The organism is Nitratireductor sp. L15S-10, from assembly GCF_045011005.1.
GTDB lineage: Bacteria > Pseudomonadota > Alphaproteobacteria > Rhizobiales > Rhizobiaceae > Nitratireductor.
In genome coordinates this window covers 3,436,232-3,551,574 of sequence record NZ_CP120674.1, presented here as the reverse complement: position 1 = coordinate 3,551,574, position 115,343 = coordinate 3,436,232, and the positions used below count along the sequence as shown (strand labels likewise).

General features: G+C 59.4%; 97 protein-coding genes, 1 tRNA gene and 1 pseudogene (2 of these 99 running past the window's edge). 61 read left to right on the top strand and 38 right to left on the bottom strand.

Annotated elements, in window-relative coordinates; genetic code table 11:
• The 5 genes in view from P2W41_RS16885 to P2W41_RS16865 are tightly spaced (at most 60 nt apart) and all read right to left on the bottom strand, a layout consistent with a single transcriptional unit that may run on beyond the window.
• Window positions 1-15, bottom strand: partial view of a MurR/RpiR family transcriptional regulator gene (locus P2W41_RS16885; protein ID WP_404933845.1) — the beginning only. The gene continues 870 nt to the left of window position 1, outside the view; 15 of the gene's 885 nt are visible here — the first part of the coding sequence; it begins with the start codon at window positions 13-15; the stop codon falls past the left edge of the window.
• Between the two features lie 4 nt (window positions 16-19).
• The gene (locus tag P2W41_RS16880) at window positions 20-1,324 is read right to left on the bottom strand and encodes a TRAP transporter large permease (RefSeq protein ID WP_229450448.1); all 1,305 of its coding nucleotides are present in this window, start codon (window positions 1,322-1,324) and stop codon (window positions 20-22) included.
• Between the two features lie 10 nt (window positions 1,325-1,334).
• The gene (locus P2W41_RS16875; protein WP_292898949.1) at window positions 1,335-1,850 is read right to left on the bottom strand and encodes a TRAP transporter small permease subunit; all 516 of its coding nucleotides are present in this window, start codon (window positions 1,848-1,850) and stop codon (window positions 1,335-1,337) included.
• A gap of 60 nt (window positions 1,851-1,910) precedes the next feature.
• The gene (locus tag P2W41_RS16870; protein WP_404933844.1) at window positions 1,911-3,026 is read right to left on the bottom strand and encodes a C4-dicarboxylate TRAP transporter substrate-binding protein; all 1,116 of its coding nucleotides are present in this window, start codon (window positions 3,024-3,026) and stop codon (window positions 1,911-1,913) included.
• Complete coding sequence (locus P2W41_RS16865; protein WP_404933843.1) at window positions 3,023-4,510, bottom strand: M81 family metallopeptidase; 1,488 nt, start codon at window positions 4,508-4,510, stop codon at window positions 3,023-3,025. The genes P2W41_RS16870 and P2W41_RS16865 overlap by 4 nt, the downstream gene beginning before the upstream one ends.
• A 272-nt stretch (window positions 4,511-4,782) precedes the next feature.
• On the opposite strand from P2W41_RS16865, the gene P2W41_RS16860 reads away from it, so the two are divergent.
• Entirely contained in the window at window positions 4,783-7,419 is a 2,637-nt protein-coding gene (locus P2W41_RS16860) for an ATP-binding protein (protein WP_404933842.1), read from the top strand.
• Complete coding sequence (locus P2W41_RS16855; protein WP_292898958.1) at window positions 7,416-8,615, top strand: sensor histidine kinase; 1,200 nt, start codon at window positions 7,416-7,418, stop codon at window positions 8,613-8,615. The genes P2W41_RS16860 and P2W41_RS16855 overlap by 4 nt, the downstream gene beginning before the upstream one ends.
• On the opposite strand, the gene P2W41_RS16850 is transcribed toward P2W41_RS16855, so the two are convergent.
• Window positions 8,600-9,337, bottom strand: coding sequence for a response regulator (locus P2W41_RS16850; protein WP_404933841.1), 738 nt, complete (start codon window positions 9,335-9,337; stop codon window positions 8,600-8,602). The two genes, P2W41_RS16855 and P2W41_RS16850, sit on opposite strands and share 16 nt — an antisense overlap.
• A gap of 377 nt (window positions 9,338-9,714) precedes the next feature.
• On the opposite strand from P2W41_RS16850, the gene fmdA reads away from it, so the two are divergent.
• From fmdA to P2W41_RS16825, 5 genes are all read left to right on the top strand, one after another.
• Complete coding sequence (gene fmdA, locus P2W41_RS16845) at window positions 9,715-10,941, top strand: formamidase (RefSeq protein WP_292898962.1); 1,227 nt, start codon at window positions 9,715-9,717, stop codon at window positions 10,939-10,941.
• A gap of 86 nt (window positions 10,942-11,027) precedes the next feature.
• Complete coding sequence (locus P2W41_RS16840; protein WP_292898964.1) at window positions 11,028-11,540, top strand: AmiS/UreI family transporter; 513 nt, start codon at window positions 11,028-11,030, stop codon at window positions 11,538-11,540.
• A 62-nt stretch (window positions 11,541-11,602) separates the two neighbouring features.
• The gene (locus P2W41_RS16835) at window positions 11,603-11,908 is read left to right on the top strand and encodes an FmdB family zinc ribbon protein (protein WP_292898965.1); all 306 of its coding nucleotides are present in this window, start codon (window positions 11,603-11,605) and stop codon (window positions 11,906-11,908) included.
• Between the two features lie 138 nt (window positions 11,909-12,046).
• Window positions 12,047-12,457, top strand: coding sequence for an ABC transporter permease (locus P2W41_RS16830; protein ID WP_292898966.1), 411 nt, complete (start codon window positions 12,047-12,049; stop codon window positions 12,455-12,457).
• Between the two features lie 3 nt (window positions 12,458-12,460).
• Entirely contained in the window at window positions 12,461-13,651 is a 1,191-nt protein-coding gene (locus P2W41_RS16825; RefSeq protein ID WP_404933840.1) for a phosphopentomutase, read from the top strand.
• Between the two features lie 122 nt (window positions 13,652-13,773).
• Here P2W41_RS16825 and P2W41_RS16820 read toward each other — a convergent pair whose 3' ends face one another.
• Window positions 13,774-14,751: a hypothetical protein gene (locus tag P2W41_RS16820; protein ID WP_404933839.1), complete on the bottom strand. Its 978-nt coding sequence runs from the start codon at window positions 14,749-14,751 to the stop codon at window positions 13,774-13,776.
• Between the two features lie 30 nt (window positions 14,752-14,781).
• Here P2W41_RS16820 and P2W41_RS16815 point away from each other — a divergent pair, with 30 nt between their 5' ends.
• Entirely contained in the window at window positions 14,782-14,946 is a 165-nt protein-coding gene (locus P2W41_RS16815; protein WP_404933838.1) for a hypothetical protein, read from the top strand.
• 287 nt (window positions 14,947-15,233) lie between these two features.
• Here P2W41_RS16815 and P2W41_RS16810 read toward each other — a convergent pair whose 3' ends face one another.
• Window positions 15,234-16,265, bottom strand: coding sequence for a GlxA family transcriptional regulator (locus P2W41_RS16810; RefSeq protein WP_404933837.1), 1,032 nt, complete (start codon window positions 16,263-16,265; stop codon window positions 15,234-15,236).
• Window positions 16,266-16,452: 187 nt separating this feature from the next.
• Here P2W41_RS16810 and P2W41_RS16805 point away from each other — a divergent pair, with 187 nt between their 5' ends.
• The 24 genes and pseudogenes from P2W41_RS16805 (at window position 16,453) to P2W41_RS16690 (ending at window position 44,104) form a co-directional block, all read left to right on the top strand.
• On the top strand, window positions 16,453-17,436 hold the full coding sequence (locus tag P2W41_RS16805) for a TRAP transporter substrate-binding protein (protein ID WP_404933836.1): 984 nt from the start codon (window positions 16,453-16,455) through the stop codon (window positions 17,434-17,436).
• 17 nt (window positions 17,437-17,453) lie between these two features.
• A complete protein-coding gene (locus tag P2W41_RS16800) occupies window positions 17,454-17,954 on the top strand; it encodes a TRAP transporter small permease (protein WP_404933835.1) in 501 nt (166 codons plus the stop codon).
• Between the two features lie 8 nt (window positions 17,955-17,962).
• Window positions 17,963-19,243 carry a TRAP transporter large permease gene (locus P2W41_RS16795; RefSeq protein WP_229450475.1) on the top strand — a complete coding sequence of 427 codons (1,281 nt, stop codon included), beginning with the start codon at window positions 17,963-17,965 and terminating at the stop codon, window positions 19,241-19,243.
• Between the two features lie 42 nt (window positions 19,244-19,285).
• Window positions 19,286-20,299 carry a proline racemase family protein gene (locus P2W41_RS16790; RefSeq protein ID WP_404933834.1) on the top strand — a complete coding sequence of 338 codons (1,014 nt, stop codon included), beginning with the start codon at window positions 19,286-19,288 and terminating at the stop codon, window positions 20,297-20,299.
• Window positions 20,300-20,744: 445 nt separating this feature from the next.
• Window positions 20,745-21,008 carry a hypothetical protein gene (locus P2W41_RS16785; protein ID WP_292898982.1) on the top strand — a complete coding sequence of 88 codons (264 nt, stop codon included), beginning with the start codon at window positions 20,745-20,747 and terminating at the stop codon, window positions 21,006-21,008.
• A gap of 602 nt (window positions 21,009-21,610) precedes the next feature.
• Window positions 21,611-21,754, top strand: a pseudogene (locus P2W41_RS16780) (hypothetical protein); the annotation flags it as partial.
• A gap of 6 nt (window positions 21,755-21,760) precedes the next feature.
• Window positions 21,761-22,597: a GntR family transcriptional regulator gene (locus P2W41_RS16775; RefSeq protein WP_404935008.1), complete on the top strand. Its 837-nt coding sequence runs from the start codon at window positions 21,761-21,763 to the stop codon at window positions 22,595-22,597.
• 10 nt (window positions 22,598-22,607) lie between these two features.
• The gene (locus tag P2W41_RS16770) at window positions 22,608-23,759 is read left to right on the top strand and encodes a PotD/PotF family extracellular solute-binding protein (protein ID WP_292898986.1); all 1,152 of its coding nucleotides are present in this window, start codon (window positions 22,608-22,610) and stop codon (window positions 23,757-23,759) included.
• Between the two features lie 367 nt (window positions 23,760-24,126).
• Window positions 24,127-25,563: an amidohydrolase family protein gene (locus tag P2W41_RS16765; protein ID WP_292898988.1), complete on the top strand. Its 1,437-nt coding sequence runs from the start codon at window positions 24,127-24,129 to the stop codon at window positions 25,561-25,563.
• A gap of 71 nt (window positions 25,564-25,634) precedes the next feature.
• Complete coding sequence (locus P2W41_RS16760; RefSeq protein ID WP_404933833.1) at window positions 25,635-27,200, top strand: ABC transporter substrate-binding protein; 1,566 nt, start codon at window positions 25,635-25,637, stop codon at window positions 27,198-27,200.
• A complete protein-coding gene (locus P2W41_RS16755; protein ID WP_292898992.1) occupies window positions 27,200-28,141 on the top strand; it encodes an ABC transporter permease in 942 nt (313 codons plus the stop codon). The genes P2W41_RS16760 and P2W41_RS16755 overlap by 1 nt, the downstream gene beginning before the upstream one ends.
• A 19-nt stretch (window positions 28,142-28,160) precedes the next feature.
• Window positions 28,161-29,042, top strand: coding sequence for an ABC transporter permease (locus P2W41_RS16750; protein ID WP_404933832.1), 882 nt, complete (start codon window positions 28,161-28,163; stop codon window positions 29,040-29,042).
• Window positions 29,039-30,691: an ABC transporter ATP-binding protein gene (locus tag P2W41_RS16745; RefSeq protein ID WP_292898995.1), complete on the top strand. Its 1,653-nt coding sequence runs from the start codon at window positions 29,039-29,041 to the stop codon at window positions 30,689-30,691. The genes P2W41_RS16750 and P2W41_RS16745 overlap by 4 nt, the downstream gene beginning before the upstream one ends.
• Before the next feature lie 276 nt (window positions 30,692-30,967).
• Window positions 30,968-32,299 carry an MFS transporter gene (locus tag P2W41_RS16740; RefSeq protein ID WP_404933831.1) on the top strand — a complete coding sequence of 444 codons (1,332 nt, stop codon included), beginning with the start codon at window positions 30,968-30,970 and terminating at the stop codon, window positions 32,297-32,299.
• 894 nt (window positions 32,300-33,193) lie between these two features.
• The gene (locus P2W41_RS16735; RefSeq protein ID WP_404933830.1) at window positions 33,194-33,469 is read left to right on the top strand and encodes a hypothetical protein; all 276 of its coding nucleotides are present in this window, start codon (window positions 33,194-33,196) and stop codon (window positions 33,467-33,469) included.
• 500 nt (window positions 33,470-33,969) lie between these two features.
• Window positions 33,970-34,275 (top strand): hypothetical protein, encoded by a 306-nt coding sequence (locus P2W41_RS16730; RefSeq protein WP_404933829.1) that lies wholly within the window; start codon window positions 33,970-33,972, stop codon window positions 34,273-34,275.
• A 1,706-nt stretch (window positions 34,276-35,981) separates the two neighbouring features.
• Window positions 35,982-36,617, top strand: a complete 636-nt coding sequence (locus P2W41_RS16725; RefSeq protein ID WP_404933828.1) for a GntR family transcriptional regulator — start codon at window positions 35,982-35,984, stop codon at window positions 36,615-36,617.
• 3 nt (window positions 36,618-36,620) lie between these two features.
• Complete coding sequence (locus tag P2W41_RS16720; RefSeq protein WP_404933827.1) at window positions 36,621-37,562, top strand: dihydrodipicolinate synthase family protein; 942 nt, start codon at window positions 36,621-36,623, stop codon at window positions 37,560-37,562.
• Window positions 37,563-37,567: 5 nt separating this feature from the next.
• Window positions 37,568-38,311, top strand: coding sequence for a type 1 glutamine amidotransferase (locus P2W41_RS16715; protein WP_404933826.1), 744 nt, complete (start codon window positions 37,568-37,570; stop codon window positions 38,309-38,311).
• Between the two features lie 19 nt (window positions 38,312-38,330).
• On the top strand, window positions 38,331-39,365 hold the full coding sequence (locus P2W41_RS16710; protein ID WP_229450487.1) for an ABC transporter substrate-binding protein: 1,035 nt from the start codon (window positions 38,331-38,333) through the stop codon (window positions 39,363-39,365).
• Window positions 39,366-39,433: 68 nt separating this feature from the next.
• Window positions 39,434-40,564, top strand: a complete 1,131-nt coding sequence (locus P2W41_RS16705; RefSeq protein ID WP_404933825.1) for a M24 family metallopeptidase — start codon at window positions 39,434-39,436, stop codon at window positions 40,562-40,564.
• A 32-nt stretch (window positions 40,565-40,596) separates the two neighbouring features.
• Window positions 40,597-42,264 carry an ABC transporter permease subunit gene (locus tag P2W41_RS16700; RefSeq protein ID WP_404933824.1) on the top strand — a complete coding sequence of 556 codons (1,668 nt, stop codon included), beginning with the start codon at window positions 40,597-40,599 and terminating at the stop codon, window positions 42,262-42,264.
• Between the two features lie 80 nt (window positions 42,265-42,344).
• A complete protein-coding gene (locus P2W41_RS16695) occupies window positions 42,345-43,286 on the top strand; it encodes an ABC transporter ATP-binding protein (RefSeq protein ID WP_404933823.1) in 942 nt (313 codons plus the stop codon).
• Between the two features lie 29 nt (window positions 43,287-43,315).
• Entirely contained in the window at window positions 43,316-44,104 is a 789-nt protein-coding gene (locus P2W41_RS16690) for an SDR family oxidoreductase (protein WP_404933822.1), read from the top strand.
• Between the two features lie 68 nt (window positions 44,105-44,172).
• On the opposite strand, the gene P2W41_RS16685 is transcribed toward P2W41_RS16690, so the two are convergent.
• From P2W41_RS16685 to P2W41_RS16675, 3 genes are all read right to left on the bottom strand, one after another.
• The gene (locus P2W41_RS16685; protein ID WP_404933821.1) at window positions 44,173-46,098 is read right to left on the bottom strand and encodes a TRAP transporter permease; all 1,926 of its coding nucleotides are present in this window, start codon (window positions 46,096-46,098) and stop codon (window positions 44,173-44,175) included.
• 67 nt (window positions 46,099-46,165) lie between these two features.
• A complete protein-coding gene (locus P2W41_RS16680) occupies window positions 46,166-47,116 on the bottom strand; it encodes a TAXI family TRAP transporter solute-binding subunit (RefSeq protein WP_404933820.1) in 951 nt (316 codons plus the stop codon).
• Window positions 47,117-47,177: 61 nt separating this feature from the next.
• On the bottom strand, window positions 47,178-48,050 hold the full coding sequence (locus P2W41_RS16675; RefSeq protein ID WP_404933819.1) for a fumarylacetoacetate hydrolase family protein: 873 nt from the start codon (window positions 48,048-48,050) through the stop codon (window positions 47,178-47,180).
• A 129-nt stretch (window positions 48,051-48,179) separates the two neighbouring features.
• On the opposite strand from P2W41_RS16675, the gene P2W41_RS16670 reads away from it, so the two are divergent.
• On the top strand, window positions 48,180-48,854 hold the full coding sequence (locus tag P2W41_RS16670; protein WP_229450495.1) for a FadR/GntR family transcriptional regulator: 675 nt from the start codon (window positions 48,180-48,182) through the stop codon (window positions 48,852-48,854).
• A 36-nt stretch (window positions 48,855-48,890) separates the two neighbouring features.
• On the opposite strand, the gene P2W41_RS16665 is transcribed toward P2W41_RS16670, so the two are convergent.
• From P2W41_RS16665 to P2W41_RS16630, 8 genes are all read right to left on the bottom strand, one after another.
• The gene (locus P2W41_RS16665; RefSeq protein WP_404933818.1) at window positions 48,891-49,115 is read right to left on the bottom strand and encodes a hypothetical protein; all 225 of its coding nucleotides are present in this window, start codon (window positions 49,113-49,115) and stop codon (window positions 48,891-48,893) included.
• A 119-nt stretch (window positions 49,116-49,234) separates the two neighbouring features.
• Window positions 49,235-50,749, bottom strand: a complete 1,515-nt coding sequence (locus P2W41_RS16660) for a tripartite tricarboxylate transporter permease (protein ID WP_404933817.1) — start codon at window positions 50,747-50,749, stop codon at window positions 49,235-49,237.
• On the bottom strand, window positions 50,746-51,198 hold the full coding sequence (locus P2W41_RS16655; RefSeq protein WP_404933816.1) for a tripartite tricarboxylate transporter TctB family protein: 453 nt from the start codon (window positions 51,196-51,198) through the stop codon (window positions 50,746-50,748). Before P2W41_RS16655 ends, P2W41_RS16660 begins: the two co-directional genes overlap by 4 nt.
• A 25-nt stretch (window positions 51,199-51,223) precedes the next feature.
• Window positions 51,224-52,201 carry a hydroxyacid dehydrogenase gene (locus P2W41_RS16650; protein ID WP_404933815.1) on the bottom strand — a complete coding sequence of 326 codons (978 nt, stop codon included), beginning with the start codon at window positions 52,199-52,201 and terminating at the stop codon, window positions 51,224-51,226.
• Window positions 52,194-53,495, bottom strand: a complete 1,302-nt coding sequence (locus P2W41_RS16645; RefSeq protein WP_404933814.1) for a Zn-dependent hydrolase — start codon at window positions 53,493-53,495, stop codon at window positions 52,194-52,196. The genes P2W41_RS16650 and P2W41_RS16645 overlap by 8 nt, the downstream gene beginning before the upstream one ends.
• Window positions 53,492-54,289 carry an aspartate/glutamate racemase family protein gene (locus tag P2W41_RS16640; protein WP_223019581.1) on the bottom strand — a complete coding sequence of 266 codons (798 nt, stop codon included), beginning with the start codon at window positions 54,287-54,289 and terminating at the stop codon, window positions 53,492-53,494. The genes P2W41_RS16645 and P2W41_RS16640 overlap by 4 nt, the downstream gene beginning before the upstream one ends.
• A gap of 23 nt (window positions 54,290-54,312) precedes the next feature.
• On the bottom strand, window positions 54,313-55,107 hold the full coding sequence (locus P2W41_RS16635; RefSeq protein WP_404933813.1) for an HpcH/HpaI aldolase/citrate lyase family protein: 795 nt from the start codon (window positions 55,105-55,107) through the stop codon (window positions 54,313-54,315).
• A gap of 172 nt (window positions 55,108-55,279) precedes the next feature.
• Window positions 55,280-56,236 carry a tripartite tricarboxylate transporter substrate binding protein gene (locus P2W41_RS16630; RefSeq protein ID WP_404933812.1) on the bottom strand — a complete coding sequence of 319 codons (957 nt, stop codon included), beginning with the start codon at window positions 56,234-56,236 and terminating at the stop codon, window positions 55,280-55,282.
• Window positions 56,237-56,482: 246 nt separating this feature from the next.
• On the opposite strand from P2W41_RS16630, the gene P2W41_RS16625 reads away from it, so the two are divergent.
• Window positions 56,483-57,142, top strand: a complete 660-nt coding sequence (locus P2W41_RS16625) for a GntR family transcriptional regulator (protein WP_404933811.1) — start codon at window positions 56,483-56,485, stop codon at window positions 57,140-57,142.
• 38 nt (window positions 57,143-57,180) lie between these two features.
• On the opposite strand, the gene P2W41_RS16620 is transcribed toward P2W41_RS16625, so the two are convergent.
• Window positions 57,181-58,401: a pyridoxal phosphate-dependent aminotransferase gene (locus P2W41_RS16620; RefSeq protein ID WP_404933810.1), complete on the bottom strand. Its 1,221-nt coding sequence runs from the start codon at window positions 58,399-58,401 to the stop codon at window positions 57,181-57,183.
• Between the two features lie 105 nt (window positions 58,402-58,506).
• Between P2W41_RS16620 and P2W41_RS16615 the strand changes: the two genes are divergently transcribed.
• On the top strand, window positions 58,507-59,421 hold the full coding sequence (locus P2W41_RS16615; RefSeq protein WP_404933809.1) for a LysR family transcriptional regulator: 915 nt from the start codon (window positions 58,507-58,509) through the stop codon (window positions 59,419-59,421).
• Here the strand turns inward: P2W41_RS16615 and P2W41_RS16610 are convergent.
• On the bottom strand, window positions 59,377-60,147 hold the full coding sequence (locus P2W41_RS16610) for an aspartate dehydrogenase domain-containing protein (RefSeq protein WP_404933808.1): 771 nt from the start codon (window positions 60,145-60,147) through the stop codon (window positions 59,377-59,379). The two genes, P2W41_RS16615 and P2W41_RS16610, sit on opposite strands and share 45 nt — an antisense overlap.
• A 405-nt stretch (window positions 60,148-60,552) precedes the next feature.
• On the opposite strand from P2W41_RS16610, the gene P2W41_RS16605 reads away from it, so the two are divergent.
• The 3 genes from P2W41_RS16605 (at window position 60,553) to P2W41_RS16595 (ending at window position 62,365) form a co-directional block, all read left to right on the top strand.
• Window positions 60,553-60,626, top strand: a tRNA-Gly gene (locus tag P2W41_RS16605).
• A gap of 106 nt (window positions 60,627-60,732) precedes the next feature.
• Window positions 60,733-60,996, top strand: coding sequence for a DUF6460 domain-containing protein (locus tag P2W41_RS16600; RefSeq protein WP_223019589.1), 264 nt, complete (start codon window positions 60,733-60,735; stop codon window positions 60,994-60,996).
• Between the two features lie 22 nt (window positions 60,997-61,018).
• A complete protein-coding gene (locus P2W41_RS16595; protein ID WP_404933807.1) occupies window positions 61,019-62,365 on the top strand; it encodes an MATE family efflux transporter in 1,347 nt (448 codons plus the stop codon).
• A 4-nt stretch (window positions 62,366-62,369) separates the two neighbouring features.
• Here P2W41_RS16595 and P2W41_RS16590 read toward each other — a convergent pair whose 3' ends face one another.
• Both P2W41_RS16590 and P2W41_RS16585 read right to left on the bottom strand, forming a co-directional pair.
• Window positions 62,370-63,461, bottom strand: a complete 1,092-nt coding sequence (locus tag P2W41_RS16590; RefSeq protein ID WP_292899001.1) for a quinone-dependent dihydroorotate dehydrogenase — start codon at window positions 63,459-63,461, stop codon at window positions 62,370-62,372.
• A complete protein-coding gene (locus tag P2W41_RS16585; protein ID WP_404933806.1) occupies window positions 63,458-63,805 on the bottom strand; it encodes a DUF952 domain-containing protein in 348 nt (115 codons plus the stop codon). The genes P2W41_RS16590 and P2W41_RS16585 overlap by 4 nt, the downstream gene beginning before the upstream one ends.
• A gap of 137 nt (window positions 63,806-63,942) precedes the next feature.
• Here P2W41_RS16585 and P2W41_RS16580 point away from each other — a divergent pair, with 137 nt between their 5' ends.
• Complete coding sequence (locus P2W41_RS16580) at window positions 63,943-64,395, top strand: hypothetical protein (protein ID WP_292899005.1); 453 nt, start codon at window positions 63,943-63,945, stop codon at window positions 64,393-64,395.
• 45 nt (window positions 64,396-64,440) lie between these two features.
• Here the strand turns inward: P2W41_RS16580 and P2W41_RS16575 are convergent, their stop codons facing one another.
• Window positions 64,441-64,815 (bottom strand): hypothetical protein, encoded by a 375-nt coding sequence (locus P2W41_RS16575; protein ID WP_292899007.1) that lies wholly within the window; start codon window positions 64,813-64,815, stop codon window positions 64,441-64,443.
• Window positions 64,816-64,984: 169 nt separating this feature from the next.
• Here P2W41_RS16575 and P2W41_RS16570 point away from each other — a divergent pair, with 169 nt between their 5' ends.
• The gene (locus P2W41_RS16570; RefSeq protein ID WP_404933805.1) at window positions 64,985-65,671 is read left to right on the top strand and encodes a response regulator transcription factor; all 687 of its coding nucleotides are present in this window, start codon (window positions 64,985-64,987) and stop codon (window positions 65,669-65,671) included.
• Window positions 65,672-65,679: 8 nt separating this feature from the next.
• On the opposite strand, the gene P2W41_RS16565 is transcribed toward P2W41_RS16570, so the two are convergent.
• Window positions 65,680-69,168 (bottom strand): NahK/ErcS family hybrid sensor histidine kinase/response regulator, encoded by a 3,489-nt coding sequence (locus P2W41_RS16565; RefSeq protein WP_404933804.1) that lies wholly within the window; start codon window positions 69,166-69,168, stop codon window positions 65,680-65,682.
• 200 nt (window positions 69,169-69,368) lie between these two features.
• On the opposite strand from P2W41_RS16565, the gene mscL reads away from it, so the two are divergent.
• On the top strand, window positions 69,369-69,785 hold the full coding sequence (gene mscL, locus P2W41_RS16560; protein ID WP_292899011.1) for a large conductance mechanosensitive channel protein MscL: 417 nt from the start codon (window positions 69,369-69,371) through the stop codon (window positions 69,783-69,785).
• Window positions 69,786-69,885: 100 nt separating this feature from the next.
• On the opposite strand, the gene hemA is transcribed toward mscL, so the two are convergent.
• A complete protein-coding gene (hemA, locus tag P2W41_RS16555; protein ID WP_404935007.1) occupies window positions 69,886-71,163 on the bottom strand; it encodes a 5-aminolevulinate synthase in 1,278 nt (425 codons plus the stop codon).
• Window positions 71,164-71,297: 134 nt separating this feature from the next.
• The gene (locus tag P2W41_RS16550; protein WP_404933803.1) at window positions 71,298-71,798 is read right to left on the bottom strand and encodes a MarR family winged helix-turn-helix transcriptional regulator; all 501 of its coding nucleotides are present in this window, start codon (window positions 71,796-71,798) and stop codon (window positions 71,298-71,300) included.
• Between the two features lie 90 nt (window positions 71,799-71,888).
• Here P2W41_RS16550 and P2W41_RS16545 point away from each other — a divergent pair, with 90 nt between their 5' ends.
• From P2W41_RS16545 to P2W41_RS16525, 5 genes are all read left to right on the top strand, one after another.
• Window positions 71,889-73,664: an N-acetylglutaminylglutamine amidotransferase gene (locus P2W41_RS16545; RefSeq protein WP_404933802.1), complete on the top strand. Its 1,776-nt coding sequence runs from the start codon at window positions 71,889-71,891 to the stop codon at window positions 73,662-73,664.
• Between the two features lie 3 nt (window positions 73,665-73,667).
• Window positions 73,668-75,482, top strand: coding sequence for an N-acetylglutaminylglutamine synthetase (gene ngg / locus P2W41_RS16540; RefSeq protein WP_292899015.1), 1,815 nt, complete (start codon window positions 73,668-73,670; stop codon window positions 75,480-75,482).
• A 96-nt stretch (window positions 75,483-75,578) separates the two neighbouring features.
• Window positions 75,579-76,736 carry an osmoprotectant NAGGN system M42 family peptidase gene (locus tag P2W41_RS16535; RefSeq protein WP_292899016.1) on the top strand — a complete coding sequence of 386 codons (1,158 nt, stop codon included), beginning with the start codon at window positions 75,579-75,581 and terminating at the stop codon, window positions 76,734-76,736.
• 15 nt (window positions 76,737-76,751) lie between these two features.
• Window positions 76,752-76,991, top strand: a complete 240-nt coding sequence (locus P2W41_RS16530) for a hypothetical protein (protein ID WP_404933801.1) — start codon at window positions 76,752-76,754, stop codon at window positions 76,989-76,991.
• Between the two features lie 68 nt (window positions 76,992-77,059).
• A complete protein-coding gene (locus P2W41_RS16525) occupies window positions 77,060-77,848 on the top strand; it encodes an ABC transporter substrate-binding protein (RefSeq protein ID WP_292899017.1) in 789 nt (262 codons plus the stop codon).
• A 169-nt stretch (window positions 77,849-78,017) separates the two neighbouring features.
• Here P2W41_RS16525 and P2W41_RS16520 read toward each other — a convergent pair whose 3' ends face one another.
• Window positions 78,018-79,475 (bottom strand): aminotransferase class V-fold PLP-dependent enzyme, encoded by a 1,458-nt coding sequence (locus P2W41_RS16520; RefSeq protein WP_404933800.1) that lies wholly within the window; start codon window positions 79,473-79,475, stop codon window positions 78,018-78,020.
• A gap of 107 nt (window positions 79,476-79,582) precedes the next feature.
• On the opposite strand from P2W41_RS16520, the gene P2W41_RS16515 reads away from it, so the two are divergent.
• Window positions 79,583-80,044 (top strand): Lrp/AsnC family transcriptional regulator, encoded by a 462-nt coding sequence (locus tag P2W41_RS16515; RefSeq protein ID WP_223019602.1) that lies wholly within the window; start codon window positions 79,583-79,585, stop codon window positions 80,042-80,044.
• Between the two features lie 16 nt (window positions 80,045-80,060).
• The gene (locus tag P2W41_RS16510; RefSeq protein ID WP_404933799.1) at window positions 80,061-81,284 is read left to right on the top strand and encodes a multidrug effflux MFS transporter; all 1,224 of its coding nucleotides are present in this window, start codon (window positions 80,061-80,063) and stop codon (window positions 81,282-81,284) included.
• Here the strand turns inward: P2W41_RS16510 and P2W41_RS16505 are convergent, their stop codons facing one another.
• The 8 genes from P2W41_RS16505 to P2W41_RS16470 all read right to left on the bottom strand — a co-directional run bounded on the left by P2W41_RS16505 (window position 81,285) and on the right by P2W41_RS16470 (window position 89,910).
• The gene (locus P2W41_RS16505) at window positions 81,285-81,635 is read right to left on the bottom strand and encodes a RidA family protein (RefSeq protein WP_292899024.1); all 351 of its coding nucleotides are present in this window, start codon (window positions 81,633-81,635) and stop codon (window positions 81,285-81,287) included.
• A gap of 11 nt (window positions 81,636-81,646) precedes the next feature.
• Window positions 81,647-82,753, bottom strand: a complete 1,107-nt coding sequence (locus tag P2W41_RS16500; protein ID WP_404933798.1) for an NAD(P)/FAD-dependent oxidoreductase — start codon at window positions 82,751-82,753, stop codon at window positions 81,647-81,649.
• Window positions 82,754-83,110: 357 nt separating this feature from the next.
• A complete protein-coding gene (locus tag P2W41_RS16495; RefSeq protein ID WP_292899028.1) occupies window positions 83,111-84,349 on the bottom strand; it encodes a Gfo/Idh/MocA family protein in 1,239 nt (412 codons plus the stop codon).
• 13 nt (window positions 84,350-84,362) lie between these two features.
• The gene (locus P2W41_RS16490; RefSeq protein ID WP_404933797.1) at window positions 84,363-85,382 is read right to left on the bottom strand and encodes a LacI family DNA-binding transcriptional regulator; all 1,020 of its coding nucleotides are present in this window, start codon (window positions 85,380-85,382) and stop codon (window positions 84,363-84,365) included.
• Window positions 85,379-86,335: an ABC transporter permease gene (locus tag P2W41_RS16485; protein WP_404933796.1), complete on the bottom strand. Its 957-nt coding sequence runs from the start codon at window positions 86,333-86,335 to the stop codon at window positions 85,379-85,381. The genes P2W41_RS16490 and P2W41_RS16485 overlap by 4 nt, the downstream gene beginning before the upstream one ends.
• Window positions 86,332-87,321: an ABC transporter permease gene (locus tag P2W41_RS16480; protein WP_292900014.1), complete on the bottom strand. Its 990-nt coding sequence runs from the start codon at window positions 87,319-87,321 to the stop codon at window positions 86,332-86,334. Before P2W41_RS16480 ends, P2W41_RS16485 begins: the two co-directional genes overlap by 4 nt.
• 2 nt (window positions 87,322-87,323) lie before the next feature.
• Window positions 87,324-88,826 carry a sugar ABC transporter ATP-binding protein gene (locus tag P2W41_RS16475; RefSeq protein WP_404933795.1) on the bottom strand — a complete coding sequence of 501 codons (1,503 nt, stop codon included), beginning with the start codon at window positions 88,824-88,826 and terminating at the stop codon, window positions 87,324-87,326.
• Between the two features lie 61 nt (window positions 88,827-88,887).
• A complete protein-coding gene (locus P2W41_RS16470) occupies window positions 88,888-89,910 on the bottom strand; it encodes an ABC transporter substrate-binding protein (protein ID WP_292899035.1) in 1,023 nt (340 codons plus the stop codon).
• 352 nt (window positions 89,911-90,262) lie between these two features.
• Here P2W41_RS16470 and P2W41_RS16465 point away from each other — a divergent pair, with 352 nt between their 5' ends.
• Complete coding sequence (locus P2W41_RS16465) at window positions 90,263-90,589, top strand: hypothetical protein (RefSeq protein ID WP_404933794.1); 327 nt, start codon at window positions 90,263-90,265, stop codon at window positions 90,587-90,589.
• 29 nt (window positions 90,590-90,618) lie between these two features.
• Here P2W41_RS16465 and P2W41_RS16460 read toward each other — a convergent pair whose 3' ends face one another.
• The gene (locus tag P2W41_RS16460; RefSeq protein ID WP_404933793.1) at window positions 90,619-90,837 is read right to left on the bottom strand and encodes a hypothetical protein; all 219 of its coding nucleotides are present in this window, start codon (window positions 90,835-90,837) and stop codon (window positions 90,619-90,621) included.
• Between the two features lie 286 nt (window positions 90,838-91,123).
• Between P2W41_RS16460 and P2W41_RS16455 the strand changes: the two genes are divergently transcribed.
• The 7 genes from P2W41_RS16455 (at window position 91,124) to P2W41_RS16425 (ending at window position 99,189) form a co-directional block, all read left to right on the top strand.
• On the top strand, window positions 91,124-91,915 hold the full coding sequence (locus tag P2W41_RS16455; protein WP_292899041.1) for a GGDEF domain-containing protein: 792 nt from the start codon (window positions 91,124-91,126) through the stop codon (window positions 91,913-91,915).
• Window positions 91,916-92,269: 354 nt separating this feature from the next.
• Window positions 92,270-92,662, top strand: a complete 393-nt coding sequence (locus P2W41_RS16450) for a hypothetical protein (RefSeq protein ID WP_404933792.1) — start codon at window positions 92,270-92,272, stop codon at window positions 92,660-92,662.
• A 79-nt stretch (window positions 92,663-92,741) separates the two neighbouring features.
• Window positions 92,742-93,329, top strand: a complete 588-nt coding sequence (locus P2W41_RS16445) for a L,D-transpeptidase (RefSeq protein ID WP_404935006.1) — start codon at window positions 92,742-92,744, stop codon at window positions 93,327-93,329.
• A 295-nt stretch (window positions 93,330-93,624) separates the two neighbouring features.
• The gene (locus P2W41_RS16440) at window positions 93,625-95,025 is read left to right on the top strand and encodes a TolC family outer membrane protein (protein WP_292900018.1); all 1,401 of its coding nucleotides are present in this window, start codon (window positions 93,625-93,627) and stop codon (window positions 95,023-95,025) included.
• 34 nt (window positions 95,026-95,059) lie between these two features.
• Window positions 95,060-97,237 carry a type I secretion system permease/ATPase gene (locus P2W41_RS16435; protein ID WP_404933791.1) on the top strand — a complete coding sequence of 726 codons (2,178 nt, stop codon included), beginning with the start codon at window positions 95,060-95,062 and terminating at the stop codon, window positions 97,235-97,237.
• A 53-nt stretch (window positions 97,238-97,290) separates the two neighbouring features.
• The gene (locus tag P2W41_RS16430; protein WP_292899047.1) at window positions 97,291-98,568 is read left to right on the top strand and encodes an HlyD family type I secretion periplasmic adaptor subunit; all 1,278 of its coding nucleotides are present in this window, start codon (window positions 97,291-97,293) and stop codon (window positions 98,566-98,568) included.
• A 6-nt stretch (window positions 98,569-98,574) separates the two neighbouring features.
• The gene (locus P2W41_RS16425; RefSeq protein ID WP_404933790.1) at window positions 98,575-99,189 is read left to right on the top strand and encodes a ribbon-helix-helix domain-containing protein; all 615 of its coding nucleotides are present in this window, start codon (window positions 98,575-98,577) and stop codon (window positions 99,187-99,189) included.
• A gap of 16 nt (window positions 99,190-99,205) precedes the next feature.
• Here P2W41_RS16425 and P2W41_RS16420 read toward each other — a convergent pair whose 3' ends face one another.
• Entirely contained in the window at window positions 99,206-99,739 is a 534-nt protein-coding gene (locus P2W41_RS16420) for a transglutaminase-like cysteine peptidase (protein ID WP_404933789.1), read from the bottom strand.
• Window positions 99,740-100,528: 789 nt separating this feature from the next.
• On the opposite strand from P2W41_RS16420, the gene P2W41_RS16415 reads away from it, so the two are divergent.
• The 5 genes from P2W41_RS16415 to P2W41_RS16395 form a co-directional block, all read left to right on the top strand.
• Window positions 100,529-110,725: a DUF5801 repeats-in-toxin domain-containing protein gene (locus P2W41_RS16415; RefSeq protein ID WP_404933788.1), complete on the top strand. Its 10,197-nt coding sequence runs from the start codon at window positions 100,529-100,531 to the stop codon at window positions 110,723-110,725.
• A gap of 189 nt (window positions 110,726-110,914) precedes the next feature.
• Window positions 110,915-111,271 (top strand): hypothetical protein, encoded by a 357-nt coding sequence (locus P2W41_RS16410; protein WP_404933787.1) that lies wholly within the window; start codon window positions 110,915-110,917, stop codon window positions 111,269-111,271.
• A gap of 75 nt (window positions 111,272-111,346) precedes the next feature.
• A complete protein-coding gene (locus P2W41_RS16405; RefSeq protein WP_404933786.1) occupies window positions 111,347-112,468 on the top strand; it encodes an ABC transporter substrate-binding protein in 1,122 nt (373 codons plus the stop codon).
• Between the two features lie 400 nt (window positions 112,469-112,868).
• On the top strand, window positions 112,869-113,348 hold the full coding sequence (locus P2W41_RS16400) for a (2Fe-2S)-binding protein (protein ID WP_292899059.1): 480 nt from the start codon (window positions 112,869-112,871) through the stop codon (window positions 113,346-113,348).
• Between the two features lie 13 nt (window positions 113,349-113,361).
• Window positions 113,362-115,343 carry the 5' portion of a xanthine dehydrogenase family protein molybdopterin-binding subunit gene (locus P2W41_RS16395; protein ID WP_404933785.1) on the top strand. 382 nt of this gene lie beyond the right edge of the window, so only the first 1,982 of its 2,364 coding nucleotides appear in the window; the start codon lies at window positions 113,362-113,364; its stop codon lies beyond the right edge, outside the window.

Genomic DNA, 115,343 nt, shown 5'->3' with positions numbered 1-115,343 from the left:
TGTCATCTCTGCCATTCTTTTACCCGCTTATCAGGCTGGGCAACCACAGGACGGTTGCCGGAAATGCGATGAGTATGGCGACGGTCACCACATCGGCAAGCAGGAACCATCCCACGCCGCGGAAGACATCGCTGATGGACACTTTATCGGCGACGACATTCTTGATGACGAAGACATTGAGACCGACCGGCGGTGTGATCAGCCCGATCTCCAGATATTTGGTGATCATGACGCCGGCATAGATCAGGCTGATGTCCGCGGTCTCGAAGATCGGCAGGAGAACCGGAAGGGTGAGCAGCATCACCCCGATGGGATCGAGGAACATACCGAGCACCAGATAGATCAGCGACACCGCGATGATGATCAGAAGCGGCGACATGTCTTCTCCGATAAGCCCCTGCACATAGTCGGGGAAGCCCGCAAAGGCGAAAAGCCGGGTCAGAAGCGCTGCGGCCACCGCTATGAGGAAGATTGCGGAGGTGGAGCGGATCGTCTCGAACGCAGCCGCCTTCAGCGCTTCCCAGCTCAGTGTGCGCTTGGCAAAGCCGATGGCGATGGAGGCAAGGGCACCGATGGCGCCGGCTTCGGTTGCGGAGAAAAGCCCGGCAAAGATGCCGCCGAACACGGTGATGACGAGCAGGAAGAGCGGCCATGTCTCGCCCAGAGCAAGAAACCGCTCGCGCCAGTCGACGCTCGTCTCGCGCGGCGCAAGCGCCGGGTTGTGCTTGACGCGAAGCAGGATCATCAGGCCATACATGAGCGCGGTCAGAAGGCCCGGAATAACGGCACCGATGAAGAGCTCGCTGACGGGAACCTCGGCAAAAACGGCATAGAGAAGCAGAATGGTGCTCGGCGGGATGAGCGAGCCCATCGTGCCGGCGGCGGCAATCGTGCCAACGGCAAGCTTGGCGTCGTACCCACGGTCGAGCATGGCCGGTACGGCGATCTTGCCCATGGCGGCTGCACAGGCGACGGACGAGCCGGTGACGGAAGAAAAGAGCGCGGCCCCACCCACCGAGGAGATGGCAAGCCCGCCGGGCAGAAAGTTGAGCCAGGCGCGGGCGACACGGAAAAGCCCGTCTGTCAGACCGGCGGAAAAGCACACATAGCCCATGAACAGAAACATGGGGATGGCGCTCAGGCTCCAATGGGCGGCGAAGGCATGGGGAACCGAGCGCATGACGCCCCATGTCGCCCGTTCTCCCACAAGGAGATACATGCCGACGATTGCGACGAGGCCCAGCGCTGCCGCAACGGGAACGCGCAGCGCAAGGAGGATCATGAGCGCCCCAAGCGCCCAGTAGACGAGGGTGATGCTATCCACGGTGAGGCCCTTAGTGGTCGCTGTTTTGTGTCTGGGGTGAAACGGCGCGCGAAATCGCGCAAGCCGCTCGGACAAGGCAGAGAAGTGCCGTCAGGAAACCCGCCACCGGCAGGAAAAAGCGCGGCGGCCATGTGATCACGGGGATCATGCCGACAATGAACTCGCCCTGACGATAGGCGCGCAGCGCCTGTTCAAACCCCGCATAGGCGATCAGTGCCAGAAACGCGCCGAAGCAGATCAGCGCAAAGGCATCGAGCACCGCCTGTGCCCTTGGTCCCAGCCCCTGATAGAACAGATCGACGGCAATGTTCTCGTTGCGCCATTCGACATTGAGCAACGGAAGAAAGATGAGTGCCGGCATCCACCAGTCCGACACGATCTCCAGTGTGGAGGGCATCGGCTTGCCAAAGAGGTAACGGCCGCCGACATCCAGGCAGATCTGGAACATCATGACGACGAGACACAGGCTGGCCAGAAACGCCAGCAGGCGGCCAATTCGGCCCAGAAAGAGATCGATTGTTTGCATGGTGGATCCCGGCTGATCAAAAGCGTGGGCGGCACCCGCAAGGGCGCCGCCGTGACAGGCTCAAAGGCCGTATTCGGTTTCAGAAAGCTTGTCGAAGATCTCGGTCTTCATGCGCTCTGCGAGGGCCTCGTCGGAAAGGCCGGATGCGGTGATCTCTTCCCACTTGGCCAAAGCCGCCTGATAGCTCTCGATCAGCGATTGCGCGTCGTCCACTCCGTAGACGTCCTTCGCCTTCGTCACAATCGCAGAAACGTCCTGGCTGTTGAAACTGGCGATTTCGGCTTCAAGCGCCTCCGGCTTGTCCAGAACCTTCATGCCGTGATCGGCCGCTTCGGCTTTCGCCTCCTCGTTCTGCGCGACATAGGCCTTGGTCGTCGCAACGATGGCCTCGGCCATCTTGTCCAGCATGACGCGCCGGTTCTCGGGGGTGAGCTCCGCCCAGCTGTCCTTGTTGAAGGCGAGAAGCGGCCCGGAATTGTAGACGCCGAAACTGCCGAGCGTGATCGTGTCGGCGACATCCCAGAGCGAATGCGTTTTCAGCGAAGCGGCGGGCTGCATGGCAACGTCGATGACACCCTTGTCGAGCGCCTCATACATTTCCGAGCTGGAGGTGTGGACGACCGTCGCGCCAGCCTCACCGATCCAGCGATCCCACGCGCCGCCGGGCGAACGAACACGCTTGCCGGCGATGTCCGCCGTCTTGCCGATCTCGCTCTTGCTGATCAGCGCATAGGGCGCGGTGGCATAGCTGCCGGTATAGACCACGTTCTGCCTGGAAAATTCTGCAATGCAGGGCGCGCAGTTCAAGAGGGTGAATTCGGTGACGGCCGCCGCGACGGCAAGGGAGTTGCCGCTCAGCATGGCAAGCTCTGCCACAAGCTGGCTGGTGGGAAGCTGTGCCGGGTTGTAGGTGAGCGCGAGCACGGAAGCATCAGCCACGCCATCGCCCAGTCCCGTCAGGGTTTCCTTGCCACCCAGAAGCGCGCCGCCCGAAACGAGCTTGAAGGTCACATCTCCCTTGGAGGCTTCGGCCACCGCCGGGAAATATGTTTCATAGCCAGCGAAGATTGTCGGATGCGACGGGGCGACCCAGGAACTGACTGTGAGTTCGATCGCAGCGGCGCTGGCCGTGCTGGCGGCCAGAGCGAAAATGGCGGCGGTGATGGTTTTCTTCATGTTACCCTCTGTTCTTTCAGGTTGAAGCGCTCCCGAGGCACATTTCGGAAGGGCAGTTTTGAAACGTCAGCCATGGCTGGCCCCAGCGTTTCGCAGGACTGGATGACGTCGAACCGGTTGCCGAATGCAGCCCGGAAATGGTTTTTCGCCTTGGCGAGCAGGACGGGCACGTCGTCGATCTCGATCCCGTGAAGACGGAAATAGGCGCTGTCATTGGGAGACTGGCAGCCCGTGGTCACGATGACCCGAAGGTTTCCGACGCGCAGCAGAGCTGTCGGACCGAGGTCCACCTTCATGCCCCGCTCCATGGCGTCCTCGTTCTGGAAACGGCCATCGGTGATGCGCAGGACTTCGGCCCGGCAGGCGACCGGCTCTCCGAAGCGGGCGTCGAGCCTTGCGCCGAGGCTGATGTCGAGCTCTGCACCAATGCCCGCCCGATGGGCTTCCGCCACGATCTCCGGTGCGGAGAAGAACGCAAACACGCTGCCCTCTGGCAGTCCCGCATTCATGGCAGCACGGAAGAGGCCTGGTGTGTCGCCAATTCCTCCGGAAAGGGGATTGTCGGCAGGCTCAAGGATCGCAACGCGACTTCCATCAGCCCATGGGCGGCCCGCGAGCACCGCTTCAGCCGAGGGAAGATCAGGCTGAAAGCGAACCTGCGTGCCTCGCATATAGCCGGCAACATGATCCGCCAGAGCCTGCCCCTGATATCTGTCCTCGCATGTCACGAGAACGCCGGAGTTGGCCTGCGGAACGTCCGCATAGGCGAAGCTTGCAAAGGGATAGGCAACCGGAAAGAGAGACTTGCCGCCGATCTTGAGGCCCGCCGCCCGTGCTTCTTTTTCGATATCCAGCATGGGGCCGGGCCCATCGGTGCGCATGTTGAAGCTCGGCAGGATCCTGTCGATCGTTTTCAAAAGCACACGGCTCTGCACCCCGTTCCTGATGATGTGCGCCAGCATGTCCAGCGCGTCGCGCGCGGCCTCAGCCATGTCTATGTGAGGATAGGTCCGGTAAACGGTAGCGGCATTGAGCATGCCGGCAAGCTCCGGCGCGATGCAGGCATGCATGTCGAAGGACGCGGCAATGGGCAATTTCGGAAAGCGGCGACGCAGTGCCGCGACCAGTGTCGTTTCCGGATCCGGGTCGACGGTGCCGATGCAGGCTCCATGGAGAGACAGATACAGACCGTCGATACCCGTCAAAGCCGGGTCTTCCGCAATCTCTGCCGTTAGCCGGTCAAGAAGCGTCTGTTCAACCGGTCCGGCCGGAGCGGCCGAAGCGCAGCGCGAGAAGACCAGTTCAACGTCCGGGTGCATGGCAGCCCAGGAAAGCGCTCCGCCAGGCTCGGTGGATGTGTTTCGGTAAAGCACGGCAGCTTCGTCGCCACGGCACCATTCGCGCGCCTCGAAATGTTCGAGTTTTGTCTGGCAAACCGAGAATGAGTTCGCTTCGTGCCAAAGGCGAGCGATGCCGATACGCATACTTCATCCGACTAAAATAAAACAAATGTTCCGATACTTAAAAAATAATTGTTTTGTTTTGTCAACAGCATTCGGGCTTTCGGTCGACCTGTAGAGGCTATGTGGCCGGCAGCCTTGGTCAATCGGCGGAAGGGGGCATGAAAAGAACGCGCACTGGTTTCGACGCCGGCTTTGTGTGATCATCTCTGAAGGGGAGAATGGGAGAGCAAAAACAAGATGCGGAAAGCACAGGCCCTGCCTTGCAGGCAGTGTAACGGGCGGAGTGCGGTTTAGTGGAAACGCCGCAATCACCTGCCTTACGATCCTATCATTCATGGATCGCCAATGAAACGCTGGAGGATTATTCGCTGCGCTATGCGGCGCGGTCGTTCCGGCGCTGGTCTCCGTTCGTCATCGCGAACACCGCGCTGGGCGGCATCTCGTTTCTGGCGCTGGAGGCCATCGGCGGAGCGATCACGCTGAGCTACGGCTTCGCCAACGCGTTTCCCGCCGTACTCATCACCTGCCTGTTCGTCTTTGTCACGAACCTGCCCATTGCTTACTATTCGAGCCGCTACAACATCGACATGGATCTTCTCACGCGCGGGGCGGGGTTCGGCTATATCGGCTCCACCATCACCTCGCTGATCTATGCGACCTTCACCTTCATCTTCTTCGCACTCGAGGGTGCGATCATGGCGCAGGCGCTGAAGCTTTTCGCGGATGTGCCGCTGGTGCTGGGCTACATCATTTCATCGCTCGTCATCATTCCCATCACCTTCATGGGCGTCACGATGATCAGCAAGTTGCAGATGGTCACTCAGCCCATCTGGATCGCCATGCTGCTTGCGCCCTTCATCTACATCGCGGTCGGGCATCCCGAAACGCTCGATCAGTGGATGGCATTCGCTGGCAGCGAAACGTCTGATGGCGGTTTCGATGTGCTTGCCTTCGGTTCGGCCATCGGGGTTCTGTGCGCTCTTTCCATCCAGATCGGCGAGCAGGTGGATTATCTGCGCTTCCTGCCCGACAAGACGCGCGAAAACCGCTGGCGCTGGTGGGCGGCGGTCATCTCCGCCGGTCCCGGGTGGATCGTGGTTGGCGGTTTCAAGATCCTGTGCGGCAGCCTTCTGGCCGTGCTCGCGGTCTCTGCCGGCCTGTCGCCATCGACGGCGCTCGAGCCGATCCACATGTATATCAAGGCCTATGAATATGTGAGTGACGACCCCCGCACCGTGCTGGCCCTGGCAGCGGTTTTTGTCCTCATCTCGCAGGTCAAGATCAACGTGACGAATGCCTATGCCGGCTCGCTCGCCTGGTCCAATTTCTTCTCGCGCGTCACGCATTATCACCCTGGCCGCGTGGTCTGGCTGATCTTCAACATCCTGATCTCTCTGCTTTTGATGCTGCTCGGCATCTTCCAGACGCTGGAGCTGGTGCTGGCGGTCTATTCGGTCATCGCCGCCGCGTGGATCGGCTCCATCTTCGCCGATCTCGCCATCTTGAAGCCGATGGGCGTCAGCCCGCCTTTCACCGAGTTCAAGCGCGCCTATCTCTACGATTTCAATCCGGTGGGTTGCGGGTCGATGGCGTTTGCTTCCCTCTTCGCGCTCATCTGTTTCATGGGCGGATTCGGGGATCTGGCGGAAGCATATGCTGCTCCCATAGCTTTCTTTACCGCGCTTTCAGGCGCCGTTCTGATCGGCGTGGCGACACGCGGTCGCTATTATCTCGCCCGCCCGCGCGTGCCGCTTGCCGAGCCCGACAAACCTGTGGTGCGCTGTGAAATCTGCGAGCTGGAATATGAGCGACCGGACATGGTGCATTGCACCTTTTATCAGCGCCCGATCTGCTCGCTTTGCTGCAGTCTCGATTCCCATTGCCATGATGTCTGCAAGTCGTCCGGCACGGTTCTGGAGAACTCGCGTTCGCGTTATTTCGGCCGCGCCCTGCGCAGCAAGATCGCGCCACGCATGACGCAGCGGCTGCTCAAGGTGAGCGGCGTCCTTTTCTCGCTCGCCGTGATGACAGCCGCGGTATTCCTGCTCACCTACCGGCTGATAGAGCCCACTGCGCTTCAGCCGCATGTGGAAAGCGGTACGCTTCTCCTGCGGGTGTTCCTTGCGCTTCTTCCGCTGCTTGCCATTGGCGCATGGTGGATCGTTCTCTCGCATGAAAGCCGGGAACTGGCAGAGCGCGATCTCGTCACCTCGCTTGAAAAGCTGAGGCAGGCGCAGCAGGAACTCGCGTCAAACGAGCGTCTGGCGGCAATCGGCCAGATAACCGCCACGGTGAGCCATGAGCTGCGCAATCCGCTGGGCACCATGGTCACCTCCACCGATATTCTGCGTCGCTCTCTCAAAAACGCCGATGAACCTGTGACGGGCGAGTTGCAGCGCCTGCAGCGCAATGCCTGGCGCTGTGTTCGCATCATCGAGGATCTTCTGGATTTCTCGCGCAAGCACGCTCCTGTCATGTCGCCCGTGGCCATCGACCGCTGGGTCAAGCAGCAGTTGAGCGAAGAGGACCAGGAGATCGCGCATCTCATCACGCTCAAGCTCGATGCCGGTTGCGATGTCCTTGCCGATGCCGAGCGTCTGCGGCAGGCCTTCTCCAATGTTCTGCAGAATGCGGCGCAGGCCTGTGAGGAGCGCGGGAAGCAAAGCGGTCAGATCATCATTTCCACACAACGTCTGCGCGACCGGGTTTACCTTTCGGTCTCCGACAATGGCGGCGGCATGTCTCAGGATGTGGCAGACCGCGTGTTCGAACCGCTCTTCAGCACCAAGGCGTTCGGTGTCGGGCTTGGCATGCCGCTCGTCAAGCGCATCATGGAGCAGCATGGCGGCGACGTGCTTATCGAAAGCCAGAAAGATGTCGGCACAACCGTGTCGCTCGTTCTGCCATGCGCGGGAGAGCGTGAGCCATGACCGATCGCGAAATCGATCTTCCCGCAGAGGTCATTGGAGAACATCCGCTGCGCGAGACCACGCCGGCGGAAGATCAGGGCGTTCTGATCGTTGACGATGACGAAGATTTTGCCGCAAGCCTTTCGGGCCTCTTGAAGATCGAGGGGTTCAGGGTCGCAGTCGCGCATGATCCCCAGGCAGCGCTTGCCGTTCTTGAGGAGGCGCGAATGGCAGTCGCCCTGGTCGATGTGCGACTTGGCACGGGCAATGGTGTCGATCTCGTGCGCCAGATTCGCCAGCGCGATCCCGATGTGGTGTGTGTAATGGTCACCGCCTACGCCTCCATAGACACCGCCGTCGAGGCGCTCCAGGCCGGCGCCTACGATTACCTCTGCAAACCGTTTCACAGCGAGGACCTGCTGGCGACGCTAGCCCGATGTTTCGAGCGGATCCGGCTTCTGGAGGAAAAGCGGCTGGCTGCCGAGCGGTTGGGGCAGAAGCAACGCATGGAGGCCATGGGACAGCTCACCAGCGGCATCGCGCATGATTTCAACAACATCCTCGCCGTGCTTCTAAGCAATCTGCGCTGGCTCGAAGAGCGCCTGTCGGATCAGCCTGAACTGGCGGAGATCGTGGCGGATGCGCTGGACGCTACACAATCAGGTTCGGATCTGACGGACCGGCTTCTCCAGTTCGGGCGTCAGAATGCGAAGGATGTAGCCGCAATTCAGCTTGGTGAAGCCCTGCCTCCGTTGATGCGCATGCTCGGACGCACGCTTGGAGAGACGGTTACGATCTCGCTCAAGGTCGCCGATGGGCTGAATAGCGTGCTCATTCCTGCGGGCCAACTGGAACCCAGCCTGCTCAACCTCGCGCTGAATGCGCGTGATGCCATGCCCGGTGGTGGAAATCTGCATTTTGAAGCGTCGAATGTCATTGTCCGTCCGGAGGATGCGCGCGTTGCCTCCGGTCTCCTGCCGGGCCGCTACGTGCTCCTGTCGGTGCGCGACACGGGCCACGGCATGCCGGTGGCGGTGCGCCGTCGTGCTCTTCAACCCATGTTCACAACCAAGCCGCCAGGACAGGGCAGCGGGCTTGGCCTGTCGATGGTGGATGGTTTTGTGCGCCAGGCCGGTGGCAGGCTTGGCATTCTCAGCACGCCCGGCAAGGGGACCTGTGTCAATCTCTACCTGCCGGCGCACTATTCGTCGGATTGAGGCGCAAACATGTAGCCGACACCTCGAATGGTCTTGATGAACTGTGTGTCGCGGGCATTGTCACGCAGTTTGCGTCGGATCTTGCCGATCATCACGTCAATGCTGCGATCGTAGGGGTTCCAGTTGCGATTGGCGACGATATCAAGGATCTGCTCGCGCGAAAGCACGCGTCCGCGGCGCTCCACCAGTGCGGCCAGAAGCTGGAATTCCTGACTCGTGAGGCGCACGGATTCACCTCTTGGAGAGGCAAGGTGGTGGCGTGAGGGGTCAAGCTGCCAGCCGGCAAAACACATGACCGGTGAACGGCTTTTCTCCTGGGGCTCCGGCACGCTGATGCGCCTCGCAAATCGGCGCATGACGGTGCGGATGCGAGCCAGCAATTCACGTGGCTCAAACGGTTTGGTCACGTAGTCGTCAGCGCCCAGTTCAAGGCACACCACTTTGTCGATCGTGTTGTTTTTGCCAGAGAGCATGATCAGCGGCAGGTCGTGCTGGGCCCTCAGGCCGCGCGCCAGCGAAACACCGTCTTCGCCCACGGGAAAGGTAAGATCGAGAATGACCAGATCGAAATCCTCGTCCGCCATGGCCCGCCGCATCGCGCGGCCGTCTTCAGCGCTCGTGACGGCATAGCCTTCACTCGTGAGGAAACGCTGAAGAAAGCGCCGAAGACGCTGATCATCATCGACCACAAGAACGCGATGCTTTTCGTCCAAGATCCCCATGGCTCATACGATAGTCGCAAACGCTTGCGCTGGTCGAGACAGGATCGCTCTCCGATTGCTCGTAAAACTCAGCCTCCGTCTGCGCGTAAAGGAAACAGACGCATCTGCCGAGAGGGGAACTCTGGTTGAAATGTCGAACAACCAATTGAAAATCATTTCATATTTTCGATTATTCAGCCTTAAACAGTTTTTATATGCCACCTCGGACGGTTACAAAAAATTACACAGCCTGCGTTCTCCGGAGCCAATCGGGTTACAGACCAAACCTAATCTTCTCCGGCACGGTTTCGCCTGGGTGCATCTTGTTTCCGGGCGCAAAAATGACGGGGGGCTCGAAATGGAAACCTCCGACTGGCCGTTCAAGAGGAGGAGACCCAATGCCTAAAACAGTGTTTTCTGTCGATCTCAACAAGGCGCCAGAGGATCAGGCGATAAAGACGCACAATCGCTGGCATCCCGACATTCCCATGGTTGAGACTTTCAAGCGCGGTGAAGTTTTCCGTGTCGAGTGCTACGACTGGACCGGCGGACAGATCGGCAACAATGACAGCGCCAACGACGTGCGCGATGTCGACCTGACCCGCGTTCACTATCTAAGCGGTCCATTCGGTTTCGAGGGCGCAGAGCCGGGAGATCTGCTCGTCGTCGATATTCTTGACATCGGCGCAATGCCTGAATCCGAATGGGGCTTCAACGGCCTGTTCGCCAAGGAAAATGGCGGCGGCTTCCTGACGGAGCATTATCCCAACGCAACCAAGTCCTGCTGGGATTTCCAGGGCATCTACACCACATCCCGTCATATCCCCGGCGTGCGCTACCCTGGCATCATTCACCCGGGCCTGATCGGCTGTCTGCCCGATCATGCGCTTCTGGCTGAAGCGAACCGCCGTGAGGAAGAGCTGGTTTCGACCGACCCGAACCGGGTGCCGCCGCTGGCTGCACTGCCTTACTCCGACACGGCGCTCATGGGCCAGATGTCGGGCGATGCGGCGCGCAAGGCCGCTGCCGAAGCGTGGCGCACCGTGCCGCCGCGTGAACACGGCGGCAACTGCGACATCAAGAACCTGTCGCGTGGCTCCAAGGTCTATTTCCCTGTCTACGTCAAAGGTGGTGGCCTCTCCATGGGCGACATCCACTTCTCGCAGGGCGATGGCGAAATCACCTTCTGCGGCGCCATCGAAATGGCTGGCTGGATCGACATCAGCGTCGATGTCATCAAGGGTGGTATGGCGAAGTACGGTGTCATCAACCCGATCTTCAAGCCGAGCCCGATCGACCCGCATTTCGATGATTACCTGATCTTCGAGGGCATCTCGGTCGATGAGCACACGGGCGAACAGTATTATCTGGACGCGCATGTGGCCTATCGACGGGCCTGCCTCAACGCCATCGAGTACCTGAAGAAGTTCGGTTACACGGGCGAGCAGGCTTACAGCATCCTCGGCACGGCCCCGGTGGAAGGGCGAATAGCCGGCATCGTGGACATACCGAATGTATGCGCCACGCTGGCCATTCCGACCGCGATCTTCGACTTCGACATCAATCCAAACTCGACTGGCCCGACCAAACAGGTCTCCGGTGTGGATGTCGCGCGAACAAGCTGATGGCCGCAAAGGCCGTTTTCAACGAAACGAGTGGGACAGCCGGGGTGGGACCCGGCTGAACCCGCCTTTCGGGAGGAAGAGCTACCATGCTGCTCGGGTTTGCCTTGCTATACGTCGGCGCCGTCCTGTTCCTCAACGGGCTGTGGCTGATGGGGAAAATCGACGACAGGGAGATTGTCGTCATCAATGTGGTGTCCGGCTTTGTTACGCTCTGCGTAGCGCTGGCTTCGGCGTTCGGTGCCGGGGCTGATGCAGCGTCGATCAAATCGGCGGCGCTCACACTGTTGTTCACCACCACCTATCTCTGGGTTGCCTACAACCGCGTCGTCGCGGTGGATGGGCGCGGACTCGGCTGGTTCAGCCTGTTCGTGGCCATCACCGTCGTGCCCATCGCGGTTGAAGGACTGGCCGGCGCCCAGACCTTCACCGACACCTGGCTCGGCCTCAACTGGGCCATCTGGGCGGTGCTCTGGTTCATGTATTTCCTGCTGCTTGCCTTGAAGCGTCCGATCCTGCAGGCCACTGCAGTCTTCACGCTTCTCACGGGCATCGTCACCGGCTGGTTGCCGGGATTCCTGCTGCTTCAGGGAATGCTCTGAGCTTTTTCGTGCGGCGGCGTCAGGCCGCCGCACCACGCCATATAGAATTTTCGGAGACCAATATGCCGCTGTACAATTATGTTTGCGAAGATTGCGGACCTTTCAACGAGTGGACGTCGATGGCGGACGCAGGCAATGCGTGCGCCTGCCCAGGCTGCCAGACGCCGAGCAACCGCGATGTGGCCGCGCCAAGCCTCAGCCTGATGAACGGTACGCTCCGGCGCGCGCTGGCGCGCTCGGAAAAGAGCGGCAGCGAGCCGCGCGTGGTCAAGAAGGAACATCTTGCCGGCTGTGGCTGTTCCCTCTGCAAGATTGGCAAGAAGGGGCCACCTTCGCCGCGCAAGAAATGGATGATCGGCCACTGCTGAGGCCAGGACCGATCTGAAGACCATAGTTCAGGCAAGCCCCCCGTTCCCCTGAGGCGATATACGCCAGGATGAGAGCGGTCGGGGCTTGTTGCTTCAATTCACGTTTCTCAGAAACATCCTCAGTCCACCGGTGACCCCGTGGCTGGCGGTGAAAGCACCTTCTTCCCTGTGATGACGGGCATGCTGTCCGGCGTGCGTTTCGTCAGCAAATCCTATCTGGATCTGGCGCGCGTCCTGAAGCTGTCGCCCCTGCAGCGCTTCCTGCGCATCGAGCTGCCTTCCGCACTTCCGACGCTCTTTGCCGGCGCGACAGTGGCGACCACGCCTGCCATGACGGCAGCCATGACGGCGGCCATGACGGCGGCCGTGATTGGCGAGCTGATGGGCGCCAATGAGGGCGTGGGCTATCTCCTTTCCTCTGGACAGGAGAATGCCGACACAGCCACAGTGATCGGCATGGTGCTGCTCCTCTCGCTTATGGGCTGGAGCTTTTATGAACTGTTCGAAGCGTTGCGCCGTCGCATGGAGGCGCGCTTCGCGGAAGGGTGATGGATGTCTGTAAACGGTCGTGTCTTCCTGTGCGTTCTGGATTCGGTAGGCATAGGCGGTGCACCGGATGCCGGGCGGTTCGGCGATGCCGGCTCGAACACGGTTCTTCACATCGCTGAAGCCTGTGCCGCGGGCAGGGCGGAGGAGGGGCGTTCCGGCCCGCTTCATCTTCCCAGTCTTTCCGCGCTTGGTCTTGGTGCCGCACTCGAGCTCGCCTGCGGCCAGTCGGCACCGGGGCTTGCCCCTCCCGGATCAGGCGCTTCCTGGGCGGCCCTTCAGGAAGAAAGTGCGGGCAAGGACACCCAGACCGGACACTGGGAGCTGGCGGGCCTGCCACTTTCCAGAGACTGGCATTACTTCCCCCATGAGGTGCCAGCGTTTCCCCAAGACGCGATGGCGCGGTTGCGGCAGGCGGGCGGGCTGGACCGCACGCTTTTCAACGCGCATGGCTCCGGCTCGGATGTGCTGGAGCGCTTCGGCGCGGAGCACATGAAGACCGGCGCACCGATCGTCTACACCTCGGCTGACAGTGTGGTGCAGATCGCCGCCCATGAGGAGACATTCGGTCTCGAACGGCTTTTGCGACTGTGTGAGGCAGCAGCCGAGATCTTCCATCCGATGAATGTGGGGCGCATCATCGCGCGGCCTTTCGTTGGGGATGCGGAAAGCGGGTTCACCCGCACCGCCAACCGGCGCGATCTCGCCATCGCTCCGCCCGGAGAAACGATCTGCGACCGTCTGGTGGCCGCTGGTCGAACCGTGCATGGCGTGGGAAAGATTGGAGACATCTTCGCCGGCACAGGCATTTCGCGTGTCCTGAAAGGTTCCTGCGACGATGAGCTTTTCGACCGGCTTCTGGAGACTGTCGAAACTGTTGCCGATGGTGATCTCGTCTTTGCCAATTTCGTCGAGTTCGACAGCCTTTACGGCCACCGCCGCGATGTCGCCGGTTATGCACGGGCGCTCGAATGGTTCGACCGTCGCCTTGCCGAGCTTCTCCCGAAGCTGCGTCCCGGCGATCTTCTGATGCTGACGGCTGACCACGGCAACGACCCGACCTGGACGGGAACAGACCACACGCGCGAGCGGGTTCCTCTGCTTCTGGCCGGCGAAACGCTGCCCTGGGTTGGAAGTGGCGGCGTCTTGCCGTTCAAGAGAGTGGCGACACTGGTGGAGGAGCATCTGCTGGGCTGACAGACCGCCCTTGCGCCAGATGCGGTTCTCATCCTTCTTTTGCAAGATTCTGCTCGCCTGCCGTCAGCCCTCGCGCCGTGCCGGGAGGCAGCGGCTAGCCAAAACCACGCTTGAATGGCGCGCTATTGCCGCCTCATGTTCCCGGAAGAGCATCTCACGGGCAGGTCCCGCTTGTTCTTCATGCTCATGACCGACCATCCCTTCCAGTCGCCGGAACGCACGAGCCTCTCGGCAACGCGCCGGGCCTTTTTCTTGGCTGCAAGTTCGCCCAGAAAGAGCGTGCCGCCTTCAATGCCTGAATTCCTGTCTTCGACGCGTTTCAGTCGAGCATAAAACCGGTCGAAGGATCCTTTTTTGATCCTGTATTCATCCACCGTCACCCCTGAACTGATGAGGTGGCAGCGCCGGCTGTCCCTGCCTCTCAGTCTGAACAGCAGATACTGGTCAACGCGGCGGCGTGTTGCGACTTCCGACTGGGCACGATCGGGATAAAGTTCGCCAGGGTCGATACTGTCTTCCGCCCCCCAGGTGACAAGATAGAGGCTTTTTCGGCTTCCATCCTTTTCCCCATATTTCTCGCGCGTTCTGTATTTCCGCTCCTCGACCTTCGCTTCAGCGCGGGCGCGCGCCTCTGGCGTCAGGCGACCGAAATTTCTCTCCTCAGCCTTTTTGGACGCAAGAACCACACGCCCATCCGACCATTTTGCCTTTTCAGGCCGGCCTCCTTTCGCGGTGAAGGTGCCTTCGCCCTCTCCAGGCGACCCATGAAATGTCCCTGAATAGACGTCGCCTTCCTTCGTTTCATAGGTTCCCGCGCCCTGGATCTTGCTGTCGAGGAATTCGCCCACATAAACCCCGCCGGACTTGGTGACCATGCGGCCCTTGCCTTCACGCCTGCCCTGGACCCAGGCGCCTGTGTAGTGGCCGCCGTCCTTCCAGTAATAGGTGCCATGGCCGTGCCGGCGACCATTGAGCACCTCACCGGTGTACCGATCGCCGTTCTTGTAGACGTAGTCTTTCACCTTGGCGTAACCCTTGGTCACAGGGTTCTTTGCCGACAGCAATTCTGCCTTGGAGGGGAGCTTCAATTCTCCGCGCAACACTTTTTGAACATTGCTGAAGCTTGGCTTGTGACCGGCCAGACGGAGGCGCTCCTCGATTTGCAGCATCTGCTGGAAGGGGTCCTTCTTTGCCCCATCATCGGCGGTTTGAGCCAGGGCAGGTGGCTGAATGCAAACGAGAAGTCCGAGAAAAAGCCAGGGGAGCGCAAAAGACTTCAAGATCCTGAACAATGATAGGTGTAACGCCAAAATGTCATCCAATAAAATTAACCAGCTCAATAGATTCAAGATCACTGACGTATGTCAAGCAATTGGCCGCCCAAAAATGGGGGCCAATAAGTGTCGACCGATATCGATTCTTGTTTCCCTTTGGCGGAATTGAAGACAGGTATAATTCTGCCCACCTTCGCTCCATGAGGGGAGCTCGAAGTTGCTGACGATGTGTCTTGGCGATGTGTCAGCGCTCCTACGCTCTTAATGACCGCATCTATGCCGTGCCGAGGTGACCTGAAGACGCAGCTTCAAAGCGCGCGTGCAACTGTTGGAATCTCCGCAGTTGGTTCTGCGTGATCTCTGGTCTCGGGTTGCATGGCGGTTCGATATCCCTGGGGCGTGGTACTGTATAGTGCGCGAAAGGCACGGCTGAAATGCGCCGCGTCGGCAAACCCGGTATCGACGGCAATTTGCGCAATCTTGTCCGTTGTATGGGTCAGCAGCCAGGCTCCATAGCGCAGGCGCATGTCACGGAAGTAGCGTGAAGGCGTCTGGTTGAGCTCTGCGATGAACCGCCGATCCAGCTGCCTTGGACTGATACCAGCCTGCCTGGCGAGTTCCGGAACCTGCGGCGGCTCGTTCAGCGACTGCTCCATCAAATGCACAACCCGGCGCACCGCGCTGTCGCGCACATTCTGCATCTCTCCATAGAAGTGAGCCTGGGGATGCGTGGATGGCCGTACGCCCTGAAGCATCATGTGGCGGATGCTCTGCTGTGCCTTTTCGTGGCCGCAGTGCTGCGTGATGAGATGCAGTGCCAGGTCGCACGCACCAGCCGAGCCCGCGCAACTGATCCGGTCACCGGCATGAACGAAAATGCGGTCGGGGACAGCGCGGATATGCGGAAACTGCTCCTTGAATGCTTCGAATACATTCCAGTGAACGCACGCGACATAGCCCTCCATGAGACCGGCCCGCGCAATGTTGAAAGTGCCGGTACAAAGGCCGATGAGTGGTGTCCCGGCTGCTGCCGCGCGATGAAGGTAGTCGTCGAGCCACCGGGGCTGCTGCCTTTCCAGATAGCCGTTGCCGCCGCAAACGGCGATGTAATCAAACAGCCCGGGGTCGGCCAACTCACTGGTGGGGGTTATCTTCAGACCGCAGCTTGCGGTGACGTCCTTGCCACCCATGATTTCCCAGCCGCAGGCGATTTGCCGACTGCGACCGCCTTTGTCCGCGGAAAGGCGCATCGCTTCGATGAAACCCGAGAATGCGTTGAGCGTGAAGGATTCGAGCAAGACGAAGCCGACACGTAATTGCTGTCCCTTTTCCGCAGGCATTCCAGTCTCTGGCCCCGCATGCCACCGCGTTTCGGCAGCTTGGTGTGAAATGCCGGTAAGCATATCGTTTTGACCAAAAAATTCAATAATGCGTCTGGAATCTTCTCGGCAAGGCCGTGTTCTACGCCTTAATCTCTGCAGGGTAGATCGCTCCGATAGAGTGCGAGACAACAAGAGGGAACAGGATATGTTCAAGAAAGCTGCGATGCTTGCGATGGCCGCCAGTCTGGCGCTGTCTGGTTTTCCTGCGATGGCTCAGCAGATTCAGCTGAAGGCCAACGTGCCTGGCAATGAAGAAGGCATCGCCTTCCGCTCTGTCCAGCATTTCGCTGATCTGGTCAAGGAAAAGACCGGCGGTGAAGTCGCCGTGAAGGTGTTTCACTCCAGTGCGCTGGGTGATCAGCCGAGCTCCCTGGAGTCGCTTCAGGTGGGAATTCTCGACATGGCGACCATCGAAACGCCGATCACGGGCGTGGATCCGGTGCTGGGCGCGACTGCCCTGCCATACATCTTCACTGATCGGGATCACATCGCCCGTGCGCTGGGCGGCGAAGCCGGCGACTGGATCCGCGAGCGACTCGCGGCAAAGGGGCTGCGCGTCATCGGTTATCTTGAAGGCGGCTTCCGCCAGATCACGAACAACATTCGTCCGATCGTCACGCCAGCAGACCTGAAGGGTGTGAAGATGCGCACTCCAGACAGCAAACTGCGCATCGATATCTTCAACCATTACGGCGCCAACGCCTCTCCGCTTCCGTTCCAGGAACTGTACTCTGCATTGCAGACCGGCGTGTTCGATGGTCAGGAGAATCCGGTCATCTGGGCAAAGAGCACCAAATTCTATGAGGTGCAGAAATACCTCTCCCTGACCAATCACCTCTACACCGTGACCTATCTCCTGATGAGCGAGAAGGCTTTCCAGAAATTGCCTGAGAACGTTCAGGCGGTTTTTGCAGAAGCCGGCGAAGAAGCTGTGAAGAAGTCCGTTGAACAGGGCATCGAGGCCGATCGCGATATCGTCGCCTTCCTCAAGGAGAAGGGTATGGAGGTGAACGAGGCCGACATCTCCGCCTTCACTGCAGCGTCGGAGGAAGTCTGGTCGAACTGGGTCGCCGAACGGGGCGATGACGCCCAGAAACTGGTCGATCTGATCCGCGCTTCGGCACAGTAAAAGACAGGAGCGCGGACGTGATCAATCGAATTCTGGAAGCGATCTGCGCCGCGCTACTTCTGGCCACGGTCGTTATCGGTTTCATGGCGGTGATCTACCGCTACGTCTTCGACAACGCCTTGTCCTGGAGTTTCGAGGCGCTGCTTGGTCTTCTGACCTACATCACCTTCATCGGCGCCTATCTTGCGCTGCGGAAGAATGCGCATCTGCGCGTGGACCTGCTCGCAAGCGCACTTCCGCGGCCAGGACGGCTCATCCTGTTCCTTTGCAATCAGGCGCTCATAGGTTTGATCGGGCTGCTGATGCTGCGTCAGGGCTGGCGGCAGACTGTGCTGTTCCAGGATCAGACCACCCAGGTGCTCGAGATATCCAATGCATATCTCTATGCCGCCATCCCCGTATGCGGCCTCTTGATCTGCATTGATGCCATCACCCGCATTTTCATCGGTCTACGCCGGTTTTCTACAGGCCAGGAGCTGTTTGACGACGCTCCGATGTCCGGCAAAAGCGAAATCTGAGACCCTCCATGGAACTGCTCTTCGTCCTTTGCATCCTGCTGGGCCTGATCGGAATCGGCCTGCCCATTGCCTTCGCACTTCTGGCGATCGCGATAGGGGTTCTGTTCGTTGGCGACGTTGATCTGGTCATCGTTGCGCAGCGTCTCTATCGGGGTGTCCAGAGTTTCCCGCTTCTGGCGGTGCCGCTCTTCATTCTGGCCGGTCAGATCATGAGCCGCAGTGGCATCTCTGCCCATCTGGTGGAGTTTGCCAAGACGCTGGTGGGCCAGATGCGTGGCGGCCTCGCGGCGGTGAACATCGTCACCAGCATGTTCTTCGCCGGAATGAGCGGAACTTCCATGTCGGACACGGCGGCCGTCGGGGGCATGCTGATCGATCCCATGATCAAGCGTGGTTACAGCCGTGCGTTCACTGCCGCTGTTACGGCATCCTCTTCCACCATCGGCATCATCATTCCACCCAGCGTTCCCATGGTCATCCTTGGAGCGTATCTGGGTATTTCGACTGGCGCATTGTTTGCCGCAGGCATTGTCTCAGGTCTTCTGCTCGGGCTCGCGCTCATTGCCGTTGCCTGGGGGATTTCGGTTCATCGAGGCTATCCGGTCGAAGAAAAATTCAATGTCCGCGTGATGCTGAAGGCGCTGCTGCGGGCGACCCCGGCATTGACAATGCCTGTCATCATTCTGGGGGGCATTCTGGGCGGTGTTTTCACCCCGACGGAAGCCTCAGCGGTGGCTGTGGTCTACGGAATACTGGTCGGCGTCGTCTATTATCGCACACTCACCATCCGTGTTCTCTACGAAACGTTCTGCGAGGCTGCGGTCCTCAGCGGAGCTGTCATGTTCGTCACTGCAACGGCTCATGTGATGGGGTATGCCTTCACCTTCGAGCAGCTCGCAGATGGCCTGCTTGGTCCCATCGCACGCATGGACATGTCCCCGGTGACCTTCCTGGTCGTGCTGAGTGTCGTGTTGATCATCGCCGGCACATTCCTGGACGGCATCGCCATGATCTTCATCGTGGTGCCGCTCTTCTTCCCGGCGGTTCAGCTTCTTGGCATCGACCCGGTGCATTTCGGCATGGTTGTCGTTTTGTGCTGGGGCATCGGCCAGCAGACACCGCCTGTCGGCGCGGCGCTTTTCATCACCAGCGTGATCGCCCGCGTCAACATTTTCAGCCTGACGCTCGCCAATCTTCCCTTCGTCGCCGTGATGCTGGTGGTGCTTGGATTGGTGATCCTCTTTCCCGAGCTGATCGTTCTCTGGGTCCCGCGCGCCCTCGGTCTCTGACCCCTTCTCAGTCTTAAGCATAGAAAAGGACTCATCGAAATGATGAACAAGAACAGATACATCGATGTGATCTACACGCACACCGATGGTGAGCCCACCTGCATCATCCATGGTGGCATCCCCTATCCACACGGTCTCGATATTGTCGGAAAGCGCCAGTTCATTCGCGACAATTACGATTACATCCGCACCGCGCTCCTGCGTGAGCCTCGTGGTCACAACGACATGGTTGGTGTGTTTGTAACGCCGCCTTCCAGCCCTGACGCGGATGCCGGCATGCTATGGGCCGATGGCGATGATTTCATGGAGATGTGCGGTCACGGAACCATCGCGCTTTCCATGGCGATGGTCTCGCACGGTTTGGTCCACAATGTTGCCGAGCCTGTCACCAGGATCCGTTTCGAGACACCGGCTGGCCTGGTCGTTTCCGAGGTCGCGTCCGAAAACGGGCAGGTTCAATGGACGCGCTTTCAAAATGTTCCGGCCTTCGTCCTGGAGCAGGATGTGCCAATTGAGCTGCCTGGCTATGGCGCCCTGACCGCCGACATCGCGTTTGGCGGCAACTTCTTTGCTGTGGTGAAATGGCCTGACCAGGATCGCCCCATCGGGCCTGAGAATGGTCGACTGCTCTCCGATATGGGCGTTCTGGTGAAAAATCAGATCAATGCAAAGATGGATGTGCGGCATCCGACCGAGAAGCATATTCAGGGGCTGAACTTCACCACGTTCTGGCAGGATCCGGATCACGCTGACAGCCTCTACCGCAATGTTCACGTGTTCAGCGATGGCAAACTCGACCGTTCTCCCGGCGGCACGGGTACCAGCATGATGATGGCGGTGTTCGAGGCACGCGGGAAAATCAAGATCGGGCAGACCATCAAGTCGGAGGGTCTGCTGGGCTGCGGTCGTTTTGAAGGTTGCCTCCTTGGCGAGACGATGCTTGGCACACAGCGTGCGGTCATTCCCACCGTGAAGGGCACCGCAAAGGTGGTCGGCTATGCGAAGTGGTTGATTGATCAGACGGACCCGGTGGGCCTCGGTTTCGTGGTGCGCTGAGAACTGCGTCCGGCCCGGTGGCCATTCAGTACAGGCTTCACCATCGGGCAGCATAAGAATTAAAGCAGGGAAGTCTCAATTCCTGTTTCACAGTGCCGCGAAGCCCAGAGCACGACCTTAAGACATTGATCGGATCGATACGCAATTCCCGGTTCAGAAAGTTCATAGAAGCATTCGCAACCGGCATTGCACCCGATCCGATCTCCTTTTATCGACCACCCACACCGCCATCCGCGCCACCTTCTCGTAACCCCGCTTGGCGCCGGGCTCCGGGTCGAGGATTCACGCGCACTGCGCAGGTATGGTCCAATCGTATCCCGAAAGCTTCCCCGCACCTTCGTTGAACCGGTCTTCTCTATTCGTCGGGCAAACCTGCTGACAGTAGTCGAACCATCTCGGGATCCTGCCGAGCCATTTCCGTTGCTTGTTGTGATCAATGAGAAGGATGGTCGCCGCAGTCAAAACGAGATTGTCAAATGACAGCGAGGAAGCAGGAAACAGAGAAGCGGCGGTCGTTATTGGTGAAGACGCAACAAAACTCATCGAGCAGGCCATCGCCCACGGGCAGGTATTGATTGGCCAGGGCAGAGCCATGGGCGATGCGTCGATGGCGATTTATCGCGTTGTGAACACTCAGCCGCAGGAAACCGTTGTTTCAGTGATGATAGAGGGTGCGGGCCTGACACCGAAGGACGCATTGACGTATTGATACAATTGCCGTCGAAAACATGCCATGAAAGCGAAAGGCCGACCAGCCAGTCAGGGGGACAGAATGGATTATGTAAAATAACAAGAATATCCCCCTGTCATTCTTGATTGAGTGGATCTGGCAGGGATGTCTCCAAAAATCTCACTCCTAACAGAGAAAACATGAGCCGGGCTCATCCATACAGAGTGAAGGGCGTCATCGTGTTTTCGGTGTGTGAACCGCCTTTCCTCCAGGGGCCTTTCCTTGTTCTGGTGGATGGATCGAAATTGTCACTTTGGTTCGTTTGGGGGGGCTTGGCAATCTGCCAGGAGAGGCTTGCCTGTTTCAGGCATTATACCGATTTGAATGCGGCAGGCGTGGGGGATCGGTTAGAAGCGTCAGCCACCCCGAAATCAGAAATGTATCAGCCGCAGGCAATGATGAAGCGTTCGTGAAATGGAGGATGAAGGCGGGGGCACGCCGATCTGCGCGGACCTGGTGGGCCGATTTTTCATTCTCTTTCATGTACTCTATTAACGGTGCGAGCCTGGTCACTGAAACCTTGGGTGCGATCCGGGCTGGCAGGAACTATCGAGGTTTCGGTTTATCGGCGTAAGGGCAAAATGCGAACCAAGACATATTATCAACTGGTGCGGGATGTGCTTGCGAAGAACATCGAAACGGGAAGATTGCCGGCCGGTACCCGTCTTTATACGGCCGCGGTGGCCGATCGTCTCGGCATCAGCCGTCCCCCCGCAAAGCGCGCGATAGAGATGCTGGCCAGCGAAGGGCTTTTGAGTGCTTTGCCCAAGCAGGGATATCAGGTCAGTGGACCGGATATAGGTGCAACCGCCGTGCGCGAGAACCTGCATTTGCTGGATCTCGACTTGTCCATGATGACAAATCAGAGCAATACGCCCTTGGCGCCCCGTTGGGGTGAGGTCCATGATCGGTTGAAGGGACAGCTTTTGAATGTAATCCCCTTCGGCACCTATCAGATCTCTGAGAGTGCGGTGGCGGAGACCTACGGCGTTTCCCGTACGGTGGCGCATGAAGCCTTGGCGCGGCTCGATGCCGAGGGCATCGTCCGCAAGAGCAGGACCTCCCATTGGACTGCCGGTCCTCTTTCGGTGAGGATGCTCGATGAGGCCCAGGAAATTCGTATCTTGCTGGAACCTGCAGCATTGGTACAGGCGGGGCCGGATATTCCCCGCGAAGAGCTGCTCGCTATTCGGGCCGCCTTGCGCAACGCGGCTGCCGACGGGCCGGCGCTTTCCATCCCGCGTCTTGCCGAACTGGAAACTGCGCTGCATGTAACTTGCCTTGCGGCGTTGAAAAACCGTAAGTTGCATGATCTCCTGATACGGCTTCAGTTGGATCACATCGTAAATGAGTTGTTCCGGCGTTATGTCACCACGCCGGATGACCGGGACATGATCGCAGAGCATTCGCTGGTTATCGATCACTTGCTGATTGGAGACTTTACGGGAGCCGGAGAGGCCTTGCGCTATCATTTGCATGAAGATCACCAAAGGACACGCGCACGCCTAAAGGTTTTGTCGCTCTTCAGGGAGCCGCAGATTGCCCCCTGGCTTAGTCCGTTGAATTAAGGGGCTGAAGATGCGTGCTGGCAAGACCTCGGCCCTGCGTGTGATTATTCGAAGCGAGATGATTGGGCAGCCGATCATCGACCGGGCGCGTGTGGAGCTACCATTTCCGATAGTCTTCGAGACGATCGACAGTCTGGAAAGCTTGCGCCGGGTGATACAGCAGCCCGAAAGCTACGATGTTTACCATCAGTGGCATACGGTTGATCTCATGTGGACCGCGCGTGCGATACAGCCAATCGAGGTGTCTCGCCTCAGCAATGGCAGCGCGCTTTTGGCGCGTGCGCGCAGGCCGTTGGGCAATTATCCGTTTGCAGGCATATTTGTACAGCCCGATGGGAGACTCGGTTCTGCTCATAGTTCCCATATTGCAATCATGCCGGTCGCGCAGGGGGTGGATTGCTTCGGTTACAATCCGGCGCTGCGGGAGAAGATCGGCGAAGACGAGCCGGAAAGCTGGAGTTGGCTGCTTGATTCCCGCCTGAGAGGTCGGGTCGCACTGCTTGCAGATCCTGTTCTGGGCATGATCGAAGCCGCGCTGGCGACCGAAGCAGCGGAGGGGCTGCGCTACAACAATGTAGCCAATCTCAGCATCGATGAGATTGATATGGTGGTGGATGGTTTGATCCTGCGCAAGAAGAAAGGTCACTTCAAAGGGTTCTGGTCCAATTCCGATGAGTCCGTGCGGCTGGCACGACGTGGCGGGGTTCTTATCCAGAGCATGTTCGGGCCTACCGTACAGCGTCTGCGTCGTGAGGGCATTCCCCTGCGAGTCGCCAGCGCGGAAGAAGGGGGGCGGGGATGGCATACGGACCTTTGCATCTCAAGGGATACGAAAGGTGAGATGCTGGACGCTGCTTATGCTTATCTGGACTGGTGGCTGTCCGGGTTTCCTGGGGCCGCGGTTTCGCGGCAGGGATATTATTCGATCCTTCCGGAAACGGCGCGCGGGCACCTGAGCACTGAGGAATGGGACTATTGGTACGGCGGAAAGCCAGCGGCGCGAACGCTTCTTGATGGCGATGCACACCCAACAATCCGCGAAGGCGATGTCAGGGATGGCGGTTCCTATTATGAGCGCATGGCCAGTGTGCGCGTCTGGAACGCTTTTATGGATGAGCATACTTATCTTACCCACCGCTGGCAGGAGTTTCTGAACGCATGAGCCCCGCATCGGGCGCCGTCACATTTGCCGTTCCCCGACATTCGTCTCGGATGATAAATTATCCATAAGATCTGAACTCCGAGCGCATAATTCTATTTTTAAAAAGAAGAATCTCTCTGTGCTTTGGGCGCGCGCGTCCGCAAATGCGGGTGCCTTCGCGCAAGAATCCGTAAAACTCTAAAATGGATGACCTTGATCGCCGTCCGCTCAGGGCAGGTGGCTGGCGGGTCTCGTCATTGAATGAAGGGTAAGGCTGAATTTTTTAAGGTGATGGTTTTGCTTCACCAGCGCTGTCTTCTCAAAAAAAGTGTTGATCGCATGCGTTGTTCATTTTAGCTTGATCGAAAGTCACAAGGAGAAACCCATTATGGTGGTGAAGCTAATCCGCGCGGGCCATATCATCGCGTTTCAAAACGGCACTCACACTCATCTTCGCGATGGGGTGATCGTGGTTGAGGACGACCGCATCGCATATGTGGGAAAGACGTTTGACGGTGAGGCGGATGAGGTGATCGACGCTTCTGACAAGATCGTCACGCCGGGCTTCATAAACACCCATGTTCACATGAGTGAATCGCCGCTCGATCGTTCTTTCGTGGAAGATCGGGGGCCGCGCAATTTCTATCTTTCGGGCTTGTTTGAGTTCCTCACCGCGCGCGACGGAGCGATCACCGATCAGGCGCGCAGGGCTTCGATTGCGATGTCAGTGCCGGAGATGATCCGTACCGGCACCACCACTGTCGTCGAGATGGGAAGCCATGGCGATTACGTTGCCGAGCAGTGCGAGAAGGTGGGGCTGCGGGCCTATATCGGAGAGATGTATCGATCCGGTCGCTGGTACACCGACGACGGCCGCAGCGTGAAATATGAGTGGTGGGAGGATGACGGCCGTGAACGTATGGACCATGCGGTCAACTTCATTGAGCAGCTCGAGGGCCGTGCCAATGGGTTGCTCAAGGGATTTCTTACGCCCGCGCAGGTGGATACGTGTTCGGCAGCGCTTCTTAAGCGTACGGCCGAGATAGGGCGGGAGATGAAAGTACCGGTCGCCCTGCACGTCTCCCAGTCCGTTCCCGAATTTCAGGAGATGGTCCGCCGCAACGGATGTTCTCCAGTGGAATGGCTGCATGAACTGGGTTTCCTCGGCGATAACGTGCTGCTTGGGCACGTCATCATGCCGTCAGGGTCAAGCTGGGTGAACTACCACGGAAACGACCTGGAAATCCTCTCGGACACCGGCACGAACGTGGCGCACAACGTTTGGGTGTTTGCGCGGCGCGGCATCGCGATGGAGAGCTACGCGCGTTATCTGGAAAAGGGAATCAACATGGTTCTCGGTACAGATACCTGTCCTCAAAGCATGATCGAGGCGCTTCGCTGGACTGCGGTGATAAGCAAGATCCAGGACCGGCGGACCGAGGTGGCCACGGCGGCGGATGTTTTCAATTCCGCAACGCTGGCGGGCGCGAAATCGCTGGGCCGGGACGATCTCGGACGGATCGCCAGGGGAGCAAAGGCAGACCTGCTTTTCTGGGAGGGGCAGGGGCTGTTCATGACCCCGCTTCGCGACCCGATCCGCAACATTGTCTACTCGGCGACGCCGGAAGACCTGCACTCCACAATGATCGATGGGCGGATGGTTATGGAGAACCGGGTGATCCCCGGCGTCGATCTGGACAAGCTGTCCACGGATCTTCAGCTCGGAGCCGAGCATATGTGGGAACACATGCATGTGACCGACTGGGGCAAGCGCAACATCGAGCAGCTTTCCCCGTCGAGCTATCCCGAGTTTCGTGCGCAATAAGCGTTTCGATACTGAGCAGCCCCGTTTGGAGCTGCTCTCATAACAAACATAAATCAAAAAGGGGAATTTCCATGAAACACCGTAGCCTTGCATTGGCTTTGATGGCGGCTGTCCTGAGCGGGCCTGCCTCTGCCGAGACACTGAAGATCGTAATGGAAAGCCGGCTTGGCAATCTCGATCCGATCCTTTCCGCATCCCATCAAACCCGCGAGCACGGATATCTCATCTACGACACGCTATTCGCGGAGGATGCACAGGGTCAGGCGCAGCCGCAGATGATCGATGAGTATTCGGTCTCAGAAGACGGCAAAACATATCGTTTCAAGCTCCGCGAGGGGCTGGCCTTTCACGACGGAGCACCAGTAACGGCGAAAGATGCGGTCGCATCGATCAAGCGCTGGGGACAGCGCGATCGGATGGGGCTTGCCATCATGAAAGCAACAGACAGCCTTGAGGCGGAAGACGACAACACCTTCGTTCTTAAACTGAATACACCTCTGGGCGTGGTGATCGACGCCTTTGCAAAGCCAAGCGGCGTGCCCCTGTTCATCATGCCGGAAGCTGCCGCTGCAACGCCGATCACGGAAGCCATCACCAATTACGTCGGCTCAGGCCCCTTCAAGTTCGTTGAAGGGGAGTATTCTCCGGGTGTGAAGAGCATCTACGTGAAGAATGAGAACTACAAGCCGCGCAGCGAGGAGCCCAGCGGCATGGCCGGTGGAAAGGTCGCGAAAGTCGATCGGATCGAGCGTATTGAGATTGCAGATCCGCTGACTGCCGTCAATTCGCTCACTGAAGGCGAAATCGACTTCATGCAGAATGTCCCCCTTGATCTTGCCCCCCTCGTGGAAGGCAATGAGGCGATCACAACCGCTCATCTGGACAAGGCGGGTTATCAATACGGCTATCGGTTGAATTTCCTCCATCCGCCCTTCGACAACAAGCTGGTCCGGCAAGCGGCACTGTATGCGGTCGGTCAGAAAGAGATACTCCAGGCCCAGTTCGGCGACGCCGATAATTATCAGGCTTGCGGTGCAATCTTTGGCTGCGGAACGACTTATGAATCCGATGTGATGGCGGATATCGCGATCGAAGCCCAGCCTGAAAAGGCCAAGGCCCTGCTGGCGGAAGCTGGCTACAAAGGCGAAACCGTTCTTTTGCTTCATGTCACCGATAACCCGGCCATGGCGGCTGTCGGACCGGTCATGGCTCAGCAGCTGCGTGCTGCGGGGTTCAATGTGGAAATGCAGGCGATGGACTTCATGACAATGTTGTCCCGCAGGGCATCACAGGAGGCCGTCGAAAAGGGCGGGTGGAGCATTTTCATCACCTCCTGGCAGGTGCCGGAGGTTTCCGATCCCGTCCGGTCGTACATGATAGTTTCGGAAGGCACGAAGGGCTATGCCGGCTGGGGGGACGTCCCTGCCATCGATCAGAATATCCAGGCATTTCTGGCCGAGACCGATGTCGCCAAGCGGAAGGAGATCGCTGCTGAAATTCAGAAAGTCGTCTATGAGGAAGGGATCTACGCCCCGCTCGGACAAAGCAGCCGCTTGAATGCATGGACCAATGGGGTTGACGGTCTCATTCCAAACGGGCCGACCGTCTTCTGGAACGTAACCAAGTCGGCAGAATAATGATCTTCTACATACTGAGGAGAATCGTTGCGACCATTCCTGTCATGGGGGTGGTCGCCCTTCTGGTTTTCAGCTTGCTGTATTTGGCTCCGGGAGACCCGGCGGTGATCATCGCCGGTGAATCCGCAAGCACCGAACAGCTTGAAAAGATGCGAAAGGACATGGGCCTGGATCAACCTTTGCCCGTGCAGTTTGCCAAATGGATCGGGAAGGTTGCCACGGGGGATCTGGGCACTTCTCTTCACTCGGGGAAAAAAGTTTCGGAGATGATCGGTGCGCGCGTTGGACCGACACTCTCGTTGGCGACCGTGACCATTCTCCTGTCGCTGATACTTGCGATTCCGATGGGGATTCTCGCGGCCTGGGCGCGGGGTAGGTGGCTGGACAGATCACTGATGAGTATCGCTGTACTAGGGTTCTCCACCCCGGTCTTCGTCGTCGGCTACGTGCTGATCTTCCTTTTCTCGGTGAAAGCGGGTTGGTTCCCGGTGCAGGGGTTCACGCCGATCAGTGAAAACCCGTTGCGTTTTCTGCGAACGGTCACGTTGCCAGCGTTCACGCTGTCTCTGGCGTACGTGGCTCTCGTCTCCCGTATCACGCGTTCGAGCCTGCTTGAGATGCTCGGAGAGGATTTTATCAGAACAGCGAGAGCCAAGGGGGCTTCGGAAAGGCGGGTCCTCTTGCGGCACGCACTGCGTAATGCCGCCGTGCCCATTTTGACGGTGGCAGGTTCCGCCGCGGCGTTTCTGATCGGCGGGGTCGTCGTCACGGAGAGCGTTTTCAATCTGCCGGGCATGGGACGCCTGGTCGTGGAATCCGTTCTTGCACGCGATTATCCCTTGATCCAGGGACTGATCCTGCTCCTGTCGCTGGTCTATATCGGCATCAATCTCCTCACCGATATTCTCTATTCGGTTTTCGATCCACGTATCCGGTATTGAGATACGACGGGGGAACCCAATGAACAAATCTTCTCATTCACCAAGCGTTGAAAGCGATGAGCTTCTCGCTATCCGGATGCGGCGCATTGCGCTGTTCCTGCATGACAACATATTCGCAATCACCACTCTGGTTTTGGTGGTTCTCGCAGGTCTACTGGCACCGCTACTGACCTCGGCGGATCCGGACTTCATCAACCCCGGCATGAAGCTCAAGCCGCCTTCTGCAGAGGCCTTCTTTGGAACCGACCTTCTCGGGCGAGACGTGTTTGCCCGTGTTCTCTACGGCACCCGTGCGTCGCTGTTGGTGGGGCTCTTTGTGGCTCTCGTTGCGCTTGTAGTCGGTCTCCTGATCGGCCTCGTTAGTGGGTATTTCCGGTCTCTGGATGGTGTCATCATGCGTATCATGGATGGCATTATGGCGATACCGGCCATCATTCTGGCAGTCGCTCTCGTTGCCATCATGGGAGCCAATTTCATCACCGTCGTCACCGCGATCGTGGTGCCGGAGGTCCCCCGCGTCGCGCGTCTTGTACGTTCGGTGGTTCTATCTCTGCGAAGCGAGCCTTATGTCGAGGCGGCAGTATCGCTCGCCACTCCGACCTGGCGCATCCTCTTGCGCCACATGCTGCCCAATACACTGGCACCGCTGATTGTTCAGGGCAGCTTCATCGTCGCTTCGGCGATCCTCACGGAATCGGCCTTGAGCTTTCTGGGGGTGGGCCTCCCGCCTGAAATTCCCACATGGGGAAATATCATGGCGGAAGGGCGCAGGTTCTTCCAGCTCCTGCCCGGCCTTGTTTTTTTCCCCGGTCTGTTCCTGTCACTGACGGTCCTTGCGATCAATCTGCTGGGCGACGGGCTGCGGGACCGTTTCGATCCCAAATTAATAAAGCGAGCATGATGATGACGAATGAAGCAAACCAGCGAGAAGTCGTCCTCCAGGTCGATGGCCTGACAGTGTCGCTGCACTCGGGGCGTGAGATTGTTTCGGATATCAGCTTCAACGTACGGGCGGGTGAAACGCTTTGCATCGTCGGCGAGAGCGGATCGGGCAAATCGGTAACGAGTTTTGCGGTCATGCAGCTTCTGGATTCGGCCGCTCTGCGCCCCACGGCCGGCTCCATACGGCTTGAAGGTGTGGATTTGCTGAAAGCCAGTTCTCAGGAATTGCGGCAGCTCCGAGCGGCCCGGATGTCGATGATATTCCAGGAGCCGATGACTGCGCTCAATCCGGTGGAACGCATCGGCAAGCAGGTCATGGAGGTTCTGGAAATTCACCGGGAGGGCGATCATGCAGGCCGGCGCGCGCGTGTCCTGGAGATGTTTCAGATGGTGAAGCTTCCCGATCCCGAGCGGGTCTTCAATGCTTACCCTCATGAACTTTCAGGCGGGCAACGTCAGCGTGTCGTGATCGCCATGGCGCTGATTCTGCGTCCGCGCCTGTTGATCGCCGATGAGCCGACAACGGCTCTCGATGTGACCACCCAGGCCCAAATTCTGGGGCTCATTTCCGAGTTGCAGAAAGAGATGGGAACGGCGGTGTTGTTTATCACCCATGATTTCGGGGTTGTGCATGACATCGCAGATCGAATTCTCGTGATGAACAAGGGACGGGTCGTCGAAGAAGGCAAGAGTACGGACATCCTGACCTCTCCCACAGCTGATTATACACGCAGGCTGATCTGCGCTGTTCCCAGCCTCGTTCCGGTGCCCAGCCGTGAACTGTCGGGGGAGGGCGTCCTCGAAGTGAAGGGCATGGCAAAACGATATGTCATGGGCAGTTTCCCGCGAAAACGATATTTCGACGCGCTGCATCCCACAGATCTGCTTCTGCGCGAGGGGGAGATTCTCGGGGTTGTTGGAGAAAGCGGCTCGGGAAAGACGACCCTCGCGCGCTGTATTGCCAGACTCGTGCCGGCGAGTGAGGGCGTGGTTCGGCTGAAGGGCGCGAGCATCGACGACCTGTCTTCGGCGGACAAGCGCCGTAGCAGGAAGCATGTTCAGATCGTCTTTCAGGACCCGTATCGTTCGATGAACTCGCGCTTGAAGCTGCGCGACATCATCGCTGAAGGAATGGTGAACTTCGGCTACGCTCCTGCAGAAATCGAAAGACGCTGTAATGAACTCATCCAGGCCGTCGGGTTGCAGCCATCCATGCTGGATCGATATCCGCATCAGCTTTCGGGTGGTCAAAGACAACGTATTTGTATCGCAAGAGCATTGGCGCTGGAGCCATCTGTCCTCATTTGCGACGAGGCCGTTTCTGCATTGGACGTTTCCGTACAGGAACAGGTGATCGAGCTGTTGCTCGACCTTCGGGACAGACTCGGGGTGGCCATCCTGTTCATCACCCATGATCTGAGGGTGGCAGCGCAATTGTGCGACAACGTGATTGTCATGCGTAACGGCCGTGTTGTTGAAGCCGGCAGTGCCGCAGACATACTGACGAATCCGCGGGACGAGTATACGCGCTTTCTCATCGACGCGGTTCCTGCGCGTGAATGGAATTTTCGGGAACGCGTTTCGGGGACTGTTGCAGCAAGTCAATGAGCCCCGCTAGAGGGCGGACAGCCCCGGATGTCGAGAAAGTGCAGAGGTTTTCTGCACCTGGGCCTGCTTCCTGTCCTTGAACGACAGCCGGCTATCGGCCCCTGTCCGGGACGCTGGCTCGCATACTCCAATTGTCCTCAAGCTGCATCGATCTGCGTGATGTCCTGAGCATTTTTAATTCGGGCAGAAACACGTGGTGCCCGCATCTACGCCGGAAAATGAAGAACCTTAAGGAAGTGCCGATTGTGCGAAGATTCCAGCCGTAACAGGGCCTCCATGGCATTTCCCGATGAACCCACTTCTAAAAGGGACGTTGTCAGCCGCAGTGCCTGGCTTGCCATCGTTGTCATGGCCCTTGGTGCTTCCTGTTTTGTAACCTCGGAACTTCTGCCGGCAAGCCTGCTCAGTCCGATCGCCGAGGGGCTAAGCGTATCGGAAGGAGTCGCTGGGCAAGCGATTTCGGTCACTGCGTTCTTTGCGGTTCTTGGAAGCCTGTTTGCCTCCACCTTTACGGGGATGCTTGACCGCCGCCTCGTTGTGATCATCTGCATTTGGCTTGTGATTCTGGGAGCTGTGTCAGTGGCGCTCGCTCCGAATTACTATACCATGCTGGCGGGACGGGCATTGTTCGGATTGGCGTTGGGGGTTTTCTGGGCGACATCGGCTTCCATCGTGCTACGGCTCGCCAGGCCGCAGGATGTTCCTCTCGCATTTTCCCTGATGTTCGGCGCAATCCCGATCGCGATGACAGTAACCGTACCAATCGCAAGTGCATTGGCTGCATTGTGGGGTTGGCGTTCAGCGTTCCTCCTGATCGCCGGTCTAGGTACGATGTTCCTGCTGTTGCTGGCAGTTGTACTGCCTCCGCTGCCTGCGCATCGGCGCGCGAATATCATGGGGGTCCTGAGCGTGTCGAAACGGGAGGGTATTCCGGTTGCCATGCTCGCGATATTTCTAGTCTTCGCCGGAAAATTCTCGCTCTTCTCGTATGTGCGCCCTTTCCTGGAGGGCGAGTTCGGTCATCAAAGCAGTGCCATCGTGACGATGCTGTTCGTTTTCGGCGTTGCAAACCTTGTCGGCACGTCCGTCTCTTCGTTCATGATCAGACACGACTTGATAGCCACCCTGTCTCTATCGTCGCTGGCGGTCTCATTGTCGGCAGTTGGCCTTATTCTGTTTTCCGGCAGCATCTGGAAGGTTGGGATGCTCATTGCCGTTTGGGGATTCTCCGTCGGCTGTATTCCACCGGCGTGGACCACATGGATCACACGCAGGCTCCAAGACGATGCCGAGAATGCGGGTTGCCTCCAGTTTTCAGTCATGCAGCTGGCAATTGCTGCGGGGGTAGTGTCAGGGGGAGTGGGAATTGAGCAATTCGGCCGGACAGGCCCCTACATTCTTGGGGCGGTCTTCCTGATATCCGCGGCCATTCTGATCCGGTGGAAACTCTCTCGGGCCGAAATGCCCGTCAGTCTTGCTATCCCTCGTTCGCGTCGAACTGTTTGCGAACAGCGCGCGGACGGGCTGGGCGTAGAAGACATGGGCGTAGAAGACATGGGGGCGGAAGACATGGGGGCGGAAGAGATGGGGACAGAAGACATGGGCTAAGTACAACGCTGTCCGCATTGAAAGCCGCCTGTTACTTCTTCCTCCGCCGTTCGTGTTACGCCGACCACGCGGGCATCAAGTGCCGTGCATGAGGTTTGAGAAACCGGTCGACAGCGCCTGCCACCGAATGAGCGGGCAGAAGCTCCTCGGGCTGGGCCGCGTGTGCGCGCGACGAAAAAGGTGTTGTGCCGTCATTCCCTTGAAGAACAGCGTTGCGGCCGTTTCGTCGTCAATTGCGTCCGGTACGCGAATAAGCCTGTCTTCTGCGTCGTCGTGAAGGCCGGAGCAGCTCCCGCCCCCGAATGTACATCAATGACCCGGGCGCCGATGCGCCGAATCCGCATCCTGTTCCCCATTAAGCACACAGGCGCGTTGCCTCTCCATGCGCTGTCGCTGTTAGCGGCGGCGCTCTGAGCCCTGTGTCTAATCGTCAGCGCCCGGTCAAACGCCATTACTAACGAAGCGCACGAGCCTGCTGGCCGCTCATCTCAAAATCGAGAATCAACCGCACCACTCTTCACAAACCCGCTTGACGCCGGGCTTAAGGTCGCGGATTAATGCGCGCTGCGCGGGTATGATGTAATGGTAGCCTGTCAGCTTCCCAACTATCGCCGCGAATTATTATCCCATGTTTATCAGTGGGTTATAAATTCCTTCGTGCCTCGGAATGCATCTGGCATTCTGGCCTGCAGGGAAGGAAACGGCCCCAGTTTTCCTTTTGCCAAAATCCGGAAAAGCTTGTGGTCCCAGCGCGTTCGTTGAGCCGGAGTTCTCTACCCGCCGGGCAAGCCTGCCGACAGTAATCGAACCACCTCGGAATCCTGCCGTGCCTTTTCCGTTGTCTGTTGTGATCAATCAGAAGGATGGTCGCTGCAGTCAAAAGGAGATTGTCAAATGGCAGCGAAGAAGCAGGAAGCAGAGAAGCAGTCGGTTGTTATTAGTGAAGACGATGCGAAGGCCATCGAGCAGGCTATCGCACAGGGGCAGGCATTGATTGCGCAGGGCAAGACCAAGGTCGATGCGTCGATGGCGATTTATCGCGCTCTGAACACTCAGCCGCAGGAAGCCGTTGTTTCGGCGATGATAGAGGGGGCGGGCCTGACACCCAAGGGCGCATTGACATATTGGTACAATTGTCGCCGAAAATACGCCAAGGCAGTAAAGAAATGAAATAACAAATAAATCCGTAAAAGTTGTATATGGGTGTAGAGATAAGAGGAATTAAGGATTGTCAATATTCTATATTTTAAAAAACTCATCAAAATGAGCGGAGCTCGCCTTCACTATGTGAAGGGATTTTTGTTTCCTTTTTCACAATTTTATCAGTCCTATCAAAAAAACTCAAAATTTCACCAAATCGAGGATAATAGCGTAGATTATATAGAAAAGACAAAAATATCCCGGCTGTTACCCTCGATTGGGTGAAATTGGCATGTGGTGTCTTCAAAATTTCAATTCAAAATCAAAGCAATCATGTGCGAAGCTCATCTTCACCCAGTGAAGGGAACCGTGATTGCTACATATCTCAATATAATTGCATCTCCTTTTCGTGGTGATCAGCGTAATCACATCTGTTCGGAGAACGGTCTTTTCGGTCGGTCGGCCGTAAAGTTGCTTCCGTTTTAAGGCTGTGCTGAAATCAATCAGGGGATAGAGGGAGGGAGTTCACTGTGAAAATTTACATTGTGCTGGCATCTTCATTGATTGTTAGCGGGTGCGTTTCACCGATCAAGCAAGCGCGGCATGAGCGAGAAGCGAAGCAATGCGAAGCATTTGGATACAAGCTTGGCACTGACGCATACGCGAATTGTCGGATGCAGTTCGAAATGCAGCACAAACGAAAGATGTCAGATATTGGTAATTCAATCGCACAAGCCAGCCAGCCGCGCCCCGCGGTCTATACGCCGGCAGGGCCGACTAATTGTACTTCTCGGCAAAGCTATCCGGGTGCGCCGGTCTATACGAACTGCTTTTGAGCAAGTCTGATATCTGCAAATTAGTCTGTCGGTACGGGCGACTTCTCCCAACCATGGTGTATTAATTTTCCGTTGATAGGACGGAATTTGGGCGGAGTGTCTTCAAAATCTGGGCTAGGCATACTGCGTAGCAGACTTTCTAAATGTCATAATGAAAAGAATAGAAGCTCAATGGCTTTTCGATTTGTACGTTTTCTTGATAAGATGAGGGCCCCAGCCTCCTCGCTGGAATTGTTATATTCACCTTCGTTCCCTCTCTGTTGGATCGGAAAGATGACGTCCCGATCACTACACTTTCGTACACTGCATGGGCTCAAGATGAAGCGAGTGCTGGCGACGTTCCAGACCTGGGTTGGAGGTCAGACGCCAGGGGCTGCCCGCGCGGCGAGCAGCTCGATCCTTATGAAATCTGGCGTGAGGCTGGAGTTGACTCACCCGCTGAAGGAGAGCGCTTCCTCCTGCTGAAGTACCGCGAAAAAGGCTTGACGCCGTTCGTTGATTGGTTGCGGTGTCAGGGCTTTAGCGTAAGCGTTCTAACCGAGGCAACTGTCGGTGTGCCGCCGGGCCAGTTGAGCGTAGCAATCTCCTTCGGGGTAGCCTCGCGGAATCGTAGACCGCTTTGGGAGATCAAGGTTCCTTGGCTTCGCAGTGGAACCGTAAGCGGACAGGGATTCGAGATGAGACTCACGCTTGAGAGAGAGGTCATATCAATAACCTACAGCGAGTCTCTTTGGTGAAGGCTCGGACCTGCATGCCGGTGAGGTTCCGGATGCCCCCTCTGCTAGCGCACTACGCGCTTGTCAAAGCGGGATATTTCAATAACCGCGGAGCACCGGTCTAGAGCATCGACTACACGGTGACGAGGAGCAGGACTTATTCCCGCACATTCGGTATAGACTGGACGCAGGCGCATTCTCAGAAGACAAAGAGCGTCGAGGGGGATGCGCGTTGCACCTTACGTTCGTGAGGCAGAGTGGGCCTATCCGCGCGCTGGCTGGACAGGAAGCTTCCGCAATTTCATGGAAAAGGCCGGTGGCTGCGGTAGCCCCATCCTTCAGACACTCGAAGATAACATGCTTCGATATCAGTCCCACGGCTCTTGATGTCAGCGATTTGGGGCGCAGTTGATTTCGGTCCAAACGGCTGCGCCCTGTCATACACGGGTCAAAGATGCAAGGTTCCATCCATGCATCCAGAGACCGCAGTGCTCCGGTCGCCGCTGGTTTTCTCACTTCCGCTTACCCGCCGCACGAGAGCGCATCTTGCTGCTGTCGACGGGGAATCCGTCGCCCTGACCGGGGGAGTGGCGGAGTTCTGAAGTTCAAGAAGTCAGCGTCGCTGGTGGTAGACCGCCTTCTGGGCTGAGGAGCGCCCGACCGGTCTATCGTCTAGGGGTTGAGTCTTGAGCGGTTCACCATTTCACGGAACCGCTGCTCCGTTCTATTTATCGACTTGTCGCGTTTTTGCGGACGTCAGGGAAGTTTGCCTCGCGGGCAGCAAGAACGGCGTATCCCGATCTTCCTTCCCACACTGCTTTTCTAAAGCTGCGGTCCCGCCGGGGCGCGGCCAGTGGATAGTCTGCGGGCCAATGCAGGACGGCGGAGGGCACCGGCCAGCCCACACTTCAATCATGCTAAATATTGACATGGACGACATTTGGTATACCAATGGAGTATCAAATATATTCTCAACGGGTCGCTTTGATGATGGACGCAGAAGTCAAGGGGCTTTCCCACGAAGCTTACGAGAAGATCGCAGCGATGATTCTTTCAGGAGAGCTAAAGGGAGGAGTGGTCCTGAATGACCGCCGCCTCTCGGAGTCCCTTGGAATTTCAAGAACCCCTGTGCGTGAAGCGCTGGGGCGTCTGGAAGGTGAGGGCTACCTGGTGCGGTCGGGGCGGACGACGATCGTCAGCAAGATCGACCTGCAGGATATCCTTCAGATCATCTCCGCGAGAATTCTCATCGAAGGTGAAACGGCGCGACTTGCCGCCGAGAAAATCGACGAAGCGCACCTTGAGGCCATGCGTGCCGCAGTGGAGGCGCTTCTTACGAATGAAGATGCGAGTTCGGATGAGCATTGGGGGGCGGACGATCTCGTGCATCTCGGAATCGCCGAGGCTGCCGGCAACATCTATCTGGCCCAGATCGTCGCCAATCTTCGCAAGCGGACCAGAATTTTCGGAATGAAGCGCATCCCTTCGCGGTTTGAGCCGGGGATCCGCGAGCATCTCGCGATCATCGACGCACTTCATCGGCGTGATGCTCACGCTGCCAGCCGTCTCATGGCAGAGCACATCGCCAGCGCGAGAGACGGCATCATCAATAGCTTTGTAGGGTAGGAAATGCAGAAGATTAATAGACGCTCCGAAGGCGTTTTCGTCATCTCGGTCACGCCGTTTCAAGAGAGTGGCGCACTGGATCTGGATGGCGTGGAGAGGCTGGTGGATTTCTATCGGTCGGCCGGTGCGTCGGGGCTCACCATCCTCGGTATGATGGGCGAGGCGCCCAAACTGTCTCAGGAAGAAAGCACTGCTTTCGCCAAACGGGTCATGAAGGCCTGCCCGGATATGCCTGTCGTGGTCGGTGTCTCCGCTCCTGGCTTCGCTGCAATGCGGGATATCAGTGCAGCTGTCATGGATGCAGGTGCTGCCGGTGTCATGATCGCGCCGCCATCGAGCCTTCGAACAGATGACCAGATCCTGAACTACTACCGACAGGCGGCGGAAGTGATCGGTGCCGAGACACCGTTTGTCGTTCAGGATTTCCCGCTCGTCACCAATGTCGTGATCTCGCCTTCGGTTCTTCTGCGTGTTTTTGCGGACAACGCAAACGCCGTGATGCTCAAGCATGAGGATTGGCCGGGCCTGTCGAAAATTTCAGCGCTGCGCGCTGCCGAAGCGGAAGGGGCGAAGCGCATCTCGATCCTGACCGGCAATGGCGGCCTCTTCCTGACTGAGGAAATGGAACGCGGCGCCGACGGCGCCATGACCGGTTTCGCCTATCCCGAAATGATGATTGGCGTCACCCGTCTGGCAAAGGCTGGCGAGCATGAGCGTGCCCGCGATCTCTTCGACGCTTACCTGCCGCTTGCACGCTATGAGCAGCAACCCGGTCTCGGTCTGGCGATCCGCAAGCATATCCTTTGCCAGCGTGGCGCAATCCGCAGCGCCCAACTCCGACCGCCAGGACCGAAGCTCTCGCAGCAGGATCTGAGTGAAATCGAAACACTGATTGCGCGCCAGACAAAGCGTCTTGCGATGCTCGAACTGAACGAAGGAATGTAAGGCGAATGGCCCGGCTTCTCTATTTGCAAAACGGCACCAGCCAGCAGTCCGTCGCCAAGTTGGACGAACGCTTCGAAGGATACGGCCTGCAGGTCGACCGCTTCTGGGCCTATCAAGGCGAGTTTCCCGAAAATCTCGACGAGTATGACGGAATATTTCTGTCCGGCAGCCCGCACGGCGCTTATGAGGATATCCCGTTTATCGCGCGTGAACACGAGCTGATCCGCTCTGCGGCGGAAAAGCAAATCCCCATGCTGGGCATCTGTTTCGGCAGCCAGATCCTGGCTTCGGCGCTGTGCGGCAAGGACCAGGTGTTCCGTCGGTCCTTCTGTGAAGTCGGCTACAAATGGCTGCCGACCTCCAAGGCCATCAAGACGGATGCGATCACCAATGAATGGGGTGATAGCGTCTACATGTATGTCTGGCACAATGACGAAGTTCGTCATGAGCATCCGGACATGACCATCCTTGCCAGTTCGGATCTGTGCCCAAATCAGGTCTGGCGCTTTCGCGACGAAGCGATCTGGGGAATCCAGGGCCATCCGGAAATCTCGCTTGAACAATCCCGCATCTGGTTTGAAGAAAATCGCGATCGCCTCATCAAGGATGGAGCCGATATCAGCGAGCTCAACCGCACGGCGGATGAAGCTGAAATCGCAAAAACATCTCTGAAAAAATTCGCCGATTTCGTTCTCGATGCCGCGAACGCGCAGAAGAGACCCGGGAGTGGCCTCCTGACAACTGCTTAAAACAAAAAGAGAGGAACACATGAAAACGATCAAGACAATGTTGCTGGCCGGCGCCTTTGCAGCCGGAGCGCTTGCCGCGCAGGCAGAGGAAATGGTTTTCGCAAGCTGGGGCGGAAGCTATCAGGAAGCCATCTCCAAGGCATGGCTACAACCGTTCTCCGAAGAGACAGGCATTGACATAATTGAAGATACGGAGCCGGAAGTCGCCCGCATCAAGGCCATGGTTGAGACAAATTCACTGGAGTGGGACGTGGTCACCGGCGGCGGTTCCACGCTCATGCGTGGGGTGGCGTATGACCTGTTCGAGCCCATCACGGAAGAGATGGTGGATCAGAGCCATGTCATCGAGGGCGCAAAAAATGAATATGGTGTCCCCTCCGAGATCTTCTCCACGGTAATCGGCTATTCGAAAGAAGCCTTCCCGGACGGTGGGCCACAGACTTTCGCCGATTTCTGGGATGTGGAGAAGTTCCCCGGAAAACGCGCCCTGCCTGACCGTGCTGCAACGGTTCTCGAAGCCGCGCTTCTGGCCGATGGCGTGGCTCCGACCGACATCTACAAGGTGCTGGACACGGAAGAAGGCTTCCAGCGGGCGCTCGACAAGGTTAGCTCGCTGCGTGAACACGTGGCTGTCTGGTGGTCAAGTGGTGCTCAGCCGGTTCAGGCTCTGGGGAGTGGCGAAGTGGTGATGGCGCTTGGCTGGAACGGGCGGTTCCAGGCCGGCATGGATGAAGGCCTCGACATCGAGATGTCCTGGGCAGAGTCGATCGCGCAAGTGGGGTATTTCATGATCCCGCGCGGGGCGCCTAACCGCGAGCAGGCAATCAAGTTCCTCAACTACATGGTGCAGCCCGAAGCTCAGTCCCGCTTCAGCGAATATGTCGCTTACGGGCCGGTGACGGACAAGGCCTGGGAGTTCATCGATGATGAGCGCAAAGCGCGTCTTCCCTCCACGCCTGAGCGCTTGGAAAACGCCATCTTCATGGACATTGCGTGGTGGGCCGACAATGCGACGTCGGCGTCAGAAAAATACACGCAAATGCTGCAGAAGTAGCAGCTGCCTTCGGGGGGCTTATGCCCCCCGGTCTTTTCAATCTAAACGTATCCTAAGAAGGGCATCGCATGGCGATCGATTCCTATTGGTTCGCACGTGAGGAATACACGCAGCGTCTGGAACGGGTTCAGGCCGAACTTAAAAAGAGAAACCTCGATGGAATGCTGGCTTTCCTGCCGGAGACCGTCACATATCTGACCGGGTTCTTCACGCGCGGCTATGGTTCCTTTCAGTTCGCGATCATTCCGGCATCCGGCAATCCCACACTGATCTGCCGGGACGTCGAAGAATACTATCTCGACGCGACATGCATCTTTCCCGACCGCGTCATGTGGACCGATAGCGACGACAAGAACGCTCTTTCTGTAGAAGCTGTTTTATCACGTATCGGCACAGCCCCCCGATTGGGCATCGAAATGGCCGCCTGGCCCCTTTCGGTGAAGCGTTTCGACGGCATCAAGGCGGGTCTTCCCGGTGCAGAATGGATCGATTGTTCCGATATCGTCAGCCGGATGAGGCTGATCAAGTCGCCGGCGGAAGTCGCCTATCAGCGCAAGGCAGCCAAAGCGGCAGAGGCTGGCATGACTGCCGCCATCGAAACCGCGAAGGAAGGCAATAGCGAGCGCGAGATGGCTGCCGCCATCTGTGCGGCGATGGTGCGCGGTGGCAGCGATTTGCCGGGCCCGGGCGTGCTGTCCTCGGGCGAGCGCGCTTTCCACCTTCATGGAGGTTACACCGACAGGGTGTTGTCGCGGGGCGACATCGTTCAGGTCGAAACCACCCCCAACAGCCATCACTATCATGCGCGCTTCATGCGTCCCATCCGGGTTGGCGAAGCGAGCGACGAGGATCATCGCGTCGTTGAAACCCTGATCGAAATTCAGGACCGCGCATTGTCGGAAGTTCGCCCGGGCGTGGCCGCCACTGTGCCGGATGCGATTTATCGCGAAGGGGTCCTTGGTGCCGGCTTGCGTGAAACCTACACCAACAAGACCTTCTACTCGGTCGGGCTTCTCTTGCAGCCCAATGGCGGCGAGCCGCTTGAGGCCGAGCCGAAGGCCACATGGACCTTCCAGCCGGGGATGACCTTCCACACCTATGTGCTGGCAAGGGGCTTCGGCATGTCCGAGACCATCCACATCACCGAGGACGGATACGAGCGCCTCACCAACTTCCCCCGTCAGCTTTTTGTCAGCTGACGGGAGGCGAAAGCGGGTCGGAGAAAGCGCCGATGAAAATCACGTCAAACAAGCGCCCGGTCTTCTGGGCCTGGATTGCGGTCGCACCCCTGTTGGTCTTCCTGGGGGTCCTGTTCTTCTTTCCGGTGCTTTCTCTGCTCGGTATCAGTTTTGGTGAGGAACAGCTGACTTTCGAGCACTACCTGCGGATCGCCGAGGTTCCGGTCTATCGCAGGGTCCTCCTCAATACATTCGTGATCTCCGCGCTCGTCACGCTGCTTTGTGTGATCGTTAGCTATCCTGTGGCTTACCTTCTTGCAACGGTCAGCCCGAAGGTTCGTAAGATCCTGTTCATTGTGGTGCTGTTGCCGTTCTGGACGAGTGCACTGGTGCGCACGACGGCGTGGATCATCCTCTTGCAGCGCAAGGGGGTTCTGAACGATCTCCTGACGGGTGCCGGTCTGATCGATGAGCCCATCGCATTCGTCTACAACCTCTCAGGCGTGCTGATCGGCATGACACATGTGTTGATGCCCTTTGTAGTGCTGCCGCTTTTTGCCGCCTTCATCAACATCGATCGCACCCTGATCGAGGCTGCCGAGGGGCTCGGTGCGGGGCCTTACAGCATCGGGCGCCGGGTGATCATGCCGCTCACCGCACCGGGTGTCATCGCCGGCGCAACCATCGTCTTCCTGAATTCCATTGGGTACTACATCACCCCGGCTCTGATGGGTGGGCCTGGCCAAACCATGATCGCGATGCTGATCGCCGACAATATCAACCGCGATCTCAACTGGAGTCTGGCGGCTGCGCTCTCCGTAGTGCTGCTTCTGTGCACCGTTGCGATCTTTGTTGTGTTCCAGCGCGTGTTCGGGCTGGAACGTCTGCTAACGGGCAGTGCGTCTCGCGGTTCGACCGCAAAATTCTCCATTGGCAACAATGGGCGCACGGGCGGAGGGTGGCTCACCTTTGCGTGTGGTGTGGCCGTTCTCATCTTCCTGATTGCGCCCATCCTAATCGTGTTTCCAATGAGCCTTGGTTCCTCGCCCTTCCTCAGCTTCCCGCCAGAAAGCTACAGTTTGCGGTGGTTTCACAACCTCTTTGAAGAGGCCAAGTGGATGAGGGGTGTCTTCAATTCACTGCAGGCCGCCGCCGTGGCCGTCAGCTTCTCGGTCGTACTGGGAACGCTCGCCGCGATCGGCACCATGCGTCTGGGCAGGCGCATGCGCCCCTGGCTGGAAACGGTCTTCATCCTGCCCATGGTCATTCCGGTGATCATCCTGTCGGTCGGCCTTTTCTACATGCTGGCGCCACTCGGTGTGATCGGAAATCCGGCAACACTGGGGTTGGCACACAGTGTTCTGGCGGTGCCCTATGTATTCATCACCGTCCGCGCTTCGCTTGTTAGCTTCGATCGCAATCTGGAACTCGCGGCTCTCAATCTCGGCGCAAGCTGGCCGGTCATGTTCCGCCGCATCATGCTCCCGGCGATCATGCCGGGTGTGGCAGCCGGGGCGGTGTTCGCTTTCATTCAGTCGTTCGATGATGTCGTTCTTGCGCTGTTTCTCACCAACATTCGCTCTCGCACACTGCCGCGTGTGATGTTTGAGGGCATGGTCCATGAGATCGATCCGACCATCATCGCTGCCTCGGCCATGATCATCATGCTTACGCTGACATTGCTGGCCATCAACCTCGTTCTTTCGCGGAGACAGTCCTAATGGAGAATTCGTCATCGGCGCGCTACGGCCTGCAGGGAAGACCTGTCACAATCACAGGCCTCAACAAAAGCTATGGAAATTTGAGGGTTCTGCACGATATTCATCTCGACATTGCAGCGGGCGAATTCTGCACACTTCTTGGTGCATCGGGTTCGGGCAAGACGACGATGCTCAAGGTGCTTGCCGGCTTCGAACCCTTCGATAAAGGGCGGCTTGAGGTCGGTGGCCGCGACATCAGCAACGTCCCGGTTTCCAAGCGCAATATCGGCATGGTGTTCCAGAACTATGCCCTCTTTCCACATATGAGCGTCCGCGAGAACGTTTCTTTCGGCCTCGACATGCGCAAGGTTCCCGGCGATGAACGACTCAGGCGTGTCGACGAAGTGCTTGAGCTCGTCAGTTTGCAGGATTTCGCCGACCGGCTTCCCGGTTCACTGTCAGGCGGTCAACAGCAGCGTGTTGCTCTGGCGCGGGCTCTGGTCATTCGTCCCGACATTCTTCTCATGGATGAGCCGCTGGGCGCGCTCGACAAAAATCTCAGGCAGTCGATTCAGTTGCAGTTGAAGCAGTTGCATCGCGAACTCGGCGTTACGATCGTCTACGTTACTCATGATCAGGAAGAGGCACTGCACCTGTCCGATAAGATCGTCATCATGGACGAGGGGCGGATCAAACAATCAGGCCCGGTGCGTGAGCTCTACTTCAAACCGAACAGCAGTTTTGTCGCGTGCTTTCTGGGCGAATGCAATTTGCTGAAAGACACCAACGGCAGAGAGTTCGGCATTCGGCCTGAGGATATCCGGCTCCGAGCGCCGGGCGAAAAGGCAGCGCATCTGGTCAACGCGAATGTGGAGACCGTTGTTTTCACAGGCGCTGCCAGCAAGATCATCGCGCGGGCCAACGACACGATGATTTCCGCCAATGTCGCAAACTCAGCCGCAGTCGAAGGGCTGGAGCGCGGCGCGCCGGTGGAGTTTGCGTTCGATGAGGAGCGCGTCCTCCGTTTCGGCACCGCGACTTAGTTTCAACCGTCAGAAATAGGTTTGACAGAATGGATTTGAAGATCAAGGGCAGGAAGGCACTGGTTCTCGGTGCTTCCCGCGGGTTGGGGCTTGGCATTGCCAATGGGTTGGCAGCTGAAGGCGTGGACGTCATGCTGTGTGGGCGCAGCGCAGACCTCCTGCAAGGCAATGCTGCCGAGATAGAAGCCAACCACGGCGTCGCAGCGCATCACCTTTCTGCCGATCTGGCAGATGGCCGGTTTGCCAAGCGGGTGGCGGAGCATGCGGGTGCGCAGATGGGTCGCGTCGACATTCTGGTAAACAATACGGGCGGTCCGGCACCGGGCAAGGTGACGGACATGACCGCAGACGATCTTGCCCGACAGGCGCAGATGATGATCTTCGGCATTATCGAACTGACTAACCTGCTTCTTCCCTCGATGCGGGAGAATGGTTGGGGACGCATCCTCACCGTCGCTTCGTCTGGCGTCGTGCAGCCTATTCCTAATCTCGCGATGTCGAACACGCTTCGCTCGGCGCTCGTCGGCTGGAACAAATCCCTGTCAAACGAGATCGCGCCCGATGGCGTGACGTGCAATCTGATTGTGCCCGGTCGCATTCACACGTCGCGCGTCGACCAGCTCGATGAAGCCGCCGCCAAACGCACCGGCAAGGCACTGGATGAGGTGCGTGCGGGCTCAAGGGCAGCGATCCCTACTGGCCGCTATGGCCACGTCGAGGAATTTGCTGACATGGCCACATTCCTTTGCAGCGACAGGGCGGGCTATACGACCGGCTCCATCGTCAGATGTGATGGTGGGGCAATCAAGGGCGTGTGAACGGAAGGGTCCGGGGATCGGCCTGAAGGACCAGCCGATCTCCGAAAGAGCACGTGTGGGTAAGGCGGTCAGGTCACTTTGCCTTGAGCCAGATCCGTTTTTTTCCTCGAAGCGAAGAACCACGCGATTGCCAGTGCGGCGAGTGACCCGCCAGCAAGATCGACTGCGAGATTTGCCGGGAACATCAGAAGCAGGCCCGCTATCGCGAACACAATGCGCTGGCTTCCCGATAATGGCCCGCTGATGATCATCGCTCCCTGCAGCGATATTGCAAGCAGAACGGCGCCGATCGTGTAGAGGCCGACCGTGTAGATGATTTCGTACCATTCTCCCTGCAACAGAAGTTCGGGCACATAGGCAAAGCTGAAGGGCATGAGCACCAGCGTTGCCCCGAATTTGAGCGCTGCCATGCCGGTTTTCATGGGCGGCGCGCCGGCAATTGCGGCACCCGCAAAGGCGGCGACACAGACAGGCGGTGTGATGTTGGACAGGCACGCCGCATAAAAGACGGCCAGGTGCGCAGCGATCATAGGCACTCCCAGCTGAATCAGCGCCGGTGCGGCGACAACGGAAAGGATGATGTAGGACCCGGTGGTGGAAGAGCCCATTCCGATGATGATCGACACGAGGGTGACCAGGCACAGGGCCCAGAACAGGTGTCCTCCGGACAGTTCGATGAGGACCGCGGAAAATTTCAATCCGAGGCCCGCCAGCACGATGCCGCCAATGATGATGCCGAGCGTGCCGATGGCAGCGCCGGCGGCAGCGTTGCTTTGTGCGCCGCCAATCAGGCCCTTCAGCACGGCAGAGGGCCCCATGCGCGTGTCCCGGTGCCGCCAGGAAAGCACGGCTGCACTGACCGTACCCCAGAAGGCGCAGAACTCGGGCGAATAGCCGTTGAACAACAGGCCAAGCACCACGCCGAGCGGCAGGAAGAAATGCCAGCCCTTCTTCACCACATCACGAACGTGCGGTGTCTCGGATGCCGGGAGGCCCTTGAGACCCAGTCGCACCGCTTCCAGATCCACCATCATCAGAAGGAAGGTGAAGAACACGAGCGCCGGGATCACGTTCAACAGCGCAATGGTCAGATAGCTGGTTTCTGTCAGGGTGGCCAGAATGAAGACGCCCGCACCCATGACCGGCGGCATGAACTGGCCGCCTGTCGAGGCGATCGCCTCGATGGCGCCGGCATCATGCGGCCGGTAGCCGGTCCGTTTCATCAACGGGATCGTGAACGAACCGGTCGTCACCACATTGGCAACGGAGGAGCCGGAAATCGAACCGAAGAACGCGGATGTGATGACGGCGACTTTCGCCGGCCCGCCGCGCCATCGGCCTGCGACCGCCGTGCCCAGGTCCATGAAGAATGCACCCGCGCCGGAGCGTTCCAGGAATGCGCCGAAAATCATGAAGGGGAAGACAAAGGTGGCGAAGGTCGCGGTCACAACGCCAAACAGCGCTTCCTGCGTGGAGAAGGTGAATTCGATGATGCGTTCGACAGACATGCCGGGGTGGGCCATCTGGCCGGGTAGGTAACGACCCAGATAAAGCTGCAGCAGAAAGGCGATGGCGATCAGCGAGATGACCGGCCCCAGGGCGCGGCGGCTCGTTTCCAGCATGACCGCAATGGCGATGCCGCCCATCACAAGATCCATCTGGCTGGGATTGGATACGCGAAACATCGCATAGCTGACGTATTGGTTGATCCAGTAGCCCACCGAGACTACGGCAAGACCGATCAGCACCATGTCTAGCAAGCTCGGACGGGATGCGGGCGAGCGTTTGCTGGCCGGGTAGATCAGAAACACCAGCACCGATGTCAGCATGAGATACACGCCGCGATTGCTTTGGGTGGAGATGAGCCCAAAGCCGGATGTGTAGAGATAGAACAACGAAAAACCGGCGGCGATGAGATTGAATGCCAGCGCAAATGGACCATTCAGGGTTCGTTTCGAACCTTCGACGCGGAAAAGCCAAGAGAAACCAGACATAGAATGCCGCCTCTAATAAAGATGGCCCCGACCTTTGTGCCGGGGCCCATGGAAGAATTCTGCAGGCTTATTCGGGCCACTGGCCCTGTTCGCGATAATAGGCCTCCGCGCCGGGGTGCATGGGAGCACCGAGCGACTGGAAGTTTTTCACGTCTGGTTTCATCTGCGCCCAGGCCTTGTGTCCCTGTGCGAGAACGTCCTGCTTCTCATAGGCTGCAGAAACCAGGCTCTTGACCACATCGCTTGGTACGCGTTCGTGTGCGACCCAGTAGACGGTGGTATAGGGCATCGCGGTTTCAGGAACACCGCGATAGGTGCCCTCCGGCATGGCGCCGCCATGGTAGAAGGGAAACTTCTCGGTGATGGTGGCCAGTTGCTCGTCGCTATAGGCGAGCACGGTCACGTCGCGTGTTTCGGCCAGTTCGGTCACCGCTGCCGCGGGCGAGGATGACTGGCAGAATGCGTCGATCTGGCCGTTTCCAAGTGCGCGGCCAGCATCGGCAAAGGTCATCATCTGCGGCTTGATGCTGTCAAGCATGCCAAGTGCTGTCAGAATGTTCGAGCAGTTGAAGACGGTGCCGGAGCCGGGCGGTCCGAGCGCCACTGTCTTGCCAGCAAGGTCCTCGAGATTCTCGATGCCGCTGTCTCCCAAGGTGACGAAATAGGTCGGCCCCTGATAGGCCATGGCAACACCGCGCAGCATGTCACCCTTGGCTGCATTGGCGAAGGGGCCTTGCTGATCCTGCGCCATGTAGACATGGCTGCCATAGACGATCCCCATGTCCAGTTCGCCCTTGATCAAACGAAGAGCGTTTTCGGTCGAGCCGCCGGTGGTCACCTGCGTGATGTTGATGTCCGGCAATCCCTTGCCAAGCTCCGTTCCCGCAACGCCGACCATGTAATACATCACGCCGCCCGGGTTGGATCCTCCCCATGCTACTTCGGTCTTGTCCTGTGCGTGGGCACCAACGATGCTGGCGAGACCAGCGGCTATGATGCCTGTCAAAAGCCGTTTCATGTTTTCCTCCTCCATATTGTAAGCATGTCCGCTGCGAACCCGCAGGGCGTTGACCCAGAACCTAGGTGCTGGAAAGGCGGCATTCGTTTTTCAACGTGCCGATTCCTTCGACAGTGACCTCAACAATGTCGCCGGCTTGCAGGTATTTGGGTGGCTTGAACCCGATACCCACGCCCGCTGGTGTGCCGGTGGCGATGATGTCGCCGGGCTTGAGGGTCACACCCGCCGAAATCGTCTCGATGATGGTCCCGATGTTGAAGATCAGAAGGCCGGTGTTGGAATCCTGGCGAAGCTCGCCATTGACGCTGCACTGGATCTTCGTGTTCGCGACATCCAGGTCCTGCTTTAAAACCGCCCAGGGCCCCATGGGCCCGAACGTGTCCTGAGACTTGCCAACCAGCCATTGGCTGTAGCGGGATTGAAGGTCGCGAGCGGTCACATCATTGATGATCGTGTAGCCCCAGACATGATCGAGCGCGTCCTCGGCGCGAATGCCCTTGCCACCCTTGCCGATGATCACCGCCAGTTCGGCCTCATAGTCCACGGCATCCGACACTTTCGGGTCGAGTACGATCTGTTCTCCATGGGCAATCACAGACTCCGGAACCTTGGAGAACACGATCGGGAACTCCGGGACCGCCCCTTTGGCTGCGCTGGAATCGAACCCGCTCGCGGAGAATTCATGAGCGTGTTCGAAGTAGTTCTTGCCGACACAGAATATGTTGCGCTCCGGACGCGGGATGGGTGCGCACAATTCGAGCCCGCTTAAGGGAACAGGTGTGCCCGCCTGGGGCAGAACGTCCCGGCCGATCAATGAAAGAACACCGCGGGATGCCTGGTCCTGATCCAGCTCAAAGGGTGTGACAGTTCCGGATTCCTCATCCACCTGACCCACCAGCCATTTTTGCCCCGTTCTGAATGTCCCGATCTTCACCACTCTTCCTTTCTGATGCTATATTGGAGATATGGTTTAATCCAAAAGATGCCAATCATCAAGTTCATTGCTTGAAATGTCTAAAAATGATCAATATTGGTATATTTTGGTTCATTTCCAGAGGTGAACATGGCACGTGGAAATTCGGACGACCTCGCGTCCCTGCTGCATTTGAGGATCAAGGAGGGAGAATGGGGGCCGGATGAGCGCATGCCCACCGAACGAAGTCTGGCCGATGAGCTCGGCGTTGCCCGCAACACGATCCGCAAGGCGCTGGATCAACTTGAAGAGGCAGGTGTCGTCGTCCGGCATGTGGGCCGGGGGACCTATGTCAAGACCGATCAATCGAGGACGGATCTTCATCGGATCGTCGAGAAGATGAAGCAATCGTCCCCCGCGGACATGATGGAACTGCGCATGCTGATCGAGCCGGAGGCAGCCAGCCTGGCGGCGATGAATGCCGGTGCAGGCGAACTTGCCAAAATCAGGAAGGTGCACGAACTCGCGATAGCCGCGGCCGACATGCCTTCCTTCGAGCATTGGGATGCGGAGTTGCACCGGTTGATATTTGAGTGCACGCGCAATGACCTGCTTTATCAGGTCCATGAAATTCTAGGTGTCCTGCGCCTGCAACCACTGTGGTTCGAGATGAAGCAGAGATCATTTTCGGAAGCCCGGAAGGCGACCTATTGTGCCCAGCACGAAGAGCTGGTTGTCAGCATCGAAAAGAGGCTCGGTGAAGAAGCGCGAGAAGCCATGCGGGCACACCTCGTTTCCGTACGGAAAAACATGCTGGGCCGTTAAAGCCGGGACGTTGGGCAAGCCGAGGCCGGGTGGCTTTTAGCCGATCGTGCGCCTTTCGTTGACGATCTGCTCGAAGATGCGCACCCAGCTGCGTGTCCCCCGACGGGGCCGCTCCACGTCATAATGCTCGTTCGGCGCGTGGATTGCGTCGCTGGAGAGAATGAATCCTATCACAACACAATCCAGTTCCAGCCCCTGGCTTAGCTGACCGACGAGTAGAATGGCCCACCAATACCTTTCAGCATGGTCGGCACCGGTCACTCAGCCTCAAGGCCCCGCGCGGCAGCTTTCAGACATAGATTGCTCTGGGAAAGGCGCAGTGCGGTGGATGATGATGTTTCCGTCACGGACCGATCCCATCCAACCGCGATGTCCTCACCCTAGTCCTGTGGAAGTTCTTTCGCCAGGCGCCTTCTCCAGCCTTTTGTTGCCAGGGGAAGAAGCAGAAGGATCAGCGCCAGTAGCATGATCGTCAGAGTGAGTGGCTGTTCCCAGAATATTGAGACATCGCCTCCCGAGATCAGCAGGCTCCGACGGAGATTGGCCTCCATCAACGGCCCGAGAATGTACCCAAGCAGCAGCGGCGCGATCGGGAACTTCAACAGGGAGAGCGCGTAGCCCAGCACACCAAGTACACCCACCATGATCACGTCGACATAGGAAGAATTCACCGAATAGATGCCGATTGCGATGAAGACGAGAATGCCGGGATAGAGGATGTGGTAGGGAATTTTCAGCATCGAAACCCACAGGCCGACCAGCGGAAGATTCAAGATCAACAGGATCAGATTGCCGATCCAGAAACTGGCGAGCAGCCCCCAGAAAATTTCGGGATGCTGCGGGATCAGTGTCGGTCCAGGCGCGATACCGTGAATGAGCAGTGCGCCGAGCATCAGCGCCGAGGTGGCGTCGCCGGGAACGCCCAGGGTGAGGGCAGGGATAAGCGCAGTCTGTGAAGCAGCATTGTTGGCGCTTTCGGGCGCAGCCACGCCCTCGACGATACCGCTGCCGAGCGCGTCCCGGTTTGGCCCGACCCGTTTTTCCACCGCGTAGGCCATGAAGGCGGCAATGGTGGAGCCGGCTCCTGGCAAGACACCGACTAGGGAACCCAGAACGGATCCTCGCCAGATCGGCGCATGCGAGCGGCGCATATCTTCCCGGGTGGGCATGAGAGATCGGAGCGTGATCTTCTGTTTGGCCAGCCACTCGGCCGAATCCGAACCGATCGAGGCGATCACCTCGCTGGCGCCGAACATGCCCATGGCGACGAGGACCAGCGGAAGGCCGTCGTAGAGGTAGGGCATGTCGAATGCAAAGCGGATCTGACCCGAAATCGTGTCGGTTCCCATCAGCCCCACAAGCAAGCCAAAAACCACCATGGCCAGCCCCTTGAGCGGTGCATCGCCAATGAGCGTGACAGCCGCGATCATGCCAAGAAGCATCAGCGCAAAGTAATCGGCAGAGGTCATCATCAGTGCGAACTTGCTGAGCGCCGGAGACAGCACGGCCATCACGACAATCGCAAAACAACCGCCAGCGAAGGAGGCGATGGTGGTAATGCAGAGCGCAACGCCAGCGCGGCCGGCCCGGGCCATGGGATAGCCGTCGAGACAGGTTACCGATGCTCCGGCCGTGCCGGGCAGATTGAGCAGGATCGAGGCGGTGGAGCCGCCATATTGCGAACCGTAGTAGATGCCTGCCAGCATGATGATGGCAGTGGTCGGATCGAGATAGAAGGTCAATGGCAGCAGCATGGCGATCGTGGCCAGAGGACCGATACCCGGCAAGACGCCAATAAATGTGCCCGCGGTTACACCCAGGAAACAGAACAGCAGCGTTTGAGGGCTGAGCGCTGTGGCAAACCCCTGGCCGGCATGCCCGATGAACTCCATCATAGTGAAAGCTCCAGCACTGGAATGGGCAGGCCGAGCAGGGCGATAAAGATCAGCCAGCACAGAAGCGCCAGTGAACACGCCAGGATGAAAACACGCCCGAAGTGAAATCGGTTGTCCGCGAAACGGGCGATGAAGGCAGACACAAGTATCGCCGGCACAAGGCCGAAAGAACCGATGAGCAAGGCGAAACAGGTGAGCGACAGCATGACAACGCCTGCCGCTCTCCAGTTGGGCTGCCGAATGCTGCCGGTCCTGCCAACCGAGCCGGCGATGATCCCGAGGCCGAGCAACACCATTATGATCCCTAGTGCCAGCGGAAAGGCGCCTGGGCCGATGTTGGAAATCCTGCCTATCGGGTATTGAGAGCTGATGCCGGCGGTCACCAGCCCGATCAATGTGACCAGCACACCGCCGATGGCGTCTGTTGGTTCCAAGCGTATTGATCTCATGGTGTTCCCCTCGCTTTGCGCGATTTTATGTTTTTCTGCGTTTTTCCCAGACAGCGGCGTCGACGAGGCTCTCCGGACGTTTGTCTGCCAGCGCATCGACAATGTGCTGCGCGCAGGCAAGAGCCGTGGCTTTCAACGCATCTTCGGTAGAGCCTGCGACATGCGGCGCGAGCACAATGTTTCGAAGCCCTGTAAGCGGCGAGCTTTCATCCAGTGGCTCCGGGTCGAACACATCAAGGCCCGCTGCGCGGATCACCCCGCTCTCGAGCGCTTCAGCCAGAGCAGCTTCATCGATGAGCGCACCGCGCGCCGTGTTCACCAAGATGGCGTGAGGCCGCATTTTACGCAGGGTTCCAGCGTTGATCATGTGGAGCGTATCGGGGCGGGCGGGTCGGTGCAGCGAAATGACGTCGGAGCCTTCCAGCAGGGCATCCAGCGTTGCAACCGGCTCGAAACCATTGTCGCGAATGGCACCATCGTCAGCGGAAGGCGACCAGACAAGGACCTTCATCGCGAAACCATTCTTTGCGATCTCGCCAAGCAACCGGCCGATGGTGCCGAAGCCGGCAATACCGAGCGTCTTGCCAGTCAACTCGCTCATGCCGCCTTCGAACTTGAAGCGGAAATTGCCGTTTCGCGCTGCATGATCGGCCTCGACCGTGCGCTTTGCGCAGGCGAGGATCAGCATCATCGCGTGTTCGGCGACGGAACGGGCATTGGCCGTTGGCGTGAAAGAGATCGGGATCCCGAGTTCTGCGGCGTGCGCGACGTCGATCTTGTTGGTGCCTATGCCGTGATTGGCTATGATTTTCAGGTTCTTAGCGCTGTTCATCGCCTCGGCGTTGAGCCCGGCATCGCGCGTGATCAGGGCATCGGCCGTTTCGATTTCGGCTGCGACCGTTTTCATGTTCTGTGCGCTTGCGCGCCGAACCCTTATTCCCGCAGCCTCAAGCGCTTCTTCGCCGGCGGGGTGGATCGGCTGGACAATCAGGCATTCAGGCATGTGAGGTCTTCTCCATCGGTTGGCAGTCCCTGAACATTGGCGGTTCTGCATCCATTGCAGCTCCCAGAAGACGGGTGGCGACCGCGAAATCGGCCATCTCCATCGCTTCTTCAGGGTTGTGGCTACCGTTGTGATTCCGTACGAAAATCATCGCAGAGGGGATGCCTTGAAGAGCAAACGTCGCCGTATCGTGCCCGGCACCGGAGGGCATGACGCGTGCGTCAATTCCGAGCGCTTCAGCCTTGTCCATCATTTCGGAAATCAATTCCGCATCCATGGGTGCTGGCGTGCTGGCGGTGCGCGGTCCCAGGTCGAAACGTGTGGATGTCTGCTGCTCGACATTTGCGACCTCGCGCAAAACGACGCTCTCAAATGCCTCAAGTGTCTGCGCACTGGCGGAACGCACATCGAGGCTGAAATCGACGCGACCGGGAACCTTGCTGAAATCCGCCTGTTCGCCATCTGTCGAAAGCTGCCCGAATGTCAGCGCCAGATCAGCACCGTTTTCTTCAAACGCCGACCAGTGCGCATTCAATCGTTCGATGAAGGCTGCGGCGGCCGCAACTGCGTCGTGGCGATGGGCCCGCGGTGTTGCGCCCGAATGGCTGTACACACCATTGATCCGGGCGTGCCGGTAGCGGAAACTGCCGCGAATGCCATTGACAATACCGACCGGCTGATTGGATCCCACGAGCACCGGCCCCTGCTCGATATGCACCTCGATGAAGCGGCTGACGGTCCGTGGATCAAGGAGACAGGTACCCGATGCGAGTGCCCGAGGATTGCCCCCTGCCGCCTCGATCGCTTCGCCCAGTGTCACGTCCCGGTCGAAGCGCTTCAGCTCCAGCGCTTCGGCTGGAAGCTTTCCGAAAATGGCCTTGGAGCCCGGATAGGAAACCGGAAACCAGGCTGATTCCTCGGCCCGAATGGCGATGACGACGGTGTCGCGCAGGGGCTTTTTTCCTGCTTGAAGCCAAGCTGAAAGCACGCTTATCCCGGCAATGACCCCGGCTGCGCCATCGAAATTGCCGCCACGGGGAACACTGTCGAGATGCGAACCGGTCATCACGGCCGGCAGGGAACGATCCTCGCCGGCAAGCGTGACATAAAGGTTCATGGCCGCGTCCGTGCGTGTTTCCAGCCCCAGGTCCCGGGCCGTCGACGCGATCAGATCATGCGCAAACGCCTCGCCCGCACCATAGCTGTCACGGGTAATGCCGACGCCGTCCGATGTGGCTTCGGCAAGTGTGTCGAACAGCTTCCGGGCAAGCGAAATGTCAGGCTCGACGGTCATTTCGAAGCCGCGGTGCCTGGCAGGTAGAAATCGGACTGGGTGATCGGATCGAGACACTCACGCAGCAGCCGACCGTGTCCTTCGATCACGTCAGTAAGACCCATCAGGCGCAAACTCGCCCAGAAGCAGGCCTGGTTGGAGGTGATGACGGGTTTGCCAAGATCCTGTTCGATCTGCTCGATGACATCGAGCGTGGCCAGGTTGGTGCAGGAGATGAAGATCGCTTCGGCATCAGGCCGGTCGATCATGCGGGCAAGGCGGTAGACCTGCTGCGGCGGAACCCGGCCGATGCCGCGCCGCTCTTCCTGTGTTTCGCCCAGCCGAAGTCCGTGCAGGCTGGTGCATTCGAAGCCGTAATCTTCGAGAAACTGCTTTTCGCTCTCGTTGACGAAATCAACATAGGGTGTTCCGACGGCAACTTTCTTGACCCCGAGGGCATTGAGCGCGGCGATCACCGCGCCCGCCGTAGCGCAGGCCGGGGTGTTGGTTTGTGCCGACATGCTGTCGAGCAATTCCGGCATCGGGCACACAATCGATCCCGACGTGCAGCCATAGACGACGATGTCGACCTCGGCCGTGGCAAGGCGCTCGGCCGCCTGCGCGAGGGCATCGGCCATCTTGTCGTAGCTTTCCTGCGTGGCATTGCCGAGCAGCAACACCCGGTCGGTGTGGATCGTCACCCCTTCAGGCGCCAGCCGCCAGAATTCCGGTTCGTTGACCGTGTTGGTGGACGGCAGAATGAGGCCGATTTTTCCGCGCCATCCATAGGCGCTGTACATGGAGACAGCTTTCATGCGTCTGGTTCCTTTGTCTGGCGTCAGCGTGAGGCCGCGGCCTTGAGCCCGGCGGCAAGCGGCGAAAACGTGTTGAAAATGGCGTTGGCGTCGTTGGAGAGCGGCACCCACTGGATCCCGCGATCGATCCATTTCTTGCCGGCTTCGATGGATTGGCACGAAAAGCCCCAGGGGATGTTCTTCTGGGTGCAGACCTCGATCACCCGCTCGGTGGCTTCGGTCATCAACGGATGAGACACCTGGCCGGGAACGCCAAGATTCTGCGAGAGGTCGTCGGGACCGATCATGATGGCGTCGAGCCCATCGACATCACAGATTTCCGGCAGTGCATCGAGGCTGTCGCGTGTCTCGACCATTGCGACCATCAGTGTCTCGGCGTTGATGTGCGCGATCTGCTTGTCGATGTCTTCGTAGCGCAGATAATCGGTATGCGACCCGCGCAGGTTCAGGATGCGCTCACCGCGCGGGTAGTATTTGGTCACTTTCATGATGGCATCGAGCTGCTCAGGGCTGTCGATACAGGGCAGGAGCAGGCCTTGCGCGCCGGCATCCAGAAGCCGCGTCATGTCATGCGGCTTGTGGCCGTCGGGCCGAGCGATCGGCACGATGCCGGATGCCCGTGCAACCAGGGCCATCGCAGACACGTCCGAGATCGAAAAATCGCTGTGTTCCATTTCCAGGAGAACGAAGTCGAGACCGGTCGCAGCCAGAAGCCTCATCATTTTTGGATTGCTGACCAGGGTGGCCCAGGTGCCAAAAACCGGTTTGCCGTCGCGCAGCAATTTCTTGACGGGGTTGGAGGCAATTTCTTCGATCACTGTGTTCTCTCCGGATAGGCATGGGAGCCGGAAGCCTAGCGCTCCGGGCTTTGTGAGGTTCGGCTGGTCTGGTGGTGAACGAACGGTATCCCGCTATTGCGGAGCGCTTGGGGTCGTTCGACGCGACCGGGAGCCCGAAGCGAGACGCCGTGTGGCGTCCCGCCTGATGCTTTTACTGGTTCCAGGGCGTGGTTTCCCAGAGTTCGTGGAAGCTTTTGTCCAGGCCCTCAAGGATCGAGACGTAACGATCTGATGGAATGAAGCGGGCCGGAAGATTGGCCTGTTTTGCGATCTTCAGATACTCTGGATCATCGCTGACCTTCTTGAGTGCGTCTTCCAGCTTCTCTCTGACCTCATCGGGAAGGCCGGCCGGAGCTCCAATGCCGCGCAGCGAACCACCGATCACCGGATAGCCCGCGGAAGTGAAGGTCGGAACGTCCGAAGCCATCGGCGAAGCTTCGTCGGCCATCACGCCGAGGATGCGCCAATCCGTCCCTTCGGAGAATGTCAGAGCCTCACCAAGATTGGCCGTCGTTGCCATGATCTCGCCGGAGAGCAAAGCGTTGCGACCGGCCGAGGAGCCATCAAAGGGGATTGGCAGTAGGTCGACGCCGGCAGCCTGCTCCAGCAGCAGAGTGTTGATGTGGCCGGCCGAGCCCGCCCCCTGTGTTGCAACCGTGACGCGGCCGGGCTTCTCCTTCGCGGCGGCCACCAGGTCTTCGATTGACTTGATATCGCTGGATCCAAGGACGTTGATAGTGCCGGGGTCTTCGGCCATCGCAGCGAGGAAATCGAAACTGTCGAGCGAGAACTGAGCCTCACGTTCGATCGGTATCGTGATGATGCCAGGCGTGTTGATGATGCCAATCGTGTAGCCGTCGGGGTCGGAGCTTGCGAGTTCGGAAAGTCCGATCTCACCGCCAGCACCCGGGCGGTTCACGACAACGACAGGTTCTCCCAGTTCCTTTTCCAGAAACTGAGCGACCGTGCGCGCATTGAGGTCCGTGCCTCCTCCGGCGGAGAAGGGAACGATCAGCTTGATCTGCCGGTCCGGATACTCGGCAACAGCAGGCGTCGCGGCGATACCGATCGCCATGGCGGCGATCAGGGCGAGAGGTTTGAAGGTCATGTGGTTCCCCTGTGTCTTCGGTCTGTTGGCACTCGGCTTCTTCGGCAGATGTGCGGTTTGATTTTCGGGCGCGGCTCAGCCCGATGGAACAAGAATATATATTGCTGATACTCTGTCAATATATTAAGTGAATATTGGAAGATTGAGGATTGAGTGCAATTTGGAGGTTGTGCTCTTGCACTGCTGCACAAGCCGATAGATACCAAGGCAGGCGGGGCGGAGCGTTGCCAGCCGATGGGGGATGAGATGGCCAATCAGGCAGAAACGAGACTGGCCGAGGATGCCTATAACCGCATTCTCGCGCACATCATGTCCGGCAAGCTGGCAGCCGGCACTGTCATCCAGGAAAAGGTTCTGGTTGAGGAGCTCGGCCTTTCGCGCACGCCCATGCGGGACGCACTCTTGATCCTCGAAGGCGAGGGGCTTCTGGTGCGCGAGAGCCGGCGTGTGGTGCGGGTCTTGTCGATGGATCTCTCGCACTATGTCGAGAATCTCGCGATCCGCCGCCTGCTTGAATGCGAGGCGGCGGCACTTGCGGTGGGCCGAATACCCGAAGACTCTCTCGACCGTATGAAAGCGGAGATCGAGACGCTTATGAGCAATCATGAAGCCCGCAAGCCGGCTGGACGTGAGGCGGTGCGTCGGATCGACGAGGAGCTTCACCGAACGATCGCGGAAGCGGCGGGAAATCGGCAACTTGCCGAGATTGTTGCGGGGCTGCGCCGCAAGACACACATCTTCGATCTCAAGAACATGCCGGAGCGGTTTCTTGAGACCTGCCGGGAACATCTGGCGATCATTGAAGCGTTACGCCCGGATTCCGAGCCTGACGCCGCGCGCCAGGCAATGTACCGCCACATCAACGCGATCCGGGAAAGTATTGTGCGCCGCCTGCTTCAGAATTGAACGATGCAGACGGTGCACAGCGATCTTCTCCGATGCCGTCAGGCGCGATAGCGCTGCACCAGTGTCGCCAGTCGCTCGATGGCTGCCACTGAAGCGGCATGATCCTGCGAAAAGTTCAGACGGATGCTGTCAGCACAATGGGGGCTGAACTCGGTGCCGGGGGTAACGATCACACCGGCCTGAAGGCGCAATGCCTTGATGAAATCGCCAGGTGCCACCGTCAGTTCGGGCAGGCGGGCAAACAGATAGCTGCCGGCCTGTGGCACGCGGAGCGTGCATCCGGGGATACCGCGAAAAAGCGCCACAAGATCATCGCGAATCGCCTGATGGCGGGCGATGCGCTCTTCCATCCATCCCTCGGGCTCGTTGAACCATGTCTTGAGCACCGCCTGCGAATAACCGGCCGCCCGGAGCGAAACGATGGCCTGCAGTTTCTCCATGCGGTTGATGATGGTTTTTGAGCCGAAAGCGACCCCCAGACGATAGCCGCTCAACGATTCTGTCTTCGAGGGCCCCATGATCGTGATAACATTTTCAGACGCCGTGCTCACAGCGCGCAAGTGCGTGTAGGTCACGCCCTCATATCTGAGACGGGAATAAAGCTGATCGACGATGACTGTGGCGCCGTATTGCTCTGCGAGCGTCGCGATCCGGGCCACTTCTTCCGGCGAGTAGACGACACCTGCCGGGTTGTTCGGGTTGGAAAACAGGAAGAGTTTCACGCCGGATTGGAACGCCGCTTCAAGCTCCTCCAGGTCGAGACCGGCCTCGTCGGGCCCAGCCTCGCCATAGCGAAGCTGGACCGGAACGATTTCACCGTCAAAGAAGGTGACAAGTTTCCTGTTCGCGAAATAATCCGGCTGGACGATCGCAACCTTGTCTCCCCGCGAGACGGTCGAGGCAATGGCCAGAAAAAGCGCCCCTTGCGTGCCTGGCGTTATGATCAATCCGTCGCGGGCATCCACGTCGGCGCCGGTAAAATCTGCAAGCCGGGGAGCCAGCTCGTCGCGGATATCGAGCGCCCCGCGATATTCCGTATAGGCCTGTGAGCCGCCGCGCATGACACCGGCGGAGAATTCATCGAACGCGCCCGGAGTTGGCTCGTGGGCATCGACGTCCCCATGGGAAAAGTCGACGCGCTGTCCCTCAAGCGTATCGCCTTTCAGGTAGCCGTCATCGAGCTTCGCGGACTGCCGCACTTCCTGACCCGGCGCATTGTCCGTTTCCAGCTTTCTGAACTTCTTCTCGATTTCCGACATGGGTGTTCCCTGCAATGAACTGGCGATATTCAGCAGGGAGTTTAAAGCGGCAAAACGATAGAAAAACCTATTTTTTCTTGCTTCAAAAGATGCAAAAAACATCGAATGGATATTCGCTTTCTCGAAACCTTTCTGGCGATCGTGGACTGTGGATCGATTGCCGAGACCGCTCGCAGAACAAACAAGACGCCGGCGGCGCTTTCCCAGCGCATTCAGGTTCTTGAGCAGGAGCTTGGCCACAAGCTGATAGTCCGTTCGGGACGGACCGTGCAGCCGACGGCGGCGGGTCTTGCCGTGCTTGAAAGGGCGAGGGAGCTCGTGGAAAAGGCGCGTGACCTCAGCGCACTTGCTGCAAATGGAGCGCCAGCCGGCCAATTGCGTATCGGTGCCACATCAACCGCCCTGATCGGTCTCATGCCGGACATCATCACAATGCTGAGCGATCGGTACCCGGCCATCGATTATTTCGTTCAGCCTGGTTCATCGTCCGAACTCTACCATCGCGTGATTGCCGGGGAGCTTGATGCCGCTCTGATCGTCCGGCCTGACTTTGCACTGCCCAAGGCCATGGGCTGGTGCACGATCCGAGAAGAGCCGCTCGTCTTCATCGCCTCGCATTCCGTTCCCGAATTGCCCCCGCACTCCCTTATCGCCAGTCAGCGGTTCATTCTCTACGACCGCAACCAGTGGGGTGGGCAGATCGTGGCGCGGTATCTGGCCGAAAACGGGTTGGCGGTTCGTGAGTGGCTGGAGCTCGACGCGCTCGATGCAATTGCCGCGCTGGTCAGCCGTGGCCTGGGTGTCGCCATCGTTCCCGATTGGGCACCGCCTTGGCCAGAGGGTCTGACGCTGCGAAAGGTCCTTCTGCCTTCCGGCGGGGTCCGGAAAATAGGCATCTTGTGGCGGCGGACCGGTGCGCGCGCGGCTGCTGTTGACGCCTTTGTCTCTGCGTGCCGCGATGTCTCCCTGCGCCACTCAGACGGCAACGATCCCGCCGCCGCCGAGAATCCGGCGAACTGAGCCGACCGCTGAATGTGGCGTATAGGAGCCCGTCACGCCGCCGAGGGAACGGGAGGAGACACGAATGTCCCACGACAATCCCGGTCCACTTACCTCAATCTGATGTTCCATTGTGGGAAGGTCAGGAACAGCAACAATCCGGCTGACCGTCCGGTCAAATCCCAGACCCGCAAGGGCAATGGCCGCGTGAACATTCACGTTGCGGGGAAAGCGGGCGCAGGCCTCGCGTGTCGCGCCTTCAAACATGAATCCATCGGCCTTGGGGTCGATGCCAAGGCTCTTCCCGCTCTTCGTGGTTGTTACGGTCACTTGCTCGATGGCCGGCCGGCCATCGGCAATGCCATCCAGGGAAAGGATGGCGCCGTGCGGCACGTAAAACGTGCTGCCGTGCCGGGCCGTGATGGAGCGAACTTCCTCTTCGGTCTCGCGTCTGGCCATGGCCGTGCTGGAAAAGGCGCAGAAGTCGGCAGATCGAAGAAATCGCGGAGCAAGCTCCTGAACGACCGAAGGCATGGCCGCCTCGACAACGAGATCAACCGGCCGCGAAAGAGCTTCGCTCGCGTCATCGATGACGATACCGTCGGCGAGGTTGAATCCTGTCATCCGATGGACGTTGGAAACAAGAACGAAAGCGATTTCTGTGTCCGCGGCGTTGTCGATCTCGCGGATGACAGCGCCCCCGATCGCGCCAGCGCCAATGATGCCAATTTGTTTCTTGTTACGCATATCTCAATTCCTTGGGGGCTGTCTTGCCGCGAATGAAGGGGCAACGCACCTCTGTGAGGCCCGCGCCGGAAGGCTGGATAGGCATTGGTAGGCGAGGCGGCCTTGAAAGCCAAGCTTGTGGCTTACTGGAATTTGAGCCCCGACAAGCACACGCATCTTCGGTTCGCAGCGCAGCCAAGGAGCGTATCGTGAAAGATGTCATCGTGAACGCCTCCGCGCGGGGGTGAAGGTTTATGACGCATTAGGGTTCAAAAATGCCAATCAAGCAGTCCTTGAGATTGGCGTATGATTCCGGTTCAGACGTGTTCGAAGCATGTCCTACCATCCGCCAGGGAACCAGCGCGCGCACTCCCTTCACAAACCCGCTTGACGCCGGGGCCCGGGTCGCGGATTAATGCGCGCTGCGCGGGTATGATGTAATGGTAGCCTGTCAGCTTCCCAAGCTGATCGCGCGGGTTCGATTCCCGCTACCCGCTCCAGCCTCCCGATTCGTGCCCGATCTATGGAAGTCTTTTCGCACCACCCGAGCTTGCGTGCCCGTCCGTGTATGCGTATCTCTTTGCGGTCAAGATCAAGGAGCTTCCGGTGTCGGCACTGACCAGATTCCTGGGCGACAGCCCGCTGCGCGTCATCATCAAACTGCTGATCGTTTCGCTTATCGTCGGTTTCGTGATGAGCGCCTTCAACTGGTCGCCATTCGACATCTTCTACGCTCTGCGCGACACGGTCGTTCATCTCTGGAACATGGGCTTTGATGCGCTGGGCCGGTTTGCGAGCTACATCCTGCTCGGGGCTGCCATAGTCGTGCCGGCCTTTCTGATCCTGCGCCTTTTGAATTATCGCCGCTAGGAAGCCCTTTGGGGCGCATTCGATGGATCACGCTCAGCCGCAAGCCCGCGTCACGCATCCTTTCAGGGTGACGAACCGTCTCGTCCTGTCGATCGCCCTGCCGATGACGCTGGCTTATCTGACGACCCCGCTCCTCGGTATCGCCGATACGGCTATCGTCGGCCAGTATGGCGATGCGGCGCTCCTGGGCGGGCTGGCCGCAGGCGCCATCGTTTTCGACGTGGTCTTCACGACATTCAATTTCCTGCGCTCCGGCACAACCGGACTGGTTGCCCAGGCCTATGGTCAGGCAAACGCGCTGGAAGAACAGGCGATCCTGTGGCGAGCACTGCTTGTCGCCCTGGTCGCCGGTCTCCTCGTTGTTCTCGCCGGCCCTCTCATCATCGCCGGGGGGGCTTATTTCATGGATGCCGGCCCCGAGGTCACGGCCGCCATGGAGGCCTATGTCGCGATCCGCATCTTTGCCGCCCCGATTTCCCTCATCAACTACGCGATCCTTGGATATGTTCTGGGCCGCGGCGAAGGGGCGCTCGGGCTGGTGTTACAGGTCGTTCTGAACGGCGCAAACATCGCGTTGTCGATGTATCTGGCGCTGTCGCTTGGCTGGGGCATAGAGGGTGTGGCCTGGGGCACGGTGGGTGGAGAGGCGATCGGCATGCTGGCCGGGCTTGCGGTGCTGGCACGGCGCTTCCGGCAGGGGCCGCGGGTCTCTCTGAGACGGGTGTTCGACACCCATCAGCTGGTGCGCATGGTCGCGATGAATCGCGACATCATGATCCGGTCTTTCTCTCTTCTCGCCGCCTTTGCACTGTTCACCAGGCAGGGCGCCCAGTTTGGCACTGTCACCCTCGCCGCCAACGCCGTACTTTTGAACTTCTTTCTCGTGGCGGGCTACTTTCTCGATGGCACCGCAACCGCAGCCGAGCAGCTGGCAGGTCGAGCGGTGGGCGCGCGTTATCGGCCCGCTTTCCTGAGTTCCGTCAGGCTGACCATGGCATGGGGGTTCGGCTTCGCCATCCTCATGTCGCTCTTCTTTCTTCTGGCCGGCGAGGCCCTCATCGCGTTCATCACAACGGCACAGGAGGTGCGGACCGCCGCAAACACGTTCCTGCCCTGGGCCGCGTTGATTTCCATTTCGGGTGTCCTTGCGTTCCAGATGGATGGCGTCTTCATTGGCGCCACGTGGTCACGCGACATGCGCAACATGATGTTGCTGTCTTTCGCGCTTTATCTCGCCTGCCTGTTTGTTCTGACGAGGGCCTTCGGCAATCATGGCCTGTGGGCCGCTTTCCATGTTCTGCTGCTGGTTCGCGGTTTCAGCCTTTTTGCAATCGTGCCCTCGCGCATGCGCAGAACATTCGCCGAGTAGGCCGTCAGTCGAGCCGGCGTGCGGCCCATTCGTCGACACGGGTGTCGCGGAGCTGGCGCAGGGAAGAAAGGTTTTCGCGCTGGGTGAAGGCACTCATTTCTGCGAGAATTCGGCCGGGCAGGCACGTGCCGCCGAAAATCAGGCCGCTATACATCTGCACCAGATCGGCGCCGGCTCGAATTTTCTCGAGCGCTGTCTCCGGGGAATTCACACCACCGACGCCGATCAGCGGCATGGCGGGGCCGATCAGCAGTCGCAGCTTTGCCAGCACGATCGTGGACCGCTCGAAAAGGGGCAGGCCGGAGAGGCCACCCGTCTCGTGAGCCAGACGGCTCGTGACACCCGTCCTTGAAAGAGTGGTGTTGCTGACGATCAACCCATCGATACGCTTGTCCAGTGCCACATCGGCGATGTCCGAAAGGGCGGCGTCGGTCAGATCGGGCGCGATCTTGAGGAAGAGAGGCACGGGAGCACGCCGCAGCTTCGCGACCTCGTTGCGCGTGGCAAGCACGCGTGAAAGGAGTTCGGACAGGTTCGCGCGATCCTGCAACGACCTGAGGCCGGCCGTGTTTGGAGAGGAGATGTTGACGGCAAGATAGGAAGCGATGTCGCCAAAGGCCCGCACTCCGGCCTCATAATCGCCGATGCGATCCTCGCTGTCCTTGTTCGCGCCGATGTTAACGCCAACGATCCCACCCTTGCCGGCTCGATCCAGAATCCGTCTGCGCACGGCCGCCATGCCGTGGTTGTTGAACCCCATTCGATTGATGAGCGCGCTGTCTTCTTCCAGCCGGAACAGGCGCGGTTTAGGGTTTCCCTCCTGCGGCAGCGGCGTGACAGTGCCGCATTCCACAAAGCCGAATCCCAGGCGCAAAAGCCCATCGGCAGCTTCGGCATTCTTGTCGAAACCTGCGGCCATCCCGAGCGGGTTGGGAAACACCATGCCGCCGACGATGGTTTTGAGACGCTTGCTGACCTGTGGAGGGCGGGCGAGGGGCATGCCGCTTTTTAATGCCATGATTGCAAGATTGTGCGCGCGTTCGGAGTCCATCCGAAAAAGGGCTTGTCGAGCGATCTTGTCGAGCAGGCTCTTCATTCTGGCAGCTCTGGAAAAATGTGAAGACCGTCAGAGCCGAGCGGCAGGGGACGAACCCACTCCACCTTGTCGAGCTCAAGTGGGGCGTAAAGATGCGGGAAGAGAGCGCCTCCCCGTGAGACCTCGTACTTCAGGGCGCTTCCAAGCGATGTGGCATCAATGGCGATCAGCAAGAGGTCATCCTGCTGCGCAAAGTGCTCGGCCGCGGTCTCCGCAACCTGTTCGGCCGTGGAAAAATGAATATACCCGTCGGCATGATCAATCGGTGCGCCATGGAACACTCCCGCCATCTCGGCTTCCTGCCAGAGCGCACGGGGACAGATTTTATAGATCAGGTGAGCCATGCCAGCGGCTATACTTGCAATACCGCTGTAGCGAAAGGCCCGAAAAAGCGTTTTCAGGGGATTGCACGTTATCCCAATTATGGCGCATTCCTGGGGCATGAAGCCATCGTCGGAAGCATGAACGCGGAGCAGACCCCATGCGCAATACAATGATGCGCAATACAATTGCAGCGACAGGCGCGCTGATCATCCTGTCCACGCTGACGAGTGCCACGGCGCAGGAGGCCGAGCGCTTTCAGCTGGAGCGCACGGACGAAGGTTATGTGCGCATGGACACGAGGACTGGTGCCATGTCGCTTTGCCGCGAGCGGTCAGGGCAGCTTGTCTGTGCGCCTGCGGCCGACGAGCGCACGGCCTATGAGGAAGACATCGCCGCGCTGCAGGACCAGCTCGAGACCCTCGAAAAGCGTGTCGAGGCGCTGGAAAGCGCTTCCTCCGAGGCTTCATCGGAATTGCCGACTGAGGACGAGTTTGAACAGACCCTGGGATTGATGGAACGTTTTTTCCGCAAGTTCATGGGGATCGTGAAGGATTTCGAGAAGGAAGACAGCACAACCTCGCCCGATGCGCCGGCCCCCGATCGAACCTGAGCGAAGGGCGGCTTTTTAAGCCGCTTCAATAAAGCTCGAAACACTCTAGGTGGCCGCTCGCACCAGACGCAGCACCATCGAGAATGCGAAGAACCCGCAGCCGACCTGCAGGCTCAGGGCGGCAAAGCGCAGATAGATGTCTTTCAGTATTGCGATAAACACCTTTGCGCCCGATCGCCCGACCGGGCGCGCATCTGGATTGAGATGCATCCAGACCTCGGTCTTCTTGGGGTTCTGTTTGGCAAGCGCATAAGCCTTGAGTATCAGAAGTTCGGACATGATGAGCGTCATCAGGGCTCCGGCACTGAAAGCGAGAATCAGGTCGAACGAAAAGCTCAGCATCACCAGCCCGATGGCGAATGCGCCGAACATCACGGCGCGTCCGATGCAGAATAGGGCTACCTTGTGGATTTTCTCCATAGCAGGCTCACGGGTTTTCACCCTCCGGCCGAGTCTGTGGCATAGATCTGGGGCAGACAAGTAAATCTTCCGCGAGCATTTTGGCGAGTGGTGGAGCGTCTGGCCTTGGCAGAGCTTGAAATGATGGCTATTCCCCGCATAATCGCACCGAGACCCGCGGCAGCAGAAGATGACAATAAAGCAGCGGGCGCGGGAGGGACTTTTGGCATCGGGCTATAGATTTCTGGTCGCCGACGACCATCCTCTGTTTCGGGGAGCGTTGAAAGGCGCTCTTTCCGGACTCGACGATGCATGCAAGATACTCGAAGCAGGCGACTTCGAAGGCGCGAAGGCGTTGGTGGATGACAACATCGACCTCGTCCTGCTCGACCTCACCATGCCCGGCGTGAGCGGTCTTTCCGGATTGATCGCCTTGCGTGGAATGAATGCGGTGGTGCCCATCGTTGTTGTTTCTGCTCGCGACGATCCCGAAACCATCCGACGGGCGCTGGAGCTGGGCGCTTCCGGTTTCATCTCGAAATCGTCAGGCATGGACGAGATCAGAACGGCGGTTCGCACGATTCTGGACGGCGGCATCTACACCCCCGCCGACATCGATCTGGGAGCCGAAGCCGATCCGGAGATCGCCGACCTTATCAGCCGCCTTCAAACCCTGACACCGCAACAGACCAGGGTGCTGAGCATGTTGGCTGAAGGGCTCTTAAACAAGCAGATCGCCTATGAGCTCAACGTATCCGAAGCCACGATCAAGGCGCATGTATCGGCCGTTCTGCAAAAGCTTAACGTGGACAGCCGCACCCAGGCTGTCATTCGTCTGTCCAGGATAGGCGCTGATACCATCGTCACCGAAAACTGACCCGAGAGCTACTCCGCTGCGGCGAGCATCTGGCGGCATCGCATGAGCAGTGTGCGCAGCGAGGCCGGGCGCAAAGGCTTGTTCAGCACCATGGCTGTCAAGGCTTCGGCCTCGGCGCGCACCTCGTTGGAGCGATCAGCCGTTATCAGGATTGCCGGTATCGTGCCCCCGTACCGGCTTCGCAAGGCCACGATCACGTCGAGCCCCACTTCATTGTCGAGATGATAGTCGGCGAGGATGATGTTTGGAGGGCTGCCGGAAAAATCGGGAAGGGAAGATGATCCGGTTGCCGTTGCAACGACACAGCCCCAGCCTTCGAGGAGACGACGCATCCCATCGAGGATGCGTGGATCATTGTCGATGCACAACACGCGCAAACCTTCCAGCATCGTCTGCTGGATAGCGGTCGGGCGTGGGGGAATGTCAGCCGCGCTGGCTCTGCTGGAACTGATGGGAATGATGACCGAGAAGCGTGTGCCGCCGTCGATCTGGGAATCGAGACGTATCTCCATGTTCAGAACGCGTGCGATGCGATCGACGATCGACAGGCCGAGGCCCAGCCCCTGTGCCTGACGCACGCCTTCCTCCAGCCGTGTGAATTCGCGAAACACCGTGTTCAGCTTGTCGGAGGCGATTCCGATGCCGGTGTCGATAACCTGCAGCTCGAGCAACTCGCCGCGCCGCCGCACCCCCACAAGGACGCGACCGCTGGGCGTGTACTTGATTGCGTTGGAGACAAGGTTCTGAACAAGGCGGCGAAGCAGGTTCCGGTCGGTGTTCACAGTCAGAGTTGAAGGAACGATGGTGAGCTTCAGCCCTTTTTCCTCAGCCAGCGGCATGAAATCCGTTGTCAGCTGGCGCATCAGCCCATCCAGCTGAAACACGCTCGGAGAGGGTTTGAGCGCCCCGGTATCCAGACGCGAGATGTCGAGCACGGCGCCGAGGATCGCCTCTACCGAATCGAGCGACGATTCGATGTTGCTCACATACTCGCGGGTCTCCCCGCCTTCTGCGCGTTCCATGAGCGACGAGCAATAGAGGCGGGCAGCATTGAGGGGCTGGAGAATGTCGTGGCCGGCCGCTGCCAGAAACCGCGTTTTCCCAAGATTGGCTTCTTCGGCGATTACCTGCGCCTGCGCCAGTTCTTCGTTGACGCGCATCAGTTCCGCTGTGCGATCGGCCACACGCTGCTCAAGTGTTTCGTTGATGCGCTTCAGCGCGATGTCCGCCTCCACGCGCGGGGTGATGTCGGTATAGGTGGCGACGATACCGCCATCGGGCATCGGGTTTGTGCGCAGTTCGATGATGCGGCCGCTCTTCTGGAGCCGGATTTCCCATGGCATCCCAAAGTCGGTGAAGCGGTTCAGTGTCACTGTATAGGCATCGAGTGGTATTTCCCCACGCACGGTGAGGAGGTTGACGAACCGATCAAGCGACACGCCGACCTGGCCCATTTCGTCCGGCAGATTGAAAAGCGTTCTGTATTGCCGGTTCCAGCAGATGAGCTGGAAATCCCTGTCGAAGACCGTGACGCCTTCCTCCATCTGGTCGAGTGCGGTCTGCAGCAGATCGCGATTGTGCTGCAGTGCCATGGAGGCATCGTCGAGCAGTCTGAGTGCATCACGTGGCGACCGGTCGTTCCTCTGGAAGAGCAGGGACAGAATGAGCCGGGAGGAAGAGGACCCCACAGCGCTGGCGAGCAATTGTTCTGAAAAGCGCACCAGCGCAATGCCGGTCTGATCGTGGCCGTTGAGACGAACGCCATGGGTGGCTTCAAACGTGGCAAAGGAGCGCTCGGTGCGCTCCGCTCCCAGATAGCGAGAGATCGTGTCCTTCAAATCGTTCACGGTGACTGCCGTGCGGAACCGGCGCAGGGTCGGGATAGGGCCCGTGTCGCGTGGCACGAAGATTGCGGCTTGAATACGCTCGAGCGGTTGTGCGGCGCGTGAAAGAGAACCCAGAACGAAGAAAAGCGTGTTGACGGCAAGGCTCCACAGCACGCCATGGTTCAGTGGCTCTGCAACGGTTCCGAAAAGGGCTTGTGGTCTGAGCGCGGGTAGACCGAAGAGACCGTCCGTAATGATGCTGGTGCCTTGCGGGGCAAGGGAGGGGAAAAGCAGCGTGTAGCCCCAGATGGCAAACCCTGCGCCCATGCCCAGCAGAGCGCCGCGAGCGTTCGCACCACGCCAGATCAGCCCACCGAAGAAGGCCGGTGCAAACTGTGCGATGGCCGCGAAGGAGATAAGGCCTATGGCGGCCAGACGGGTGTTGTGAGTGGTTTCGCGGTAATAGAGAAACGCCGTGAAAAGGATGATGAAGATCGCTGCGCGGCGGATGTTCAGAATGCTCGCCGACCAGTCGTTCTTTTCGTGATGGTCAGGACGCAGCAGACGGCGCAGAAACAGCGGTATCACCAGGTCGTTTGAAACCATGATCGAGAGCGCCACACTGGCGACAATGACCATCGCCGTAGCTGCTGAAAGCCCGCCTATGAAGGCGATCAGTGCGAGAAGGTCATGCCCTGCAAGCAGGGGAAGAGCGAGCACGTAGAGATCCGAATTTGCCTTGTCTCCCACCAGTGCGAGCCCGGCGAAGGCTATCGGGATCACGAACAGGTTGATCAGCACCAGATAGAGCGGGAAAAGCCAGCTGGCAGTCTCAAGCTCCGTAGTGCTGCGGTTTTCCACGATGGTGACATAGAACTGCCGGGGCAGCATGATGATGGCGAAAGCGCTGAGCGTCGTCATGACGATCCAGGTCGCCAGCGATGTGGGATAGGTGTACGCCTTCTGTACCTCCGGAAGGCTGCTTACAGCCCGCGCCAGGTCCAGGGGCCCTCCGAAAAAGAAATAGGTGATGGCAATGCCCACCGCGAGGAAGGCTGCGAGTTTCACGAGGGTCTCAACCGCTACCGCAAGAACCAGCCCCTCCTGATGCTCGGTTGCGTCGGCGTGACGCGTGCCGAACAGAACGGCGAAGATTGCCAGGAGAAAGGTCACAATCAACGCCATGTCGCCGACAAAGAAGTCGATGACCGGAGGCGCGCCATCGTAATGTGTCACCATGAGGCTGACGGAATCGGAAATCGCCTTCAGCTGGAGCGCGATATATGGAACCGTGCCGAAGGTGGCGATCAGCGTTGCCACTGATGCGACGGCGAAGCTTTTCCCGTAGCGGGCCGCCAGGAAGTCCGCGATGGAGGTGATCTTTTCGGATTTCGCAAGCCGAATGATGCGCTTGAGGATCGGGAAACCGAACAGGAAAACCAGCACCGGGCCGATATAGATGGCCAGAAACTCCAGTCCGCGCTCGGAGGCCAGACCCACCGAGCCGAAGAATGTCCAGGATGTGCAGTAGATAGCGATGCTGAGCGCATAGATGTAGGGGCGCGAGCCAAGCCCGCCCTGACGGGCAGCCCGAATGTCGCCGACGCTTGCTATGAAGAAGAGCAGCGTCACATAGGCAACGGCTATGATTGCGATGACCCAGCCCTGCACCGGTCGCGATTCTCCTCCTCACAGGTCCATTGAAAGGCAAACACAGGCCAGGTTGCGTGTCCAATGCTTCTTTCGGTGAATGTGCTTGCGGAAACGATCGAATGGTTTTTGTTGCGCTTTCCACGCGTGACGCTTCTACTGTTCAGGTGTTGGCGGCCTATGAGTCGCCGGGGTTGCAGCTAGATTGGGGAGATACCCTTATGATGAAGGAATTTCGGGAGTTCATTGCACGAGGCAATGTGATGGACCTCGCGGTCGGCGTGATCATTGGCGGCGCGTTCGGTCTCATTGTGAAATCGTTGACCGATGACATTATCATGCCGCTCATCGGGGCCATCTTCGGTGGCTTCGATTTTTCCAACTATTTCATGCCGCTTTCTTCCTCCGTCACCGCCACCACTCTGGAGGCCGCGCGGGAGCAGGGGGCTGTGTTTGCCTACGGCAATTTTCTCACTGTCGTCGTCAACTTCCTGATCCTGGCATGGATCATCTTCCTCATGGTGAAAGGCGTGAATTCACTGCGCCGGAAGGAAGCCGAAAAGCCGGCAGAGCCCGAGGCACCGCCCGCAGACGTTCAGCTTCTTACGGAAATCCGCGATCTTTTGTCGAAAAAGTAGCGCTTTTTCGCGGTTTCGCCGAAAACGGATGAGAAAAATCGAAAACGCCGTCGAACGAAAATTCGACGGCGTTTTCGTTGTTTACATTGAAGAAATCAGCTCACCCGCCGGATTTCGGCACCAGAAGCGAGACCACACGTTCGGACTTCGCCTGCTGAGGCTGATCCGCTTCCTTGAACGGAATGCCGAGCGCTTCCCAGGTTTCCAGAAGCGCATCGCGCAGGGTCTCGATCAGCCCGTCGTCATGAAATGGCGTCGGCGTGATGCGCAGCCGCTCCGTTCCGCGCGGCACTGTCGGATAATTGATCGGCTGGATGTAGATCCCGTGCTTTTCAAGCAAACGGTCAGAGGCCTGCTTGCACAGTTCGGGATCGCCGACGAGCAAAGGAACGATATGCGTCTGAGACGGCATCACCGGCAGACCGGCGGCCAGCAGCCTCTCCTTGGTCCGTTGCGCCTGGCGTTTTTGCGCCTCCCGCTCGACGGATGAGGATTTGAGATGACGGATCGATGCAGTTGCCGCCGCCGCGATGGCCGGTGGCAGGGCGGTAGTAAAGATGAAGCCGGATGCATACGAGCGCACCGCGTCGATGACGGCACCCGAACCCGTGATATAGCCGCCGATAACGCCAAAACCCTTGGCAAGCGTTCCCTCGATGACGTCGATACGATGCGCGAGCCCGTCGCGCTCGGTGATGCCGCCGCCGCGCGCGCCATACATGCCGACGGCGTGGACCTCGTCGATGTAAGTCATGGCATTGTACTTGTCGGCCAGGTCGGCAATCGCCTCAATGGGCGCGATATCACCGTCCATGGAATAAACGGATTCGAAAACGATCAGCTTTGCCCGGCTGGGGTCGGCTTCTTTCAGAAGGCTTTCAAGATGGCCGACATCGTTGTGGCGGAAGATTTTCTTTTCCGCACCAGACCTGCGCACCCCCTCGATCATGGAGGCGTGGTTCAGCTCGTCGGACAGAACCAGACAATTGGGCAAAAGGCGGGCGATGGTCGAGATGGAGGCTTCATTGGAGATGAAGCCGGACGTGAAAACGAGACCGGCTTCCTTCCCGTGAAGATCCGCGAGCTCGGCTTCTAGCTCCACCAGCGGGTGGTTGGTCCCGGAGATGTTGCGCGTGCCGCCGGCGCCTGCACCCATCGAGCCCGCGGCCTGCTGCATGGCGGAAATCACGCACTCATGCTGGCCCATGCCGAGATAATCGTTCGAGCACCAGACAGTGATCTCGCGCGTCTCTTCGCCGGACCGCCAGATGGCGCGCGGAAACGCGCCGACGATCCGCTCAAGGTCGGCGAAAACGCGATAACGGCGTTCAGCGTGAAGTTGATCGATCGCTTCTGAGAAAAAACGCTGGTAATTCATTGAACCTTCCTGCTGTGCGGCGCGATCATAATCGCGCACCCGGTCTGCGTCCATTGCGTGTTTCGGGCAAATTGACACGTCTGTGTGACGTGGCCTTGCGCTCGATCAATTTTAACCCGTGCGCGCAGTCGCGCTCAGTGCTGGAGGGGGTTTTTCTGCAGGTCGTCGCCAGGTGCCATCATGTCGGCAATGGTTGTCAGGGATGAAATAAGCTGGCCTCGGCGTTCCGGAGAGAGAGCTGCAAATCGCCGGGCGAAAGCGTCGCCCATCGGCTCGGGCGCGCGCATTAACAGCCCACGGCCTTGATCCGTCAGCCGGGTGTGGACCACGCGTCGGTCGTTGCGAGACCGATAGCGCTCCACCACTTGCCGCGCTTCCAGATTGTCGAGGATGGTGATCACGGTCGCCGCACTCAAATCGACATGGGCCGACAAAACCGTCGTTGTGACCTCCCCCAGCGCTGCGATTGCCTTGAGGATGATCAGCTGCGGCGCCGTGAGGCCGATCTGCTTGGCAAGCGCTCTGGATTGCACATCGTTGGCACGTACGATGCGGCGGATGCACTTTTCCACCCCTCGTAACTCCTCGTCACGGAACCCGTTGGTGACTTTGTCAGTTGTCGTCTCGGAAGTCATGCGGACGCCATTAATTTGACATCTAATAGTTATAACTATAACTAAAATACGCTCCGACGCAACGACAAACAAGGGATCAGATCGCTATCCATGTGCGGAATCTGCGGAGAACTGCGGCTTGATGGCCGCCCTGCCTCACCTGTCGCTCTTTCGAAAATGATGGACTGTCTTGCGCCGCGCGGACCTGATGGCGCCGGCGCCGTCATTCATGGCAGCGCGGCGTTCGGCCATCGGCGGCTGAAAATCATCGATCTGTCGGAAAAGGCCCGGCAGCCCATGGAAGATGCCGAACTGGGCCTCACCATCGCCTTCAACGGCTGCATCTACAACTATCCCGAATTGCGCGCCGAGCTGGAAAGCAGAGGCTATCGCTTCTTCTCCACCGGCGATACCGAGGTCATCCTCAAAGCCTGGCACGCCTGGGGCGAAGATTGTGTGAACCGGTTTCACGGCATGTTTGCCTTTGTTCTCCGGGAACGTGAGACGGGTCGCGTGGTGATGGCGCGAGACCGTTTCGGCATCAAGCCGCTCTATCTGGCGGAAACGCCGGAACGTATTCGCTTCGCCTCCTCGCTTCCAGCCCTGTTGGCAGCCGGGGACGTGGACAGGTCCATCGATCGCCATGCGCTGCATCACTACATGACATTCCACGCGGTCGTCCCCCCGCCGCGCACCATCCTCAATGGCGTGAAGAAACTTCCCCCCGCCACCATCCGGATCATCGAAGCCGATGGTAAGCAGCGGGATCGGGTCTATTGGGATCCGCCCTTCGCGCGCGATCCCGAAATGGCTGCGCTTTCTCCCGATGAATGGCGGGACCGGACCCTGGAAGCCCTGCGTCTTGCCGTCAAGCGCCGCATGGTGGCCGACGTTCCGGTAGGCGTCCTGCTTTCGGGGGGTGTGGATTCCAGCCTCATCGTCGGGCTTCTCGCCGAGGCCGGCCAGAAGGGTCTCATGACCTTCTCCGTCGGTTTCGAGGAGGCCAATGGCGAAAAGGGCGATGAATTCATTTATTCCGATCTGATCGCCAAAGAATTCGGCACCGATCACCACAAGATCTTCGTGCCGTCGGCCGATCTGATGGATGCGCTACCGGGCACGTTTGCGGCCATGTCGGAACCCATGGTCTCTTACGACAATGTCGGCTTCTATCTCCTCTCCAAGGAAGTATCGAAACACATCAAGGTCGTGCAGTCGGGGCAGGGCGCCGACGAAATTTTCGGTGGCTATCACTGGTATCCGCCGTTGATGAGCTCCAATGATGTGGTGGACGATTACGCCAGGGTCTTTTTCGATCGTTCGCACGAAACCCTGAGCAGGCAGCTCTCGCCTGAGTGGATCACGGATCGTGATGCAAGCCGCGAACTCGTGTCGGCACATCTCACGCGAGCAGGGGCCGATACTCCGGTCGACGCCGCGCTGCGGCTCGATTCCACTGTCATGCTCGTCGATGATCCGGTCAAGCGGGTCGACAACATGACCATGGCCTGGGGGCTTGAGGCACGGGTGCCTTTCCTCGATCATGAACTGGTGGAGCTAGCTGCCCGCATCCCGCCCGAAGAAAAGCTCAAACAGGGCGGGAAGGGTGTGCTGAAAGAGGTCGCGAGGCAGGTAGTGCCAAACGAGGTCATCGACCGGAAAAAGGGTTATTTCCCGGTGCCGCAACTTAAATATGTCGATGGGCCCTATCTCGACATGGTGCGCGATGCGCTATCGTCGCAGTCGGCGCGTGAGCGCGGCCTGTTCCGTCAGGACTATCTGGATACGCTGTACGCCGCGCCGGCTGATCACATTACGCCCTTGCGCGGTTCCGAACTCTGGCAGGTAGGGCTGCTCGAACTCTGGCTGCAAACCCACGGGGTGTGACCGATGGCCAAGAAAGAGGATGTGGCTTTGCGTGCCTCGCGCGGGCGTAGTGACAAGGCGCTCGGCTATCGCCTGAAACGTTTGCGCAGCGAAACCATGAAGCCGACCAGTGCGCCGGCAGATCAGTCCTCCGCTCAACAGGACAAGCATGTCTCTCTGGAACTTGGTTGGGGACGGCTTCTCTTCGCACAGACCTTCGACACCAATGAAGAACTTGCGGGAGCGCTGCGAGACGAGGGGCCGGCGCGGCGCGACATCGCCTTCTATATACGCGATCCGCATGTGCTCCTTTCGATGGCGCCGCAGGAATTGTTCCTCGATCCGTCACACACCTATCGGCTCGATCTTGCGACCTATCGGCCGAGCCGGCGTCAGCCGCGTGGCTTTTTCATCCGGCGGCTGACCTCGGAGGCTGACGCGAACGCGGTCAACGCGATCTACCAGAGCCGCGGCATGGTCACGGTGCGCCCGGACTTCTTCTGGACCAACCGTGACAGCCGCGCTGTCACCTATTTCGTAGCTGAAGACGACCAGACCGGAGACATTCTGGGAACGGTTACGGGGGTCGATCACCGCCGCGTGTTCCAGGACCCAGAAAACGGTTCCTCGCTTTGGTGTCTTGCGGTCGATCCCCAGTGCCGCCACGCCGGAGTGGGCGAGATGCTGGTAAGACGGCTGGCCGAGCATTTCGCCGCGCGGGGTGCAGGCTTCATGGATCTCTCGGTCATGCATGACAATGACCAGGCCATCGCGCTCTATGAAAAGCTCGGCTTCCACCGCGTTCCGGTGTTTGCGGTCAAGCGGAAGAACCCCATCAACGAAAAACTCTTCACACATCCTCCTGCGGATTTTGACCGTCTTAATCCCTATGCGCGGTTGATAGTGGATGAGGCCCACCGGCGCGGTGTCGCAGTGGATGTAACGGATGCCGAAGGCGGCTTTTTCCGCCTCTCTTTCGGTGGCCGTTCGATCCAGTGCCGGGAAAGTCTCTCGGAGCTTACCTCGGCTGTCGCCATGTCAATCTGCGACGACAAGGCCGTCACCCGCCGCGTGGTGGAACGCGCGGGGTTGATCGTGCCGGAGCAGATGGAGGCCGTGGATGATGACGCGGTGCTCGAAGCATTCCTGCACAAGCACGGGCGTGTTGTGGTGAAGCCGGCGCGCGGTGAACAGGGCAAGGGCGTTGCCGTCGGTCTCGAAACGCTCGACGAAACGAAGAATGCGATACGCATCGCCCGCGAGCTTTCCGACCGCGTTCTTATCGAGGCCTGTTTCGAGGGCGAGGACCTGCGTCTGGTGGTGATCGATTATCGTCTCGTTGCCGCAGCGGTGCGCCGTGCGCCCCGTGTGGTGGGTGACGGTCACAAGACCATTGGGGAACTGATTGAAAAGCAGTCGCGCCGGCGCGCGGCGGCAACGGGCGGCGAGAGCCGGATCCCCATTGACGACGAGACGAGGCGTTGTGTGGCTGGTCTCGGCTTTGAGATGTCGAGCGTCTTGCCTGAAGGCCAGGAAGTGGTGGTCCGGAAAACGGCAAATCTCCACACCGGCGGCTCCATTCATGACGTTACCGAGAAGGTGCATCCGGATCTGGTCCGCGCGGCCTGCACCGCAGCGCGGGCCATTGACATTCCGGTTGTCGGCATTGACCTTATGGTCCGGTCGCCGGGCCAGTCAGATTATGTCTTCATCGAAGCCAATGAACGGCCTGGCCTTGCGAACCACGAACCGCAGCCCACTGCAGAGCGCTTCGTCGATCTGCTTTTCCCGCGCTCCGGCGTTAAATCGGCGGAACGGGCATTGGCCCCCAGAGGGTAGCGGGTTTCACACAGCGTGCAGGCCCGACGGTCTGCTCAGATAATCGCAGCCGGGCTGAAGCGAGGCCGGGCGAAATGGGCAATTCAAGGGGTATGCATGTCGCGACTGAAGATCGACGTTTCCTATCTGGTCGACCAGCTCAAGGCGCTTCTGGAGATCGACAGTCCCACTGGTTACACTGACACGATCGTCCGACATGTCACGACGGAGCTGGAGCGTCTGGGGCTCGAACCCGAGCTGACACGGCGAGGCGCTATTCGAGCCGTTGTGCGCGGTGGCCGTCGCGAAGGCGCACGCGCCATCGTCACCCATCTCGATACGCTGGGCGCTCAGGTCAAATACATCAAGGACAATGGTCGCTTCGAACTCATCCCTATCGGTCATTGGTCGGCGCGCTTCGCCGAAGGCGCACGGGCAACGCTTTACACCGAAAAGGGGACCTATCGGGGCTCAATTTTACCGTTGAAGGCGTCCGGACACACCTTCAACGACGACGTCGACACCATGCCGGTTGGCTGGGACTATGTGGAACTGCGTGTTGATGCCATGTGCTGGAACCGTGCCGACGCGCACAATCTGGGCATCGACGTCGGCGATTTCGTCGCCATCGACCCGCAGCCTGAATTTCTTGAAAACGGCTTCATCGTTTCACGGCACCTCGATGACAAGGCCGGCGTTGCCATCGCGCTTGCAGCACTGGAATCGCTTCTCGGCAACGAGGTGACGTTGCCGGTCGATACGCACTGGCTTTTCACTATCGCCGAAGAGGTTGGGGTGGGCGCCGCCTCGATCGTGACGCCAGAGATAGCCTCCATGGTGACCATAGACAACGGAACGACAGCACCGGGGCAGAACTCTGCGGAATTCGGCGTCACCATCGCCATGGCCGACCAGGCCGGGCCATTCGATTATCATCTCACGAAGAAGCTCGTCGAACTGTGCCGTGAGGAAGACATTCGCTATCAGAAGGATGTGTTTCGTTACTACCGCTCCGATTCCGCTTCCGCAATCGAGGCCGGCCATGATGTGCGCACGGCGCTGATCGCTTTCGGTATCGATGCTTCCCACGGGTATGAGCGCATTCATGTTCATGCGCTGCGTTCGGTTGCCGAGCTTGCTACTGCTTACGTGGCAAGCCCCATGGAGATCGAGCGCGACGTGGAGGAAGTCTCCGATATCGAGGGCTTCACCGAACAGCCGACCAACGAGGCGGAAATGGCGAGACGCGCCAACAATCTGCCGAAGCAGGACTAGACATTTTGCAGTCAGATGGAAACACCTGACGTCCGCACAAATGCGGAAAAACTGATGGATAGAGCGGGGCAGCGTTTCCGTGAAACGGTGAACCGCTCTGGCAGCTTGTCATTCGCGCCACGTGAAATCCTGGAGCGCGGTGGCGTTTTCCGGCCGCCGCTTCTGCATGGACCCGATCGGGGGAGAAACCTCTGCCGGGGATATGCGCGATTTTTTGAGCTTCAAATATCCATTGATCTGCTGCAGAATAAATGATCATGTGATCAAACAATTTCCGGGCTCCACTGGGAACAGGGGCCGGTGAGAATGGGAGAAGATCGATCATGAAGATCCGCGCATTTGCTCTGTCCATCGCGCTCGCAGCGGCGTCATTTGTGCCGGCGGCATTCGCAGAAACCATCACGGTAGGTGCCTATCCGGCCAACCCGCCGTGGGAGTACAAGACCGAGACCGGTGACTTCGAGGGATTTGAGGTGGACGTCGCCCGCGAGGTTGCCAAGCGTCTGGGCATGGAGGTCACGTTCCAGGATCTGGGTTTTCAGGCACTGTTTGCCGCAACAAGCTCAGGGCGGATCGACTTTGCCATATCGTCGATCTCGATTACCAATGAACGGTTGCAGAACCAGTCCTTCACCCAGCCCTATTACGACAGTGACGGCACGATTGTGGGGCGCGAGGATTCTGAAGTCGCGACGCTGGAGGAGCTTGAGGGCAAGACGATCGGCGTCGTGGCTGCCACCACCGGCGAAGCCTGGGCGAAGGAGAATGCCGAGAAATACGGCATTGCGGACATCCGCTCCTATTCGGCGCAGCAGGATCTCCTGCTTGACGTCCGGGCGGGTCGTCTCGAAGGCGGTGCTGGTGAAATCGCTGGATTTCAGTATGCGATGACGCAGGTGCCGGGCCTCAAGATCCTTGTACGCATCCCGACTGGCGAACGCTTTGCGATGATGACACGCAAGGACCATCCCCTTCTGGAAAAGGCAAACGAGGCAATCTCGGCCATGAAGGAAGACGGCACGATGGCAGCCATCCACAAGACCTGGTTCGGCGTTGATCCTGATCAGGGCACGAGCACCGTCAAGGCAATGCCTATTCCTCAACCGGAGTGAGGCCAGGAGCATCCGAAGCAGCAGCGGCGTCCCTTCAAAGGACGCCGTTTTTTTGAGGAGAAAAAGCCGGTCCTGAAACGGGGCACGACTGGCTCCCGGAATTCTCCGTCACGCAATCGGCTTCAATCGGACGAAGCCGGGGGAACAGCCACTGCACCAGCGGACAGGGTCAACCCGCCAGCGCGAGGCCCTTGTGGCGGAAACGCGCGGTGCTCGGGTCGAAATCATAGGCGCTCGCGTGACGGTGTGCCTCGCGCGCCAGGCGGTCGACCGTGTTGATGACGAAATCGGCCTTATCGTTAGTCATCAGATAGCTGAGGTTCAGCCGCACCCAGCCAGGCTTCTCCATCTCCCGGCCCTCTCGAATGCTCTCGAGCAGCGCGGCTGAGTGCCGTTCATCAATGCCAAGCAGGTGATGCGCATAGGGGCCCGCGCAGGCACAGCCGCCGCGCGCCTGAATGCCGTGAAGATCGCTCAGCATCCGCGTGAAAAGCTGATGGTGCAGCGTATTGCCTTCAGGGCAAAGAATGCGGAACGAGAAGATCGGCAGCCGCGGCGCAGCGGGGTTGCCAAGAAGCTGAAGGCAGGGGTTCAGCGACCAGACGCCGAGCGCCCGTTTACGCAGCTCCTCGTGCCGGCGATCAATGAAATCCTGGCCAAGTGCTTCCTTCACCAGGAGGACGAGCGCGGCGCGGATGTCGCCCACCACATTGGGGGTTCCGGCTTCCTCGCGGGCTGAAAGGGATCGGGAATAATCATGCGCCCATGGTGACACGAAGGTCACCGAACCGCCGCCGGGCATGGTCGGCTGTGCGGTGCGCGCGATGGCGTCGCGCAGGATCAGAAGGCCCGAAGCGCCGGGACCGCCGGGGAATTTGTGGGGTGAGAGCACCACGGCATCCTTTGCGCAGTCGGTGCCCGATTTCATGTCGATGTCGAGATAGGGCGCGCCGCCTGCATAGTCCCAGATGGCGAGCGCATCATGCGCCTTGAGAAGCCGCGTCACTGCATCCGTGTCGGTCGTTATGCCGGTGACATTGGAGGCTGCGGAAAAGGTACCCACCTTCAATGTTGCGTCGGCATTGGCTTCAAGTGCAGCGCTCAGCGCCTCCATGTCCGGACCGCCGCAGGCGGTTTCGGGAATGGCGATGATCGTTGCACCGCTCTCGCGCCAGGGCAGAATGTTCGAATGATGCTCATAAGGGCCGGTAAACACCACCACCCGACCGCCGGCCGCGATGGTTTCTGTGATCTGCAGCAGGCGCACGAGCCGGTTGATGCCGGATGTAGCGCCCGATCCGGAGAAGACCACGCTCGTCTCTTCATCCGCTTTGACGAGGCGGTGAATCTCGGCACGCGCCGCCTCGCGCAAGCGCGTTGAGAACGAGCCGCAATACGAGGCTTCGGTGTGGCTGTTGGCGTAGTAGGGCAGTACCTCATCGCGGATGAAATCCTCTACCTGCGCAAGCGCGCGGCCAGAGGCCACATAATCCGCATAGATCAGCGGCTTTTGCCCGCAAGGACCGTCGATCATCGCATTCTCGCCGATCAGACCGGTCCGCAGATACTCGGCAATGTCCGCGCGTTTGAGGCTGTGCTTGAAGGCGTTCAGAACATCACGTGCCATGGTTCAATCCATCAAAGTCGTCAGAACGAAAGGATCGCACAGTGATCGTCTATCATTTTCACAGATAATGATGGATACTGCGAGAAATTTGGGTCATATGATCGGATATGGTTGAGAAAATAGATCAGTTTGACAGGCGTATATTGCGGGCGCTTCAGCGAGACGCATCTCTCTCGCAAAGGGATCTCGCGGAAAAGGTGGGTCTTTCCCAGAATGCCTGCTGGCGACGTCTCAAGTCGCTGGAAGAGCGCGGCGTGATCCGTGGCCGCACGCTTCAGGTGGACAGGAACAAGCTGGGGCTGGGCCTTGTTGTGTTCGTGATGGTGAAAACACGCCATCACTCCACGGCATGGCTGCAGACGTTCCGTCAGCATGTTTCCAGCATTCCCGAAATCGTCGACTTCTTCCGCATCGGCGGCGATTATGATTACATGCTGCGCATCGTGACGACCGATATGGAAAGCTATGATTCCGTCTATCAGCGCCTGATCCAGAAGGTCGAGCTTGAATCCGTCACGTCTTATTTTGCCATGGAGGCCATAGAAGAGCGCCGCCCCCTGCCAATCTGACCGTTCAGGCCTGCTGTTGAAAAAACCGTCCATCTCGTTCGAGCGCGTCGCGCTCTACGCGTTTCTCACATCACTGACAGCAATCAGCATCGATGCGGTGCTGCCGGCCTTGCGGATCATTGAGACGGAACTCCATGTGGAGCCGCCACTCTCCACACAGCACATCGTGTCGCTCTTCATCTTCGGCATGGTTTTCGGCGAGTTGTTCCTCGGCCCGATTTCCGATGCCATAGGGCGCAAGAAGGCTCTCGTCTTGGGACTCGGTCTTTATATGGCGGGCACATTGGTGGCGATGTTGTCGACAAGCGTCGGCGTGATCGTTCTGGGCCGCGTTCTGCAGGGCATCGGCGTGGCAGGGCCGAAGATCGGCACTCGCGCTCTGATCCGGGACCAATTTGAGGGTGAGGCAATGGCGCGGATCATGTCTTTCATGTTCGTGCTGTTCATTCTCGTACCGATGCTCGCCCCGGCGATGGGGCAGCTCGTTCTGGCTTTTGCCGGCTGGCGGGCCATCTTCATGGTTTATCTCGCTCTCTCGGTGTTTCTGTGCATCTGGCTGATGGCACGGCAGCCCGAAACACTTCCGCCGCAAAGCCGCATCCGTTTCCATCCGGTCTCCCTTGTGCAGAACGCTGCGCGCATCCTGGGCAATCGGCGTGTGACGCTTCTTATCGTGGCGACCGGCCTCGTCTTCGGTGCACATCTTCAATATTTGAGCACGGCAGCCGACATCTTTTTCGACGTATACGGCGTGTCCACTCTGTTCCCCGCCTATTTCGCCGCGTTTGCCGCCGGCATGGGCCTTGCGTCCATGGCCAATGCACAGGTGGTGCGCCGCTTTGGCATGCAGGCGATGTGCGAGGGGGCTCTGATCGGCCTTGTCATCCTGGGCCTTGGCATGCTTTCCCTGTCAGTTTTCTACGAAGGCAGGCCGCCATTTCTGGTCTTCATGGCAATGGGGTTCGTCATCTTCTTCTGCATCGGCATTCTGTTTGGCAATCTCAATGCCATGGCGATGCAGTCACTCGGACAGCTGGCGGGGCTTGGGGCCTCACTCATTGCGTCCGGATCGAGCCTCGTGGCCGTGGTCTTTGCGGTCGGCTTCGGCGCATTCTACAACCAGACGACAATACCGCTCGCATCCGGCTTTCTGGCCACAGGTGTGTTTGGGTTCGTTCTCGTCCGGCTCGCCCTGGGGGCGAGCCAGGAGCCGGTGATACCGGTAAAGCGTGCGGCGTGATCAGCCGGCGGCTGCTACCACGATGATCTCGACCGTGTAATCAGGCGTGGCCAGCGCGGACTCGCCGCAGGCGCGGGCTGGCGCGTGGCCGGGCGCGACCCAGGCGTCCCAGACCTCGTTCATCTCGGAAAAATCCTTCATGTCCGCAAGCCAGATGGTCGCCTGCAGGATGCGGGTCTTGTCAGAACCGTTCTGCTCCAGAAGCGCATCGATCTTCTGCAAGATGTCTTTGGTCTGCGCAGCCACGCTCGCGCCCGGCGTACCCACCTGGCCGGCGAGATAGATCGTGCCATTATGAATGACGGCCTGGCTCATGCGGGTGCCGGTGTCGACGCGTTTGATTTCGGACATGAAATTTCCTTTCAGGACTTGATGAGACGGTTCGGTGCAAGGGCCTGCACCACGGTATCGGGCAGGGTGGCAGAGCGCCCCGCACAAAGATCGGCTGCCAGCGCAGAGAGGGCAGGCGAGGTCTGCACGCCATACCCGCCCTGACCGGCCAGCCAGAAGAAGCCTTCCGCGTCCGGCGCGAAGCCCACGGCGGGCGTGCGGTCGGGGAAAAAGCTGCGCAGGCCCGCCCAGCTTCGCTCGATGCGTGTGACGGGCACGGTCACAGCCTGCTCGAAACGATGCAGCCCTTCGGCCAGTACCATATCGTCGGGCCAGGCATCGAAGGGTTCGGACGGGTCTTCGTCCGCCGGCGAGACCATAAGCTTGCCGGCATCCGGCTTGGCGTACCAGCCTTCGCCGGCGCAGGCAAAAAGCGGCCAGCCTGTCACGTCATGCCCGTCAGGCGCAGGCAGGATCACGGCGGAGCGGCGCATCGGCGTCAGGCCCAGCGGCTGGACACCCGCCAGCCTCGCAATCTCGTCGGCCCAGGCGCCGGCGGCGTTTACGATGACGGGTGCGGAGAACGAGCCCTGCGGTGTTTCCAGCGTCCACGTGCCGTTTTCGCGCGAAATAGCGGTCACGGGCGCCTTGTTGACAATGGCACCACCGCGATGGCGCAGCATTCTGGCAAAGCCCTGCAAAAGGCGGTCGACATCGATGTCCTGAGCGCCCGGCTCGATCGCGGCTGCAACGACGCTTTCGCGTTTCAGAATGGGAACGCGCGCGATGGCCTCGTCCACGCTAAGCCGTTCCATGCCGGTCGCGCCCTGGAGGATGTTGTCGAGCGCGTCCACATGCTCATCGCTGGCCACATACAGCAATCCCCGCGGGCTTAGAACGCTCTCCTCACATATGCCTTCCGGCTCGCGGAACACCGGTTCCGAGGCCGCGTTCAGTGCGCGCAGCGTGACGTTGCCATAATTGCGGATATAGATCGCTGCGGAGCGACCTGTTGCGTGGTAGCCGATAGCCTCTTCCGCCTCGAGGACAGTGACTTTCGCATCCGCTGAAATCCGCGCACCGGCGCCGATGCCGGCGATACCGCCGCCGATAACGATGATGTCGGATGTTTGGCTCATGTTCCCCTCCACGTCGTTCCTTCGCCTGACCCAGCACCGTGAGTGTCCACACACGGCAGACCGGTCGTTCGAGCAATCTCGTCTACCGTGTCCCCATAACGAGCTCTTGAATATGGGCGACCCTTAGCCGCCCACAGATACCGATCAAAGGGGGAAAGCAATAGGTTCAACACCCGTGTGTCATTATGGCACCGGCCTTCATAACAACGGAGGCATCGGAAATCGGGATGGGCCCGGGCGGCGCGCGCTCCGACGAGGTCGGCTACTGGAAAGCCGGTGTGCCGCAGATGTCAAATGTGCCACGGGAGGCAACTCACCGGCTGGCTGTGCGCTCCAGCCGGTGAACCAAGCACAGTCTTACCGGCGCGCTACCACTGGCACGTAATTCTCCAGATCGGGATTTGGGAAGCGCACCGTGTTCCCGGTTTCCGAGGAGAGGTACAGACCCATAAGAATTTCCATCACCGCAACACCGTCGGCAAAGGTCTCAATAGGCTCTTCGCCCTTGCGGAAGCACTCGACCATGTGCCGGTTCTCATCCGTGTAGCCATAGACCCCGGCTTCATCTTCCAGCACCGGCATCAGGCCCTGCTCGGCGTTCTGCTTTTCAACGAGATCCTCACCCTCGTCGCCGGTCACCTCGCGCGACATGAAGATCTTGAGCCCGGTTCCCAGCGAGTTGAACTCCATCGCATATTCGGGGCCAAGAAGCTCAAGCTGAATGCGCAGGCCGGCTCCCACATAGGCCCAGGACGTGCTCGCCTCGATCATCAGCTCGTTGCCGTCCTCGTCTTCCAGCATCACATTGCCACGCGCGAAATCTTCCGAAGGACGGTTTGCATAATCCACTTCGGGGCCGAAGCGCTTCTTCAGGTCTTCCACATAGCGCGGCCGGGTCCATTTCAGATTGGCCACATTGCCCTGCACCGCCTTGAGCTTCAGCGAATCGCGCTTCTTGCCCGGTTCTGTCAGGAGATGGCGTGCCACCTCGACGCTGTGGCACATCATGTCGAGCAGCACGCCGCCGCCCTGCTTGTCGCCCTGCCAGAACCACGGTTCGTGCGGGCCGGAATGCTCTTCCGCTGCGCGAGCCAGATAGGGCCGGCCGGTCGTGGAAGCGGCGCGCCGCCAGATGATCTCCTTGCCGCGCAGAACGGGCGTCGCAAAAACCTGATTTTCCAGGTAGCCATGGTTCAGCTTGGCGGCTTCGGCCAGCCTCAGCATCTCGCGTGCATCGGCCACCGTCCGAGCCAGCGGCTTTTCGCAGGCCACGGCAAACACCTTGCTGCGCCCGGCCACCACTTCGTCATGGATGGTGCGCATGGTGTCCACGCGCGTGTCATTGGGCGAGAGGATCCAGATCGCGTCCACATCGTCCGCCTGCAGCATGGACACGAGGCTGTCATGGCTCTTGCACTCGCCGAGCCCCAGTTCAGCCACCAGTTTGACAATGCGTTCGCGGTTTTCCGCCTTGCGGCTGTAGACGGCGGTCACGTCCACATGGCGCACGGCCACCATGGAGCGCAGGTGAAATTCGGCGATGAAGCCGGTGCCGACAAGGCCGATGCGCAGGCGTTTTCTTGGCTGTGCGGACATGGTTGTTTCCCTTTCAAGCTGATTTGGGTGGTGCGGTGGTGCCGCGCACGCGCAGCGTGGCCGGCAGGACGACTGGTTTTGCCGGCACAAGCGCACCGGACAGCATCTTGAGAAGAATGCTCATTGCCTGTTCACCGATGTCGATACGCGGCTGGCTGACGGTGGTGAGCGGAGGATAGAACGCCTCACTCAGATATAGATCGTCGAACCCGACAACGGATACGTCGCCCGGCACGTCGCGTCCCGATTCGCGCAGGTGGTGAATGGCACCGAAGGCCATTTCGTCATTGGCGACAAAGATTGCCGTGGGCGGTTCGGGAAGCTCGAACAGCGCCTTGCAGGCCCGCGCCCCGCCATGGAGAAGATAGTCGCCGCGCTGTTCATAGCCCTCCGGAATGGCAAGCCCCGCTTTGCGCATGGCACGGCGATAGCCCTCCTGGCGGCGAAGGCTCATCACCTCCGGCACGGGACCGGAAATATGGGCAATGCGCCGATGGCCGAGCCCGATCAGGTGTTCCACCGCCTCGCAGGCTGCCGCGACATTGTCGATCTGTACATGGGGAAAGCCAGACCCTTCAATCGTTTCCAGCGCCACCACGATGGGCGCGTTCGGGGGTAACCTGTTCCGCGGACCATCTTCCTCAGGCAGTTTGCCCGTCATCAGGATCATGCCGTCTGCATGCCCGTCGCGTAGCATGTCGAAATATTCGATCTCGCGTTCGGGGTCGTTTTCGGTGTTGCCCATCAGCACGGAATAGCCGGCAGCACGTGCAGTCGCTTCCACGCTTTTCAGAATATCGAGATAGAACGGGTTGCCCACATCACGCACCACCATCAGCACCGCCATGGAGCGGGCGGTGCGCAGGCTGCGGGCGCTGACATTGGGGCGGTAGTTCAGTGCATCGGCCGTTTTGCGCACGCGCGCGCGGGTCTCACTCGTCACAAGGTCGCTGCCGCTCAGTGCGCGTGACACGGTGGCCGGGGAAACGCCAAGCGCCTGGGCGATATCCTTGATCTTGGGGCGACGGTTCATGCGCGCAGCCCCCGCCCACGGCCATAGAACAGCATCAATACCAGAAGCGTGGCGCCGAACACCATCTGCCGGCCCGATTCATCGATATTGATCGTGGTCAGGATGCTCTGCAGCACCACCAGCAGAACAGCACCCGCCATCGTGCCGGTGTAGCCGCCTTTGCCGCCTGAAAGCGGCGTGCCGCCAAACACCACGGCAATAATCGAAGGCAACATGTATTGCTCCCCCACATTGGCAAATGAGGAGCCGGAATAGCCAAGCAGGCAAAGCCCGGCAATGGCGGCAAACACGCCTGAAAGCATGAAGAGCGCAATGCGCATGCGCCGCACCGGCACGCCGGCCATGAAGGCGGCCTGCTCGTTGGAGCCGATCGCATAGATGCGCTGGCCGAAGACCGTGCGGTGCAGAATGAAGGCCATCAGCAGGCCAACGCCGATCCACAGCCAGATGATGCCGGGCAGACCGAGAAGGAATGGCCGGGTCACGAATTCCGAAAGGGCAGGGGCCGCACGGCCCGAAGGGATGCCCTGCCGGATGACCACCAGAAGCCCTTGAAGTACGCCCAGCATGCCAAGCGTCATCACCAGTGGCGGAATGCGCAAGAGCGTAACACCGAGCCCATTGAACAGGCCAAAGAGCGCGCCGGTCGCAACACAGGCCAGAATGGCCAGCGGGATGCCGCCATCCATGCCGTTCATCACATTGCCGGCAACGATGGCTGAAAGGGAGACCACGCCGCCGACCGAAAGGTCGATGCCTTCCCGCCCACCCAGAATGACGAGGTTCTGCCCGGCAGCCACGATGCCGAGCAGGGCGGCAACGATAAGCAGGCGCAGAATCTGCCCGCCCGAGGCGAAACCCGGCGAAAGCGTGTTGCCGAGAAACAGAAGTGCGGCGATGAGCGCCAGAGCGATCAGGAGCGGATTTTTCGCGATTTCGATGACCCGGCTCATGTGCGTCCCCTGCGGCTCACCAGAACGCCAACCATCAGGGCCGCGAGTATGGCGAGGCCCTGTACGAAGTTCTGCCAGTGCGAGGGTGTTCCGGCGAAGAACACAAGCGAGTTGATGAGCCCGATGATCAGCGCCGCGATGACGGAGCCCGCAACCGTGCCGAAACCGCCCGAAAGCGCGCTTCCACCCAGCACCACGGCCGCCACACTGAAGAGCGTCATCTTCGCGCCGACGAGAGGATCGCCGCTCGCCGTGTCGCCTGTGATGCAGAAGGCGGCAAGCGCTGCGAACACGCCGCACAGCGCATAGCCGCCAATGCGGATCGCTGTCACGGGAAGCCCGCTTTGAAAGGCTGCCTGCTGCCCGTCGCCCACCGCCAGAAGTTGCGTGGCAAGCCGGGTGCGGGCAAGCAGGTAAAGCAGAATGGCGAGCGCCGCAGCCACATAGAAGACGAACGGAATGCCGAAGAATGTGCCGCCATACGTGCGCCAGAAAACGGTGGGCGCGGGCATGCCGGCCACCGGCAGGATGACGAGCGCCAGCCCGGTGAAGAAGATGCTGGTGGCAAAGGTTGCGACGATGGCCTGGAGCCGGAGTGCAGCCACCACGAAACCGTTGACCAGCCCGCAGGCGAGCCCTACGAGGACGCCCACGCCGAGTGCGGCCAGAACCGAAAGCCCGCCTCCACCCATATGCTGCATCAGCACGATGATCGTCACATTGACCAGCGAGGCGATGGCGCCGACCGAAAGGTCGATGTCTGCGGCATAGACCACATAGGTCTGCGCCACGGCCAGAAGCATCAGCGCCAGATAGGTGCGCACGAGCCCTGTCAGCGAGCGGAAGCTCAGGCTGTTCGGTTCAAAAATGCCGTTCAGAACCAGAAGCACGACGAGAATCAGAAGGGCAGGGAGAAAGGGAAACCGCCCGAGCAGCGCCCGAAAGCTTCCATTGTCCTGTCTGGTGGGGCTGGAAACACTGGTCATCGTCATGCCGCCTCGTAGGCTGCCTGGTAGAGATTGTAGCGGGTGCGCTCAGCGCCGCTCAGCTCGCGGCTCACCGCCCCGCCATTGAAGACCAGAATCCGGTCGGCATTGTTCAGGAGCTCGGCGTCTTCGGAGGAGTAAAGCAGGATTGCGAGCCCTTCTTCGGCGAGCCTGCGGATCAGGACGAAAAGGTCCGCCTTGGCCGAAAGGTCGATGCCCTTTGTCGGATCGTCGAGAAGCAGGATATCTGGTTTGTCGATCAGCCAGCGGGCGATGACGATCTTCTGCTGGTTTCCGCCCGACAGCGAGCCAATGGAATGGGAGAGCCCGGCAAACTTGGTGTTCAGTGCCTTCAGCGCAGGCAGCGCCTTTTCCGAAAGCGACCTGGGTCTTGCCAGTACAAGCCTGTTACGCAGCGCATGTATGGGAATGACATTTTCAAGAATGGGCCGTCCGCTGATGACGCCGTCGCGCCCCCGATCCCCCGAAACAAAGGCGATGCCGTGCGCGATGGCCGCGCGCGGGCTTTCCGTGCGAAGCGGCTGTCCATTGAGCATCACCTGACCCGCACGTGCCGGCGGCGCGCCGAACAGCGCCTTGAGCAGTGCCGATTGTCCCTGCCCATGCAGGCCGCCAAGCCCGAGAATTTCACCACGCCGCACGGAAAAGCCGACATCGCGGAATCCCACGCCCGTCAGGTTCTCCACCGCCAGCGCCACATCGCTGGAAGCCTGAAGCGGCGGGGGTGCCGCCTGCGGCGCGGCCAGCACTTCCTGCTCGCCCACCATCATGTGTATGACCGCCTCGGGACTTGTGTCTGCGATGGCTTCTGTGCCCACCGTTTCGCCATCGCGGATCACCGTCACCCGGTCGCCGATGGCAAAGATCTCATCCATGCGATGGGAAATGAACACAATGCTTCGCCCCTCGTTCTTGAGGTCGCGCAAAATCTCGAAAAAGCGGTCCACCTGCGCGCGGTCGAGGGCGGAGGTGGGCTCGTCGAAAATCAGGATCGGCGCTTCCGTCGCCAGCGCCTTCATGATCTCCACCAGTTGCCGCTGGTCCGCCCGCAGTTCGCCGACGGTGGCCGTGGCATGCAGGCTGTCGCCTGCAACCGTTTCGAACAGCGCAATGTAGCGGCTGGCCTTTTCTGCCAGTGCTTCGCGATCGACGAAAAGCCTGCTTTTTCTCGGAAGGTCCGGCAGGCAGATGTTCTCGGCCACGCTGCGATGATCGGCGAGGCTCAGTTCCTGATAAAAAATGCCGATGCCCAGCGCCTGCGCAGCACGGGGGCCGCTCACGGTCACCGCGTTCCCGTCAAGCAGCACCTCGCCGGCATCGGGCCGCACGCTGCCAGCGACAATCTTGCAAAGCGTGCTCTTGCCGGAGCCATTGGCACCGATCAGCACATGCACTTCACCCGTGTCGAGTGCGAGGTCGCCGCGGCGTAGCGCCAGCGTGGCGCCGTAAGCCTTGCTTACACCGCTGAGCTTCAGTTTGGTCATGACATGTTTCCAAAGAGAGCGCCGCGCCAGTCAATGCCGGCGCGGCAATCATGGAACGGGCTTACTTGAACAGCGCTTCCGCATCCTCGATGGAAAGCGAGCTTGTATAGGAATAGTAGCCCGGCTTGCCTTCGACCGAAGCGGCCACTTCCTTCAGGTTCTCAGAACTGATGAAGGGAATCGGCAGATACATGGCGTTGTTGTACTGCCCGGCCGTGGCAGGCTCCTTCAACTCGCGTCCCTGCAGCATGAGAACAGCCACGTTGAGCGCGCTTGCCATCACGCCGGGCGGGTTCACCGATGCACCGGAGTTCAAGTCGTTTTCGGTCCAGATGTCGATGAAGTCCTTGCGGATTTCGCCGGTTGCGGCGATGTCGCCCGCCTTGTCGGCATCCATGATGGATCGCCACGCGCCGGCGGCCATGCCGTCCTGAACCCAGACGCCGTCAATGTCGGGATAGGTGGCAAGCAGGTTCTGCATCGCCTGCTGGCCCTGCGCCTGGTCCCAGTTGGCGTTCACTTCGTTGACGATCTCTATGCCCTCGTGCTCGCCGAACACCTCGCGGTAGCCGGCAACGCGCATTTCATTTGCCGGGTGGCCCGCCACGCCGTTGATGGCGACCACCTTGCCTTCGCCTTCCAGCGTTTCGGCCAGCCATTTGGCGCTTTCCATCGCCCAGCCTTTCTGATCGATACCCACATAGATGGCGTCGGGCGAAGAAACTTCGGCATCGGTGGCGATCACCAGAATGCCGGCTTCCTTGGCCTGCGCGAACACAGGGTCAAAGGCGGTCGGGCTGTTGGGGTTGATGATGATCGCGTCAACGCCCTGGCTGATGAAATTGCGCACATGGGCGATCTGACCTGGCACGTCGACATTGGCGCTCTGCGCAACCACTTCGACATTCACGCCTTTTTCCTTCCAGGCGGCTGCGGCCTGTTCGGCTTCCTCGATCATCTGGGTGCGCCACTCGCTGCCCACCCAGCCGTTTGAAAGGCCGATCTTGAAATCTTCAGCCAGGGCCGAGAGTGCGGTGCCCGCAAGGGCAGCAGCGGCCAGGGCGACAGTTGCCAGTCGTTTCATGAATTCCTCCCTGATGACAGACACCAGCGGCGCAGGCAGCCGAGGCCCCATTGCCGGTCGTGTGTTTCCTTCCCTTTGACGTGTCCTCCGCAGGTGTCCTGCCACGTCAATGAAATCGATTGTATGGCAAATGTAATCGATTTCAAGATGAAATTTTCCCCCTGCTGAAACTCCGAATTTGACGGTTTCTCGCCCCGAGGGATGGCAGGCCACCCCTCGGGCGAATGAGGGTAAGGACAATGCATCGGAACCATGTTTCATAATGATACAATCTGTTCCCGTGGCTTGGTTGCCGGGCTTCTGATAACGCGGCTAACTTCTGAGCGTATGTAGTGATTCGAGTAGCGTCAAAGTGTCGAAAGAAGTGTCGCTGGAGGTGGTCCAGCTGGAATTGTTGCTGAACCTTGCAGATTTGATTGCGCAGGGTTTCGAGACCGCCCTTCTGGCTGCCCTGAACGACGTGGGTGGGAGCGTTCTCTTCAATCGCCGACTTGATGGGGATCCGCGATTTCAGCGGGTTGCGGCTGTCATGCTGGGCCCGGAAGCCGACGTCGCGCTGGTGTTTCTCGACCATTCCGGAACAACCATCCATATGGAAAGCGCTGGCGAGAGCACACGAATGATTGCGCGTGAGGCCGAGAAGGCCCGCGACCGGGTGTGCGACGGCGAAGCGCAATGACGCCGATCATACGGGCGCAGCGCGTTTACCTAACCGTGATGTGAGGTCTGCTTGGGCCGAGGGGAGCCTGACTGCGGGAAGGGGATGACTTCGCACGACCGTGGCTTGGCTGAATATTCGGCTTTGAGGGCGGCATCCATCAGCAGTCCGAGCGCTTCTCGCAACTGCTGGGTCGCCGCGTCGGTGCCGGTGAGTTCCGCTTGCGCCTTCTCCAGACAAGCGTGCACGGATGCAAAGTTCGTCGGCATGATGGTCCTTCTTCGATGCCCCCGCATCTGAGTGATCATGCGCAGAAAATCGTAACCGGCAAACAAAATATATGGAGCGCATTTTAACGATCATGGCTCGGTGCCTGTCGTTCAGACACCGCAAACCCGAAAAAGCCAGTAGTCAAACTCCCCGGAGCCTTCATCCGCGATCGGGTCATTACTCGCCGCGTTCCCGTGATCGTTAAAACTCGATCCATCAATGAAGCTTTTGTTAGAAGTTTGCCGGTTATCTAAGACTCAGGCACACTGGGAGCGTTGAAAGCATATGGACAAGTCGCTCTTGCAACGCAAACCGCGCTGGACATGGCTCACGGCCTTTATACTGCTTGGCACCGTCGCTGCGGTGGGGCTTTCCTTTTGTATCCATTATCTCTTGTTCTTCGGCGATGACATCAATCCCTATCAGCGCAGTCTAATCGCCGCACTGGTTTTGCCTCTGTTCATTGCTACGCCCCTGTTTGCATATATCGGCCTGGCGAGTGAGCAATTGAGACGTGTAAAGCGAGAACGGAATTTCGCTGCTGCCCATGATCCCTCCACTGAGGTTTTCAATGGCGACATGTTCACCACTCTGGTGGAGCGACGCCGCGCTGCGACCGTTTCTGAAGCAGGCCGCACCTTTGGCGCCCTGCTGATCGTGGAAGCCGAGAACACGCGTGACATCAGCATCGACTACGGCTTTAGCTATGGCGAAGAGTCGATGCGCCAGATTGCATCGGTGATCCGGGCCAATGTGCGGCGCAGCGATGTCGTCGGTCGCCTGAGCGGCAATGAGTTTGGGGTGTTTTTGCCGGGTGCGACAGTGGAGCAGGCGCGTGATGTCGGTGAGCGCATTCGCAATGCTGTTGCAAAGGCACCCTTTGTTGCGCAGGGGGAAACGATCGAACTCGCACTTGATATTGGCGGGGTGATCTTCGAAGACCAGATAGAGTTTCGCGGCCTGATGAGGATCGCTTCGGAGCAACTCGAGAAAGCACGCCAGGGCGAGGCCGATGGATTTCGGCTCAGTGCACTCAACGCAATGGATGCGGAAGAGAATGGTCACAGTCGCGAATAGCGCACGCGCCGCCTGCCGCCTGCCGCCTGCCCGAGCTTGCCCCAGCTTGATTGCCTTCGACACCACTGAACCTGGCGGCTGCTCTCGATGCACTGGACAGGCCGGATATTTAGCCGCACAATGAATAAAGCAAGCAGCCCATTCGGCCACAGGTAGCCTTGGGCAGTCGAGGCCGCGTGACGGGCTGCTTTTGCAGTGGAGGCGGCACGCTGTTGCGGGGTCGCCCAGGGGGTGGCGATGAACCTCAACGCGCTCATTGCGTCTGGATGTTTGCTTCTACTAGCTTGCGATTTCGTCCGCGCGAATGAGCGCGGCGCGAGGCTGTTCCAGGCGCCGATGCCTTTCTCAGATGAAATGCACAAAGACATTGCAGCCCTTTATGCTGCACGCGTCGATGTATTGAGGCGTTATGCATGGGCGATGTCGGCCAAACGGCATGCTCTTGCAGGGCCACGTGCGGATGTGGCCTACGGGGGAAGTTTCGCCGGGGCTTTTGGGGAAGTCGGGGTCGCGGCATTTATGGGGCGAAATGAGGAACACGTCCTGAAACTGGGAAGCAACACGCTGATCATCGCGCGCGGCAAGCCGCTGGGGAATCTCTACACAGAGGTCGATTGTGTGATCGTGGAACGACCTGCCCTTGTATGTCGGGATGGGCGTACCAGGTCGATCTCGGCACCTGACACGACCTCCATCCGGATCGAGGGAGAGACGTTTGAGATGGCGAAGAACGATACACTGGAATAGTCACACTCGACCAGGCGCAGTGAAACGCGCATCGTGCAGGCAGCTGCCGAAGGCAATCTTCCAGTCTGTCGCAGGCGCGTTGACACTGTTGTTTGTTTTGTTTCCTGCGACGCCGGCAGATGCGCAGACCGCTGCGGTGCGTCAGTTCGATCCTGCAACCGGGACATGGGTGAGGCGTGAGTGGTCTTTGTCTTTCAAAGCGCCCTGGGCCGAAACAGATTTGAAGCCTTCGGTGGTGCCATTCTCGGAGAACCTGCCCGCGGGCTCCATTGTGATAGAGACGGCTGAGCGGCGGCTGTATCATCTGCGGGGTGACGGTACAGCGGTGCGCTATGGAATCGGTGTCGGTCGCGAAGGGTTTGCCTGGCGTGGCCGGGAGCGCATAACAAAGAAAGCGGAATGGCCGGATTGGCGACCGCCGATCGAGATGGTCAGACGTGAGGCGGCAAAGGGCCGTATACTGCCCTCTGTGATGGAGGGAGGGCCTGAAAACCCGCTTGGCGCACGCGCCCTGTATCTCGGATCCACTCTGTTTCGCATTCATGGCACCAACGAGCCCTGGACAATTGGCAGGGCTGTTTCCTCAGGGTGCATTCGAATGACCAATGAGGATGTTATAATAATTTATAGCAGCGTTAAGGTCGGGACGCTTGTTTTAGTGAGATAGGGCAATAAGACTGACAGTATTCTGCATACTTCAAACTTGAAATGCTTAACAAAAATCAATTTTTGTTGCTATTGGGCAACATTTTCTCAAAATGAGTCGACTAAAATACTCCTAAAGAGGTATTGGTGGGGCGTATATCATAGCCAGCCAAGGGGAGTTAGCTTAGCATAAAATAATATTTGGAGGTCTGGTCTTGAAGCTGGACGGGTCCTTGGTTGTGCCGGTGGAGGCACAGGCAAAGGGGGGGGTAATGGCACACAGTTCACGTGTTTTGAGTATTCTCGCCGCAGCCTTGATGAGCGGTGCGGTTTTGTTTCCCACCAGCGCGAATGCGCTTTCCGTCAAGGAAGCGATGGCGGTGGCACTCGAATCCAATCCTGAAATCGGCCAGGCGATCGAGAACCGGGAGGCAATCGAGTTCGAATTGCGCCAGGCCCGAGGGCTTTTCCTGCCAAGTGTCGATCTCGAAGCATCGGTCGGTGCGCGTCGGCTCGACAATCCCTCACGCCGCGGCGTCGGTATTGAGGACGACCCGCTCTATCCAGCTGAAATCGGATTGTCGATAACGCAGAAGCTGTTCGATGGTGGCGGGCGACGGGCCGAACTCGAGCGTCAGGCGGCGCGTGTGGACTCGGCTTCCTTCCGTGTCCTCGAACGTTCCGAAACCATCGCGCTACAGGTCGTGCGCGAATACCTGGAATACCTTCTGCAGGTCGAGATCGTGAACGAGGCGCGGAAGAATGTCGGCTTTCATCAGTCGATGCTGGGCGATATCGGCTCCCTGATTTCCGGCGGCGCGCTCACTGAAGCCGACAGACAACAGGCACAGGAGCGTATGCTCTCCGCAAAAGCGCGGCAGAAGGAAGCCGAGGAAGAGCTGGAGGCGGCAAAGATCCGGTTCTACAAGCTTGTAGGCAAACCGCTCACCAATCCATCCATGCCGGGCTCGGTGGCTTCCGCCCTGCCGTCTTCTCTCGACAAGGCGATCGGTATCGCGCGGGCCAACAATCCGCGCATCAAGGTTGCCAACGCCGATATCGATGCGGCTGACGCTCTGGTCGATGCCGCCCGCTCCAACATGCTGCCTGAGATCAGCGCGGAAGGACGCGCCCGTGCCGGTTACGACATCGACGGCGCCGACGGGCGCACAAACGATCTCCAGGCGCGGATCGTCGCCAAGTGGAACCTCTACCGCGGCGGCATCGACGTTGCCAATGAGCAGGAGCAGATCCGCCGCGCCAGCGAGCAGCGCCTTGTGCTGCACCAGGCCTATCGCGAGGTGGAGGAAGCCGTTCGCATTTCGTGGGATCGGCGTCAGCGGCAGATGGACCTGGCAGGCACACTGCGTGCTCAGGCACAGACCAATGCGCAGCTCGTCAACTCTTATAGAGAGCAGCTGGTCGTCGGCCAGCGGTCTCTGCTTGATGTGCTTGGTGCGCAGAATACGCGGTTCAGTGTCAACGTTTTGTCGAAGACGGCTCAGTACGCCGCGCGGTTTGCCGAATATCGCATACTTGCCGCAACGGGGACGCTGCTCTCGACGATGAACCTATCGAGCGCCAAGCAATCCGAGGCCTACGCACGTGCTGAGTTCAACGTGCCGGAGACGGCACCGACCGAAACCTACAAGAGGCTGCCTTCGCGACAGACGAACGACTTGCCGCTCGATCTTCTCGCGCCGATCCGTTCGCAATAGCCCTCGCAGGTGCAAGGTGGCATAGAGGAGGAAGGTGGAACAACTCCGCAATAATCCCGTGGCGGGCACGCCACTTCAGGCAGGCAGTTTCAGGTTTGCCTTTCGGGAGATTGCGCAGTTTTTGGCGCGGCCGAGTTCGGAAACGGTCCTGTTCTCGGATACACCTTTTGATGAAGACGGCCCTTCCCTTGAGGATATAGAGCGGCTTTCCGCCCGCATCGGGCTCGAGGTGGAGCAGCACAGCCGGCGCGAATTGGCCAGTGGTTCGCTTGATCTGCCTGTACTTGTGGTCTTTGAAAACGGTACGGCGCAGGCGCTCCTCGAGCCCCTGCCAAATGATCACCTGCGGACCACACTACTGCCCGATCCTGTTGCGGAAGAAGGCATTGCCCTGAAAGATGTGCTTTCCAGGAACATCCGCCTGATCCTTTCTTTCAGCGTCATCTATCTGAACCAGTCCGAAAGCACGGACTCGACACAGGTAAAGCAGATAGAGAAGCGTCACTGGTTGACGACGACGCTTGCACCGTTCTGGAAGTCCTATGCCCAGGTCGCCATGGCAGCGCTCTTCGTCAACCTCCTCGCGCTGGCCTCGCCCCTGTTCGTCATGAATGTTTACGACCGGGTGCTGCCCAATCAGGCGACGGCCACGCTGTGGGTTCTGGCGCTGGGCGTCGCTGGCGCGATCCTCTTCGATCTGCTTTTGAAAAGTGTGCGCGCGGCACTGATCGATTATGCCGGTCGCAAGGCCGATCTGAAACTCTCCTATCTTCTGTTCGAGAAGGTGCTGCACGCGACGATGGCGTCCCGCCCGATGTCGACGGGCGAATATGCCAATCGGGTCACGCAGTACGAGTTCGTGCGCGAGTTCTTCACCTCGAACACTATCAGCACACTGATCGACAGCGTCTTCGTTTTTGTGTTCATAGCGGTGATCTACGGTGTGGCCGGCTGGCTGGCGGTTATACCCGCCACGGCCTTTGTCTTTGCATTGATCATCGGCCTGATTGCCCAGTCGCGGATCGGTCGGCGCGTGGCAACCGCCAACAATGAAGCTGCGCAACGCCAGTCTCTCCTGGTGGAGACGATAGCCACGATCGAGACCGTGAAATCCCTTCGTGCCGAGCGCACATTGCTGCGTCGCTGGAGCGAATTGGCCAAGAACGCTTCGCGCACCGCCGAAGGCATCAAACAGCTTTCGGCCTGGGCGGCGAACATGACGCAGTTCGTTCAGCAACTGGTGACAGTGGGACTGGTTGTCGCCGGCGCCTATGAATTTTCGAAAGGCAATATTTCCACTGGCGCGATCATAGCCACGGTCATGCTGTCGGGGCGGGCTGTGGCCCCCCTTGGTCAGATCGCCATGACACTCTCTCGCATGCGTCAGGCGCTTTTGTCTTTGCGCATCCTCAACGCGATCATGGAACAGCCGGAGGATCGGCCGGAAAGTGCAGGGTTTGTAAACCGCGAGATTCGCTCCGGAGATGTTGCCTTCCGGAATGTAGGCTTCACCTATCCCGAAGCCGCCAGCCCGGCCCTGGTAGATTTCAATCTTTCAGTCAAAGCCGGAGAACGCGTCGGCATAATCGGACGCATCGGATCGGGCAAGACCACCGTCGGCAGGCTTCTGGCCGGCCTTTACCCGCCCTCGAGCGGCAACCTGCTTTTGGATGGCGTGGACATTCGTCAGTATCACCCTTCCGTGGTGCGCTCCGCCGTCGTCTTCACCTCTCAGAGTGCGGATCTCTTCTCGGGGTCGGTGAAGGAAAACCTCCTGATGGCAAAGCCGGGGGCGAGCGACGATGAACTGGTAGCCGCGGCGGAAGCGGCCGGCGTCGACGCTTTTGTTGCCCGCCACCCAAGAGGATACGACATGCCGGTCGGCGAGCGCGGCAGCCAGCTTTCGGGCGGGCAGAGACAGGCGGTCGCCATCGCGCGCGTTCTGCTCAGCGACCCACGGGTCGTGTTCATGGATGAACCTTCTGGCGCCATGGACCTTGCAAGCGAACGTGAACTGATCGCCCGGATGAAAACGGCGTTCCACAAGGATGTGACGCTGGTCATCTCCACCCATCGGCACAGCATGCTGCAACTGGTCGATCGTCTGGTGGTTATCGATCAGGGGCGCGTCATCGCCGACGGGCCCAAGGAGAGGGTGATCGCGGAATTGCAGAAGAACGCCGGGGGCGGGCGTTCGGGAAGGAAACCCTAAGCCTCTTGCGGCCCTTCGAAAGGGCGCTCAGGCAGGAAGAAAGGCGGATTGCAATGGACCGTCCTCCACTGGCTGCACGATTGGGGCTGGTAGTGATCGCCGCCCTGACGATGACCTTCATAGGCTGGGCGTCTATTGCCGAGGTTCAGGAGATCGCCCGCGGCGAGGGTAAGATCATACCGGTTTCAAAGACGCAGATCGTTCAGTCGAGCGAGGCCGGGATCGTCCAGGAAATTGCGGTGACGATTGGTCAGACCGTGAGCAAAGGCGATCTGATCCTCCAGCTCGATGATACGGCGACGACATCCTCGCTTGGTGAAGCGGCCGCGCGTGCACGCGCCTTGCGTGCGCAGATCACACGGCTTGAACTGGAGGAAAAAGGTGAACTGGAAGGGGAATATGTATGCCCGGCGGAATTGCAGGAGGTTGCGCCAGACATTTGCCAGAACGAGGCAAGGCTTCTGAAGGCCCGTGCAGACAATATCAGGAACAAACGCTCTGTTTTGATTGAACGTCGCCTCCAGCGGCTGAATGAGCTCGACGAAGCGCGCGCCAACATCAAGCGGCTGGAAGAGAACCTGGAACTTTCGCAGCGCGAAGCCGATCTTCTCGCCCCAATGGTCAAACGCAAACTGGTCGCGCAGACGGAATTGTTGCGCGTTCAGAAGGAACTGGCCGAGACCCGTGGCCAGCTCGAGTCCACACGCGAGGCCGTGGAGCGCATCGAGGCCTCCATCAACGAGGCAACGCTGCAGATCGATGAACTCGCCCTCCAGATGCAGCAGGAAGCGCTGGCCGAAAAAACACAGGCGCTGGCAGAACTCTCCGTCATCGAAGAGACCATTCGCGGCGCAAGCGACCGGGTGGCGCGCACCGACATCCGCTCTCCGGTGGACGGCATCATCAACACGCTGGAGGTCAACACGATCGGCGCTTATGTGGAGCCGGGTACCGTCGTTGCCGGCGTGGTGCCGACCTCTGACACGCTTCTGGTGGAAGCGCGGATTTCGCCGCGGGATGTCGCGTTTGTCCGGCCGGGGCAGCCTGCGTTGATCAAGGTCACTGCATATGATTTCTCGATCTACGGTGGGCTGGAAGGAGAAGTTTCGAATGTGTCAGCCGACAGCCTGGTAGATCAGAACACTGGCGAAACCTACTATCAGGTGCGGGTCAAGACCGATCAGGCCGAACTCATCCGCGATGGCAAGAGCCATGCGATTTTCCCAGGTATGGTGGCCACGGCAGACATCATGACCGGCAAGAAAACCATACTCGCCTACCTCATGAAACCGATCAACAAGGCGCGCAATGAAGCGCTTCGAGAGCGGTGAGCGATCATGACGAAACTTGCTGAACTCACCAGAGGCGAAGATTGGGCGTTCCAGCCCAGGTTCCGCGTTCTGCGCGTCGGCAGCGCCCGGCGGGGCATTCGCCTCGAAGAGATTTTCTGGGCGGTGCTGCAACAGATCGCTGACGCGCGCGATTGTTCTGTGGGCGACGTGATCCAGGCCTGCGAAAGCCGGTTGGAAAAGGGTGCGAACCTCTCTTCGGCTTTGCGGGTTGAGGCGGTGAGCTATTTGCAGCAGGAGTTCGAAACCGCCCGCAGCAAGACCGGCCGGCAGGCGGTGCGCAACCAGGTTATGGCGAGCCCATCACCGTGTTTTGCGCTGACCGGCGACAAGCAATTGATGGCTTATAATCCGGCGTTCATCGGTTTTGTCCAGTCGCGCCTGTCGAGCCTGGCCTCCAACACCACTGGGCAGGGCGTTCGCCTGTCGCTGGACATCCAGTTCTCCGACCTGATTGAAAAGCTCAGGATCGAGGGCAGTGGGCCGGCGACGGTCGGCTTCGTCATCGGCGTCGAGCGACAGTTGATCCGGGGACGCCTCAATGCAATTCTCGCACCGCTGATCGATCGGGAGGCGATTATCGGATTTATCCTGCCCAATTGAGAAACGCTGATGCCGGTCAGTTCGCGCCGATGCGCCGGTTTTCTATTCTGTGTCCGGAAGCCGCCTGAAATTCCTCTCCGGGCGCAAGATCGCGCGGCAAAGGTGTAATCGCCGCCACCATGGAACCGTCGCGCCTCTTGCCATGTATCCAGGAGCGGTGCCCGCTGAGCGAATAGAGAGGCAGATAGTTCGGCAGTGCGGTGTCTTTCATTACCCGATCATGCAGATTGTCCAGAATATAGTGTCCCTTGGTCGTGGAAACTGCCAATACCGCGTGAAACAGGGAGCGGTTCTGATCCTGAAGCACAACGATCGACATGCTGCTCAGGGGGATGCCGGCGGCATTGAGTGCCGCCATTTTGAGTATCGCGTAATCTTCGCAGTCTCCTTTTCCGCGGTCGATAATCTGCGTCGGCGTTGCCCATACATCCAGCCGGCGATAGTTGGCGCGGTCTGACATATAGGCGACGGTCCGGTTGACGGTTCGATTGATCGCCTCGAGCTTTTGCGAAAACGGCTTGGCTTTGATCTCCCGGACGAGGTGCGACATTTCAGTCGCGCGCGGTGTGCAGCCGCTATCATCTGCGCACCTGGTGAATTCCGCCCGCTCGATCGACGGGTAAACGGTCCGCCAGCTTGCGCTGGATGGGAGCGCCCTGAAAGGGATGGCTACCGAGCCGAACACGCCCGTTGCAGAAGCGGGGTTCTTCAGTTTGTTGCGTCGGATCTCTGTTCTGGTGGAGGCAGCAGCATGGATTCTTTTCGCCGGAAGCCCGGCAATGGCAGCTGTCCAGCTATGCTTTAACCGAACAAGGCTGTTGCCGGCCGCTGCTATGGCGGTTGAAGCCGAAGGAAGGCTAAGGCTGGTTGTGGTGAAATAGGAGGTGAGCGCTGTTGCAACGTGACCCGCAGCAGCCGGCTGGGGTGTTGCTGCCAATGTCAACGCCGACATCACAAATGCTGCACCCCAAAGAGTATGTCTATGTTTTGCTATACTCATTTTCCGCCCCCGGATCTTGATTTGAAGATAGGGGATGCAGATGAAGTGCCGATTAAGTGATAGGGATTATTATGTGTTTTCGGATTTTGTCGTATTTAACTCGAAATGTTATTTGTGTGGTAATTTCGCGTTAACCATCGCCGGTGGGCAGGCGCGGCGCCATGAAGTTGCGAAAAGGGGAAATTACAGGCGGATGTATATTATATTATGTCTATGGACTAACCAGAAATAAATATCAAGAACAATCGAATAATATAATATATCAACACGTTATACATTGTATTGCGCCAATTAAACTTGTGTGGCCCGCTTCCTGGAAATCTGTTTCCGGGGGTTATGATGGCCAACCAAGATCGCACCGACAAGACCGACGCACGCGCAAGCGCTCTCGGAGAATCCACGGACCACCCGTCCAGTCAGGTCGATCTGGCCACACTCCAGATCGCGCAGAATGAGAGCGCCGGAGAACCGGTTCCTGTCGATCCCGACACTGGCCAACCCGGGGCGGCATCGATTGTCCCTGATCTTCCCGAAACGGTAACACCGGGCGCCGACAACATCGTTCGGCTCCCCGAAGGTGTCTCCATAGACGAGATCAAACTCGATGGTGACAATCTGGTTCTGGTTCAGCCCGATGGCTCGACCGTCACAATCCTCAATGCCGCTCTGAAGGTTCCCACCTTCCTTATAGGAGAGGTGGAAATACCCGAGCTTGCGCTCGCCGCTGCGCTGCAGGCCAATGGCATAGACGTTGCCGCGGGCCCCGACGGCGCATTGACTGTCGTCTCGTCTGCCACACAAAGTGGCGGCGGAAACTTCACCACGCCCAATGGTGGCATTGGTGATGCCGGTCCGGTGATCGACCTACTTCCGCCCACGGCATTGCAGTTTGGGGCGCCGGAACGGCGCGAGCTTTTCCCGTCACTGCGTGAAGACCGGGAAAACGATGTACCCGAGCTGAGCATTGTGGGCATCGGAGCACCGCCCGGCGAAGTGAACGAGAGCGCACTTGCTTCGGGCTCTGGCGGGGGCACCACCACAACCAAAGGCAACATCCTCGTCGATCCCGGGAATGACGGCCTCGCTTCGCTCATGGTTACAAACGCCAATGGGGTGAGCGTGGATGTAACGAATGGCGGTCTGGTCGAAGGCACATACGGGACATTGCTGGTCACACGGAACAGCGATGGCACATACGGTTTCGAGTATGTGCTTTCTGAAAACACCACAGAGCATGACAAGCCGGGTGAGACAGGCGCAAACGATGTCGTCAGGGACGTCTTCAATTTCGTCGTGACTGACGGCAATGGCGATACGGCAACTGAGAATCTGACGATCACCATCACGGATGATGGCCCGGTTGCGGTGGACGACACAGACACCGTCTCTGCCGGCGCGTACGGTCCCGTCGCGGGCAATCTCATCACGAATGCCGAGGCCAATGGCGACAATGGTGCCGATACCCCGGGGGCTGATGGGGCGGCAGTGTCCTCCGTCATCGCCACCTCGGCCGAAGGGCAGGCAACCGCCGTCGGGACAGATACGGTCGTTGAGGGGCTTTACGGTGTTCTGACAATTTCCTCGGATGGATCCTACAGCTATGCACGCACTCCCGGCACGGCGGGTGGCGTCCAGGATGTGTTCACCTACACGCTGACGGACGGCGACGGTGATACCGACACTGCGACGCTGACGATAGACATTGGCGACGCGTCGGTCGAGATCCGCACGCCGGGTGTCGAGGAAGATGGCACCATCGTTTTCGAGCGGGGCCTTGCCGAGCGTGGTGGCGAGCCAGCCGGTTCGGGCGAGAGCGCGGATGGCGACGGCACGGACAATGATGACCCGTCGGAGGCGACGTCCGGCACGGTGACGTTCACGGCACCGGATGGTGTCCAGTCGGTCAGCGTTGCCGGCACGGCGCTCGCCCTTGGCGATCCGTTCCCGCAGACGGTGTCGAGCGATGCGACGGGCACGCTGGTGGTGACGGGCTACAGCTACAATGCGGTGACGGGTCAGGGCTCGATCAGCTACAGCTACACGCTGACGGACAACACGCTTGCCGATCCGGACGGTGTGTCGTTCGGCGTGACGGTGACGGATGCGGATGGCGACAGCCAGTCTGGCACGATCGCCATCGCCATCATCGACGATGCGCCGGTTGCGGTTGCCGATACGGACAGCATCGGTGCGGGCCAGTTCGGCCCGGCGACGGGCAATGTGATCACGGATGCTGAGGGCGATGGCGGGGCCGACACGGTCGGTGCGGACGATGCCTCTGTCGTCGGCGTTGCCGCCGGCAACACGGGTGCGGATCTGGATGATGCGACATCGGGGAATCCCGCCACGGTCGGCACGGTGATCCAGGGCGCCTATGGCAGGCTGACGCTGAACGCGGACGGCTCCTACAGCTACACCCGCGACGCCGGCACGGCCGGTGGCGTGTCGGATGTGTTCACCTACACGCTGAAGGATGGTGATGGCGACCTGACGCACACGACGCTGACGATCGACATTGGCGACAGCGGTGTGACGGTGACGACGCCGCAGCCGGGCGATGACGGCACGACCGTCCATGAGAAGGGCCTTGCCGAGCGTGGTGGCGAGCCAGCCGGTTCGGGCGAGAGCGCGGATGGCGACGGCACGGACAATGATGACCCGTCGGAGGCGACGTCCGGCACGGTGACGTTCACGGCGCCGGATGGTGTCCAGTCGGTCAGCGTTGCCGGCACGGCGCTCGCCCTTGGCGATCCGTTCCCGCAGACGGTGTCGAGCGATGCGACGGGCACGCTGGTGGTGACGGGCTACAGCTACAACGCGGTCACGGGTCAGGGCTCGATCAGCTACAGCTACACGCTGACGGACAACACGCTCGCCGATCCGGACGGGGTGTCGTTCGGCGTGACGGTGACGGATGCGGATGGCGACGGCCAGTCTGGCACGATCGCCATCGCCATCATTGACGATGCGCCGGTTGCGGTTGCCGATACGGACAGCATCGGTGCGGGTCAGTTCGGCCCGGCGACGGGCAATGTGATCACGGATGCGGAGGGCGATGGCGGTGCCGATACGGTCGGTGCGGATGATGCGTCTGTCGTCGGCGTTGCCGCCGGGAACACGGGTGCGGATCTGGATGATGCGACATCGGGGAATCCCGCCACGGTCGGCGCGGTGATCCAGGGCACCTATGGCAGGCTGACGCTGAACGCGGACGGCTCCTACAGCTACACCCGCGATGCCGGCACGGCCGGCGGCGTGTCGGATGTGTTCACCTACACGCTGAAGGATGGTGATGGCGACCTGACGCACACGACGCTGACGATAGACATTGGCGACAGCGGTGTGACGGTGACGACGCCGCAGCCGGGCGATGACGGCACGACCGTCCATGAGAAGGGCCTTGCCGAGCGCGGCGCCGAGCCTGCGGGTTCGGGCGAGAGCGCGGATGGCGACGGCACGGACAATGACGACCCGTCGGAGGCGACGTCGGGCACGGTGACGTTCACGGCGCCGGATGGCGTCCAGTCGGTCAGCGTTGCCGGCACGGCGCTCGCCCTTGGCGATCCGTTCCCGCAGACGGTGTCGAGCGATGCGACGGGCACGCTGGTGGTGACGGGCTACAGCTACAATGCGGTGACGGGTCAGGGCTCGATCAGCTACAGCTACACGCTGACGGACAACACGCTTGCCGATCCGGACGGTGTGTCGTTCGGCGTGACGGTGACGGATGCGGATGGCGACAGCCAGTCTGGCACGATCGCCATCGCCATCATCGACGATGCGCCGGTTGCGGTTGCCGATACGGACAGCATCGGTGCGGGCCAGTTCGGCCCGGCGACGGGCAATGTGATCACGGATGCTGAGGGCGATGGCGGGGCCGACACGGTCGGTGCGGACGATGCCTCTGTCGTCGGCGTTGCCGCCGGCAACACGGGTGCGGATCTGGATGATGCGACATCGGGGAATCCCGCCACGGTCGGCACGGTGATCCAGGGCGCCTATGGCAGGCTGACGCTGAACGCGGACGGCTCCTACAGCTACACCCGCGACGCCGGCACGGCCGGTGGCGTGTCGGATGTGTTCACCTACACGCTGAAGGATGGTGATGGCGACCTGACGCACACGACGCTGACGATCGACATTGGCGACAGCGGTGTGACGGTGACGACGCCGCAGCCGGGCGATGACGGCACGACCGTCCATGAGAAGGGCCTTGCCGAGCGTGGTGGCGAGCCAGCCGGTTCGGGCGAGAGCGCGGATGGCGACGGCACGGACAATGATGACCCGTCGGAGGCGACGTCCGGCACGGTGACGTTCACGGCGCCGGATGGTGTCCAGTCGGTCAGCGTTGCCGGCACGGCGCTCGCCCTTGGCGATCCGTTCCCGCAGACGGTGTCGAGCGATGCGACGGGCACGCTGGTGGTGACGGGCTACAGCTACAACGCGGTGACGGGTCAGGGCTCGATCAGCTACAGCTACACGCTGACGGACAACACGCTCGCCGATCCGGACGGGGTGTCGTTCGGCGTGACGGTGACGGATGCGGATGGCGACAGCCAGTCTGGCACGATCGCCATCGCCATCATTGACGATGCGCCGGTTGCGGTTGCCGACACGGACAGCATCGGTGCGGGCCAGTTCGGCCCGGCGACGGGCAATGTGATCACGGATGCGGAAGGCGATGGCGGTGCCGATACGGTCGGTGCGGACGATGCCTCTGTCGTCGGCGTTGCCGCCGGCGACACGGGTGCGGATCTGGATGATGCGACATCGGGGAATCCCGCCACGGTCGGCACGGTGATCCAGGGCACCTATGGCAGGCTGACGCTGAACGCGGACGGCTCCTACAGCTACACCCGCGATGCCGGCACGGCCGGCGGCGTGTCGGATGTGTTCACCTACACGCTGAAGGATGGTGATGGCGACCTGACGCACACGACGCTGACGATAGACATTGGCAATGCGCCGCCCGAGATCGGCAACCTGACGCCGAAGGCGGATGGTGGCGATGTGGTGGTTGACGAGGATGACCTTGCGGCGGGTCGCGGCGGCGGCAAGCCGGCCGGTTCGGACGGCAGCGATAGCACGACACAGTCGGGCACGTTCACGATCAGCTCGCCCGATGGCATCGCGTCGCTGACGATCGGCGGCCAGAGCTTCATCACCAATGGCGTGTTCACGGCGGGTTCGGTGACCACGGGCCTCGGCAACACGCTTAATGTGACGGGCTATGACGCCGGCACGGGCGTTGTGAGCTACAGCTACACGCTTGTCGACAACGAGACGCATGGCACGGGCGCGGGCGAGAACGACCTGTTCGAGGACTTTGCGGTTGTGCTGACCGATCAGGACGGCCAGAGCGCCAATGATGTCCTGTCGGTGAAGATCGTCGATGACGTCCCCGAGGCCATGGCCGATACGGACAGTGCCATCGAAGGTGGCATTGCGGACGGCAATGTACTGACAGGCTCGGGCGGTTCGGACGCGAACGCGACGGATGGTGCCGCCGACATTCAGGGTGCGGATGGCGCGGTGGTAACATCCATCGTGGCCACCACGGCGGGCGGCAGTGCAACGAATGTGGGCACCAACACCCTGATCAACGGCCAGTATGGCACGCTTACGATCTCCTCTGACGGCTCATACAGCTACCAGTCCATACCGGGCGCTGTTGCGAGCGGTACGGTTCAGGACGTCTTCACTTACACGATCACCGATGCCGACGGTGATCCGTCCACCACAACGCTCACAATCAATGTCAACGACAGTGGCCTGGCGACGCCCGACTACACGGTCACGGTGAATGAAGCGGCGCTGGATCTCAACAAGGACGGTGACGATCTTGTCCCGGGAACGGTGACCGGTTCACTGCCGGGCTCCACCGACGAGACCTCCGGCGACACGGCCTCCGCGACCAGTGGTACCGGGCCCTATACCTACGCCCTGCAGACCGGCGGCAATGCGGTGACGGCAGGCACCTATGGGTCGATCCAGGTCAACAGCGACGGCACCTATACCTACACGCTGAGTTCGAACTATCTGAACGCGACCGCTGATGACGGGGTTCAGACCATCAGCGGAGCCGAGAGCTTCACTTATGTTGCCACCGATGCATTCGGCAACACAACGACCGGCACGATCACCATCGACATCATTGATGATGTGCCGAAGGCTGAGGCCGCAGCCGGCGAGGCAGCATCGGTTGTACTCGATGAATCCGACGGCAGCGGCTCTGGCACGGACGGGATCAACCCCGGTCAGATTCAGGCCGGTGTCATCCAGAGCCTGTTCGCCACTCCGGAATTCGGGGCAGATGGTGCCGGCTCGGTGGCCTATTCGCTATCCGCGACCGACAATGCGCTGACCGGCCTTTGGCTGACAGGCCAGTCGGGTGCGGCGAATGAGATCAGGCTGGTGAAACTCTCCGACACCGTCTACGAAGGTCGCGCCGGCGGGACCGGCGGCACGCTCGCCTTCACGGTCTCCATCAATGGCGCGACGGGCGCAGTCACGGTAACCCAGCACGAGACCCTTGAGCACAATGTCGATGGCGGCCCCGGTGCTGCGCATGACGATGCGCTCTTCATCGGTGGTGCTGCAGCCATTTCGGTTGTCCAGACGGTTACGGATGCCGATGGCGACACGGCCACGGCGACAAGCGCCAGTGCGCTTTCGATCCGGTTCGACGACGATGGGCCGACGGTTATCGTCCCCGAAGATGCGGTTTTGAGCAACTCGGCCGGGACACCGCAGGTTTTCGACCTGGATGTGGACGGGTCTGTCATCGACAATTACGGAGCCGACGGTGCCGGCACGGTGCGGTTCACGGTCACCGAGGGGCAGGACAGCGGCCTGACCTCCGGCGGTCAGCCCATCACCTACCATCTTTCCGGAGACGGCACGGTTCTCACTGGCAAGATCGGCGGCGCAGGCGGCACCACCGTTTTCACGGTCACGCTCGACCCGACGAACGGCACCTATTCGGTGGACATGGATGGGTCGGTCGACAGCCAGTCCTTCGTTGATTTCAATGACGGCGGTTACGATTTCAAAGGCGGAAACGAGCCATGGGCCGGCTTCTTTACCTCTGCCGATGACGCAAGCTCCGATCTGCTTCTGACGCCGATTCCGGCGACTTCGTTCAATCCGGGAAACAGCGGCGGGACGATGAACACCAACGCCAACAACGGGGGTGTTGGAACAGGAGGCAGCGTCGGCAACGGGGAGGGAGTCCGTCTGGACTTCGTGACCGACCTTGGCGGCAACAATGCGGGTACGGGCGATTATTCGGTTCCCGGAAACCAAGACCATACCTTCGATGGGCATTACACGACCAACGGCGCATCCATCGACTTCACTGGAATAAGTGGTGGCTCCGGCCAGTCCACCGTCCTTTTCCGTGCGTTTGACGACGACGACACCGGTCCGGTCGCCACTCAGGTTGGCGATGGCAGCCCGGACGACATCACCGCGGTTGCAATATCGTACGGTGGTCAAACCGTGTTTGTCACGCCCGGCACTGCCCAACCGGTCACGGTGGGCGGGCACAACTTCATGGTCAATTTCGTCAACAATGGCGGGGTCCAGGAGGTGACGGTTGCTGGCGTCGTCAACAACACCTCGATCGCGACCTACACGGCAGATGGCTATAACAGTCTCGAAGCGCACTGGAGCGGCGGGCAACCGTTCAAGGTGGGCAATTTTGGCACCTCTGTCGTCAGCACCGACCCGGTCGACTTCAGCCTCCCGATCGAAATCGTCGATGGTGACGGCGATACGGCGGCAGCCCAGATCGACATTCACCTTGAGCCGGACGCACCCCCGACGGTGAGCGTTACCGATGGCGAAGTCGATGAAGCGGGGCTTTCCGCGGGTTCGGAGGCCGGGATCGCGAGCATTGCGGACACCGGTAGCATTTCCATAGCGCTTGGCAGTGGCGACGCGCTTTCCGTGCTGGAGGTTCAAAACGCAAATGGCGACTGGATCGACGTCACGGCCGCAACGATCGGCAGCCCGGTGGATGTGGTCGGAGCCAATGGGACGTTGACGGTAACGTCTGATGGAGCGGGAAACTACTCCTGGGCCTATGAACTCGACCAGAACTCGCTCGACCATCCACAGAACCCGAACACCGGTACATCTGAAGGTGTCTCCGATGATTTCCGTATACGGGCGACGGACGACGATGGCGATGTTTCCGCCGTTGACACCCTGAACGTATCGATCCTTGACGACGGACCGACGGCGAAGCCTGACACGGCCAGTCTGACCCTCGGAACCGAGAGCTTCAACATCGCTTTCGTGCTCGATTTTAGCGGCAGCGTGAGCAACAGTGAACTGGATCAGATGCTCGATGCCGTGAAGGCCGCCGGACAGGCATTTTTCAGCGGCACGACGGGTGACGTACAGATCGAGCTGGTTGCCTTTTCGTCGAGCGCGTTGTCCGCCCCGGGACCTTTCACCGACTATGCATCGTTTGCTGCGCAGATTGACGATTGGAATCCTGCTGAAGGCGGGTCGCGGCCCTATAATGGCGGCACCGATTTCACCGCGGCCATTCAGGAAACGATGGCGACCTATACGCCACTGGACGACTACAACAATCAGGTCTTCTTCCTCAGTGATGGCAATCCGAACGAGCAGATCGGCGCCGGCGGACATTCTCTGCTTGGCAGCACTCAGACCGACTGGAACAACTTTGTCCAGGACAATGACGTGACGGTTCAGACGGTCGGTATTGGCAACAATATCGATGTCGAGCAGCTCCAGGATGTGGATGAAGCGGACGGTGACAATACGGTCGTTTCGGTCTCCAATTTCGACAATCTTGTCGACGCGCTTCTCGACCTGGCCAATCAGGTGAGCGTTTCCGGCAATGTCCTTTTGGGTGATGACAATGCTGCCGGCGGCGGCGACGATGACGGTTTCGGAGCGGATGGCGGGCGCATCCATTCGATCACGGTTGATGGAGTGACTTACACCTATGATCCCGGCACCGATCAGATCGCGAATGATGGTGGTGAACCGGTTCAGACGGGCAGTGACCTGCAGGTCGATACGCCGCTGGGCGGGGTACTTGAATTCGATTTTGATACAGGAGCGTGGGATTATCAGGCTGGGTCGGGCACGACGGCTGGAACCGAGACGTTCGACTATGTCATCATCGACAATGATGGAGATACGTCGACCACCCAATTGACGGTGAACGTCTTGCCCCCACCCGACATTGTTAGTGATCTCGTCTTGACGAACATCACCGACTATTCAGCGATCAGTATTCCCACCCGCGCGTTGCTTTATAACGACGATGGCAAGGGTTCTCCGCTACATGTCGCTGCGGTGGAAAACGGGCAGGATGGAAGCGTGACTTTGCCACATGACGTGGTCTTCACTCCTTCCAGCACACCGGCCTCGTTTGTCGATGAAGATTTCAGCGGCGGGCTGGGCGGCTTCACATACGAGGACAATCATTACGCGGACCAGTATTATCAGGCCACGGGGAACGATGCCTTCGGTCAGAGAGAAACAGGCGGCGTAGCAAACGATGGTGCGTTGGCTCTCTACCTCGGTGGAAACAGTGGCACTGATCGCGACAATATGAACGGCGCATTCACGCGCTCATTCAATCTTGCCAGCACGACAACCGTAACGATCACTTTTGATTATTTCGCCTTCCTCTCGGGACAGTCTGACAATACGGACGATGTCTGGGTGCTCGCCGATGTTGATGGGAACGCTTTTGGAACAGGTGGGGTGATCGATGAACTCGTCGGTTCGAGTTCGAGCAGTTCCGACCATCAGTCAACAGGCTGGCAAACATTCTCGACCACGATAACCCTGTCCGCCGGCGATCACACATTGTCTCTCGGCGGGCTCATGACATCTAAAGAACACAGCAACGAGTACGCCGACGTCTATTTTGACGATGTCAGCATTGAATATGATCCGACCCCAAGCTTCTCCAGTGGGGGATTCGATTACACGGCCTCTACGGGAGACGCCTCGGTTGATGGTCATGTAACGATCACCGGAGTATCGGGCAGCATCATCACCGGAACCGGCGCGGATGAGGTGCTGATCGGCAATGACAGCGGCTCGACACTGCTCGGTATGGGCGGGAACGATGTCCTTGTTGGTGGTGCCGGAGACGACGAACTCATCGGCGGCGAAGGTGCGGACCTGCTTATCGGCGGGGAAGGACAGGACACCTATCTGCTCGCAGACATCGACGACGCCGAGGACACGGTCGTGATCGATCAGTCGGCGCTGGCTGCGCTCGATCCGGATGCGATCATCGGCTTCGGATCGGAGGATGTCGTGGACCTGACAGAGCTTGTCGCGATTGGTCCGGGGGAAAATGTCGCCGACTATGTGAGGCTCAACCCCGGCAACACAACCGAGCTGCAGGTGGATGCCGACGGAACGGCCGGGTCGGAAAACTGGGTGACGGTCGCCACATTCGATGTGCCGCAGACACCCTCTACGATCAAGATCCTCTATGAGGATGATGGCAGTGACAATTCGGGTACGGTCTGAGGCAATGCGCTTGTTTGATAAGCCGGCGGGAAAGGTGTAGTTTTCCGGCTAAAGCAATTTCATGAAGGTGGAATCCGGTTTTCCGTTTGGAATTGCGTGAAAGCCGGCAGTTGGACCGCTTCAGCTGGCTCGTTAGACGCTGAAGGATCCGGGTAACACACCACAGGCGAGAATCGCCGAGGGGGACCTATGAGAAAGCTTACTTTGGGATTTGCCGTGATTGCAGTAACTGTTCTGGCTGGGCCGGCGCAGGCCGCTGATCTTTCAGTCGGCGGGTATTGCCCGGTGGCCCAAAACGCCCGGCTCCTTTCCATTCCGAGCAATGCTTCACTGACGGATGAGGTCATCCGCCTGATGGATGAGGCCGTGGCCGTTGCAGATAGCCCGCAATGGATCAATTCGGGACGCCCCGCCTTCGTCTGGGCATCCGAAGCCAAGGTCGCCTGTGGCAAGGCTTATGGCTATCTGCAATCCGAATATCGGGACGAGGATTATCTGAACAAATGCGAGTGCTTTCATGCCCGCATGGTTCGCTACATGTATTGATCCTGTTGATCCGGCTCCTAGATGAATTTGACACGAGACCTGCGCTCTGAGCACCATGCAAACGGGCGCTTTTCCATGAGACTGGCGCGGGCAGTGGCGGCCCTAAGTGTCGCGCTTGCCTTTGCAGCCTGCCAGTCTTCGGGAGTGGATGACGCGCTGAAGGTGGAAGACGCCAGCGTCTCTCCTTCCGCCGCGGGCGTCGAAACGGTCGGCTCCGGACCAGTGACTATCGGCATGGTGACAAACCTTGCCGGCGCGGCCCGCGCCTCGGAGCGTGACTACCGAGACGGCGCCAAGCTTGCCGCCGAGCAGCTTGGCGGTGATCAGGTTACACTTGCTGTTTACACGGCCCGGCCCAATGCTGCCGATACGAAGAAGGCCGTCGAGACCCTGATTGAACGCGGCGCCAGGATCATTATCGGCCCCTCTCAGGCGAACCTCCTGAGTGCTGTCCCGGCGGGCGGCACCACTCCACCGGTTATTGCGCTGGTGTCAAACGGGATGCCGCGCAAGACGGGTTTTTTTGCGTTCATGTCGGATGAAGTGGATAGCAGCATCGAAGCCGCAGCTTACGCAATCGGGGCCGGCCGCAGAAACATCGCTGTCGTGCACCCAGCCAACGCGGACCGGGCAACGCTGGAAAGGCTGCAGGCAGGCATCAGGGCGGAAGGCGGCAACATTGTCGCAAATGTGCCTGTCGCAACGAACTCCACGAGTGAATTGGCGGGCAAAGCTGCACGGCTTCAGGCAGCCGATGCTCTTGTCCTTGCACCCGGTTTGAAGGCACCGGCAGCCACTTTGGCCGCGCTGCGAGCAACTGGCGCTCTGCGAGAGAACGCGCTTGTCCTTTCAACGCCGCAACTGCCGCCTGGCCCCGCGGTCGCGGGTGTACTCATGTGCCGCGTCGATCAGCTCGCGGTCGGGAACCTCACGGAGAGTTTCAGAAGCAGGTATGGCAGGGCGATGAGCAGGGACGCGGCCTATGGGTTCGATGCCGCAGCCCTCGCCATCGGCATTGCCAGAGCCAGAGGCGCTGCCGGTTTGACGGTTTCCACCCTGACCGCAAAATCCGGTTTTCGTGGTCTGCTCGGTTCATTCCGCTTCACCGCCTCCGGAGCGGTGGAGCGCAATTGCTCCATTTATCGCGTCGAGGGCAGTGCTTTCAAATTGCAGGATCCTGCTCCCGAAGGCTTCTGATCTTGCATTCTTCTTGGTCTATACCTGAATGGGCCTTGGCTTTCGCCGAAAACCCCGCTTAAATGACCTTTGGGAGTGAACTGGTTGAAGCTTTCGGCTGGCTGGCGCGGTCGCAGGCTAACGCGGGAGGCGTGGCTTGGCGGTTTCTGTTCTCGTTGTCGGCAAATGCGCTGCGCCGGGTGCGCGGACGCGGCGCCTCATCGGGTGCCTCAACTGGCGTAGGCGCCATCCAACTTCATACAGCCTATCAGATCTTTTCGTGTTGACGCTGTCTCTGCTTCGTCAACCCACGACCGGATTGTCGTGCACCTTCGCTCATTCATCTGAAGGAGCAGGACGCATCGCAACCTAGGACGCTGTTTCGCAACCGCGGAATGAGCCCGAGGCAAGGGAGGAATACATGACCGAAATCTCGATGACCGTGAACGGCAGGGCGGCGCGCGCCTCTGTGCCGGACAATACGCTTTTGGTGGATTTCCTGCGCGAGCATCTTCGCCTGACCGGCACGCATGTGGGCTGTGACACGAGCCAGTGCGGGGCCTGTGTGGTTCACGTCAACGGGCGGGCGGTGAAGAGTTGCACAATGCTTGCGGCTTCCGCCGAAGGCGCGGATGTCACGACCATCGAGGGGCTGGCCAATGGCGAACTCCATCCCATGCAGGCGGCGTTCAAGGAGAATCACGGCCTGCAATGCGGCTTCTGCACGCCGGGCATGATCATGTCGGCGACCGATATGGTGGCCCGGTACCGGGCAGCCGGAAAGGAGCTCACCGAAGAAGCGATCCGTCACGAGCTGGAAGGCAATATCTGCCGCTGCACCGGCTATCACAATATCGTCAGGGCCATTCAGGATGGCGCGGCGAAGATGACTGCGAGCTAAGGGAGGAAACGAGATGAGCGAACAAGGCATCGGCGCCCGGGTCCTCCGAAAGGAAGACAAGCGCTTCATCACCGGCAAGGGCCGGTACACCGACGACATCCGCAACGAACGGCAGGCCTATGCGGCCTTCGTGCGCAGCCCGCACGCGCACGCAAAGGTCAAGTCCATCGATAGCGCGGAAGCGGAGAAGATGGACGGCGTGATTGCCGTCCTCAACGGCAAGCAATTGACGGATGATGGTATTGGCAATCTCATCTGCGGCTGGGCGGTGAACTCGAAGGACGGCAGCCCCATGAACATGGGAGCGTGGTCCGCACTCGCCACCGACAAGGTGCGCTATGTGGGCGATGCCGTGGTTCTCGTCGTGGCCGAAACGCAGGCCCAGGCACGCGCTGCTGCCGAAGCCGTGGAGGTCGATTATGAAGAACTCCCGGCAGTCGTGCATGCGGTCGATGCGCTGAAAGGTGGTGCACCGCAGGTTCATGACAATGCGCCCGGAAACCTCATCTTCGACTGGGGTCTGGGCGAAGAGGCAGCCGTCGACAAGGCACTTGCCGGTGCCGCGCACGTTACCGAGATGAAGATCGTCAACAACCGGCTGTCGCCAAATCCGATGGAGCCGCGTTCGGCAATCGCCACCTATGACGAGGCGGAAGATCACTACACGCTCTACACCACCAGCCAGAACCCGCATGTGGCGAGGCTGGTGCTCTCCGCTTTTTATCAGGTCGCGCCAGAGCACAAGTTGCGCGTCATCGCTCCCGATGTCGGCGGCGGCTTCGGCTCCAAGATCTACATCTATCCGGAAGAGATCGCCTGTCTCTGGGCGTCGATGAAGACAAAACGTTCGGTCAAATGGACGTCGACGCGGTCCGAGGCCTTCCTCACCGACGCGCATGGCCGCGATCATGTCTCCACGGCGAAGATCGGCTTCGATGCGCAAAACCGCATTGTCGGCCTCAAGGTCGACACCATCGCCAATCTCGGCGCCTATATGTCGCTCTTTTCTTCGGCGGTGCCGACCTATCTCTATGCGACCCTGCTCTCGGGCCAGTACGACATCGCCAACATCTACTGCAATGTGCGCACGGTCTACACCAACACCGCGCCCGTCGATGCCTATCGCGGCGCAGGCCGTCCCGAAGCATGCTACCTTGTCGAGCGCATCATGGAGACGGCGGCACGCGAACTGGGTGTCGATCCGGCCGAGCTGCGCCGCATCAACTTCATCCGCCAGTTCCCGCATGAGACCCCTGTCATCATGACCTATGATGCAGGCGACTTTGCCGGCAATCTCGATCAGGCGCTGGAGGCGGCTGATTACAAGGGCTTCTCCGCCCGTCGCGCGGAAGCCGCCAAACGTGGAAAGCTGCGCGGCATCGGGCTTGCCTCCTATATCGAGGCCTGCGGCATCGCGCCTTCAGCAGCCGTCGGTTCGCTGGGCGCTGGCGTGGGCCTTTGGGAGAGTGCGGAGGTGCGGGTCAATCCTGTCGGTACGATCGAGGTCCTGACCGGCAGCCACAGTCACGGGCAGGGGCACGAAACCACCTTCGCCCAGGTGGTGGCGGAGCGGTTCGGTTTGCCCATCGACAACATCCAGATCGTGCATGGCGACACCGACAAGGTGCAATTCGGCATGGGCACTTACGGCTCGCGTTCCGGCCCGGTGGGCATGTCGGCCATCGTCAAGGCGCTCGACAAGGTGGAGGCCAAGGTCAGGAAAATCGCAGCCCACGTACTTGAGGTCTCCGAAGACGATCTCGTCATCGAGAATGGCGAGGTGAAGGTGGCAGGCACTGACCGGGCGATGGCCTGGCACGAGGTTGGCCTCGCGGCCTACACCGCCCACAATCTGCCCGCCGGGATGGAGCCGGGGCTGAAAGAGGGCGCGTTCTACGATCCCGCGAACTTCACCTTCCCTGCCGGCACCTATGTCTGCGAGGTGGAGGTGGACCCCGAAACGGGCGAGACGAAAATCGTCCAGTTCGTCGCTTC

Coding starts and splice junctions, on each gene's coding strand:
- P2W41_RS16765 (WP_292898988.1), top strand. CDS start 24,127: ATGGTGGTGAAGCTAATCCGCGCGGGCCATATCATCGCGTTTCAAAAC.
- P2W41_RS16760 (WP_404933833.1), top strand. CDS start 25,635: ATGAAACACCGTAGCCTTGCATTGGCTTTGATGGCGGCTGTCCTGAGC.
- P2W41_RS16610 (WP_404933808.1), bottom strand. CDS start 60,147: ATGCGTAACAAGAAACAAATTGGCATCATTGGCGCTGGCGCGATCGGG.
- P2W41_RS16400 (WP_292899059.1), top strand. CDS start 112,869: ATGACCGAAATCTCGATGACCGTGAACGGCAGGGCGGCGCGCGCCTCT.
- P2W41_RS16470 (WP_292899035.1), bottom strand. CDS start 89,910: ATGAAACGACTGGCAACTGTCGCCCTGGCCGCTGCTGCCCTTGCGGGC.
- P2W41_RS16805 (WP_404933836.1), top strand. CDS start 16,453: ATGTTCAAGAAAGCTGCGATGCTTGCGATGGCCGCCAGTCTGGCGCTG.
- P2W41_RS16740 (WP_404933831.1), top strand. CDS start 30,968: ATGGCATTTCCCGATGAACCCACTTCTAAAAGGGACGTTGTCAGCCGC.
- P2W41_RS16430 (WP_292899047.1), top strand. CDS start 97,291: ATGGACCGTCCTCCACTGGCTGCACGATTGGGGCTGGTAGTGATCGCC.
- P2W41_RS16630 (WP_404933812.1), bottom strand. CDS start 56,236: ATGACCTTCAAACCTCTCGCCCTGATCGCCGCCATGGCGATCGGTATC.
- P2W41_RS16455 (WP_292899041.1), top strand. CDS start 91,124: ATGGACAAGTCGCTCTTGCAACGCAAACCGCGCTGGACATGGCTCACG.
- P2W41_RS16795 (WP_229450475.1), top strand. CDS start 17,963: ATGGAACTGCTCTTCGTCCTTTGCATCCTGCTGGGCCTGATCGGAATC.
- P2W41_RS16475 (WP_404933795.1), bottom strand. CDS start 88,826: ATGACCAAACTGAAGCTCAGCGGTGTAAGCAAGGCTTACGGCGCCACG.
- P2W41_RS16655 (WP_404933816.1), bottom strand. CDS start 51,198: ATGAGATCAATACGCTTGGAACCAACAGACGCCATCGGCGGTGTGCTG.
- P2W41_RS16620 (WP_404933810.1), bottom strand. CDS start 58,401: ATGTCGGAAATCGAGAAGAAGTTCAGAAAGCTGGAAACGGACAATGCG.
- P2W41_RS16505 (WP_292899024.1), bottom strand. CDS start 81,635: ATGTCCGAAATCAAACGCGTCGACACCGGCACCCGCATGAGCCAGGCC.
- P2W41_RS16490 (WP_404933797.1), bottom strand. CDS start 85,382: ATGAACCGTCGCCCCAAGATCAAGGATATCGCCCAGGCGCTTGGCGTT.
- P2W41_RS16735 (WP_404933830.1), top strand. CDS start 33,194: ATGGCAGCGAAGAAGCAGGAAGCAGAGAAGCAGTCGGTTGTTATTAGT.
- P2W41_RS16615 (WP_404933809.1), top strand. CDS start 58,507: ATGGATATTCGCTTTCTCGAAACCTTTCTGGCGATCGTGGACTGTGGA.
- P2W41_RS16405 (WP_404933786.1), top strand. CDS start 111,347: ATGAGACTGGCGCGGGCAGTGGCGGCCCTAAGTGTCGCGCTTGCCTTT.
- P2W41_RS16530 (WP_404933801.1), top strand. CDS start 76,752: ATGGAAACACCTGACGTCCGCACAAATGCGGAAAAACTGATGGATAGA.
- P2W41_RS16745 (WP_292898995.1), top strand. CDS start 29,039: ATGATGATGACGAATGAAGCAAACCAGCGAGAAGTCGTCCTCCAGGTC.
- P2W41_RS16485 (WP_404933796.1), bottom strand. CDS start 86,335: ATGAGCCGGGTCATCGAAATCGCGAAAAATCCGCTCCTGATCGCTCTG.
- P2W41_RS16750 (WP_404933832.1), top strand. CDS start 28,161: ATGAACAAATCTTCTCATTCACCAAGCGTTGAAAGCGATGAGCTTCTC.
- P2W41_RS16785 (WP_292898982.1), top strand. CDS start 20,745: ATGGTCGCCGCAGTCAAAACGAGATTGTCAAATGACAGCGAGGAAGCA.
- P2W41_RS16440 (WP_292900018.1), top strand. CDS start 93,625: ATGAGCGGTGCGGTTTTGTTTCCCACCAGCGCGAATGCGCTTTCCGTC.
- P2W41_RS16595 (WP_404933807.1), top strand. CDS start 61,019: ATGGATCACGCTCAGCCGCAAGCCCGCGTCACGCATCCTTTCAGGGTG.
- P2W41_RS16535 (WP_292899016.1), top strand. CDS start 75,579: ATGTCGCGACTGAAGATCGACGTTTCCTATCTGGTCGACCAGCTCAAG.
- P2W41_RS16515 (WP_223019602.1), top strand. CDS start 79,583: ATGGTTGAGAAAATAGATCAGTTTGACAGGCGTATATTGCGGGCGCTT.
- P2W41_RS16700 (WP_404933824.1), top strand. CDS start 40,597: ATGAAAATCACGTCAAACAAGCGCCCGGTCTTCTGGGCCTGGATTGCG.
- mscL (WP_292899011.1), top strand. CDS start 69,369: ATGATGAAGGAATTTCGGGAGTTCATTGCACGAGGCAATGTGATGGAC.
- hemA (WP_404935007.1), bottom strand. CDS start 71,163: ATGAATTACCAGCGTTTTTTCTCAGAAGCGATCGATCAACTTCACGCT.
- P2W41_RS16545 (WP_404933802.1), top strand. CDS start 71,889: ATGTGCGGAATCTGCGGAGAACTGCGGCTTGATGGCCGCCCTGCCTCA.
- P2W41_RS16835 (WP_292898965.1), top strand. CDS start 11,603: ATGCCGCTGTACAATTATGTTTGCGAAGATTGCGGACCTTTCAACGAG.
- P2W41_RS16590 (WP_292899001.1), bottom strand. CDS start 63,461: ATGAAGAGCCTGCTCGACAAGATCGCTCGACAAGCCCTTTTTCGGATG.
- P2W41_RS16420 (WP_404933789.1), bottom strand. CDS start 99,739: ATGTCGCACCTCGTCCGGGAGATCAAAGCCAAGCCGTTTTCGCAAAAG.
- P2W41_RS16825 (WP_404933840.1), top strand. CDS start 12,461: ATGTCTGTAAACGGTCGTGTCTTCCTGTGCGTTCTGGATTCGGTAGGC.
- P2W41_RS16670 (WP_229450495.1), top strand. CDS start 48,180: ATGGCACGTGGAAATTCGGACGACCTCGCGTCCCTGCTGCATTTGAGG.
- P2W41_RS16495 (WP_292899028.1), bottom strand. CDS start 84,349: ATGTCCGCACAGCCAAGAAAACGCCTGCGCATCGGCCTTGTCGGCACC.
- P2W41_RS16585 (WP_404933806.1), bottom strand. CDS start 63,805: ATGGCTCACCTGATCTATAAAATCTGTCCCCGTGCGCTCTGGCAGGAA.
- P2W41_RS16810 (WP_404933837.1), bottom strand. CDS start 16,265: ATGCCTGCGGAAAAGGGACAGCAATTACGTGTCGGCTTCGTCTTGCTC.
- P2W41_RS16550 (WP_404933803.1), bottom strand. CDS start 71,798: ATGACTTCCGAGACGACAACTGACAAAGTCACCAACGGGTTCCGTGAC.
- P2W41_RS16840 (WP_292898964.1), top strand. CDS start 11,028: ATGCTGCTCGGGTTTGCCTTGCTATACGTCGGCGCCGTCCTGTTCCTC.
- P2W41_RS16650 (WP_404933815.1), bottom strand. CDS start 52,201: ATGCCTGAATGCCTGATTGTCCAGCCGATCCACCCCGCCGGCGAAGAA.
- P2W41_RS16410 (WP_404933787.1), top strand. CDS start 110,915: ATGAGAAAGCTTACTTTGGGATTTGCCGTGATTGCAGTAACTGTTCTG.
- P2W41_RS16520 (WP_404933800.1), bottom strand. CDS start 79,475: ATGGCACGTGATGTTCTGAACGCCTTCAAGCACAGCCTCAAACGCGCG.
- P2W41_RS16575 (WP_292899007.1), bottom strand. CDS start 64,815: ATGGAGAAAATCCACAAGGTAGCCCTATTCTGCATCGGACGCGCCGTG.
- P2W41_RS16460 (WP_404933793.1), bottom strand. CDS start 90,837: ATGCCGACGAACTTTGCATCCGTGCACGCTTGTCTGGAGAAGGCGCAA.
- P2W41_RS16850 (WP_404933841.1), bottom strand. CDS start 9,337: ATGGGGATCTTGGACGAAAAGCATCGCGTTCTTGTGGTCGATGATGAT.
- ngg (WP_292899015.1), top strand. CDS start 73,668: ATGGCCAAGAAAGAGGATGTGGCTTTGCGTGCCTCGCGCGGGCGTAGT.
- P2W41_RS16690 (WP_404933822.1), top strand. CDS start 43,316: ATGGATTTGAAGATCAAGGGCAGGAAGGCACTGGTTCTCGGTGCTTCC.
- P2W41_RS16790 (WP_404933834.1), top strand. CDS start 19,286: ATGAACAAGAACAGATACATCGATGTGATCTACACGCACACCGATGGT.
- P2W41_RS16855 (WP_292898958.1), top strand. CDS start 7,416: ATGACCGATCGCGAAATCGATCTTCCCGCAGAGGTCATTGGAGAACAT.
- P2W41_RS16625 (WP_404933811.1), top strand. CDS start 56,483: ATGGCCAATCAGGCAGAAACGAGACTGGCCGAGGATGCCTATAACCGC.
- P2W41_RS16570 (WP_404933805.1), top strand. CDS start 64,985: ATGACAATAAAGCAGCGGGCGCGGGAGGGACTTTTGGCATCGGGCTAT.
- P2W41_RS16775 (WP_404935008.1), top strand. CDS start 21,761: ATGCTGGCCAGCGAAGGGCTTTTGAGTGCTTTGCCCAAGCAGGGATAT.
- P2W41_RS16725 (WP_404933828.1), top strand. CDS start 35,982: ATGGACGCAGAAGTCAAGGGGCTTTCCCACGAAGCTTACGAGAAGATC.
- P2W41_RS16705 (WP_404933825.1), top strand. CDS start 39,434: ATGGCGATCGATTCCTATTGGTTCGCACGTGAGGAATACACGCAGCGT.
- P2W41_RS16875 (WP_292898949.1), bottom strand. CDS start 1,850: ATGCAAACAATCGATCTCTTTCTGGGCCGAATTGGCCGCCTGCTGGCG.
- P2W41_RS16415 (WP_404933788.1), top strand. CDS start 100,529: ATGGCCAACCAAGATCGCACCGACAAGACCGACGCACGCGCAAGCGCT.
- P2W41_RS16770 (WP_292898986.1), top strand. CDS start 22,608: ATGCGTGCTGGCAAGACCTCGGCCCTGCGTGTGATTATTCGAAGCGAG.
- P2W41_RS16870 (WP_404933844.1), bottom strand. CDS start 3,026: ATGAAGAAAACCATCACCGCCGCCATTTTCGCTCTGGCCGCCAGCACG.
- P2W41_RS16720 (WP_404933827.1), top strand. CDS start 36,621: ATGCAGAAGATTAATAGACGCTCCGAAGGCGTTTTCGTCATCTCGGTC.
- P2W41_RS16685 (WP_404933821.1), bottom strand. CDS start 46,098: ATGTCTGGTTTCTCTTGGCTTTTCCGCGTCGAAGGTTCGAAACGAACC.
- P2W41_RS16580 (WP_292899005.1), top strand. CDS start 63,943: ATGCGCAATACAATGATGCGCAATACAATTGCAGCGACAGGCGCGCTG.
- P2W41_RS16710 (WP_229450487.1), top strand. CDS start 38,331: ATGAAAACGATCAAGACAATGTTGCTGGCCGGCGCCTTTGCAGCCGGA.
- P2W41_RS16450 (WP_404933792.1), top strand. CDS start 92,270: ATGCACAAAGACATTGCAGCCCTTTATGCTGCACGCGTCGATGTATTG.
- P2W41_RS16645 (WP_404933814.1), bottom strand. CDS start 53,495: ATGACCGTCGAGCCTGACATTTCGCTTGCCCGGAAGCTGTTCGACACA.
- P2W41_RS16680 (WP_404933820.1), bottom strand. CDS start 47,116: ATGAAACGGCTTTTGACAGGCATCATAGCCGCTGGTCTCGCCAGCATC.
- P2W41_RS16755 (WP_292898992.1), top strand. CDS start 27,200: ATGATCTTCTACATACTGAGGAGAATCGTTGCGACCATTCCTGTCATG.
- P2W41_RS16425 (WP_404933790.1), top strand. CDS start 98,575: ATGACGAAACTTGCTGAACTCACCAGAGGCGAAGATTGGGCGTTCCAG.
- fmdA (WP_292898962.1), top strand. CDS start 9,715: ATGCCTAAAACAGTGTTTTCTGTCGATCTCAACAAGGCGCCAGAGGAT.
- P2W41_RS16525 (WP_292899017.1), top strand. CDS start 77,060: ATGAAGATCCGCGCATTTGCTCTGTCCATCGCGCTCGCAGCGGCGTCA.
- P2W41_RS16480 (WP_292900014.1), bottom strand. CDS start 87,321: ATGACCAGTGTTTCCAGCCCCACCAGACAGGACAATGGAAGCTTTCGG.
- P2W41_RS16865 (WP_404933843.1), bottom strand. CDS start 4,510: ATGCGTATCGGCATCGCTCGCCTTTGGCACGAAGCGAACTCATTCTCG.
- P2W41_RS16660 (WP_404933817.1), bottom strand. CDS start 50,749: ATGATGGAGTTCATCGGGCATGCCGGCCAGGGGTTTGCCACAGCGCTC.
- P2W41_RS16715 (WP_404933826.1), top strand. CDS start 37,568: ATGGCCCGGCTTCTCTATTTGCAAAACGGCACCAGCCAGCAGTCCGTC.
- P2W41_RS16640 (WP_223019581.1), bottom strand. CDS start 54,289: ATGAAAGCTGTCTCCATGTACAGCGCCTATGGATGGCGCGGAAAAATC.
- P2W41_RS16500 (WP_404933798.1), bottom strand. CDS start 82,753: ATGAGCCAAACATCCGACATCATCGTTATCGGCGGCGGTATCGCCGGC.